The sequence below is a fragment of the Gordonia sp. 852002-51296_SCH5728562-b genome (assembly GCF_001665475.1).
GTDB lineage: Bacteria > Actinomycetota > Actinomycetes > Mycobacteriales > Mycobacteriaceae > Gordonia > Gordonia sputi.
Genome location: NZ_LZMI01000014.1, coordinates 57,672 through 156,476 on the forward strand (window position 1 = coordinate 57,672; position 98,805 = coordinate 156,476).

The window sequence follows — 98,805 nt, forward strand, 5'->3', positions numbered from 1 at the left end:
TGACCTCGGCGGCCACGAACCCACGACGCTGCGACTGCTCACTGCTGCGGGTTGATCGAGCCGACACCACCGATCCGCGACACGGGGTAGATGATGAAGCGCACCTTGCCGCGGACGTCGGACACCGGAACGGTGCCTTGCAGCTCGTCGGTGACGTGATAACGCGAATCCGCCGAGTACTCGCGGTTGTCGCCCATGACCCAGAGGTTGCCGTCGGGCACCTTGATGGGGCCGAAGTCGGGACCGTAGCAACTGGTCACCTGGTTGTCGGGCTCACCGGACTGGCCCGACGCCACGTCGCGCGACTGAAGACTCTTGTCGATGTACGGCTCGTTCAACGGCTTGCCGTCGACCTTCACGCCCACCCCATCAGAGTTGCGACATTGGACGGTCTGACCGCCGGTGGCGATCACGCGCTTCACCAGATCGTTCTCGTCGGGCGGCGCGAAACCAAACCACGACAGACCGTTCTGCAGACCGTGAACGACGGGATTACTCGACCGCGGCGACTCCCAGTCGCCGTCCCACGACGATGTCGGGGCACGAAAAACGACCACATCGCCGGGCTTCGGATCGCCGAAGCGATACGCGAGCTTGTCGATGACGATGCGGTCGTTGGTGCACCCCTGACATCCGATGAGCGTCGACTCCATCGACTCCGACGGGATCACATACTGCCGACCGATGAAGGTCTGCAGAATCCACGTCACCAGCAGAACGCACGCGACGATGATGATCGTCTCGCGCAGCCATGAACCACGTTTCCGTTTCGGTTCGTCGTCGTCATCCTTGGTACGCCAGGGGCGCTCCTCGGAGTCCTCGGACCGGCGGTCGACAGGATCTGCCGGGCTCGAATGGGCGTCGTCTGCGTCGGAGTGATTCGCCGCGCTGTGTTCGGATGCCACGTCGTCAGGGTAGACGCGTCAGCGCTTTTCCTTGATCTTGGCTGCCTTGCCGCGCAGATCGCGCAGGTAGTAGAGCTTCGCGCGACGCACGTCGCCGCGAGTCAGGACGTCGATCTTGGCGATGTTGGGGCTGTGCACCGGGAAGGTACGCTCCACGCCGACACCGAACGACACCTTGCGGACGGTGAAGGTCTCGCGGACACCGCCACCCTGGCGACGGATGACGACACCCTTGAAGACCTGGACGCGCTCCTTGGAGCCTTCGATGACCTTGACGTGAACGTCGAGGGTGTCACCGGGGCCGAACGCGGGGATGTCGTCGCGCAGCGACTGCTTGTCGAGGAAGTCGAGGGTGTTCATGATGTCGTTGTTCCTTAATGTGGCTACTGATGAACAGAGGAACCTGGCGACCCCCGCCATTGGCGTCGACGTTCCGACGATACGGCGTGAACGGTTCGAACCGGTTCGTGCTCCGAGTCATGCCCGAGACGTCTGTCGACGGCCTCAGGCAACCCGTCCATTGTGCCAGAGCACCAGGGTGGAAGTGAAATCGCGCGTCCGCGGTACGAGCAGTTACCCCAAACGTCGGCTCACGTTCGCGGCGACGGCGGCGATGCCACCGCAACACCCTCTGCCACCAGCACCGATGCAATTCCCTGCGGCATCGTCATGGCCGACGCCACGATGACGGGTGTCAGCCGCGCGCGTGCCATCTCGGCGACGATCGCGTACTCGGGCGGGCCTCCATCGCCCGCGAGCAACTCGCTGGGTGCGATCGCGAAACCCGGGCGCTGATACGGCTGCGGGTCGCTGGTCGCGACCACCCTGACCTGGCCTCCGTCCGCGTCGGTTCCGACGCCGATCGCCACACGCATCCACTCGGAGAAGGGCGACGGCAGCGACGTCTGCAATATCGCCGCACGCTCGATCAGCCATGTCGGGTCGATGTCGGGGGTACTGGCTTGGGCTCCCACGGCGCGGGCACCCTGCAGCGCGCCACCCGCCGACGCCCCCAGCGCCCCGAGCGCCCCGAAACCTCCCGCCGTCATCATGCCGCTGGTCGCAGCCGGCGGAGTCGATTCGGTTCGCTGTTCCGAATCGGCCACCTGTGCTGCGGAATCGCCCGCATCCCCGGCGCGCCCGGTGTACTCGTCACCCGCGGCGGACAGCGCGTATCGACCCGCGCTCGCCGCCGACACCCGAGCCGAGTCGTCGCCGAGTGCGTCGGCCACCGAGCCCGCCAACCGGTCGCGATCGGCGATGGACGCGAGCAGTGTCACCTCCGCACGCGCGTCGACGGTCGCCAGTGCAAAGGTGTCGAGCGACGTGGCGAATGCAGCGAATCTGTCGGCAACGCCGCGCATGCCGGTGACGTCCGACGTCACCTGCGTGAGGGCGTCGATCAGCCCGTCGTGGAAGCGTCCCGACCCGTCGTGATCGCGTCGTAGGGCGTCGATGACGTCGGCGAGGTCGCGCAGTTCGTCACCGATTCCGCGGAGGCGGCGGCCACAGTCGACGAGCGCGGTCTCGTCGGCGCTCGGCCAGCACCCGGGTGCGAGCGATTCGGCAAGACGTCGAAGCTCCTCCGTCGCGCCGGCGGCGGGGTACGTGGTGTTCACGCGTCCGTTCATGGCGCGCACCTGTCTGATCCGGCGATCTGACCGGATGTGCGGAACTGAGCGTCGAGTTCGCGGTCGACCTCGACCACCTGCGTCGCCCCGGCGACGGCGTTGTCGGCGATGACCGTGAGCGCCTGCGACAGCCCCTCGACTCCACGCGAGCACCCCTGTTCCGCACGCAGCGCCCCCGGACGAAACGCCGCGGCGGGCGCGCCCTGACCCATCGCGTCACCGACGACGAGTCCGACGGCCATCACTTCGTCGCCCATCGCGTCGACACGTCGGGCGATCTCGGACAGTCGGCGCCCCAGATCGGCGTTCGCCGTGCCGTCGACACGCATCGTCGCCGTGTCGTCGTGAGGTGTGCGCGACTGCTCGTTCATCGGGGTACCTCGTCTCGACGCGTCGGCGCCTCGTCGTGGCTTCGCCGGACGTCGGAGTAGGTGGGTCCGAGCTCGGACACGGTGCGCAACAGGCGCTCTCGCTGGTCGTGGAGCTCCAAGTCTGCGCGCGTGGCTAGTTCGACGATGGTCGAGGAGAGCTGATCAGCACGGTAGTGGCGCAATGCGGCAGGGCGAATGTCGATGTCGCGCACGAGTCCCCGCGACCCGACGGTCACGCTCACCAACCGATCGGGAGTCGACGCCTGCGCGGTCAGCCGATCGAGTTCGCCTGCGACTCTTGCCAATTCGACGCGCTGATGGTCGACCTCGTCGAGCATGCGTGTCCATCGATCCCGCACAGCACTTCCCTCCCCACCCCGTCGACCGCTTCGCTGTCACTGCCCGGTTTGCGGAGATCATAACCGGACGCCGACAGGCACACGCCGTCTCAACGCACACCTGTGGAAATCGCGGACCGCCGAGAAGGCCCCGGAGAGCCCGCCATGGAAGCCAGGAGAGTCAGTCGTCGAGCAGGTCGGGTCTGCGCTCGCGAGTTCGTTCCAGCGACTGCTCGTGACGCCAGGCGGCGACTTTGGCGTGGTCGCCACTGAGCAAGACCGGCGGGACGTCGAGTCCGCGCCACTGCACGGGGCGGGTGTAGCTCGGACCTTCGAGCAGCCCGTCGGAGAACGAATCCTCCTCGTGCGAGCGCGGGTTGCCGAGGACACCGTCGATGAGCCGCACGGTCGCCTCGATCATCGCCATCGCGGCCACTTCGCCACCGATCAGCACGAAATCGCCGAGGGAGACCTCTTCGACGCGGACGCGCCGGGCGGCGTCGTCGAAGACTCGCTGGTCGATTCCCTCGTACCTGCCGCACGCGAACACGAGATGCTTTTCGCGGCTGTAGCGTTGCGCGGTTTCTTGTCGGAATGGAATGCCCGCGGGCGTCGGGACCACGAGGAGGGCGTCGTCTGGGCACACCTCATCGAGACACGGCCCCCAGACGTCGGGTTTCATCACCATGCCCGGCCCGCCACCGTACGGCGAATCGTCGACGGCGCGGTGGATGTCGTGGGTCCAGTCACGGAGATCGTGAACCCCGACCTCGATCGCCCCCTTGTCGATCGCCCTGCCCAGCAACGCAATACGCAGGGGATCGAGATACTCGGGAAAAATGGAGACGATATCGATGCGCATGGGACCGGTGCGCAAAGGATCCGCGCGTACCGAATCCGTACGCGGTGATTCGCTCATGACTCGCCGACGTCGAGCAGCCCGTCGGGCGGGTCGATCACGATGCCGTCGAGTCCGACGGTCGGCACGATCTCGCGCACGAACGGCACCAGAACCTCGCGCCCATCGGCTGTCTTCACGGCCAGCAGATCGTTGGCAGGCAGATGCAGCACCGAGCCGACAACGCCAACCCGTTCGCCCTCGATGGTGGTGACCTCGACGCCTTCGAGTTCGTGGTCATAGAACTCGTCCGGGTCGTCGCCCGAGTCGACGTCGGCGCTGTCGATGAGGAAGAGCGTGCCGCGCAATGCGTCGGCCGCGGTGCGGTCGGACACCTCGGCCAACGACAGCAACAGCCGCCCGGCATGCTGCCGGGCGGCTGTCACCGTGTAATTCTTTTCGTCTCCCCCACGACCGGGTCGGCCACGGACGACCGAGCCGACCGCGAAGCGATCCTCCGGAACGTCGGTACGCACGTCGACAACTACTTCACCACGAATACCGTGTGACTTCGCGACACGTCCGACGACGAGATCCATCGTGGAGCGTCTACTCAGCGATCGGTGTCGACGATGTCGACGCGCACACCACGGCCACCGATTCCGGAGACCAGGGTGCGCAACGCGGTTGCCGTGCGACCGTTACGACCGATGACTTTTCCGAGATCCTCAGGGTTGACGTGTACCTCGACGAGGCGGCCTCGCCGACCGGTGATCAGTTCGACGCGCACGTCGTCGGGGTTGGCAACGATTCCGCGGACGAGATGTTCGACCGCGTCGGCGACGACAGCGCTCACGCCTGGTCCTTGGCGTCGCCGGCAGCAGCCTCAGCCGGAGCCTCGTCTGCGGCAGGCGCATCGTCAGCCTTCTTGGCGGCCTTCTTCTTGGGGGTGGTCGCCTCGGCGACGGGCTCGCTGTCGGCGGCGGCGAGTGCCGCGTTGAACAGGTCGAGCTTGGAGGTCTTGGGCTCGGCAACCTTCAGCGTGCCCTCGGCGCCCGGCAGACCCTTGTACTTCTGCCAATCACCGGTGATCTTGAGGATCGCGGCGACGGGCTCGGTCGGCTGTGCGCCGACACCCAGCCAGTACTGCGCGCGCTCGGAATCGACCTCGATGAGGCTCGGCTCTTCCTTCGGGTGGTACTTGCCGATGGTCTCGATCACCCGGCCGTTGCGGCGGGTCCGAGAATCTGCGACGACGATGCGGTACTGCGGGTTGCGGATCTTGCCGAGCCGCGTGAGCTTGATCTTGACAGACATGTGTTGCTTCTCCAGTGGTCACTGCGCAATTCAGCGGCCCGCCGGAAGTGGCGGACCCGGTTTTGCGATCTATTCGGGTGTGACCGTCGGGCGGTGCGTAACCGGTCCGACGAACCGAGGATCCATTGTGCCAGACGGCACCGGGGAGGAGAAATCGCCGCGACTGCGGCGCTGTCAACGCGTATGGAGCATGCGGATGCCCACCCCGCGACAAGGCAACCGCATGCTCCATACGACAGAAACGGACCCACAGGCCACACAACCGCGCTCGGCCCCCCAGAACGAGCGTTGCGCGTGGCCCGACCGAAGTCGGGACCCGCCGACGCGCCTCAATGCAACGTGAGTGCCACCCTACTAGGCGGTAACAAGGGAAACCACGGCATGAAAGGTGGCGTACCTCACACCGGATTCGTCGCCGGCCCGAAAGCGTGACCGTCAGACGACATGACCGCCTGCGCACACAACGGCGCGGGGGCGTCGAAGCGTCGAGAGATCCGCCCGAGGATCGTCATCGAGGACGAGGAAGTCGGCGCGGTCACCGTGCTCGAGAGTTCCCGCTCCGAGCCAGCGTCGGGGTTCGGTGGTCGCCGATGCGAGAGCACCTGCGGCACCGAGGCCGATACCCGCGAGCCGCTCGATCTCGTCGACGATGCGCCCATGCCCGATGAATCCACCGGCATCGGTACCCGCGTACATCGCAACGCCCGCCTCGCGCGCCGCGGCAAATGTCGCGGGCGCATCGGCATGCAGCTTGCGCATGTGCGCGGCGTATGTCGGGTATTTGTCTGCGCCCGCGGCGATCTCGGGGAAGTTGTCGACCTGAATCATGGTGGGCACCAGGGCAATCGACTTCTCGACCAGCAGGTCGATCTGATCGGCGTGTAGGCCGGTGCCGTGCTCGATGCAGTCGACGCCAGCCGCGATGAGGTCGTCGAGCCCGTCACTGCCGAACACATGCGCCGTGATGCGAGCACCCGCGTCATGCGCCGCAGCAACGGCACCGTCGAGTTGGGATCGGGTCCACAGCGGGGCGAGGTCGCCCACCCCGCGGTCGATCCAGTCACCGACGAGCTTGACCCAGCCGTCGCCTGCAGCAGCCTGTCGGGCCACCTCAGCGGGTAGGTCGTCGGGCTCGTCGAGTTCGATGCCGTATCCGCGCAGGTACCGCTTGGCGCGCGCGATGTGCTTGCCGGACCGGATGAACAGGGGGCCGGCGTCGGCGTCGAGTGGGTGGGTGTCGAGCGGTGAACCGACCTCGCGGATGAGCAGTGCCCCGGCTTCGGCGTCGGCGCGCGCGAACGCGCGGGCCTGCTCGATGGTCACGCCGAGTCCCGGCGCGATTCCCACGTGATTGTGGGCATCGACGAGTCCCGGAACGATCCAGCCGTCGGTGGCGACGGTCGTGGCGTCGGGCACCGGCTCGCGCGAGATGGTCTCACCGACCACCCACAGCTCGACGAGCTCATCGGTCAACGGATCGTGACCGCGATAGTGACGTGCCGTCGACGATCCGCGACCGCTCACGGCTACTTCTTCTTCGGCTGCTGGAACTGCGAGATATCGATGCCTTCGAGGCCCGGGGGCAGTTCGTCGAGACCAGCAGGCATGCCCGAGAGATCGGGGAAACCACCGGGCATACCGGGGAAACCGCCGCGCACCTTCGGTGGTGTCGGTCCACGTCCCTTGGCTTTGCCCTTCTTGCCCTTGCCCTTTTTACGGTTGGTCTTGCGAGAACCGCCGCCCAAGCCCATGCGACCGGACATCTGGGCCATCATCTTGCGAGCCTCGAAGAACCGGTCGACAAGCTGATTGACCTCGCTGACCGTCACACCCGAGCCGTTCGCGATGCGAAGTCGGCGTGAGGCGTTGATGATCTTCGGGTTGTCGCGCTCGGCGGGAGTCATGCCCCGGATGATGGCTTGCACGCGGTCGAGTTGCTTGTCGTCGACCTGCGAGAGAGCGTCTTTCATCTGGTTGGCGCCCGGCAGCATCCCGAGGATGTTGCCGATCGGTCCCATGCGACGCAGCATCTGCATCTGCTCGAGGAAGTCCTCGAGTGTCAACTCGCCCTGGCTGATCTTCTGTGCGGCGGCTTCTGCCTGCTCGGCATCCCAGTGCTGTTCGGCCTGTTCGATGAGGCTGAGCACGTCGCCCATACCGAGGATTCGGCTCGCCATTCGGTCGGGGTGGAAGACGTCGAAGTCCTCGAGCTTCTCACCGGACGACGCGAACATGATCGGCTGACCGGTCACCTCACGGACCGACAGGGCAGCACCGCCGCGAGCGTCACCGTCGAGCTTGGTGAGCACGACACCCGTGAATCCGACGCCGCTCTGGAAGGCTTCCGCGGTGGCCACCGCGTCTTGGCCGATCATCGCGTCGACGACGAAGAGCACTTCGTCGGGCTGAGTTGCCTCACGGATGTCGGAGGCCTGGCCCATCAGCTCCTCGTCGATACCGAGGCGACCTGCGGTGTCGATGAGCACGACGTCGTAGTGGTGATCGCGGGCCTCGGCGACGCCTGCGCGCGCGACGGCGACGGGATCGCCGTGGCTGACCGTGCCCAGATCGCCCGTCTGGCCGATGCTGGTCCCGGGATCGGGCGCGAACACCGGGACACCCGCGCGCTCGCCGACGATCTGCAGCTGGGAAACGGCACCTGGCCGCTGGAGGTCGCAGGCGACGAGCAGCGGAGTGTGGCCCTGTTGCTTGAGCCAGTGGCCGAGCTTGCCCGCCAGCGTGGTCTTACCCGCGCCCTGCAGGCCCGCGAGCATGATGACGGTCGGCGGGTTCTTGGCGAACCGCACGCGGCGCGTCTCGCCGCCGAGGATGCCGATGAGCTCCTCGTTGACTATCTTGACGACCTGCTGGGCGGGGTTGAGCGCCTGCGAGACCTCGGCGCCCTTGGCGCGCTCCTTGATCCGGGCGATGAAGGCGCGCACCACGGGAAGAGAGACGTCGGCCTCGAGTAGGGCAAGACGGATCTCACGTGCGGTGCGGTCGATGTCGGCGTCGGACAGGCGTCCCTTGCCGCGCAAATCCTTCAGCGCACCGGTCAAGCGATCGGAGAGGGAGTCGAACATTGTTCCAGTGTCCCATGAGCCGACGTGTGCTCGCCGCAGCGGTGCGTCTCTCGTTCCCCCTGCCGACCGTCGACAGAGGGAACGCGATCGTCAACTGATCGGGACGCCTGATCGTCCGGAGCCGGTCGTGCCCGCGGGGCCGCCGTCGCTGTCATCCTCCGAACGCGGCTGAGGCGGTGGACATGCCGCGATCACGGCATCAGCCAAGGCGGTACGCGCCTGCGGGGTGTCGTCGGCCAGACGAAGACAGAAGTTGTCGACGACGGTCGGCCCGAGAGTCGTCACCTTCGCCCACCGGACGTCGGCTCCCTGCTGCTCGATGACCTTGCTGACGCGACTGAGCAGACCCAGGCGATCGTCGGTGCGCAACTCCATCAGCACCTCGTCGTCGGACGGCGCGGAGGCCCAGAGGACCCGCGGCGGAGCGATGGCGAACAGCGCGGGTACCGCGTTCTTGGGATGCCCGGCACCATCGACGGCGGGATCGGTACTTCCCGCCGCGGCACCGGCTCCGATCCCCGGTGCGGCATTGACCGAGCCGATCGTCGGGATCGGCGAACTGCTTTCGCGCGCGTCGAGACGCTCGATGACGTCGATCTTGCCCTCCACGGCCGCGATCAACTGCTGGCGAAGCAGACCGGCCTCCGGCGGCGAGCCGAATGTCGGGACCACGACAAACGTGTTGACCGCGCGGCGTTGCCCGTCCGACGTCTCGATTCCCTGAACCGTCGCGGAGTGCGACCGCAACCCGTTCAACGCGACGACTCCCGCCATCTTCGACAGCAGACCCGGCGTGTCGGGCGCGACCATCACCACGGTGAACGTGTGCGGTCCCTCCCCCTGCGTGATGCTGACCGCATACTCACCGGACTCTGCGAGCGCACGCGTCTGCGCACTGAGCGGTTCGGGCTCCTCGGGGGTTTCGCCGTCGATCAGGCGCATCGTGCGTCGGACGAGATCGTTGATCAGCGACGCTTTCCACTCACCCCAGACACCGGGACCCGTGGCCCGTGAATCCGCTTCGGCAAGTGCCGCAAGTAGTTCCAGCAGCACCCTGTCGTATCCGAGAGTCTCTGCGACCTCTGTCGCGGTTGCCGGATCGTCGAGGTCGCGTCGCGTCGCAATCGACGGCAGCAACAGATGATGACGCACCAGCTCCGACAGCACGTCGACATCTTGCGGCCAGAGTCCGAACCTGTTGCCCACCTGTACGGCGAGTTCGGCTCCGACGATGCTGTGGTCGGCACCGCGTCCCTTGCCGAGGTCGTGGATCAGCGCACCGAGCACCAGCAGGTCGGGTCGCGAGACGCGGGTCGTCATCGAGCTCGCGTAGGCAGCGGTCTCGACGAGGTGGCGGTCGACGGTCCAGGTGTGCACCGCGTCTCGTGGCGGAAGATCACGGACCGCACCCCACTCCGGCAGGAGTCGGCCCCACAGCCCGGTGCGGTCGAGCGCCTCGATGGGATCGATCATGTGATGCCCGGAACCGAGCAACACCAGCAGGTCGCTCAGCGCTTCTGCCGGCCACGGCTCGCGCAGTTCTGGTGCGTAGTCGGCGAGCCGCGAGAGCGTCGAGGCGCTGATCGGCAGTCCGGTACGCGCCGACGCCGACGCGACGCGAAGGATGAGTCCTGGATCTTTGCTCGGAATCGCGTTGCGCGCCAACACGATCTCACCGTTGTGCTCCACCACGCCCTCGTCGAGCGGACGTCGGATGGGCGATCGCCTCAGCTTCGAGAGACCGCGGCGCGGTAACGCATTGCCCGCAGTCCGCAGGCCGACGTCGATCGAGTAGCTGATCGTGCGGGCGGAGTCGCTGATGACGCGCGCGAGGTCGAAGCGGTCGCCGATGCGCAGCGATGCACCCATCTCGTCGGCGTCCTGTGCGCGCACCTGCTCCCGGGGACGCCCGGCGATCCGGTGCAGTTCGGTACGGATGTCCAACAATCGGTGATAGGCCATCTGCGGCCCCGCATTCGGCGAATCGGGACGCAGGCCTCCCATGCCGTCGGTGAGTTGCGCGATGGCCAGCGCGCCGAGGAGTTGCACGTCGCGCAGGCCCCCGCGACCGTTCTTCAGGTCGGGTTCCGCGCGATGCGCGATATCTCCCGCGCGACGCCATCGATCCTGTGCGTGCTCGACCACTTCGGGGAAGCGGTGTCTGATCTCGGTGCGCCACTGCTGGCGCACTCCCCCGATCAGCAGCGACGACAGATCCTCGTCGCCCACGATGTGGCGCGCCTCGAGCAATCCCAGCGCGGCCGTGGTGTCCTCGGCGGCGACCTGCAGGGCCTGAGGGACCGTGCGCACGCTGTGATCGAGCGGAATGTTGGCGTCCCACAGCGGATACCAGAGTCCGTCGGCAACTTCTGAAAGCCGTTCGACGGCGAGGTCGTCGTGCAGCAGGATCAGGTCGAGGTCGGAATGCGGAAGCATCTCCCCGCGCCCGAGTCCGCCGACGGCGACGATCGCCAGTCCGCTGTGCGGCCTGATCCCGAGCTCGGCCGCCTTGCTTGTCAGCCAGAATTCGTGCAGGTCGACCAGAACCTGCCGTAACCCGGGGGCGTCGAGCCTCCCGGCACCGGTGGCCTCGGTGAGTTGCTTACGGGTACGTGCCAGGTCGGTCGCTGCGAGAGGGCCACCGCCTGGTCCCATTCCGGGCCGTGGCCCCGCACCCGACGAATCGTCGGACGCAGGGCCACGGTCGGAGTTGACGAAAGGCAACGGGCCTACAGCGCGTCTGCGCCGCGCTCGCCGGTTCGGACGCGAACGACCGACTCGACCGGGGAGACCCACACCTTTCCGTCACCGATCTTGCCGGTTCGCGCGGCCTCCACGATGACATCGACGACCTTGTCGACAGCCGCGTCGTCGACGACGACCTCGACTCGTACCTTGGGAACGAAGTCGACCGAGTATTCAGCGCCGCGGTACACCTCGGTATGGCCCTTCTGGCGACCGTAACCCTGCACCTCACTGACGGTCATTCCCAGAATCCCGGCCTGCTCCAGGCCGGCTTTGACGTCCTCAAGCGTGAACGGTTTCACGATTGCGGTGATGAGCTTCATTGGTTATCCCTCTCCACAGGATTCAGCGTAGTAGTCAACGACCGGGGATTCATGCCAGTTCGTACGCGGTCTCGGCATGTTCTGCCTCATCGATGCCACTCTTCTCCTCATCGGGCTTGATGCGCCAGCCGAGCGGCTTGAGCACCAGAGCGATGATCGCGGTGAGAACACCGGTGAACGCGAGTGCGAATGCGGCGATCACGATCTGCACCACGAGCTGCTTGTAGTCGCCGCCCCAGAACAGGCCCGTGTCCTTGGCCAGGAAGCCGATGCCGATGGTGCCCCAGAGTCCTGCGACCAGGTGAACACCGACGACGTCGAGCGAATCGTCGTATCCGAACTTGTTCTTGAGTCCGATGGCAACCGCTGCGAGAGCACCCGCGATCACGCCGAGGATGAGCGAACCAACCGGCGTCAACGCGCCACAGGCAGGGGTGATGGCGACAAGACCGGCAACGATGCCCGACGCCGCGCCAACGCTGGTGGCGTGCTTGTCGCGCACCCATTCAACCCCGAGCCAGCCGATCATTGCCGCCGCGGTTGCGGCAGTCGTGTTGACCCAGACCTTGCCTGCCGTCATGTCCGCGGCGAGCTCGGAGCCCGCATTGAAGCCGAACCAACCGAACCACAGCAGTGCGGCACCGAGCATCACGAACGGGATGTTGTGCGGCCGGTAGGCGGTCTTGCCGAAGCCGACACGTGCACCGACGATGATGGCCAACACCAGACCGGCCATACCGGCGTTGATGTGGACGACCGTGCCACCGGCGAAGTCGATCGGCGCCACGTTGGCGGTTCCGTCCGAGTTCGTGCCGAACATCCATGACGCGAAGCCCTTTTCGGCGTTCGACATCAGGCCGCCGCCCCACACCATGTGGGAGAGCGGGAAGTAGACGATGGTGGACCACAGCACCGAGAACACCAGCCAGGTGGAGAACTTCACGCGCTCTGCAACAGCCCCCGAGATCAGGGCGACGGTGATGACGGCGAAGGTGAGCTGGAAGGCAAGGAAGACAATGGCGGGAACGTGGGTGTCGACGCCGGTCCACAACACGTATGTCGGCTTGTCTTCGGTACCCGCCGTGTTCATCAGCTGATCGGATCCGAACAGCGAGAACGGATTCGAGAAGATGCCCCAGATATCGGAGTCACCGGTGACGGTATTTCCGAACGACTCCGAAAACCCCCACAAGACGTAGACGATGCTGACGGTCGCAACCGAGCCGAACGACATCATCATCATGTTCAGAACTGCTTTACCCCGAGACAAACCCCCGTAGAAGAAGGCCAGCGCTGGAGTCATCAGAAGAACCATCGACGCACTGGCCAGCATCCATGCTGTATTGCCGGCGTCGGGCTCTCCGAAAACACTATCCGGTAGTGCAGAGACCACTGTAGAAAACCTCCTCAGAGCGCGCCGACGGCTCGGCGCCTGCAAAGACTCTGTCGGGCAGTGGTTTCAGCTGTGGTGCTCCCGTGTTTCGAGCGTGTGAACCAAAGCCCGATTCACATTTCGCGAAGGTAAATCGCCAGGTGAATCGGACATGGCCTCAAAGGTTTTTCGCAGCTTACAGAAGCGCGTCGATGAACGCTTCCGGGTCGAACGGCGCGAGATCGTCGGCTCCCTCGCCGAGTCCGACGAGCTTCACCGGGACGCCGAGCACCTCTTGGACGTTGAACACGATGCCGCCCTTGGCGGTTCCGTCGAGCTTGGTCAATGCGACGCCGGTGATGTCGACGACCTCGGCGAAGACCTTCGCCTGAGTCAGTCCGTTCTGGCCGACGGTGGCATCGAGGACGAGGATCACCTCGTCGACGGGAGCCTTCTTCTCGACGACTCGCTTGACCTTTCCGAGCTCGTCCATCAGACCGGTCTTGGTGTGCAGACGTCCCGCCGTGTCGATGAGCACCACGTCGACGCCCTCGTCGATCCCCTTCGCGACGGCGTCGAATGCCACTGCCGCCGGGTCGGCCTGTTCCTTGCCGCGCACGATATCTGCACCGACGCGCTCGCCCCATGTCTGTAGCTGATCTGCCGCCGCGGCTCGGAATGTGTCGGCCGCGCCGAGCAATACGCGCCTACCGTCGGCGACGAGGACGCGCGCGAGTTTGCCCGTCGTCGTGGTCTTGCCGGTTCCGTTGACGCCGACGACGAGTACCACCGCCGGTGTGTCGGCATGAGGCAGCGCACGGATCGAACGGTCGAATTCGGGGTGTAGTTGTTCGACGAGCACCCTGCGCAGCAGTGCGCGAGCGTCGTCGGCGTTGCGCACCGGATTGGTGGCCAGCTCGGTGCGGAGCCGTTCGATGACCGCTTCGGTCGCGGCCGAGCCGAGGTCGGCCATGACCAGGGTGTCCTCGATCTCCTCCCAGCTCTCCTCGTCGAGGTCGCCTGCACCGAGCAGCCCGAGCATGCTCTTGCCGATCGCGCCCTGCGACCGCGACAGGCGCCCACGCAGCCGACCGAGTCGGCCTGCCGTCGGCTCGATCTCCTCACGCGGCGGAGCTGTGGCCGCAGCCTCCTCGTCCTCGATCTCGTCGATCTCTTCGATGATCTCGTCGGGACTCTCACCGACCGACTCGACGATCTCCTCGAACAGCGGGGTGGTGACCGACGAATCTGTGTACTCGTCAAGCGGCACCGATTCGCTGGTCAGCGCCGACTCTTCGGTGGTCGCACCGGTGTCGGTGCCGTCCGCGGTCGGTGCAGCGGTATCGGTGGTGTCTGCGGCCGGTGCAGTGGTGTCGCTAGTCGCAGTGTCGGTAGTCGCAGTGTCGGTAGTCGCGGTGTCTGCTGTCTCAACGTCGGCGGTATCGGGCAGCGTGACGTTGGTGATGCCGCGACGTTCCGAGTCGCGCGGGACCGATGCGTCGTCGCCGACGCCGGGCTGACCGTCGACCTCGGTCCGCTCGGTGGGCGCGATGGTCGGCTCGGGTGGTTGCGCGACAGCGGTTCCCGACGCCGCACCACCCTGGCTGAAGCTGAAGCCCGACGACGCCTTGTACCCGCCTGAGCGATCGACCTGCGGTTTCGAGCCGTCGACCACTTGTGTCTGCTCGTCGTCGTGGAGGGAGATGCGTCGTCGACGCGCGAGGACGAGACCCGCGACGATCAACGCGAGGATGACGACGACCGCGATGACGATTCCGATGATGATTCCGGTGTTCACTGCTTCTCCAGTTCTTCCCGCATATCTCGGGCTGCGTTGTCCATCGTGCTCCTCCGCCGACCAGCGGAAGGGGCGTTCTCTATGTTGGCGCCCTGTTTGTCATGTTGGCGCCCTGTTTGTCATGTTGGCGCACTGTTCGTCGTCGCTGTGGTCGCATCCGGCACGTCGGTTTCCTGCCCGCCGACGCCGTCTCCCCCGTCGGTGCTGTCTCCACCCACTGCCGGCTGAGCGGTTGCCGTGACCGCGACGTTCTGGCCGCGCAGACGCTGTGAGATCACCGTCGTGATGCCGTCACCACGCATGCTGACGCCGTAGAGCGCATCCGCGACCTCCATCGTCGGCTTCTGGTGGGTGATCACAATGAGCTGCGACCGTTCACGCAACTGCTCGAAGAGGGTGATCAAGCGGCGCAGGTTGGTGTCGTCGAGCGCTGCTTCGACCTCGTCCATCACGTAGAACGGTGAGGGTCGCGCGCGGAAGATCGCCACGAGCATCGCCACGGCGGTCAGCGACTTCTCGCCACCCGAGAGCAACGACAGCCGCTTGACCTTCTTGCCGGGTGGCCGCGCCTCGACCTCGACTCCCGTGGTCAGCATGTCTCCGGGTTCGGTGAGGATGAGTCGACCTTCGCCGCCGGGGAACAGCGTCGAAAAGACTTGGGAGAACTCGCGTTCGACGTCGGCGTAGGCCTCGGTGAACACCTGCAGGATGCGCGCGTCGACGTCCTCGACCACGTCGAGCAGATCCTTCCGCGCGGCCTTGACGTCCTCGAGTTGCGCAGACAGGAAGCTGTAGCGCTCTTCGAGGGCGGCGAACTCCTCCAGCGCGAGGGGATTCACCTTGCCGAGGGTATTGAGGTCTTTCTGCGCTTTCTTCGCGCGCGCTTCCTGCGTCGCGCGGTCGTACGGCAGCGGCGCGGGCGCGACGACGCTCTCGCCGCGCTCCTTGGCCTGCTCGTACTCGGACATCTCCAACGCCGAGGGCGGCATCGGGACGTCCGGGCCGTACTCGGCGATCAGATCATCGGGCGACATCGCGAAGTTCTCCAGTACCTGCTCCTCGAGCTGCTGGATGCGCAACGCGGACTGCGCGCGGGCGACCTCGTCGCGGTGCACGGAATCACGCAGGGCGTTGAGCTGATCGGTGAGTGCCGCCGCTCGACTCTTCAGCGCCTCGAGGGTTTCGGTGCGCGCGGCCTTGACCTGCTCGAGCTCGTCGCGACCCGCCTGTGCTGTTGCGACAGCGCCGACGAGACGTTCGGAGACCGCGGTGGCAGCCTGGGCGACCTCGGCCGCCACCTGCGCCGCGACCCGACGAGCCTCGTCCTGGCGTCGGGCACGTTCACGGGCGTCCCGTTCACGTTGGGCGGCACGACGAAGCGAATCGGCACGGCCACGCACCGACGCGAGGCGCTCCTCAGCGGTACGCAACGCCAGACGCGCTTCCATCTCACTCGAACGCGCACCGGCGACGGCAGCGGCAGCCGCCGAGCGTTCGCCCCCGTCTCCCCCGACCTCGTCGGGTTCGGACGTCGACTCGTCACGCGCCAGGCGTAGGCGTTCCCGCAGCTCGGCGAGGGTGGTGAGCATGTCGCCGCGACCGTCTTCCGCGCGGTCGCGCTGCCGCGTGAGCCGGTCGGCCTCCGACTGTGCCGCGCGGACTTCCTGACCCAGTCGGGCGAGTTGCTCGTAGGCTCCGCCGACGGCCGCATCCGACTCGTGCAGCGCGGCCAACGCCTCTTCGGCGGCCTCGCGGCGGGCGCGCTGTTCGGTCAGTGCACCTTCGAGTGCCGCCTGCGTCTCCTCGGTGGTTCGATGCGCTGCGGCGAGATCTGCGGTTGCGGTGTCGATCGCCGAAGTGACCTCCAACGTCGACGGACGACGCGACGATCCGCCCTCCACCGACGCAGGGCCGATGCGGTCGCCCTCCCGCGTGACGCACCGGAGGCCGTGCCGTACCGCGAGGTCGACGCCTTGCTCGGCGTCGTCGACCACGACGACGTCGGCTAGTAGATGATCGACGGCACCCTTGATCTGCGACGGCGCGGTGACCACGGAGCTCGCCCAGACCGCGCCGTCGGGCAGCGCGACCTCGCGACGCGGTGCGGCGTCGTCGAGTCCGCCGAGGAGCAACGACGCCCGGCCGCCATCTCCGGTCTTCAACGCCTGCAGCGCGCGGACGGCAGCGAGCGCGTCGACCGTCGCAATCGCGTCGGCGGCGGGCCCAAGCGCTCCGGCGATGGCCGTCTCGAAACCCGAGTCGACAGCCAGCAGGTCCGAAACGGAGCCCGCCAAACCCTCCGGCGCATTCTCGAGCAGCCACGCACCGCCGTCGTTGCGTTCGAGGCCCACCGAGAGCGCCTCGATCCGCGCGGCCAGCGACGCGATCCGCTGCTCCGCCTCACGTTCGGCGGCCTGCAGCGACGCAACCCGCTCATTCGACAGATTCAGCGCCGCGACGCACCGCTCGTGGTGTTCGTCGAGGCCCTGCTCCGAGGCCTCCATCTGGCTCAGTGATTCGGCTGCCGAATCCTGTTGCTGCGCAGCAGTTTCGGCGCGTTCGACGGCGGCTGCGATCGCAGCGGTGAGGCGCGACGCCTCGGCGTCGACGCCGTCGGCCTTGGTCTGCAGACTCTCGACCTGTCCCTCGAGCCGCGCGAGTCCCTCGCGTCGGTCGGCCACCGCACGCACCGCGGCCATGTGAGCCTGCTCCGCCTCCGCGGCGACGCGCTCGTACTCCTCGAGTTCGAGCTTGGACACCTCCAGCGACTCGGCGGCAAGCGAAACCGCCTCGGCCATTTCGGCCTCGGTGAGCGCGGCCTCCTCAGCCTGGCGTTCGAGTTGTTCCGGATCGGGACCGCCGGAGCTGGCCGTCGGCTCCGCGAGGTAGCGGCTGCGTTCGGTTGCGACCCGATTGGTCGCGTCGACACGCTCGGCGAGCGCCGACAACCGGAACCACGCCTGGCCTGCCGCCGCGGCAGCGGGAGTGACCTGGGCGAGATGGTCGGTGTGCTCGGCGACCTCGGCATTGACGGTGTCGAGTTCTGCGGTGACCTCGTCGGAGCGTCGTCGAATCTCTTCTTCGACAGCGGTGTGCTCGGCCATCTCCGTGCGTCGGGTCACCAGGTCGTCTGCGGCCAACCGCAGTCGTGCGTCGCGGAGATCGGCCTGCACCGTCTGAGCTCGGCGGGCAACCTCGGCCTGCCGTCCGAGCGGTTTGAGCTGTCGCCGCAGTTCGGCGGTGAGGTCGCTCAGACGCGCGAGATTTGCCTGCATCGAGTCGAGCTTGCGAACGGCCTTCTCTTTGCGCTTGCGGTGCTTGAGGACTCCTGCCGCCTCTTCGATGAAGGCACGACGGTCCTCCGGCCGCGATTCCAGAATTGCCGCGAGACGGCCCTGCCCGACGATGACGTGCATCTCGCGCCCGATACCCGAGTCGGACAGCAACTCCTGCACGTCCATCAACCGGCACGAACTCCCGTTGATCTCGTACTCGCCCGCACCGTCGCGGAACATCCGTCGCGTGATGGATACCTCGGAGTATTCGATCGGCAGAGCGCCGTCGGAGTTGTCGATCGTCAGCGTCACCTCGGCCCTACCGAGAGGCGGCCGACCCGACGTCCCGGCGAAGATGACGTCTTCCATCTTGCCGCCACGCAGCGCTTTCGCACCCTGCTCACCCATGACCCACGTCAGGGCGTCGACCACGTTCGACTTACCCGAGCCGTTGGGGCCCACCACGCAGGTGATGCCGGGCTCGAATCGCAGAGTCGTGGCCGACGCGAAGGACTTGAAGCCCTTCAGGGTCAGGCTTTTCAGGTGCACGACCGTTAAGCCTACCCATCACCCGATGCAGTCAGGCGCAACCGGGCAGGCGGTTGATCGGCGGATCAGCGTTCGACGAATCCTTGCAGGTCATCCCGTGGCGCATCGAAACGTTCGACGACGAGGTCGACCCGACCGGGAGTGTCGCCCGAACGCAGCAGGTCGAGTAGCGCGTGCGCCTGCGGCTCGGCCCCCTCCGCGACGACGAGCACCCGCCCATCGGCGAGATTCGTCGCAGAACCGACCAGGCCGAGCTCCAGGGCGCGCGAGCGCGTCCACCAGCGGAACCCGACGCCCTGAACCTGTCCGTGAACATGCGCGGTCATCCGAACGACCTGGTCGGAACCACTCATCGGGGCGTCAGTCGCTCTCGATGACGAGTTCGACCTCAGTGCCCGCCTTGAGCGTGCGGCCCACCGTGCACACCGAGTCGATCGCGCGCTCGACGACCACCAGCAGTCGCTCCGCAGCGGCGGGATCGAGTTCGGACAGGTCGACGTCGAGCACCTCACGCAGGCGCGGGTACACCTCGTTCTCGCGGTCGGCGTCGCCCGAGACGCGGATCGTCGCGTCGTAGTCGTCACCGAGGCGACGTGCGAGCGGGCGGTCCGACGACATCCCGGTGCATGCGGCAAGCGCGATCTTCAGCAGCTCACCCGGTGTGAACACGCCGTCGACGTCCTGCGAGCCGATCAAAACTTCCGCACCACGTGAACTCTTGCCGGTGTAGCGACGCGTACCGGTCCGCTGCACCCACAACTCGGTGTGTGCCGAGCCGGCATCCGATACCTGCGGCGCCGCTGTGGTCGCGGACGAATTCTCGCTGGTCATCTGCGCGATGACTCCCTTCGCAATCGACGACGGCGCACCCGAGGCGCCGCTCGCAATAGTAGAACTGCTTCCGATGCCGTCTTATGCCGCGACATCTCTCACGCTGGGAGCGATGAACCGCTACTGCCGAGGCCTGGGCTGACACTTCGGGCAGAAGAAGGAGCCCCGGTTCATGAACTCCTCACGCCGCATCAGCGTCCCGCATCGTCGGCACGGCTGACCCGCCCGACCGTAGGCATTCAGCGAACGCTCGAAGTAGCCCGACTGCCCGTTGACGTTCACGTACAGCGCGTCGAACGACGTGCCGCCCACCGCCAACGCGTCGCTCATCACCGCGGTCGCGGCGTCGAGTAACTCGGCGAGCTTGCGTCGAGAGATGCCGTCGGTCACGCGGGTGCCGTTCAGCCGCGCTCGCCAGAGGGCCTCGTCGGCGTAGATGTTTCCGACGCCGGAGATCAGCGACTGATCGAGCAGTGCGCGCTTGACCTCCGTGTGCTTGCCGCGCATTCGACGCACCACCTCGTCCCTGTCGAACCCGGAGTCGAAGGGGTCGGGCGCGATATGGGCAATCGAGCGCGGCAGCGACGCCGGGTCGCCGGGCAGTTCGGTGTCGGCGTCGGCGGATTCGGCGTCGACATAGTCGTCGAGGTGCCACCCGCCGAAGGTCCGTTGGTCGACGAACCTCAACTCGTTGCCGTCGTCGAGCGTCGCGCGCACCCGCAGATGCGTGTGGTCGGGTGCGCCGACACGGGCGACCAGCATCTGCCCACTCATACCGAGGTGGACGACGAGCGCGAACCGGTCGACGCCGTCGGGCGCCTCGACGTCGAGCCACAGGTACTTTCCGCGTCGACGAGCAGCGAGAATCGTTGCGCCCCTGAGCCTTCCGACCAGATCGGGCGCATCGCCGACGTGCCTGCGGACGGCTCGCGGGTGGAGGACCTCTACGTCGGTGATCGTGCGCCCGACAACATGCTTCTCGAGACCGGCACGGACGGTCTCGACTTCGGGAAGTTCAGGCATCGCTCACGGCGTCACGCTCGGTGAGCGCCTGCCATGCCAGGGATGCGGCCTTCTGCTCGGCTTCCTTCTTGGTGCGTCCCACACCTTCGCCGAGTGCTTCGCCTGCGATCACCGCACGCGCGGTGAACTCCTTGCTGTGATCGGGGCCGGTCGAGCTGATCTGGTACTGCGGGGGCCCGTAGCCACGCTCGGCGGCCAACTCCTGCAACGAGGTCTTCCAGTCGAGTCCCGCGCCGAGTTGGCCTGCGCGGTCGAGGATCTCGTCGAAGAGGTCAAGGATGATGCGTTGCGAGGTCTCCAGGCCGTGGTCGAGATACATTGCGCCGAAAAGCGATTCGAGGCCGTCGGCCAGAATCGAATCCTTGTCGCGACCACCGGTCATCTCCTCGCCGCGACCGAGGAAGAGGTGGCGCCCGAGACCGCCCTCGCCGAGTCCACGCGCGACGTCGGCGAGTGCATGCATGTTGACGACGCTTGCCCTGATCTTGGCCAGCTCGCCCTCGGGACGTTCGGGGTATCGCTTGTACAGCCGTTCGGTGATCACCACGCCGAGCACCGAGTCGCCGAGGAATTCCAGCCGCTCGTTGGTCGGCAGACCACCGTTCTCGTAGGCATACGAGCGGTGGGTCAGTGCGAGTGTGAGCAGTTCATCCGCGATCGGTGTGCCGAGCGCTTCCAGCAACGACGCGACACCCTCGGAGTCAGCTCCCAGAGAGGCGACGGCGTCACGGCTGTCGGGTTGGGGTGCAGGCGACGCCGCGTCGTCGACACCGGTCACGCCGAGCCCCGTTCGCCGCTGTCGGAGTCCTGCGACCCCTTCTGCTCCAGCGAACCGAATTTGTCGGCGAGCTTGGCCCAGCGGGGATCGATGATCTCGTGGGAGTGGCCGGGTTCCGCGACCGCAAGCCGGACACCGCATTCAGCGCACAAGCCCGCGCAGTCCTCACTGCACAGCGGCGACATCGGGAGTTCGAGCGCAACGGCGTCGATGACGGCCTGCTCGAGGTCGATCCTGTCGTCGACGATCCGATGGATGTCCTCGGAGTCGGTCGTCTGCTCGGTCTCACTGTGGGGGTAGGCGTACAGCTCGGTCAGGAACACCGTCACCGTGCCGTCGACCGGTTCGAGACAGCGAACACATTGGCCCTCGGTCTCGCCGGAGACGGTGCCGGTGACCAAGACGCCCTCGGACACAGACTCCAGCCGTAAGTCGAGGTCGACGTCGGAATCCGCGGGTATCGCGATCATCTCCACGCCGATCCGATGGGGAGCGACGACCGTGCGATGGATCTCTTCCATCGTCCCCGGACGCCTGCCCAACGATCGGATGTCGAGGACGAAGGGATCGCGCTGCGCCTGCGCACCTTGAGTCACTGCATTCTCGGCCACATGTGCACCATACGCCCGACCAGGTCATTCATCGAACGACCCGACGCGCCGCTCAGACCGCGAGCGGCGAGCTGTGGTCGTGCAGGTCTGCCGAACCGGGTCGTCCCTGTTCAGCACTCGTCCGACGAGCACCTGCATCGTCGACGCTGCGCGGGTATTCGACGTAGTCGTGCATGCCCGCGCCGGTACGCAACTGGTGGCGTCCACGGTTGACCGAGCGCAGGGTCCCGGTGAGGATCTCCTCGAACTCGGCGAGCTTCTCGTCGACGTACACATCGCAGTCGCCGCGGAGTCGATCGGCCTCGGCGTGTGCGGCATCGATGATGCGCTCCGCCTCCGACTTCGCCGCCGCGACGACCTCGGTCTCGGAGACCAGGCGCTGCTGCTCGGCGATGCCGTCGGCGACGGACTTGTCGTAGGTGTTGTTGGCGGAGTCGATGGTCCGCTGCGCCTCGGCACGTGCACGCCCGGTGACGGCGTCGAACTCGCGCGCCGCGCTCGTCGACAGCCGGTGAGCTTCCGCGCTGGCCTCGTCGACCAGGTTCTTGCCGTGCGCGCTGGCCTCGTCGACCATCCGGTCGGCCTGCGCCTTGGCGTCGGCAAGAAGGCGGTCGGCCTCGGCGCGGGCGTGCGCGAGCATGGCGTCGGACTCCGACTCCGCGGTGGTCACGACCTTGTCGGCGTGATCGGCGGCGTCGCCGAGCATGTTCTCGCGCTGGTCGAGAACGTCCTGAGCGTCGTCGAGCTCGCCCGGAATCGAATCCTTGATGTCGTCGAGCAGCTCGAGGACATCTCCACGCGGCACGACACAGCCGGCCGTCATGGGAACGCTTCGTGCCTCTTCGACGATGGCCACGAGTTCGTCGAGAGCTTCAAATACCCGGTACACAGCTACCCCAATCCGGCTCATGCCATTACTTGTCAGTGAGACCTGTGTCGTGGTGACGCGGGTCCGTCTGAGACTGATGTGACTATTGTGCCGAATGTGATCGCTGGGATTATGGAGCCGGATGATATGGGCGTGTCGCCTGTGGCATTTGTGGCGACGGGTCAGCAGTGAACGTCAGACTGTCCGCTCCCCCGCCAGGACCGCCTCGAGGCGACGATAGATGTGCGGTGCAAGGTACGGCGACGCGTCGCCACCGAGCTTCGCCACCTCTTTGACCAGCGAACTCGAGACGTGCGCGAAGCGCGGATCGGTGAGCATGAAGACCGTCTCGACGTCGGCCAGCTCGCGATTCATCTGTGCCATCGGGAGCTCATAGTCGAAGTCGACACCCGAGCGCAGCCCCTTCACCAGGACTCCGATGTTCTTCTCGGTCAGATAGTCGACGAGCAAACCGGTCCATCGGTCGACGCGGACGTTTGGCAGATCGGCACAGTCCTGCTCGATCAGCGCGATGCGCTCGTCGATGCTGAACAGGCCGTGCTTGTTGGGATTGACCACGACGAGAACCACGATCTCGTCGAAGGCCGACGCCGCACGTTCGACGATGTACCGATGTCCCCTGGTGAACGGGTCGAAGGAACCTGGGATCACTGCGCTGCTCATGGCGTAAACCTACCGATCTCCACGCGCGTCTCCCCGTAGACCTTCTCGACGATGAGATCGAACTCGTCGGGCCACGTCGGCGCCGACGACCGCGCGTCGCGTTCGACGACGACGAGCGCGTCGTCCGCGAGCCACCCGTCGGCACTCAAGCGCTCGAGATCGGCCTCGACGTCTGCCGTGTCCAGCGCGTACGGAGGATCGGAGAACACCAGGTCGAACGGCTCGCCGGCTCTGGATGCCGCGAGATACGAGCCGACCGAGGACGTCACCACGTCGGATCGACCAGACAGCTCGAGCGAGCGCAGGTTCGCGGCGATGACCGAGGTGGCCCGCTTTCGACTGTCCACCAGGACGGCCGTCGCCGCACCGCGTGAGAGAGCCTCGATCGCGAGCGCCCCCGAGCCGGCATAGAGGTCGAGGACGCGCGCGTCGTCGAAGTCGATGCGCGCGGCGAGCGCACTGAACAGAGCCTCGCGCACCCTGTCGGAGGTCGGGCGGGTGCCGTCGTCTGGCACGGTCAGCCGTCGCCCGCCGAGAGCGCCTGCGATGATCCTCGTCATCGTTCGTATTCTGCTCGCGCTACTCGCCCGATGAGAACGCCGGGTCTCGGCCATCCGACACCGACAAATCACACAAACGTGACCCCTATCACAATCGGGCGTTGAACAGCGCCGACGCCGGGGTTTCGGTGTCCGATTCCAGCAGCAGCATGACTTCGCCGACACACATTGTTAACGTCAGGAACGTTATGAGCCCCTCCTCAACGAGAACGGCCCCATCAACTGTCCTGACGATCGACTATCGGACGCCGACGGTGTCCGACGGAACCAGACTCTGGGAAATTGCCTCGGATTCACAGGTTCTCGACGTCAACTCGAGTTATGCCTATGTGCTGTGGTGTCACGACTTCGCCGACACCTCGATTGTCGCCGAAGTCGATGGTCGTGCAGTCGGTTTCGTCACCGGTTATCGACGCCCCGCTGACCCGTCGACCCTCATGGTCTGGCAGGTCGCCGTCGACGATGACTTCCGCGGACACGGAATCGCAGCAAAGATGCTGCACCAGTTGTTCGATCGCGTCCGGCGCAGTTCGGTGGTGGCCATGCACACCACCATCAGCCCCGACAACGTTGCGTCCCAACGTCTTTTCGCGTCGGTCGCACGAGATCGCGGCCTGGACTTCGTTCGACGCGACCTGTTCGCCGTCGACGATTTCCCAGATGCACACCAGCCGGAGGATCTCTACATGCTCGAACCGAAGGTCGGCGAGCCCTAGTACTTCTGGCGCGGGTTTTCTCACCGGCGGACGTGTTTCCCACCGGTACGTTCTCGCTGGTAGCGGCTAACGCGGTCTTACTGACGAACAGTCTTCGGCGAGACGATCCGCGACGGAGAGCCGTTGCGCCCGAACACAATCCGCACGCGTCGAACAGTGGCGCGCCGCTTTAGTAAACGCGTATATGCGCGTCCCCACAGCACTTCTCGAGAGCTCCGCTCCGAAGTGGACTGTGGCCCAGATATTTCCCACATTGGAGGATGCACGATGCAACTTCTCGACACCACCATCGACGACTCGGTCTTCACCCAGAACGAGTCCGAAGTCCGCAGCTACTGCCGCAACTGGCCGACCGTGTTCGGTCGCGCGCGTGGCTCGTGGATCACCGACACCGAGGGCCGCGAATATCTCGACTTCTTCGCGGGCGCAGGCGCCCTGAATTACGGGCACAACCATCCGGTCCTGAAAGAGGCTCTCCTCGAGTACATCTCGGCGGACGGCATCACCCACGGGCTCGACATGGCGACCGTCGCCAAAGGGCAGTTTCTGGAGACGTTCCACGACAAGATCCTGGCGCCCCGTGACCTCGACTACAAGGTCCAGTTTCCCGGACCGACAGGCACCAACGCCGTCGAGTCGGCGCTGAAGCTGGCTCGCAAGGTGACCGGCCGCGAGTCGATCGTGAGCTTCACCAATGCTTTTCACGGCATGACGCTGGGATCGCTCTCGGTGACCGGCAACTCCATGAAGCGCGCGGGCGCGGGCATCCCACTCGTGCACGCCACGCCGATGCCCTTCGACAATTACCTTGACGGCACCGTCGAGGACTTCAGCTGGTTCGAGCGCGTGCTCGAGGACTCCGGCAGCGGCCTCAACACCCCGGCCGCGGTCATCGTCGAGACGGTGCAGGGCGAGGGCGGCGTCAACGTCGCACGTGCCGAGTGGCTGCGTGGGCTTGCCGACCTGTGCAAGCGTCGCGACATCCTGCTGATCGTCGACGACGTCCAGATGGGCTGCGGTCGCACGGGCGAGTTCTTCTCCTTCGAGGAGGCGGGCATCGAGCCCGACATCGTCACCATGTCGAAGTCGATCAGCGGTTACGGACTGCCGATGGCACTCGTGTTGATTCGTCGAGACCTCGACGTCTGGGCACCCGGCGAGCACAACGGCACATTCCGCGGCAACAACCCCGCATTCATCACGGCCACCAAGGCCATCAACGAGTTCTGGTCCGACGACCAGCTCACCCGCGACGTTCACCGCAAGGGACGCCAGATCGACGAAGTCTTCTCGGCGCTGTCGGAACGCCACGAAGGCTTGTCGACGCGAGGACGCGGGATGGTGCGCGGCCTCGTCTTCGACGAGCCGACGCTCGCGGCCAAGGCATGTGCGCGGGCCTTCGGGTCCGGACTGCTCGCCGAGACGTCGGGACCGTCGGATGAGGTTGTGAAACTTCTTCCGCCACTGAATATTTCCACTGAAGAACTTGACCGCGGGCTCGGCATTCTCGTCGATTCCGTGGAGGAGGTGATCGCATGATCGTCCGTACCACCAATGAAATCACCGGCACCGAGCGCGAGGTCGCCGACCCCAAGGGCAACTGGGTCTCCAAGCGCATCGTCCTTGGCGGCGACGGCGTCGGATTCTCGTTCCACGAGACCACCATCAAGGCCGGCAGCGTCAACGAGTTCCACTACGCCAACCACATCGAAGCGGTGTGGCTGGTGGAGGGCGAGGGAACTCTCCTCGATCGCGAGACCGGGCAGACCTATCCCCTGGCCGCTGGATCGATGTACCTGCTCAACGGACACGAGCGCCACACGGTGACGGCTGAGACGCAGATGCGCATGCTCTGTGTGTTCAACCCGCCGGTCGTCGGCACCGAGGTACATGACGAGAACGGCATCTACCCGCTCGTCACCGTCCCGGAGCAACCGAACGGCAAGCACGCGAACGCCTGACCGCGCGAGCACTAATCCGCCTGCGGGCCCCGCACTCCCCTCGGGAGTCCGGGGCCCGCAGGCGTCTGTTCCACCCCATCTGCGCCGTCTGAAGCCTCGGCCGCGCCTGAGGGCTGCGACGCGGCGCTAACCTGGATGTATGCGCACGCGGTTACAGATCGGCTGGACGCCGGCCGAACCGACCCCACTCGACGACGATCTTGATGCCCGCATCGAGCAGATGCACAACCTCCTCGACGGCCGACGCGTCGTTGCGCTCACCGGCGCAGGAATCTCCACCGACTCGGGCATCCCCGATTACCGCAGCCCAGGCGCGCCGGTTCGGACGCCGATGACGCTGGAGATGTTCCTGTCGTCACCCGACTTCCGCCGCCACTACTGGGCACGCAATCACCTCGGCTGGCGCCACATGGACGCTGCGCGGCCCAACGCGTCGCACCACACGCTCACCCAACTGCAGCGTCGCGGCGCACTGACGACGGTCATCACGCAGAACGTCGACATGCTGCACACCAAGGCCGCTACACGCGGGGTGATCGAACTGCACGGCTGCTATGGACGTGTGCGGTGCCTCGACTGCGGCGACACCATCTCTCGACGAGGCCTCGCGCAGACCCTGGAAGCCCTCAATCCGGGATTCGCCGAACGCGTGGCCGGCCGCGGCGCGATCGAGGTGGCGCCGGACGCAGACGTGACACTCGACGACACAAGTGACTTCGTCGTCGCCGACTGCTCGATGTGCGGCGGAACCCTCAAACCCGACATCGTCTACTTCGGCGAGAATGCGTCGAAGACCACCGTGCAGCAGGCATTCTCGGCAGTCGACGACGCCGACGCGATGATCGTCGTCGGCTCGTCGCTCACCGTCATGTCAGGCTTGCGGTTCGCCCGGCACGCGCACCGCACCGGCAAACCTCTCGTAGTGATCAACCGGGGCATCACGCGCGCCGACGACATCGCCGATCTCAAGATCGACCACTATTGCGGCAGTGTGCTCGCCGCGCTGACCCCACACGCTGCCGCCTGAGCGGTCCCGCGGCGCAGATCGTTACAGCTTTCAGACCGCCAACCTGTACCGGTACATATCGACACGCCACGGCGCGTGGTTTTCTGTGCGGAGCAGACTAGACGGCGACCAGGTCGTCGGCGTGAATCACGGGGCGGTGCAACTCGTTCGGTAGTTCCGACGTCGACCGCCCGACCATGCGGGCGACGTCGTCGGAGTCGTAGCTACTGACGCCTCGCGCGCGCACGGTGCCGTCGTTGTCGACCAACTCGACGACGTCACCGTCGTAGAAACGCCCACGCACCCCGACGACCCCCGCACCGAGCAGCGAGCGCCGCCTGCGTGCGACAGCCGCGACGGCGCCGTCGTCGAGCACGATCTGTCCCCGCGCGTCGGCGGCATGCCTGACCCAGAAACGCCTGGCGGACAAGCGTTCCGGCCTCGCTGCGAACACCGTGCCGACCGATCCGTCGCCGAGCGCGCGATCGGCGTCTGCGGCGGCGGCCAGCAGGACCGGAACGCCCGCGTCGGCCGACAGTCGCGCTGCGGCGAGCTTCGACGCCATGCCGCCGGTGCCCAGCGTGCCGCCCGAGCCCGCGATCACGCCGTCGAGATCTTCGGGCCCGTTGACCTCGTCGATGAAACGTGCGCGCTGACCGTCGGGGCCCACCTTGCGCGGATCACCGTCGTAGAGGCCGTCGACGTCGGAGAGCAGCATCAGAGCGTCGGCGCCCGCGAGATGCGCGACCAACGCGGCGAGACGGTCGTTGTCACCGAAGCGAATCTCGTTGGTGGCCACCGTGTCGTTCTCGTTGACCACCGGGACGGCGTGCAATGCCACGAGTCGGTTGAGCGTGCGCTGTGCATTGGCATGGTGCGCGCGGTTGGAGATGTCGTCCGCGGTCAGCAGTACCTGCCCGACCGTGCGCCCGTACCGGTGAAAGGACGTGCCCCAGGCGTGCGCGAGAGCCAACTGCCCGACGCTCGCGGCAGCCTGTTTGGTGGCAAGATCTGTCGGTCGCTTCTTCAGGCCGAGCGGCGCGATACCCGCGCCGATGGCACCCGACGACACCACGATGACGTCCGAGCCCGCTCGCATGCGCGCTTCGAGTGCATCGGTGAGCCGATCGAGCCGGTCACGGTCGAGTCCGCTGTCGAGGTCGGTGATCGCCGACGACCCGATCTTTACGACGATGCTGCGAGCTGCAGCGATCGATTCGCGAACGTCACTCACCGTCGGTCTCGTCCTGCAGTCCACGACGCAGACGTCGCGCTTCCTTACGCTCGGCGGCACCCACACGCTCCGACCGATCAAGCCGAATGTCGGTGCCGCGCCCGGTGATCGGCACATCGTCGCCCATCGGGGTCGTCGGCTCCCAGTCGAAGCTGACGTCGCCGATGGTCACCGGCGCGCCCGGCTCCGCACCGAGGCGGACCAACTCGTCCTCGACGCCGAGACGGTTGAGACGGTCGGCGAGATAGCCGACGGCCTCGTCGTTGTCGAACTGCGTTTGCGCGATCCAGCGCTCAGGCCGCGTACCGCGCACGATGAAGCCGCCAGGCGTGGCGGGATCGGCAACGACCGTGAAACCACTGTCGTCGATGGCCTTCGGACGGATCACTGGACGACGAGCGACGGGCTTCGGATGTGCCTCGCGGTACTCGTCTACCATTCTGGCGAGCGCGTCTGTCAGTTCCTTGAGCCCCTGATGTGCGACGGCGGAGATCCGGTATACGGGCCAACCACGTTCTGCGAGTTCGGGTTCGACGAGATCGGCCAGTTCGTTGGCCTCGGGCACGTCCGTCTTGTTCAGGATCACCACGCGCGGGCGCTCGGCGAGGTCGCCGAGACCGTGATCGGTGTGCAGAGCGGGTTCGTACGCGGCGAGTTCGGCTTCGAGCGCGTCGATATCGGAGATCGGATCACGACCCGGTTCCAGCGTGGCGAGGTCGACGACGTGGGCGAGAACCGCACACCGCTCCAGGTGCCGCAGGAATTCCAGCCCGAGTCCTCGGCCACTCGATGCGCCCGGAATGAGGCCCGGCACGTCGGCGATGGTGAACACACCACCGGCGGTCTGCACGACGCCGAGGTTGGGCTGCAGTGTGGTGAACGGATAGTCGGCGATCTTCGGCTTGGCCGCAGAGAGCACCGACACCAGCGACGACTTGCCCGCCGACGGGAAGCCAACGAGTCCGACGTCGGCGACGGACTTCAGTTCGAGAACGAGATCGCGGTGCTGCCCCTCCTCACCGAGGAGCGCGAAGCCCGGCGCCTTGCGCGCCTTGGACGCCAGCGCCGCGTTGCCGAGTCCGCCACGTCCGCCCGAGGCGGCGTCGAACGTCGTACCCTCCCCGACCAGGTCGGCAAGGATCGTTCCGTTCTCGTCGAGCACGACGGTGCCGTCCGGCACGTGGAGGACCAGATCGTCGCCATTGGCGCCGCTGCGGTGATCGCCCATGCCGGGCGTCCCGTTACCCGCCTTGGCATGCGGCCGGAAGTGAAAATCGAGCAGTGTGTGCACCTGAGGGTCGACGACGAGCGTCACGGACCCACCGTTGCCACCGTTACCACCGTCGGGTCCGCCGAGCGGCTTGAACTTCTCCCGATGCACCGACGAACAGCCGTGGCCACCATTGCCCGCAGCGACGTGAATCGTCACCCGGTCGACGAACCGCGACATGACGTCCTTTCTCGTTCGTAGGCCGTGAGCGCGGATCGCGCTGTCGGACCATCGAACCTGATCTTCTCGTTGTGGAAATACAACCTCGTTGTAGAAATACAACAGGGCGGGCCGGGTGCATATGCCCCTGGCCCGCCCTGTCGTTGAGAGCTGTGCTCGAAAACCGCTAGGTCAGGCCTGTGCGGTCTCCGGAACGATGTTCACGGTCTTGCGGCCACGCTTGGTGCCGAACTGCACCGCGCCCGACTCGAGAGCGAACAGGGTGTCGTCGCCACCGCGACCGACGTTGACGCCCGGGTGGAACTTGGTGCCGCGCTGGCGGATCAGAATCTCGCCTGCGCTGACCTGCTGGCCACCGAAGCGCTTCACGCCGAGGCGCTGCGCGTTGGAATCGCGACCGTTGCGCGAACTGGACGCGCCCTTCTTGTGTGCCATTTTCTCGTCCTCCTGGCTACCTGAGTGTGTTGCAGTTGGGGATCAGGGGCTGGGCCCCGGAAATTACTTGATACCGGTGACCTTGAGGACCGTCAGCTTCTGACGGTGACCCTGGCGCTTGTGGTAGCCGGTCTTGTTCTTGAACTTGTGGATACGGATCTTGGGGCCCTTGACGTGCTCGACCACCTCGCCGGTGACCGAGATCTTGGCGAGCTTGTCCGCATCGGTGGTCAGGGTCGAGCCATCGACGACAAGCGCCACGGGCAGGCTCACGCTGCTGCCGGGCTCGCTGTCGATCTTCTCGACCTTCACAATGTCGCCCTCAGCGACCTTGTACTGCTTACCGCCGGTCTTGACGATCGCGTACGTTGCCATCGAAGCTGTCCTCTTACTCATCATCGGGCTCGCTGCGCGTACGTCGCGCACGAGCGTTGTGGGTGTGTGCGTCCCGGTGCGGTCCGCACGGCATCGGGCATTGCTGCCCGGGATGCTCACGGATCACACCAGAGGGCCTGTCCGCGGGTCTCGTCAGCAGTGCTCATCGCATGATCGGCACAGCTCGAACCCTCCGCGGAAGGCGACCAATCAAGATTACGGGACCGGTCGCCGCTGGGTCAAACTCGCCATATCATGCCGGGCCTGCCGACGTGGTGGTCAGTCCTCCACAGGTGGTCCAGCGGGACGTCCGGCCGTGCGCCTACGTGGTCGGCGTCGCACCGCAACGGTGGTCGGCGACGACGAGACCGGGCCGAACGTGGTCAACGGGGCACGCGTGGGCGCATCGTCTGCGAGAACCACCGGCTCGGCCGCTCCGGTCGGCGACGCCGCCCGACGGACCGCACGGCGTCGACGCTTCGGCGCCTCTGCCCCGTTGGTCGACTGTGCGTCCTGTCCTGCCGGCTGTGCACTCTCTCCGGTCGACTGGGCGCCCTCTCCGGCCGACTGGGCGTCCTGAGCCGCCGACTGGGCGTTCTGAGCCGTCGACTGTGCTTCCTGACCGCTCGACTGGGCATCCGCCGAGCCATTCGACGACTCGTCATCGACAGCTACTGCCTCGACGTCGATGACCTCGCCGTCCTCGTCGTGCGTGTGAGCTGCCATGGCGCGGAACATCGGGTGCTCCGCCGGGTTGTGAGCGGGCTTCTGCTCGGCCGGCTCCGCCTTCTTCTTGCTGCGCCGCGAACGCTTCGAACCGGTGTTCTCCGACCTTGCGCCGTCGTCGGATGTCACCTCGACAGGACTCGAATGCACGATGATCCCGCGGCCGCCACACGTCGTGCAGGTCGTCGAGAAGGCTTCGAGCAGGCCGGTACCGAGGCGCTTACGCGTCATCTGCACGAGGCCGAGCGATGTCACCTCGGACACCTGGTGACGCGTGCGATCGCGTGACAACGCCTCCGTGAGTCGACGCAGCACCAGGTCGCGGTTGGATTCGAGCACCATGTCGATGAAGTCGACGATGATCATGCCGCCGATATCGCGCAGACGCATCTGTCGCACGATCTCCTCGGCAGCCTCGAGGTTGTTGCGGGTCACCGTCTCCTCGAGATTGCCTCCGGAGCCGGTGAACTTTCCCGTATTGACGTCGACGACGGTCATCGCCTCGGTGTGCTCGATGATCAGCGTGCCGCCAGACGGCAGCCACACCTTGCGGTCGAGCGCCTTGGCGAGCTGCTCGTCGATGCGGTGCACGACGAAGGAGTCCGGTGCGTCGGCACGCGGACGCTCGAAGCGCTCGACCCGATCCATGAGGTCAGGCGCAACCGAGCTCACGTAACCCTCGACGAGATTCCATGCCTTGTCGCCTTCGACGACGAGCTTCTTGAAGTCCTCGTTGAACAGGTCGCGGACCACGCGAACCAGCAGGTCGGGCTCCTCGTAGAGCGCGCGCGGCGACACCGATCCCTTGTTGGCCTTGCCAAACGCCTCGTCGATCGACTTCCACTGCTTCTCGAGGCGCTCGATGTCGGCAGCGAGGTCGTCGGCGCTCACACCCTCCGACGCCGTACGGATGATGACACCCGCATCGTCGGGGACCAGCTTGGCGAGGATCTGCTTGAGCCGCTTGCGCTCGACGTCGGGAAGTTTGCGGCTGATGCCGGTCGAGGTTCCACCCGGCACGTAGACCAGGTAGCGACCGGCCAGCGAGATCTGCGTGGTCAGTCGAGCGCCCTTGTGCCCGACCGGGTCCTTGCTGACCTGCACGAGCACCGGATCGCCGGGCTTGAGGGCCTGTTCGATCTTGCGTGACCCACCGTCGAGTCCGGCAGCGTCCCAATTGACCTCACCCGCATACAGCACGCCGTTGCGACCGCGACCGATGTCGACGAACGCAGCTTCCATACCGGGCAGCACGTTCTGCACGCGCCCGATGTAGATGTTGCCCACCATCGACGACGACGTCTCCGTGGTGACGAAATGCTCGACGAGCACACCGTCTTCGAGCACGGCGACCTGCGTGTAATCCTCGACGGGAGTGACGTGATCGTGCTCGTCGGACTGCGAGAGCCGAACGTTGGCACTGCGCTCACGCACCACCATCACGCGGTCGACGGCCTCGCGGCGAGCGAGGAACTCCGACTCGCTCAGGATCGGTGGTCGACGACGCCCCGCGTCTCGACCGTCGCGACGTCGCTGGCGCTTGGCCTCGAGCCGCGTCGACCCCGAAATCCCCTGCACCTCGTCGCGGGCGCGCTTGCTGCGCGGCTCCCGCTCGTGGACGACAGTGTTCGGCGGATCGTCGGGCGACGACGCGTCGTCGGATTCGGCTCCACCCTTACGGCGACGACGGCGCCTGCGGCGCTTGGTCGACGATCCGTCTCCGGAATCGGCATCGTCGGAGTCGTCGGCGCTATTGTCTGCGTCCTGACCATTGGACTTGTCGGCGGAATCGTCCGAGGAGCTGGAATCGTCTGCCGAGCCCGAACCCTGCCCGCGCCCATCAGCCTGATTCTCGCCTTCAGCGCTTTTGACCTCTGCGTTCTTGCCCTCTGCGTTTTTACCCTCTGCGTTTTTACCCTCTGCGTTTTTACCCTCTGCGGGCTTGCCCTTGCCGGACTTCTTCCGTTTCTTACCCGCGGGTCGATCGTTGCCCGACTGATCGGAATTGGACTCATCCGAGTCGGACTGGTCCGAATCGGAGCGACCGGAAACAGACTGGTCGGAATCGCCAGACGCCGCGGAGTCGGTGTCGTCGTTCTGATCACGCTCGTTCTGATCACGCTCGTTCTGGTCACCGCGGCCACGACCGCGACCACGGCGACCGCGGCGACGTCGACGATTGCGGCCGCCTTCATCGCCGGAGCTGTCGTTGTCAGCGCCCTCGTTGTCAGTTGGGTCTGCGGAGTCCTCGGCACTCTCGTCGGCCGCGTTCGCCGTCGAACGGTCAGACGTGGGTCGACCGCTGTTCGCGCGACGCTGCGAGTCACCCGACGAAGCGTCGGCCGTGGCGTCCTCGCCGCTCTTGCGGTGACGACCGCTGGGCGCGTCAGACGCGGGGGCAGGCTGCGGGGGGAGGAAGAGCGGGCTGGCCGCGATCTCTTCGGCAGGTGCCGCGACGTGCGGCTTCTCGGTCTCGATCGCCGAGAAGAGCGAATGCGTGTGCGGCGTATGCGACTCTGCGCTCTGCTCGACGTCGGCGACCTCTGCGGGGGCGGACTGCTGCGACGCTGCCACTCCTGGCAACTCGGCTCCGGGCACCTCAGCTTCTTGTGCGTCGGATGCTGGTGCAGCGTCGACGTTCTCGGGAGCGTTCACAGGGTCACCCTGGTCAGACGCTTCGGCAGGCTCGGTCGGTTGAGTTGCCTTGGCCTGCTCCTCGGTGGCGGGAGCCGCCTCGTCGACGGGTACGGCGGTGTCGTCGACCTCGACGTCGTTGCGTACACGGTCGGCGACGGCTTGCGCCATGCTGCGCTCGACGCTCGATTGAGCACTTCGGCTGGGCCAGCCCAGTTCCGCGAGGTGCGCGAGCACCTGCCTACTCGTGAGGCCGAGCGTGCGCGCCAGCGCGTGCACCCGAAGCTTGCTGGGAAAATCCTCCGCCGAGCCTGACGCAGCGTTCGCGTCGATCGGCGACCCGTTGTCGGTCACTGATGTCTCCTTGAACCCCCGGGCGCGACATTGTCGGCGGCCACGCGGGGGTCTCTCGTGTGTCCCGGTCCTGTGCGGACCGGTGTTATATGGTCTCCGCGCTCCTGGTGTTCCGTTGTCCCGGAGTCCGCAGGTTGCGCTCTTGCTGGGTGATGAGGTCCGTCATGCCTTCCACGCCATGCGTGGCGGTCTGAACCGCCCGTCGGGTCTGTTCCCGACGTCGATGGGGAAAGCGATCTGCCGAACGTGCTGTGCGGATCGCTGCAACTGGCAACAATCTCCACCGCGGTGTCCGACGCCGAACGCCATCGTTGTCATCACGAGCAGAGTGTGTTCGCGATAACCAAGCAAGTATCCCACACGGTGCGACGTATCCCGCAAACTATGCGATAAAGCGCGCGTCAGCGGCTTGACAACCGCCGACGCGCGCTGGAAAACGCGGGGTCTTTCTCAGTCGGTCAGCGCGGGAAACCAGAGCGCGATCTCACGCTCGGCCGATTCCGGCGAGTCCGATCCGTGAACCAGGTTGTACTGGGTGCTCAGCGCGTAGTCACCGCGAATCGTGCCTGGCACGGCCTTCTCCACGGGATCGGTTCCGCCGGCGATCTGGCGGAATGCGGCAACAGCGCGCGGCCCCTCCAGCACGGCGGCGACCAGCGGACCCGACGTGATGAACTCGACCAGCGACGGATAGAAGGGCTTGCCTTCGTGCTCCGCGTAGTGCTTGGCCGCGAGGTCGTCGCTGACGTTTTTGAGCTCGAGTGCCGCGAAGGTCAGGCCTTTGCTCTCGATGCGGGCGAGGATGTCGCCGACGAGCGAACGCGAAACGCCGTCGGGCTTGATGAGTACCAGAGTCCGTTCAGTCACGAGCACACTGTAGCGACCCGACGCCCACACTCCACCCCGACCTCGTAATTCGAATCCGACCGGGCACTACTTGTCGGCCATGGACAGTACCTGTCGGTCAGGGGCAGTATTTGGGCTCGATCGGGAAGAAGCCGTAGTCGAAGAGATTGCCCTCGCTGGTGTGCGAGTTGATGATCACCTGGACGCATCCGCCCGGCGAGGCGAGGGCTGCGGTCACCGCCCTGTCGAACTGGCCTGCGAAGGCAAGGTTCGCGGGCCGATAGGAATCCGGCACCGGCAGTGCTGCGACGGCCTGCGGCAGGTTCATCGAGTCCATGCGCTTGGTGAGGTCATGCGTCGCGATGTAGCCGAACGCCTCACCGGGAACAGGCATCGGCGGTCCCGGCGTCGGGAGCGCAAGGTCGGAGGGCGCCACCGACTGCGGTGTCGCCGATTGGGGAGCGACGGACTGGGGCGTCGTCTTTTCGGGAGCGGCCACTGCCTCCGGCGCGCTGATCACACCCAGGGGTACCAGCGCCATCGAGGCTGCTGTCGCCGCGGCGAGCCGCAAGTTTCGCGAGGTCTTCGCTGCGGTGTGGTTGATACGGGTGGTCGGTGCGCTAAAGGTCACGCGACTCCTCTCGGTGTGATGACGTGTCCGACGTCGTGCGGGACTCCTCGTCGCCAGCGGCTAGGAGGCGTCGTTGGATAACCATGGTTGTTTCAGGGAACGTCGACTGCCCCCGGCGCTTGCGCCTCGTCATTGTCCCCGGCGCTTGCGCCTCGTCATTGTCCCCGGCGCTTGCGCCTCGTCATTGTCCCCGGCGCTTGCGCCTCGTCATTGTCCCCGGCGCTTGCGCCTCGTCATTGTCCCCGGCGCTTGCGCCTCGTCATTGTCCCCGGCGCTTGCGCCTCGTCATTGTCCCCGGCGCTTGCGCCTCGTCATTGTCCCCGGCGCTTGCGCCTCGTCATTGTCACAGAGCACACGCAGAATGCAAAGATGCATACATCAGATTTCTGGCTGTATCGGTACCAGCACCGGGTCGACGCTGCTCAGGCGAAGTGCACGATGCTGATCGCGCCCGCCACGAGGCAGTAGACCACGAACGGATACAGCGTCCGCGTGTGGAAGTACTTCGCAAGAAACGCGACGGCCGCGAAGGCGGCGACGAACGCACATACCGATCCGACGAGTACCTGTCCCCCGATGCCCTGACCGTCGGGTCCGAAGAGTTCGGGATCTTGAGCACCCCGGCGGCGAGGATGACGGGCGTGGCGAGCAGGAATGCGAAGTGCGCCGCGTCCTCATGATCGAGGCCCCGCAGGAGGCCGGCCGAAATCGTCGAGCCCGAGCGCGAGATCCCCGGGAACAGCGCGAGTATCTGAGCCGACCCGATCGCCGTGCCTTCCTTCATCGACAGCGAGGTGACCGACCGGGCAGGCGCCTGCCGGGCCACGGCGTGCCGCCCGATTCGATTGCGACGCCTGCGCAAAAGCTCGGTGGTGAGAAGCACGAGACCGTTGAGGAACAGCAGGATCGCCGCCGCCAGCGGGGTCGCGAACAACACGCGCAGCGGCTTCTCTGCGATCAATCCCACGACACCGACCGGAATCGTGCCCGCGATGAGCAACCAGGCGAGGCGGGCATCACTGTCGTCGTCGACGCTTCGGTGGCGGATCGATCGGATGAATCCAGCGACGATGCGCACCCAATCGCGCCAGTAGAACAGGATCAGGGCCAGTGCGGTTGCGACGTGCAGCGCGACGACGAAGGCGAGAAATGGCGTGTGTCCCGAACTCTTCGACTCCGTGACCAGTTTCGCCCAGTCTCCACCGAGCCAGGCGGGGACGAGGATCGAATGCCCGAGGCTCGACACCGGAAACAGTTCGGTGACGCCCTGCAGAAGCCCGAGAATCGCCGCTTGCGGGTAGGTCAGGTCAGTCACGAAAAGCGCTCCCTCAGTGTCGACAAGTTCTTGTCTCCCGGGACGCCACAGTAGCGAAATCCGTTGTGCCGCGCGCTAATCGGACAATTGCGGCGGGGCGCTTCAGTTCTCGATCGGCTCCTGGCCGTAGAGCAGACCGCGGTCGATTCGACGCTGCACGTCGCCCTTGATGTAGCGGATATAGAGCCAGACGCAACCGAAGATCACGCCGATCACCGCGATCGACCAATGGAAGACACCGCCGATGATCACGAGAACCTGCAGTGCCAGGTTGATGTTGAGCGCTTGTGGTCGCTTCTGCATTCCGACTGCGAGCACCATCAACAGCGTCACCACACCGAGATACGTCCCCGACACCCAGGTCAGGCCGTTGCCCACCCGCGCAACGATCGGGAACGTCAGGATCATGACGATGACCTCGAGCACCATGGTGCCCGCCATCACGCCACGCAGGCCCTTCCACGGGTCGTTCGTCGGTGCGGTGAACTTGGGCGTGGCCGCGGATTCCGGTGTGTTGCTGCCCGATTCGCTCATGCGGGCTCCTTCCCGAACAGCGTTCGTCCGGCGCCTGCCGTCACCACCGACCCGGTGATGACCACTCCGGCGCCCGACACCGGTTCGCCGTCGGACTCCTCGGCGAGTCCGATCGCTGCTTCGACGGCGTCGGGCAGGAAGGGTTCGACGTGCACCCGCTCCTCGCCGAAGACCTCACGCGCGGTCTCGGCGAGTGTCTCGGCGTCGACGGCCCGCGGCGAGCCGTTGTTGGTGACGACCACCGCGTCGAGTACCGGCTCGAGTTCGGTGAGGAACCCCGCGGCATCCTTGTCGCCGAGCATCCCGATGACGCCGACGAGACGTCGGAAGTCGAACTCCTCGGTGAGTGCGTGCGCGAGCGCGTGTGCTCCGTGTGGGTTGTGCGCGGCGTCGACGAAGACGGTCGGCGCGCTGCGAACACGTTCGAGCCGGCCGGGACTGCTGACTGCCGCGAAGCCCGCGCGCACGGCGTCGATGTCGAGTTGGCGGCCGGGTCCCGCACCGAAGAATGCTTCGACGGCGGCCAGCGCGATCGACGCGTTCGCCGCCTGATGCTCGCCGTGCAGCGGCAGGAAGACCTCGTCGTAGACACCGCCGAGGCCCTGCAGACGCAGGAGTTGCCCACCGACGGCCGTGACGGATTCGATGACCGCGAACTCGGAGTTCTGCCGTGCGACGACAGTGTCTTGCGCGACGGCCTCGCGCAACAGCACGTCCATCACCTCCGGCTGCTGCGGTGCGATCACGGTCACCGGATCGGTCACCACCAGGTCATCCTTGGCGGGTTTGATGATCCCGGCCTTCTCCCCCGCGATCGCCGCAAGAGAATCGCCGAGGTAGTCGGCGTGATCCATCGCGATCGCGGTGATGACGGCGACCGTCGCGTCGACGACGTTCGTCGCGTCCCAGCGCCCACCCATCCCCGTCTCGACCACGGCGACGTCGACCGGCGCCTCGGCAAAGTACGCGAACGCGATGGCGGTGAGCACCTCGAACTTGCTCATGCGCGGACCGTCGGCGGCCGTCGACGAATCGTCGACCATCGTGACGTACGGCTCGATGTCGCGGTAGGTGTCGATGAAGTCGCGCGCCGAGATCGGGCGGCCGTCGACGGCGATCCGCTCGGTGACCCGCTGCAGGTGCGGACTGGTGTACCGACCGGATCGACGATGCAGCGCGACCATGAGCGAGTCGATCATCCGAGTGACCGACGTCTTGCCGTTTGTGCCGGCGATGTGGATCGCGGGATAGGCGTGCTGGGGTGACCCCAGCAGATCCATCAACGCCGCGATACGGGTCAGCGACGGCTCGATCCGCGTTTCCGGCCACCGCGTGTCGAGTTCGTTCTCCAACTCGGCGAGCTCGGCGAGATCCGACGGACTGTCGACGACGATGATCGGGGTGTCGTCGAGGTCGTCGCCGAGGAGCGAACCGAGATTCATCGGATCGGGCTCGACGTCGCCGTCCTCGTAGCCGGCGAAGTCTGCCGACGTGAAGATCGGCTCCCCGTCATCTTCCAGGTAGTCCCTGTCTGAGGATTCCCTGTCTGAGGCGTCCGTGTCTGAGGCGTCCGTGTCTGGGGAGTAGTCGTCGTCTCCCCGGCCCGGCCGGCCGTCGCGCGAACTCATGACCCGCCCAGCGATGCCAGTTTCGCCCCGAGCCGCTCGACTTCTTCGGTCGCGACCTGCTGCCGTTCCCGGATCTTGGCGACGACGTTGTCGGGAGCTTTCGCGAGGAACTGCTCGTTTCCGAGCTTGGCCGTCGTCTGTGCGAGTTCTTTCTCAGCGGCGGCGAGGTCTTTGGCCGCACGTTTGCGTTCGGCCTCGATATCGACCGTGCCGGAGGTGTCGATCCGGACGGTGACCGTCGCCGACGACAGCCGGACGTCGACCGTGGCGGTCGCGGAGAAGTCGTCGCCTGCGCCGTCGAGACGGGCGAGTGAGTCGAGGTAGGGCCGCACGTCGGACAGTCCCGCGGCATCGAGGCCGTCGATCTCGGCCGCGACCCGTTGCCCCGGTCGGAGTCCCTGGTCGCTGCGGAAGCGTCGAACCTCGGTGATCAGTCGCTGGAGGTCGTCGACTTCGGTTGCCGCAGCGGCGTCGGCCGGACGCCCCGACCGCGTCGGCCACGACGCGATCACCACGGACTCTCCACCGGTCAACGTCTTCCACAACACCTCGGTGACGAATGGCATGACCGGCGACAACGCGCGCAGCAGCGGGTCGAGGACAGCGCCGAGCACCAGGGCCGTCGACCGCGAGCGCTGCGGATCATCCTGTGCGAACTGCACTTTCGCGAGCTCGAGGTACCAGTCGCAGACCTCGTCCCACGCGAAGTGATACAGCGCCTCGCATGCCTTGGAGAACTCGTACGAGTCGAATCCGGCGTCGACCTCGGCGAGTACCTCGTCGAGGCGCCCGAGAATCCAGCGGTCGGCGACGGTCAGGTCGGCGGCGTCGGGTAGCTCGCCGTCCGCAGGCACCTGCGCACCGTTCATCAGGGCGAACTTGGTGGCGTTGTACAGCTTGGTCGCGAAGTTGCGCGACGACTGTGCGTGGTCCTCGCCGACAGAGATGTCCGATCCGGGATTCGCGCTACGGGCAAGCGTGAACCGCAGCGCGTCGGCGCCGAAACGGTCGACCCAGTCGAGGGGATCGATGCCGTTGCCGCGTGACTTCGACATCTTGCGGCCGTGCTCGTCGCGCACGAGTCCGTGCAGGAACAGGTTGTGGAACGGCACCTTCTTGTCGGCGTCGAAATCCTTGCCGACGTAGGTACCGAACATCATCATTCGGGCGACCCAGAAGAACAGGATGTCGTAGCCGGTGACGAGCACCGAGTTGGGATAGAACTTCTCGAAATCAGGGGTGTCGTCCGGCCAGCCGAGCGTCGAGAACGGCCACAATCCCGACGAGAACCACGTGTCGAGCACGTCGGTTTCCTGCACATAGCCCTCGGGCGCCTGCTCGTCCGGTCCGACGCAGACGACCTCACCGTCGGGGCCGTACCAGATCGGGATGCGGTGACCCCACCAGAGCTGGCGCGAGATGCACCAGTCGTGCATGTCGTCGACCCAGGCAAACCAGCGCGGCTCCATCGACTTCGGATGGATGACCGTCGATCCGTCACGCACGGCATCGCCCGCGGCCTTCGCCAGCGACTCGACCGCAACCCACCACTGCATCGACAGCCGTGGCTCGATCGGCTCGCCGGTCCGCTCGGAATGACCGACGCTGTGCAGGTACGGCCGGACCTCCTTCACGATGCGGCCCTGCGCGGCGAGCGCCTCACGGATCTTGACGCGCGCCTCGAAGCGGTCCATACCGTCGAATTGCGTTCCTGTATCAGCGATGCGAGCTTCTTCGTCCATGATCGTCGGCATCGGCAGATCATGTCGGGCACCGACCGCGAAGTCGTTCGGGTCGTGCGCGGGAGTGATCTTGACTGCGCCCGTACCGAATTCGGGGTCGACATAGTCGTCGGCGATGACCGGGATCTTGCGGTCGAGGAACGGATGCTCGAGTTCGGTTCCTACGAGGGCGGCATACCGTTCGTCGTCGGGATGCACAGCGATCGCCGTGTCGCCGAGCATCGTCTCCATTCGAGTCGTCGCAACGACGATGTGAGGCTCGGAGTCGTCGAGCGACCCGTAGCGGAAGCTGACGAGCTCGCCCTCGACGTCGGCGTAGCTGACCTCGATGTCGCTGACCGCGGTCTTGAGCACCGGCGACCAGTTGACGAGACGCTCAGCCTGGTAGATCAGCCCGTCGTCGTACATCTTCTTGAAGACGGTCTGGACTGCTCGGGACAGGCCCCCGTCCATGGTGAAGCGTTCACGGGTCCAGTCGACGCCGTCGCCGAGTCGGCGCATCTGCTCCCCGATGTTGCCGCTGATCTCGGCCTTCTCCTGCCAGACCCGCTCGATGAAGGCATCGCGACCGAGATCGTCGCGGGTGAGTCCCTCGGCAGCTAGTTTGCGCTCGACCATGGTCTGCATCGCAATGGCGGCGTGGTCCATGCCGGGCAGCCACAGCGTCTCGAAACCCTGCATGCGTGCGCGGCGGGTCAACGCGTCCATCAGGACGTGCTCGTACGCGTGCCCCATGTGCAGCGACCCGTTGACATTGGGCGGTGGGATGACGATGGAGTACGCGGGTTTGTCGCTGGAAGCATCCGGAGTGAAGTACCCGGCATCAACCCAGCCCTGGTAGAGCTTCGACTCGTGGTCGGCGGGGTCCCAGGATTTCGGCAGTGCAGGCGTCGAGTCGGTCACCCTTCAATCTTAGGGAACGCCGTCGTCGCTCTTCACACCGTCTCCGACTGTCTCCTCATGCAGCCTTTCAGTCGCGCCTCAGCCGATCGCTTCGGCACGCGCGGCGTCGGCCGAAACCCGCACTCGGTGGACATCTTCCGGAGAGTTCACATTGGTCAGCCACAGGGGGTCCGAGACGGTGACCCGATAGGTCGCCAGGGCGTCGAGGGCCGCTGTCATTCGACGCTCCCCCGTCGCGACGAGTTGGCCGATGGCGTCGGCAGCGTCGGTGCGGTAGATGGCCGCCATGGGATGGTCGCGTTCGGCGTCGTGGGCGACGACAGCACCCGCGGAGTCGGTCACCGCCTGACTCAGTTCATCGATCAGGCCCGGCTCGATGAGCGGCATGTCGGTCGCCGACACGAACGCGTGCGAACGGCCGGCTTCGCGAGCAGCAGCCAGTCCGACGGCGAGGCCCGCCAACGGACCGGCGCCGGGCTGCTCGTCGGTCACCCACACCGCTTCCGGGCCGCCGGTACCGTGCAGCAACCGATAGGCCGCCGAGTCCTCCGGGGCCACGACGAATACCGGTTCGCACCGTTGCGAGATCACGCGCACGACACCCGCGAGCATGGGTTCGCCGTTCCAATCGAGTGCCGCCTTGTCACTGCCCATGCGGCGTGAACGGCCACCCGCCAATACGATTCCGGCGATCTGATGTTCGGTGAGTGTCATCTGACCAGTCTGTACCACCCCCGGTGTCACCGTCTGGAAGACGACAAAACGCGAGGCTGCAAGACGACGACACGCGGGCCCCGTCTGTGTCCAGATGGGGCCCGCGTGTCAGAAAGTTGCTGCGGTGTCAGGCGCTCTTGTCGCGACGCTCGGCAGACGTGTCGGACCGCGGCACGATCGTCGGCAGCACGTTGTCATTGACCGTCTCCGCGGTCACCACAACCTTCTCGACGTCGTCGCGGCTCGGGATGTCGTACATGACCGGAAGCAACACTTCCTCCATGATGGCGCGGAGCCCACGTGCACCCGTGCCGCGATGGATAGCCTGGTCGGCGACTGCCTCCAACGCATCCTGCGTGAACTCCAGCTCGACGTCGTCCATGTCGAAGAGCTTTGTGTACTGCTTCACCAGCGCGTTCTTCGGTTCCGACAGGATCGAGACAAGTGATTCCTTGTCGAGATTCGTCACCGACGCGATCATCGGCAGACGTCCGATGAACTCGGGGATCAGACCGAACTTGATGAGATCCTCTGGCATGACATCGGCGAAATGATCGCTCGTGTCGACCTCGGCCCGACTCGCCACTTCATTGCCGAAACCGATGCCGCGCTTCCCGATTCGCTCGGAGATGATCTTCTCGAGTCCCGCGAATGCTCCCGCGACGATGAACAACACGTTGGTCGTGTCGATCTGGATGAACTCTTGGTGAGGATGCTTGCGGCCACCCTGCGGCGGCACAGAGGCCTGCGTGCCCTCGAGGATCTTGAGGAGCGCCTGCTGCACACCTTCGCCGGAGACGTCGCGAGTGATCGACGGGTTCTCGCTCTTGCGGGCGACCTTGTCGACCTCGTCGATGTAGATGATGCCGGTCTCGGCGCGCTTGACGTCGTAGTCGGCGGCCTGGATCAGCTTGAGGAGAATGTTCTCGACGTCCTCACCGACATAACCGGCCTCGGTGAGCGCGGTGGCGTCGGCGATGGCGAACGGCACGTTGAGCATCTTGGCGAGCGTCTGCGCGAGGTAGGTCTTGCCGCAGCCGGTTGGGCCGAGCATCAAGATATTCGACTTGGCGAGTTCGACGACCTCGCCGGTGCGCGAGTCCTTCTTCTCCCCTGCCTGAATTCGCTTGTAGTGGTTGTACACAGCAACCGCGAGCGTGCGCTTGGCCGTGTCCTGACCGATGACGTAATTCTCGAGGAAGTCGCGGATCTCTGCCGGCTTGGGCAGTTCGTCGAGCTTCACGTCGCCGTTCTCGGCGAGTTCTTCCTCGATGATCTCGTTGCACAGGTCGATGCACTCGTCGCAGATGTACACGCCGGGTCCAGCAATGAGCTTCTTGACCTGCTTCTGGCTCTTTCCACAGAACGAGCACTTCAGCAGATCGCCACCGTCTCCGATTCGTGCCATCTCGCGCCGTACCTACTTCCCTTGCTTGCCGTGCTGCCGTGTCGTCGTATGAATCGTGTCGGTCTGATCGTCGTCTGGATCGTCGTCGTCTGGATCGTCGTCGTCTGGATCGTGTCGCGTTGAACTCGTACCGTCGTCGCAGACCTCGTACCGGGGCAGTCGGATGCGGACCATCGCCTGGCAGGATCGTCCGATATCACGACGGTACCCGCGTGTCGACATAACTTCGACCGATAAGAGCAAATGTCGCGATCGAAATCCGACCGACCCCCGACAACCTCCCGCCCCCGCGGTGCGGCACTCAAGCATGCACCCTGTGCCGCACCGTCGTCGGGGAACCCCGAGGGGTGTGTCGCTACTTCTTCATCGACTTCTTGCGGTACTCGAACACCTCGTCCACGATCCCGTATTCCTTCGCCTGGTCGGCGGTGAGGATGTTGTCACGGTCGGTGTCCTTGCGGATCTTCTCCTTGGACTGGCCGGTGTGACCCGCGAGGATCTCGTCGAGCCGGTTGCGGATGCGCTCGATCTCGGCGGCCTGGATCTCGAGATCCGACACCTGACCCTGGAACGCTCCACCCGTACGCGGCTGGTGGATCAGAATGGTCGCGTTCGGCAACGCCGCACGCTTTCCGGGGCTACCGCCCGCGAGCAGGATCGCTGCAGCCGACGCCGCCTCTCCGAGGCAGACGGTCACGATGTCGCAGTGGACATACTGCATCGTGTCGTAGATCGCGAGCATGTCGGGCACGCTGCCGCCCGGCGAGTTGATGTACATGGTGATGTCGCGGTCGGGGTCCTGCGATTCGAGAACCAGCAACTGCGCCATGACGTCGTTGGCGACCGTCTGGTCGATCGGCGTTCCGACGAACACGATGCGCTCTTCGAACAGCTTCGCGTATGGGTCGTACTGACGCTGACCGTTGGGGGTGTGCTCGATGAACTGCGGGAGGATGTAACGCATTTCGATGTTCTTCAGCGCGAGGGCCGAAGCGGGAATCCCTGCGGCGACGTCGGCCGGCAGCGAGTCGTACATGTTGGTCATGGTCTGCTCCGTGAAGTGTGAGGTGACGGGTGAACTCGACTGTGGTTGATCGCTGAAGATCTACGACGCCTGGCTGGCGCGCGAGATCACGTGGTCGACGAGGCCGTAGTCCCTGGCCGCCTCTGCGGTGAACCACTTGTCGCGATCGGCGTCAGCCTCGATCTGCTCCACCTTCTGACCGGTGTGCTCGGCGTTCAGCTCGTTCATCTGTTTCTTGATCGTCGCGAACTGCTCGGCCTGAATCGCGATATCGGCAGCGGTACCACCGATACCCGCGGACGGCTGGTGCATCATGATGCGTGCGTGGGGCAGTGCGTAGCGCTTGCCCTTGGCGCCTGCGGTGAGTAGGAACTGACCCATCGACGCCGCGAGGCCCATCGCGTAGGTGGCGATGTCGCACTCGGCGAGTTCCATCGTGTCGAAGATCGCCATACCCGCGGTCACCGAGCCGCCGGGCGAGTTGATGTACATGTGGATGTCTCGCGTGGGGTCCTCGGCGGCGAGCAACAGGATCTGCGCGCACAGCCGGTTGGCGATGTCGTCGTCAACCTGGGTGCCCAGGAAGATGATTCGCTCTCGCAGCAGCCGCTCGAACACCGAGTCGCTCAGGTTCAGCCCAGCGACCCCTGAACTCATCGAGGGTGTGTAAATGGTCGGCTTGCTCACGGTTCCCACCTTGTCTGTCGTTTGTGGTCTGTCTCGTCCGCGCCCCGGCTGACCCGGGGCCCGTGTGCTTGTTGATCTCGAGTTGATGATGACCGGGCGCGACCTGTCGACGGCATGCCCTGTCGATCTCGCTTACTCGGGATCGTCCTCACCGACAGTAGTCAATCGAAGGGGCCCGACACCGCCCTTGACGCCCCTATTCGCTGAGAGCAGAACAGCCGGACCCGGGCATGGCCCAGTATCCGGCTGTCACGTCCTGCGTCTAAAAGTCAGGCGTCGGAGTCTTTCTTGTCCGTGCCCGACTCGTCAGTGGTCGAATCGTCCGCATCGGCTTCGGCGTCGTCGGCGCCACCACCGAAGAACTCCGTGGTGTCGACGGTGTTGCCGTCGGAGTCGGTCACGGTGACCTCGTCGACGATGCCTGCGAGCGCCTTGCCGCGGCGAACGTCGGCGTACACCGCGCCGACCTGATTGGCCTGGGTGAGCTGCTGGATGAACTCCTGCGGAGCCATCCCGTAACGCTGCGCCTGGAAAAGGATCTGCTGGGTCAGCTCGTCCTGGCTGACCTCGGTCTCCTGCTGCTCGGCGATGGCGTCGAGAAGCAACTGCGTGCGGACCGACTTCTCGGCCGACTCTCGAGCGTTGTTCTCGAACTCCTCACGCGTGGTGCCCTGCGCCTCGAGCAACTGCTCGAAGACCGCGTCGTCGTGGCCGATGCTGTGCAGCACCTGCTCGAGCTGTCCGTCGACCTCGGCCTGCACGACGTTCTCCGGCAACGGGATCTCGACGGTGTCGAGGAGCTTGTCGAGTACGGCGTCGCGAACAGCATTGGCCTGATCGAATCGCTTCGACTGCTCGACGCGCTCGACGATCGACTCGCGCAGCTCGTCAACGGTGTCGAACTCGGACGCCATCTGGGCGAACTCGTCGTCGAGTTCGGGCAGCTCGCGCTCCTTGACCGAGTTCACCGTAACGGTGATCTCGGCGTCGGCTCCGGCATGCTCGCCGGCAACGAGCTTCGTGGTGAAGGTCGTCGACTCGCCGGCCTTCAGACCGACGAGAGCCTCGTCGAGTCCGTCGATCAACTGACCCGAGCCGACCTCGTGCGACAGCCCTTCGGTCGACGCGTCCTCGACGTTCTCGCCGTCGACGGTCGCCGACAGGTCGATCGAGACGTGGTCGCCGTTCTCGACGGCGCGCTCGACGCCCTTGAGCGTGCCGAATCGGCCGCGCAGCCCCTCGAGCTGCTCGTTCACCGCGTCCTCGTCGTCGGCGACGGCGTCGACCTCGACCGCAAGCGTCGAATAGTCGGGAAGCTCGATCTCCGGCCGGACGTCGACCTCAGCGGTGAAGCTGATGCTCTCGCCGTACTTGAGCTCGGACAGGTCGATCTCGGGCTGGCCGATCGCCTTGGTCTCGGTCTCGGCAACCGCTTCTGAGTACTTGCCCGGAAGGGCGTCGTTGACGACCTGCGCGAGGATCGAGTCGCGACCGACCCGAGCCTCGATCAACTTCGCCGGCGCCTTGCCCGGACGGAAGCCCGGGATACGGATCTGCTGTGCCAGCGAGCGGTATGCCCGGTCGAAGTCGCCCGAGAGTTCCTCGAACGGTACTTCGACATTGAGCTTCACTCGGGTCGGGCTGAGTTGCTCGACGGTGCTCTTCACGCCTCAATGCTCCTTATGTGTACGTGCGTACGTCCTGATCTGTCGGGATGACAGGATTCGAACCTGCGACCCTCCGCTCCCAAAGCGGATGCGCTACCAAGCTGCGCCACATCCCGGTGGCCTCGGTACACCTCACCGCGGCCCCGATGACCCGTGTTGAGAGCCATCGGTTCCCTGACGAGCAGGGCCAACAGAAGATAGTACGTGGCCCCTGTTGAGTAACCGAATCCGGTCCTCGACGACGTATGTGTGCCGAGCCGCGGACATGTGAATTCGGAGCCACTCGGCCCCTGGGAACCCTTACGTGACACCCGGTCGTCCAGGCGATTTCGATTCCGAACCACTCATTGGGTACAGTCACATGCGCTGCCGCTCGGCGACAGCACGCGGGTGTAGCTCAATGGTAGAGCCCTAGTCTTCCAAACTAGCTACGCGGGTTCGATTCCCGTCACCCGCTCCGATGAGGTCAGAGGGCTTTTCCCTCTGACCTTTTCTTTTCCATCTTCTTTTCCATCAACGTTCGGGTTCGCAACTCCCGTCGAGCATCGACAACCCAGCACCGACACACTCGTCCACACAGCGAATGTGATCCACGCCACATTCGGGTGTAACCTTGCTCTATGTCCTCCAGCTACTCCAAGACTCCGCGCAGGTGCTCTACCTGCGGCGCACCGCTGTTCGTCCGCCGCGACGTGACGACGTCGGAGAGCGGCACTCCACGCGTCGACGCCATGCTCGTCTGCCGCAACGAGGGATGCTCACAACCTGCGCTTCACCTCAAGACCGAACACCCGGATAACCAGAGCCAGCCGGCGTAATGCCCGGCGCCGCAGCCTCTTCGAGACCTTCGGGTTGCCGATCCGGATGAAATGTGACCGGTGTCACAAAAGACGATGGTCTATCCGCCGACCTCCCCTTTTACGTTCGCGAAGCACCGATGTGACACCACAATGGGGCGTCGTACGCGTTTGCCTTTGAAGGGAAGACAACGGTTGTGTAACGATGGTCGCGGCGCCTCGGGGGGGTGCGCCCGTACTGTCCCGAGAGCGAAGGTTTGCGAACTCCCGTGCTGAACACAACGTCGTCCCATCGTCGCCGTAAGAGCGTCGTCCGTGGGCTCATCGCAGCTGTCATCGGCGTCTTCGCCGTTGCACTTGCCGCGCCGGGCATCGCCCAGGCCACGCCAGTCACCGTCGTGCCGGGGCTGCCGCCTGTCGAGGTCCCCGACAACATCCCGGGACTGCCGACTCCGCCCAAGCAGACAACTCCTGCGCCGGCTCCCAAGACCACCACGCCTCCTCCTACCACCACGCAGGAGACCCCCGGCGTTCCCGCGATTCCCAACGTCAAGACCTCGACCGGGTGGATCGCGCTGGCAACCGACGGCGATCACACCATCTACTGGTGGAAGGACGGCAAGTTCGTCAAGAAGATGCCGATCTCCATGGGATCCAACGCGCATCCGACTCCGAACGGCGTCTACCACACCCGTGAGAAGTACCAGCACATCGTGATGGACTCCTCGACCTACGGCGTTCCGGTCGACTCACCCGAGGGCTACCGCACCGACGTCGACTGGGCGACCCGCATGTCGGGCGACGGCATCTTCATCCACGCCGCACCCTGGTCGGTCGCACAGCAGGGCAACAGCAACGTCAGCCACGGTTGCATCAACATCAGCACCGAGAACGGCAAGTGGGTCTACGACACCATCCCGCAGGGCACCCCGATCGTGGTCCGCGGCACTGTCGGTGGCCAGTACGACGGCAACTGATCTGCCCATCTGACTTACTCAAGACACGAGAGAGGCTCCCGGTCCACGACCGGGAGCCTCTCTCGTCTGGTCTCGAGCCTGTTTCGTGTCGTCTGGAGTTCAGACGAGGGTTCCCGCGTCGACCGTCCCGACGTCGAGGTCCATCCGATTACCCTCGGCTCGCACCTGCGCAATGGCCCGCATCTTGTTCGACGCGTCGAGCGCGGCCACCTTGTAACCCTCGGCCAGGGTCGGATAGTTGAAGACGGCGTCGACGAGGTAGTCGATCTTTCCGCCGAGGCCCATCACCGTCTGGCCGATGTGGACGAGTTCGGCCGCATTGCTACCGAACGCGTGCACGCCGAGAAGCGTCCGTTCCTCGGCGTGCACGAGCAACTTGAGGAGCCCGTAGGAGTCGCCCATGATGGCGCCTCGGGCGAGTTCGCGATACCGCGCGACGCCGACCTCGAACGGCACATTCGCAGCGGTCAGTTGATCCTCGGTCTGACCGACGTAGCTGATCTCCGGGATGGCGTAGATGCCAATGGGCTGCAGGTTGTCGTCCGTGGCACCGACGGGCTCGTCGAAAGCGTGATACGTCGCGCGCCTCCCCTGCTCCATCGACGTCGCGGCCAGGGCCGGGAACCCGATGATGTCGCCGACGGCGTAGATGTGGTCGACCTCGGTACGGAAGTCGGAGTCGACGGTGAGCCTGCCGCGTTTGTCCGCGGTCAGGCCCGCCGCCTCGACCCGCAACTCGTCGGAGACACCTTGGCGCCCGGCGGAGTAGAGCACGGTGTCGGCGGGAATCTTCTTGCCGGACGCGAGAATCGTCAGCGTCCCCGACGGATGGGTCTCGACGGTTCGTACCTGCTCACCGAATCGAAATGTCACGCCCCGCTCGCGCAGTTGGTACTGCAGCGCTTCGACGATCTCGCGGTCGCAGAAGTCGAGCATCGTGGGCCGTTGCTCGATCACGGTCACCTTGGTGCCCAGTGCCGCGAACATCGACGCGTACTCGATGCCGATCACTCCCGCCCCGACGACGACCATCGAGCGCGGAACCCGGTCGAGCGCCAGGATCTGATCGGAGTCGACGACGGTGGTGCCGTCGAAATCCACCGAGGGTGGGCGCGCCGGACGCGTGCCGACGGCGATCACGAATTTGTCGGCGCTCACTCGTTTGAGATCGCCTGTTGCGTCCTCGATCGCTATTTCGTTGGGACTCGTGAAGTACGCACTACCGAGCAGCATGGTCACACCATTGCGGGCGAGCTGACTCTGAATGACGTCGATTTCCTTTCCGACGACGTGCATGGTGCGGGCCGAAAGATCGGTGACCGTTATATCCGATTTCAATCGATACGATTCGCCGTACATTTCGCGTTGGTTGAGGCCGGTCAAATACAGGACCGCCTCACGAAGCGTCTTTGACGGAATCGTGCCGGTGTTGATGCAGACGCCACCAACCATGTTGCGCCGCTCCACAATTGCTGCCCGCTTACCGAGCTTCGCGGCAGCGATGGCCGCTTTCTGTCCGGCCGGTCCAGAACCGATGACAACGATGTCGAAATGATCCACGGGGTCCGTCTTTCGCTCGTTTGACGCCTGACGACCCGTCGCGGGTCTGTGATCAGTGTCGCTCAGCGACCGGGTTCGCACGACTCGAGACGCAGACCGGGGCAAAGGTTGCACCGACCTGTAACCACCGGGCCAACTCCTGGCAGCCCATCGTCTCAGGATCTGTGACGAGGCGCCGATACGGCTCCCGGCTGTACGCGGTGTGCCTGCCACCGTCGCGGTTGGTGATCACAAGGCTGTGCCACACGATGAGAGCTGGGAGGTATCGACGCACCGCACGCCATGCGGCGCGAACGCGGCGAACGTCCCGGCTCCACTGGGTCGGTCGAAGTGATGTACGCGCGGCATTCTGAAAAGCGTTGTCCCGCAGGATCGCGAGCATGTCGAGAATCCATCGGACCGGTCGACGGAACTCGAGCGTTGGCGTCAGATCGGCGATGTCGCGGATCAGCGAATCCGGTTCTGCGTTGCAGATCATGTCGGTAGGTGCACCGACCCACCACGCGGGAATCTGATCCGGCAACCGCGGCCCCTCCCCCGCGACGCCCCATCCGGAACAACCGGTGACCACGCCGGGCGGTTGGTGCGGATCGGCGACGAAACCAAGCCCCAGAACACGATTCAGTGCCGGATCACCGTCGAGTTGCAGTTCGTGCACACAACGGCGGACGACGACGGCGCCCTGCGAATACCCGACGACCATCACGACTCCGCTGGACTGCGCCAGCTGGTGGCGGAGCGCCAGGACACCCTCGGCCACACTGTCTGCGTAACTCATGCCGTCTCGACCGTTCGCAGGCCCGTAGCTCGCCGGGTAGCCCACCCACCGGGACATGAAACGGGCGTCGAGATCATCGGTGACGGCGGCGAGCATCCCGGTAACCGCTGTTCGCGAATCCCCTTGGTACGACTCACCGGTTCCCCCGACCGCGAGGACCGTGATGCGATCGCCCGTAAACGCCGGGGCCGTTACGTCATAGCCGATCAGATCACGTGCGTCTGCCGCCTGCCGAAGATCTGTGTACTCCATGGGTTCCATGGTCGGCGCCGCCGATGAGAACAGCGCCCAACGACACTGAACTTTCTCTGTGAGGCCGCAGGTCAGAGTCGCGCAGATCACGTCAGATCAGGTTGATTTACACAGAATTAACGCGAACACTGGATAGGGCAGTTCGTGAAGCGACCAATCTCGACGGTCGAACATCTGACTGCACCACCGAACAAGACGCCCGATACGAAGAAAGCAGCAATTCCGATGTCTTTCGCACGATTCCGTGCACAGCTCCACAATTCCTCTGACCGTCGCAGGCTCTACGACCGGATCAACCGGGTAGCCGCCGATTCCCAGCGCGACGAACTGTTGATCATGGCGCAGCGCGCCGAGCAGCGCACTCACTGAGTCACACATCTCGAGCCCGTAGTCACTGACTGCGGGCTCCGTCCTGTCACGCGTCCCTTCTGCCCGACATCCGTTATGTCTCACGTAACTGCCGAGCAGCCGATCACGACTGACAGACCGGACACCAGAACAGGTTTCGACCTTCCAGTTCGCTGTGCGCGATCGGCGTTCCGCAGATCCTGCACTTCTCTCCCGCGCGCCGGTACACGTAGGTGCGCGGGCGCTTGGTGGCGTACGACGGTGCACCGTGATCGTCCTCGGGACGTATCACATGGATTCGCCCGCGGCGGACCCCGACCTTCATCAGCGCGACCAAGTCGCTCCAGAGGGCATCGAACTCGTCAGCGGTGATCGACGTACCCGGCCTCATCGGGTCGATTCCGTTGCGGAACAACACTTCTGCGCGATACACGTTGCCCACTCCCGCGATGACCTTTTGATCCATCAGGAGCGCGCCGATCGGTCGACGCGACCGCGCGATGGCCGCGAACGCCCGCGACGGGTCGGCGTCGGACCGTAGCGGGTCGGGGCCGAGCCGCGCGACTAGTGCGTCGAGGTCTGCGGGCGTGTACAGCTCGCACGCGGTTGGGCCACGGAGGTCGACACCCGTCGACTCCCCGACGATCCGCATCCGCACCTGCCCAACCGGCTCGCCCATCGGGACAGCCAACTCGGTGAACACGCCGTAGAGCCCGAGGTGAACGTGCAGTAGTTGGTCACGTCGACCATCTCGGTAGCGCTGCACGAGGTGCTTGCCCCACGCTTGAGCGTCGGCGAAGACCATTCCGTCGACGACGCTGGCTCCCTCGGCGAACCGACCCTGTGGCGAACTGACCGCGACGCGCTGACCGTCGAATAGTTTTCGTTGGCGCCGCGCGATGCGGTGCAGGGTATGGCCTTCAGGCACGGCGCCCTCTGCTACAAGTCATCGCCGTCTGCCGGTCATCGCCGTCTGCCGGTCATCGGTGTCAGCGAGGGTTCTCGACGATCAGGACTCGGGCAGCGCCGGCGCGACGCCGGTCTCCTCGTATTCGCTGAGGATGTCGATTCGACGCTGATGACGCGGTTCCTCGGAGAACGGCGTGTCGACGAAGGCGTCGACGATCGCCAACGCCTCCTCGGTGGTGTGCATGCGGCCACCGATACCGATGAGCTGGGCGTTGTTGTGCTGGCGGGCGAGTTGGGCGATCTCGACGTTCCAGGCGAGCGCACACCGTGCACCCTTGACCTTGTTCGCGGCGATCTGCTCGCCATTGCCGCTACCTCCGAGCACGATGCCGAGGCTGCCCGGATCGTCGACGGTCTTCTGGGCGGTGGCGATGCAGAATGCGGGGTAGTCGTCCTGTGCGTCGTACACATGAGCGCCGGAATCGATCACTTCGTGCCCGTTTGCCTTGAGGTGTTCAGAGATCTTGGCCTTGAGTTCGAATCCGGCATGGTCGCCACCGACGTATACGCGCATAGCGACCACTATAGATTGAAGGCCGTGGACGACTCATCGCCTATTCCGAATGTGCCAGGACTTGCTGATCCGGCGCCGACGACATCCCACTACGACCCCAACCGACGGTGGCTGACGCCGGCCAAGTACGCGGCAAAGCCGCGACTACATCCGTGGGAGATCCCGACGCTCGTCGTGCTGATCCTGCTGTCGCTGATCGGCTACGTGACCATCTTGGTGCTGGTGATGTTCGGTGTGTTCAATCAGTTCGCGCTGCTGGCACTCGCGCTGCCATTGCTGCTGTTCCTCATCCGAGGCATCACCTATGCCACTCCCCGCGCCAACGGCGTTCAGATGACGCCGACGCAGTTCGTCGAGGGATACCGGATGGTCGTCGAAGCGGCGGCCCGCTACGGACTCGAGTACGTGCCCGACGCCTACGTCGTGCTCGGCAACGGGCAGATCAACGCGTTCGCGTCAGGCCACGGTTTCCGACGCTACGTCGTCGTCTACTCCGACCTCTTCGAGATCGGCGGTAGGGCACGAGATCCCGAGGCGCTGCGATTCATCATCGGCCACGAGGTCGGTCATATCGCCGCGGGGCACACGTCGTACTGGCGACAACTCGCGACGAGCATCGGCATGCAGATCCCCATACTCGGCTCGCTGCTGTCGAGGGCCCAGGAGTACTCGGCCGACAACTTCGGCTACTACACGCAGCCCGACGGTGCGCCGCGGGCAATGGGCGTGCTCTCGGCGGGCAAGTACATGCTGCGCGCCGTCGACTTCGACCAACTGGCCGACAGGGCAACACACGAGAAGGGTTTCTTCATCTTCCTCGTGAATCTGCTTGCGTCACACCCGGTTCTCACGTGGCGCGCGGCAGCACTGCGTGATCGCACGCGCGCCGGCGCGATCCTGTTCCGCCCGAAGACCATCGTGCGAGGCGTCGGCTGCGGCAACGCGGTCCCCGTCACGCCACCGCCGCACCCCGCCGCCGTGGCTGCGGGGTCGCTGCCGAACGGACTCGAGGCTCCACCCAAGTTCTAGGTCAGTCGAACTGCGGATCCTCGTCGCGGCTGCGCTTGAGCTCGAAGAAGTGCGGATACGACGCGAGTGCGACGGCGCCATCCCAGACGGTGCCCGCGGTCTCACCGCGCGGAATCCGGGACAGAACAGGGCCGAAGAACGCGACCCCGTTGACGTGGATGGTCGGCGTCCCGACGTCGTCGCCGACCTTGTCCATGCCCTCGTGGTGGCTGGTGCGAATCCAGTCGTCGTACTCGGTGGAGTCCGCCGCCTTCGCGAGCTTGGGATCGAGGCCCAGTTCATCGAGCGTCTCGGCGATCACGACGTCGAAATCCTTGTTGCCCTGGTTGTGGATTCGGGTGCCCATGGCCGTGTAGATCGGCGCCAGGACGTCGTCGCCCTTCGCCGCAACTGCCGCAGCTATCACGCGCACGGGGCGCCAGGCGTTCTTGAGCGCTTCGCGGTAGTCGTCGGGGATGTCGCGGCCCTCGTTGAGGACGGCGAGACTCATCAGGTGGAAGTTCACGTCGACGTCGCGCACCTTCTCCACCTCGAGAATCCACCGCGAGGTGATCCAGCACCACGGACACAGCGGGTCGAACCAGAAATCAATACGATCCTTTTGCGACATCTGCACACATTCCCTTCGACATGGCCAACGCGTATCGGTCGTTCACACCCAACAGCTCGTTGAAGAACCATCAGGTCTTTGCACCAGCAGCACTTTCAACCAACGACCATCCGCAACGATTCCACGCCGACGTTACGCGGCTAAGCTGGCGATTGTGACTGCCCCGAATCTGACCCGAGACCAGGCGCGAGAACGTGCCACCACCATCGACGTATCCCACTACGACGTAGAACTCGACCTCACCGACGGCAGCGGCAAGCCCGGAGAGAAGACTTTCCGCTCGACGAGCACCGTCACCTTCACCGCGACACCCGGCTCGCAGACCTTCATCGACCTCGTCGCGCCGACGCTCATCTCGGCCACGCTCAACGGAAAAGAACTCGACGTCAGCGGCTTCGACGAATCGGTGGGACTCACGCTCCCCGATCTCGCCGCAGACAACGAGCTCGTCGTCGTCGCCGACTGCGCCTACTCCCACACCGGTGAGGGGCTGCACCGTTTCGTCGATCCCACAGACGATTCCGTCTATCTCTACTCGCAGTTCGAGACCGCCGACGCCAAGCGGATGTTCGCCTGCTTCGACCAGCCCGACCTCAAGGCGACCTACACGATCACCGTGACCGCGCCCGAGGACTGGAAGGTCATCTCGAACGCGCTGACCGAGTCGATCGACGGCGGAGTGCACCGCTTCGCCGAAACACCGGTCATGAGCACCTACCTCGTCGCGTTGATCGCGGGGCCGTACGCGGAGTGGACAGACACCTACACCGACGACCACGGTTCGATCCCGCTGGGGATCTACTGCAGGGCCTCCCTCGCGGAGTTCATGGACGAGGAGCGTCTCTTCACCGAGACCAAGCAGGGATTCTCCTTCTACCACAAGAACTTCGGCATCCCCTACGCCTTCGGCAAGTACGACCAGCTCTTCGTGCCCGAGTTCAACGCAGGCGCAATGGAGAACGCGGGCGCAGTCACGTTCCTCGAGGATTACGTCTTCCGGTCGCGCGTGACCAACTACAACTACGAGCGGCGCGCCGAGACCGTCCTGCACGAGATGGCACACATGTGGTTCGGCGACCTGGTCACCATGAAGTGGTGGGATGATCTGTGGCTCAATGAATCCTTCGCCACGTTCGCATCTGTGCTGTGCCAGTCGGAGGCAACCGAGTACACCAGCGCGTGGACGACGTTCGCCAACGTCGAGAAGTCGTGGGCCTATCGCCAGGATCAGTTGCCCTCGACGCATCCCGTTGCCGCCGACATCCCCGACATCGCCGCCGTCGAGGTCAACTTCGACGGCATCACCTATGCCAAGGGCGCATCCGTGCTCAAGCAGTTGGTCGCCTATGTGGGAGTCGACGACTTCCTCGCGGGTCTGCGCGACTACTTCACCGCGCACAAGTTCGGCAATGCGACGTTCTCGGATCTGCTTGCCGCGCTGGAGAAGTCGTCGGGTCGCGATCTCTCCGACTGGGGTAGCCAGTGGCTCAAGACCACCGGCATCAACGTCATCCGCCCCGACTTCGAGGTCGACGACTCGGGCGCGTTCACCCGCTTCGCCATCATTCAGGACGGCGCAGCTCCCGGCGCGGGCGAGACACGCGTGCACCGTATGCGCGTCGGCATCTACGACGACAACGCATCCGGAGCTCTCGAACGCGTCCAGAGCGTCGAACTCGACGTCGAGGGCTCGGTCACCGAGGTCGCCGATCTCGTCGGCGTCCCGCGCGGAAAACTGATCCTGCTCAACGACGACGACCTCACGTACGCGTCGGTGCGCCTCGACCCCGAATCGCTCGAGACCGCCACCGCACGCATCGGCGACATCACCGACTCGATGCCACGCACGCTGGTGTGGTCGGCCGCCTGGGAGATGACCCGCCAGGCCGAGATGAAGGCGCGCGATTTCGTCGCCCTCGTCGAGCACGGCATCGCCGCCGAGACCGAAATCGGTGTGGTGCAGCGTGTTCTGCTGCAGGCGACCACCGCGATCGAGTCGTACGCCGACCCGGGATGGGCCACGACCGTCGGCTGGCCGGGTTTCAGCTCCCGACTCCTCGAACTCGCCCGGGCGGCAGAGTCGGGTTCCGACCATCAGCTCGCATTCATCAACACCCTACTCGCGGGACGACTGTTCGACGAGCAGATCGCCGTGGTGCGGGCACTCCTCGACGGCGACGACCCCGCCGACCACGGTCTGGCGGGCCTGACGATCGACACCGACCTGCGGTGGAAGCTGGTGCTCGCGCTGGCGACCGCGGGAGCCATCGACAGCGACCCCTCGAATACACCCGTCATCGACGCCGAGGCCAAGCGCGACAACACCTCTGCGGGTACCCGGCAGGCCGCCACCGCGCGTGCCGCGCGTCCGCTTGCCGAGGCGAAGGCCGACGCGTGGTCGCAGGCGATCGACGACGACACGCTCTCGAACATCTACACGCGAGCGGTCGTGGCAGGTTTCGATCGTCCGGGTCAGGCGGAGTTGTTGTCGCAGTACGTCGACAAGTACTTCGCCGCGGTTCCGGAGGTGTGGAGCCGTCGATCGAGCGAGGTGGCGCAGACCGTCGTGAACGGCCTGTATCCGTCGTGGGAGATCACACCCGAGGCGCTGGCGAAGGCCGACGAGTTCCTCGCCAACGATCACCCGGCCGCACTCAAGCGGCTGATCATCGAGGGTCGCGCCGGTGTCGAGCGCTCGCTTCGCGCACGAGGTTTCGACGCCGAGTGACAGTTCATACCGAGTGACCGATCACCTCGTCCAGGTGTAGCGAATCTGGGGGCGGCCCGCCCCGCCGTACTCGGTGACCCTGCGCACCGTGCCGGCGTCGGCGAGCCGCTCCAGATACCGCCACGCGGTGACTCGCGAACTGCCCACTTGCGCAGCGACTTCCGATGCGGTCAGGCCGTCGGGCGCATCGCGGACCGCCCTGCCGACAGCGTCGGTGGTGTCGGGCGCCATGCCCTTGGGTGCGCCGCGCCGAGGATCGGCGGTGCGCAACGCGGCAAGCGCACGGTCAACGTCTCGCTGGCTGACCGCGTCGCCGTCGCCCGCGACAGTGTCGCGGTAGCGCAGGTAGTGCTCGATCTTCTCGGCGAAAGCCGCGTACGAGAACGGTTTGAGCAGATAGAGCAGCGCGCCGTGCGCCACTGCTCGTCGGACTGTGGGCAGGTCGCGTGCCGCCGTGATGGCGATGATGTCGGGATCGGGCCGCAGCCCGGACAGCGCTGACGCGAGGTCGATTCCGCTCGCGTCGGGCAGTCCGAGATCGAGCAGCACGAGTTCGACAGGCGCACCCGCCGCCACGGCCGCGGCCGCCGCACGGTGCGCGTCCTGCGCGGTGCCCGCCGTCGCGACCACTTCGAATCCGCCGATCCGGGCGAGGTAGTCGCGATGCGCTTGTACGAGCAGCGGCTCGTCGTCGACGATCATCACGCGTATCACCACGACTATTCTCCGCTCGGGATCTCGACAGTGACTACCGAACCGTACGTGTGCTCGGATCGCACGGTGCCGCGATGTCGGTTGACGATGTAGCTCACCAGGGCAAGGCCAAGCCCTCTGCCCTGTGCATCGCCGCCGGGTTTCGTCGAATATCCTCTACTGCAAGCCCTTTGGAACTCGTCGTCGGTCATCCCCGGACCGCTGTCGGCAACGACGATCTGTAGTGATCCGTCGGTCGAGGCCACGGTGACCTCCACCCACGGGTCATGTGGATCGCAGGCATCCAACGCATTGTCGATCAGGTTTCCGACGATGGTGATCATCTCGTCGGTGGTCAGCGGGGAGGCATCGACCGAGTCGAGAGCCGACTCCTCCGTCAACGTCATGGAGATTCCTCGTTCTGCTGCCTGTGCCGACTTCCCGAGCAGCAGCGCGCTGAGGGTGGGATCGCTGATCGTGTCCGAGACGCGATCGACCAACCGTTGCGACAGAGCAAGATCCGCGGTCGCCAGGTCGGCGGCGCGTTCCGCGTGGCCGGTTTCGATGAGCGCGACCATGGTGTGCAGCCGATTGGCCGACTCATGCGCCTGCGACCGAGTGCCTCGGCGAAACGCGAGAGCGAATCCAATTCGCCTATGGCAGCCGATAATTCGGTTCGATCTCGGATCGTGACGACGGTCGATCCGGGCCGCGTCGACACCGGAGCTCGATTGACCACCAGCACCCGGCCCTGATCGACATACAGCACGTCGGTGAGAGGTTCTGTGCCGAGCAGGAATTCGGGCATGTCGTCGAGTTCACCGACGTCGCCGCCACTCTCGCCGGCCAACAACCGACGTGCCTCGTCATTGCACAGCGCGATCTCGCCGTCGTCGATCACCACAAGCCCCTCCTTGACCGAATGGAGCACCGCGTCGTGATGGTCGTACATGACGCGTAGTTCTCCCGGGGCCAGACCACCGGTGAGCCGCAACAGCCGCCGTCGGATGAGCCAGAGTCCGCCGAGAGCGGCGACGATGGCCACCAGCCCGATCGACGCGATCAACGGCAGTTGGTCCAGCCACTCGTCGGTGAGCGTGGACTGCGTGATCCCGACGGCAACCATCCCGACGATCACGCCCTGGTCGTTGCGCACAGGCGCGATCGAACGAATCGACGGCCCCAGCGTCCCGGTGTAGGTCTCGGTGTAGACCTCGCCCCGCAGCGCCTGGCTGGTCGAACCCAGATACCGCTGCCCGATGAGCGCAGGCCTTGTATGGGTGTAGCGCACACCGTTGGTGTTCATGATGGTGATGAACGAGAGGCCGGTGACCTAACGGATCTCCTCGGTGACCGGCTGCAGGCTCGCGGTCGGGTCGGGAGAAGCCAGCGCGCGGGCCGTCGAAGGGGCATCAGCGATGCTCACCGCTACGGAGGTGACCTGCTCACGCGCGGCACGCACTCCGTCGAGCCGGGCATCGAGCAGGGCGAGTGCCGCCGCAGCCACCACGATCACCACGACGACGGCCAGCTGCAACGCCACAGCCTGACCGGCGAGTGTCCGGGGACGCCACCGCAGCATGTCCGCACCATCCCTTCCGCGACCGCCCCTATGGCGACCGCCCCCTACGTCAATCGCCATCGAGTTCACCACGGTGATCGCCTGAACGAAATGAACTCAATGGTGACCCACATCACGGTTCTGACCAACAATCTTCCACAGCGGGTGCGCTTCGAAGACGTCGACCTGCATCACAGGAAGGACAGCACGATGAATCTGAGACGACGACACCCAGACGGCGCGTTGGCGACCGACGAGATCGCGACAACGCCGCCCAAGAAGCGTGACAAGACGCATTGGCTGTACGTGGCGGTCATCATTGCCGTTGTCGGAGGTGTGGCGGTCGGCCTCATCGCTCCCGGTGTCGGCAAAGACCTCGGGGTACTCGGCACCATGTTCGTCAGCCTCATCAAAATGATGATCGCGCCGGTCATCTTCTGCACCATCGTGCTGGGCATCGGTTCGGTCCGAAAGGCCGCGACCGTCGGCAAGGTCGGCGGACTCGCCTTCGTCTACTTCCTCGTGATGTCGACCATCGCACTCGCGATAGGACTCGTCGTCGGAAATCTGATCAAGCCCGGCGACGGCCTCAACATCACGGCGACCGCGGACAAGGGTTCGGCATTGGCCGAGAAGGCCCACGAATCCGGCGGACTGATGGCGTTCGTCGAGGGGATCATCCCCGATTCGCTCCTCTCTGCGCTCACCTCGGGCAACGTCTTGCAGGCGCTGTTCGTCGCGCTTCTCGTCGGCTTCGCCCTGCAGGCCATGGGTTCGAGCGGGGAGCCGATCCTCGCCGCCGTCGCCTACATCCAGAAGCTCGTGTTCAAGATCCTCAGCATGATCCTGTGGCTCGCCCCGATCGGCGCGTTCGGCGCGATCGCCAACGTCGTCGGGCAGACCGGCTGGGCCGCGGTCGGGCAGCTGTTGATCCTGATGATCGCCTTCTACCTGACGTGCCTGGTGTTCGTGTTCGGCGTCCTCGGCGTGATCCTGCGGTCGGTCGCAGGCGTGTCCATCTTCCGACTCGTCCGCTACCTGGCCCGCGAGTACCTGCTGATCTTCGCCACCTCGTCCTCCGAGTCGGCGCTACCCCGCCTGATCGCCAAGATGGAACACCTCGGCGTCGAGAAGTCAACGGTCGGCGTCGTCGTTCCGACCGGCTACTCGTTCAACCTCGACGGCACAGCGATCTACCTGACGATGGCGTCGATCTTCATCGCAGATGCAATGGGTGCACCGCTGTCGATCGGAGCGCAGATCAGCCTGCTGGTCTTCATGATCATCGCGTCGAAGGGCGCCGCAGGCGTCAGCGGCGCCGGGCTGGCAACTCTGGCCGGCGGCCTGCAGGCCCACCAGCCGGCCATGCTGAACGGAGTCGGACTGATCGTGGGCATCGACCGCTTCATGTCCGAGGCTCGCGCCGTCACCAACTTCTCGGGCAACGCGGTCGCGACAATCCTCGTCGGATCGTGGACGGGGACCATCGACAAGAATCGGGTCGACGACGTCCTCTCCGGCCGCGCACCGTTCGACGAGAACGACATGGTCGACGACCATCTGGGAAGCTCCCCCACACGACCCGATGCGAAGAATGAAGACTCGACCACCGCCGCGCCGGCTGAGAAGGTGTCGACAGAGAAGGCACCGGTCACCAGAGACCTGGTCGCACAGTAGGCACCGACACAGCAGCGACAACACAAGAGAATGGCCCGGGAGTTGCTCCCGGGCCATTCTCTTTGGTTCTTGTCCAGCTGCCGAAGTTCTTCGGTGTCGCAGCTTCAGATGGGTGCTGCTGCCGTCGCCATCACGTGCAGCGCGGAGACGAGTCCGTCGATGAGCTCGTTCTGACGGAAGCTGCCGATGGCGGCGGTCACGCCAAGATCGGCGACGCGATCATTGATGCGGTCGGCAACCTCGCTGCCCGACACCACCACGACGTCATGCGTGTTGGGCGACACCGCGAGCAGTGTGCCGTATGCGGGCTCGGGAGCTGCCTTGAGCAGCACGTTGCGCGCATCGGCGACCGGATCGGTTCCGAGTTCTCCGATGTAGACGGAGAAGCGGACCAGCGCCTTTTCGGTCGCGGCGTGGATCGCGTCGTCGAGTGCGATCAGTTCGTCGCGGGAGAAGGGAGGGGTCGTCGCGGTCTGACCGGGAAAGCGGGTGGACGAGACGCGCCCGCTGTTCGTGATGACCGTGCCGACGGGCAGCGCGGAGGCCGCGACGACCTCATGCGATGCTTCGGAACCTGTCGTCTGCGAAATCTCACCACTTGGCACTGGCCGAGCCTCCATCCACATCATTCGGTTCCGCGTGACGCGGCAACGCAATCGATTCGATCTCCGTTGCGGAGAAGAGCAGCGGTCCGCGGTCCCACTTCTGGTCGAGCGTGTATTCCTGCTGCTTGGGATACTTGACGCCATTCGAGAATGCCATCGAGACCACGCACGCCAGGGCGAAGATAACCACCAGGACCGTGACAGGCACTCCGATATAGGCGATCCAGTTGTCCATGAGACCCTTCCGATCGGTAAACCCTCTTGCCGCACGGCCGGTGAGCGCGCGATGACACGTTCACGCCGCACAGGTCGTGTGATCAATTTAGCCCACACCACAGCCGTTCGGGCACCGACCCCTACGGTCTGTCGTAGACGCGTCCGGAGCGCTGTCGCGGGCGCCTTCTCGCGGCAATGTTGAGACCACAGCGCACGGTGGGGACAATAGGTCGGGTGAGCGGCAACATCCCTGCCGGCGGCCAGCCGGCGAACACCCAGGTCCATCGTTCGTTCTACGACGAGGTCGGTGGCCACGAGACCTTCGAGAAGCTGACCAGCGTCTTCTATCGAGAGGTCGCCGCCGACGAGATCCTCCGGCCGATGTACCCCGAAGAAGACCTCGGACCTGCCGAGCGTCGACTCCGCATGTTCCTCGAGCAGTACTGGGGAGGCCCGCGAACCTACTCCGAGGAACGAGGCCACCCCCGACTGCGCATGCGCCATCAGCCGTTCACCATCGGCCCGATCGAGCGCGACGCCTGGCTGCGCTGCATGCACACCGCCATCGCATCGATCGACGACGACACCCTCGACCCGCCCCACCGCCAGGCGCTCGTCGACTACATGGAGATGGCCGCACAGTCGATGGTCAATTCACCCTTCTGATCTGGTCAGCGTCAATCCGACAGATCGGACACGACGCGCCGATGTCACCTGGTCTTCTACGGGAAAACACAGGTAGGGCAGAATTGTCGCGGTGAGCGACGAGACACCCGACGACCTCAACGACGACGCACTCGGCGCCGACGACCAGGACGTCATCGAGGCTGACGGCGTCATTGAGACCGACAGGGTCCTTGAGGCAGAAGGAGTCGCAGCGGTAGCGACCCAGCTCGACCCTGCCGACGACACCTGGTGGCGTTCGGCGATCTTCTACCAGATCTATCCGCGGTCGTTCTCCGATCTCGACGGCGACGGCGTCGGCGACCTCGCCGGTGTCATCGACAAGCTCGGCTACCTCGAACTGCTCGGCATCGACGCGCTGTGGTTGAGCCCGATCATGCGCTCCCCCATGGCCGACCACGGTTACGACGTCTCGGACCCGCGCGATATCGATCCGCTCTTCGGCGATCTGGCGACGTTCGACGAACTGATCGTCGAGGCGCACGACCGCGAGATCCGCGTGACCATGGACCTCGTCCCCAACCACACCAGCGACCAGCACCAATGGTTCATCGACGCACTGGCGGCCGGACCGGGCAGTCCCGAACGTGCGCGGTACATCTTCCGTGACGGGCGGGGCGAGAACGGCGACGAGCCGCCGAACAACTGGGTCAGCATCTTCGGCGGACCCGCGTGGGACCGTGTCACCGAGCCCGACGGCACGCCCGGGCAGTGGTACCTCCACATCTTCGCGCGCGAGCAGCCCGACTTGAACTGGGAGAACCCCGAGGTCTTCGACGACCTCGAGAAGACACTGCGCTTCTGGCTCGACCGCGGGGTCGACGGCTTCCGCATCGACGTCGCACACGGCATGGCCAAACCCGCCGACCTTCCCGACATGGACGTCGAGGCCGCGGGACTCCTGGTCAACCGAGACGACGACCCGAGGTTCAACAACTACGCGGTCCACGACATCCACCGAAAGATCCGCGCGGTCATCGACGACTACCCCGGCGCTGCGAACGTCGGCGAGATCTGGGTCGACGACAACGAGCGATTCGCGGAGTACCTGCGCCCGGACGAACTGCATCTGGGTTTCAACTTCAGACTCGCCAAGGCACCTTTCGACGCAGCCGCCATCCGAGATGCGATCGAGAACTCCCTCGACGCCGTGCACAGCGTCGGCGGAACACCGACCTGGACGCTGTCGAATCACGACGTCGACCGAGAGGTGACCCGCTACGGTCTGGCCGGTGCGATCCCCGACAGCGAGACTGCCGACGGCGAAACACCGGACAGCGACACTTCTGACAGCGAGACACCAGAAGCCGAGACACCCGAAGCCGAGACACCGGAAGCCGAGCCGGCGCCCCATGCCGACATCGAGCTGGGCACTGCGCGGGCACGGGCGATGGCGCTCGTCGAGTTCGCGCTTCCCGGTTCGATATTCATCTACAACGGCGCAGAACTCGGCCTCCCCAACGCCGACCTGCCCGACGACGCGCTGCAGGACCCGGTCTGGGAACGCTCCGAACACACCGAACGCGGGCGGGACGCATCACGGGTACCGCTGCCGTGGGAGGGCTCCGAGCCGCCGTTCGGTTTCTCGACGAATCCGCAGACGTGGCTTCCGATTCCAGAGTCGTGGGCGGAGTTCACCGTCGAAGCCGAGCTCGAGGACATGAACTCGACGCTGTCGCTGTACCGCACGGCCATCGAATTGCGTTATGAGCGTGAAGAATTCGCAGGCGATGACATCGAGTGGTACGGCGCCCCGACGGGGTGCCTGGCATTCCGACGCTCCGAGGGACACCTGGTGTGCGCGCTGAACACCACCAGCGAACCGGTCGGGCTACCGCCGGGAGAACTCATCCTCACGAGCGCACCCCTCGTCGACGGCATGCTGGCACCCAACGCCGCCGCATGGCTCGTCTGAGAACAGCTCAGACAACCGTGACATCGAGGTCGCGGTGCCTGCGCTGGTACACCGAACCGTAGCGCGCGTCGATCCGAATCCACGCTGCCGAAATGCGCACGCGCACAGGTTCGGTGGCGCCGATGGCGTCGATCGGTGATGTCTCGGTGACCTCGTGGCCGTCGGCGTCGCGCACGAAACCCATTGCGGTGAGCGCGAACAACGAGCGCAGCGAGACCGTGGCATTCAGTGCCCCGTCGGCCGACGAGACGTCGAGTACGCCTTGATCAAGCAGGCCCGTCGCAGGCCCGAAGTTGCTGCCCTCTTCGCGTGCGAGGCGTGCTCCCTCGCGCGTCAACTCGACAACGGTCCGCGCTGGGACGTCGTCGAGATGCCGGTAGCCGCTGCGCAGCGGTAGCGCACCACGCCACGCGGAGTCGAGTGACATCCCCGGCTCCACCGGCACACCCGCCGTACCGTCGCTCAACCGGCCCCGCAGTGTGTCCGCGTCGACGACGATGTCCGACGGCGCAGCACTGCCGAAGATCGACCGGGTGACCAGGACGTCGAACCCGGTATGTGCCCAGAACGCGAGTAGCCCGTCAGACCGTTGCACCACTCTGATCACCGCGGCCTCGTCGAGTCGCATGGCGCGCGTCAGGAAGGCCAGTGCGTCCCTGCGGTCGTCGGGGCCGGCAGCGACGACGAACCGCTCGGGTAACGCGGTCACGCGCTGTCGTCCGAGGTGCGGCGAAAACTCTCCAGGTACTCACGCTCGTCCGGGGTCAGTCGCCGCAGCCGCTGTGCGTCGACGTCGAATGCGACGAGTTGGGTGGTCGCGGTGACGGCGGGTTTGTCGGTCGGCGACGCGGCGTCTGGACGCACCTCGTATCCGACGACGAAGTCGACGGCGCGCACCTTCTCGACGAACATGGTCACGACGATCGGCCCCTCGTCGTGGCGCACCTGTTGGCGATACTTGACGTGCAGGTCCGCGACGACACAGCCGCGACGCAGGTCGGCTGTGGGTCGCCCGTCGTAGAAGAGCCAGGGAATCCGAGCCTCTTCGATGAGTGTCACCATGCGCGCGTGGTTGATGTGCGCGAACACATCCATGTCCGACCAGCGGACGGGAACCTTGACCACGTAACCGGCGTCGGTCCTGACTCCCTCGTCCTCGTAGAGCACGACTGTCCTTTCGTTCGCGACACCTCCCCGTGAGAGGGCCGATCGTCGTCAACTGACGAGGTTCGTCACCTGATGAGGCTGCGCAACTGCCGCGCCGCAACCGACAGCGTCGCGAGGTCGAGTTCTGGACCCTGCTCGATATCGGCGAGCATCGAGCGCACCCGAGACAGCCGCGACGAGTGCGACGACTCCCACTCGGAGATCTTCTCGGCCGCGCTCTCGTCGGGTTCGCTGCTCTGCAGGATCGTGAGCGTGAGGGCACGCAGCGCGCCGTGCATGTCGTCGCGAAGAGCCAAGCGCGCCAACGCATGCCAGCGGTCACCGTACTCGAGCGTCGAGACCGCGGTGAGCAGTTCCTCGAGTCCGAAATGCTCCATGATCGCGAAGTACAGCTCGCCGACCTCGACGGGATCGCGGTCGGCGATCTCGGCGGCGTCGACGATGTCGAGTAGGCAGAACCGATGAAGACTGATCGCGACGTCGTGGGCGAGGTCGGTCTCGACACCGAGCTCGCGGTAGTGCTCGACGCGCCGCTCGACGTCGGCGGCCGACTGCGCGCCGAACCAACTGTCGATCAGTGCGGTCAGTTCAGCCACCTGCTCGGCGTAGCGGGTGATCTCCGCCGCCATCGCGAGCGGTTGCGGGCGAAACGCCAGCAGCCATCTCGACGCCCGGAACAGCAGTCGCCGCTCGTAGAGCATCATCTCGTCGATGGCTTCCACCGGAGCGTCGGCATGCAGGATGCGCGCGAAGAGATCCGAGAGTCCGAAGACCCGGTCGGCAACCACGTACGCCCGCACGGCCTCCTCGGTCGTCGAGCCCGTCGATTCTCCGAGCCGGAACAGGTGCGTGATGCCCGCCCTGTCGACGACTTCGTTGACGAGGACGGTGGTGACGATCTCGCGATGCAGTCGGTGCGCACGGATGCCGTCTGCGAAACGTTCGCGCAGCGGAAGCGGGAAGTACTCGGCGAGCAGACCCTCGAACACATCGTTCTCGGGCAGGTCACCCCCCAGGAGGTCGTCCTTGGCGATCAACTTCACGTGCGACATCAGCGTCGCGAGTTCGGGCGAGGTGAGCCCGCGGTGCACATCCGAATGCAGCCGCTTGATCAACTGCTGCGGTGTCGGCAGCGCCTCAAGAGCCAAATCGACGCCGCGCGAGGCGATCTCGTGGAGCAGGCGGGCATGCACATCGACGCGCTCGAGCGAGTACGCGCGACAGAAACCGAGCTCGGAGTTCTGCGACACGTTGTCGGCCAACACCAGATCGGCGACCTCGTCGGTCATCGACTCCAGCAGCGGATCACGGTCGGCAGCCACGAGTTGGCCGGTTGAGACCGCGGAGTCGAGCAGGATCTTGATGTTGACCTCGTGGTCGGAACAATCGACGCCCGCCGAGTTGTCCATCGCATCGGTGTTGATGCGCCCGCCAGCGAGGTCGAACTCGATCCGACCGCGTTCGGTCACGCCGAGGTTGCCGCCTTCGCCGACGACCTTGGCGCGCAACTGATCTCCGTCGACACGGATCGCATCGTTGGCCTTGTCCCCCACCTGCGCGTCGGATTCGGATGACGACTTGATGTAGGTGCCGATGCCGCCGTTCCACAGCAGGTCCACTGGCGCCAGCAGGATCGCGTGAATCAGTTCCGGAGGCGACAACGCGTCGACACCAACGTCGAGCCCGAGTGCCGTGCGCATCTGTTCACTGATCGGAATCGACTTGGTCTCTCGCGACCAGACCCCGCCACCCTCGCTGATGAGCGAGGTGTCGTAATCGGCCCACGACGAGCGCGGCAACGAGAAGAGCCGTGCGCGTTCGGTATACGACGACGAGGCGTCCGGATTCGGATCGACGAACACGTGCCGGTGGTCGAACGCCGCGACGAGACGGATGTGCTGCGACAACAGCATGCCGTTGCCGAACACGTCGCCGCTCATGTCGCCGATACCGGCGACGGTGAAGTCCTGCGACTGGGTATCGACGCCCATCTCACGGAAGTGACGCTTGACCGATTCCCATGCGCCTCGCGCGGTGATGCCCATCGCCTTGTGGTCGTAGCCCGCCGAACCACCCGAGGCAAAAGCATCCCCGAGCCAGAAATCATACTGCGCTGCAACATCATTGGCGATATCGGAGAACGACGCCGTGCCCTTGTCCGCAGCGACGACGAGATACGTGTCGTCACCGTCTCGACGCACCACCGACCTCGCGGGGATGACCGCACCGGTGTGCTGGTCGAGGTTGTCTGTGACGTCGAGCAGGCCGGAGATGAAATCTCGATACTGCGCAATACCTTCGGCGCGCGTGGCGTCACGGTCCGCGGCGGCGTCACCGGTCGGTGCGGGCGGCCGCTTGACGACGAATCCGCCCTTGGCGCCGACGGGCACGATCACCGCGTTCTTGACGGCCTGCGCCTTGACCAGACCCAGGATCTCGGTGCGGAAATCCTCGCGTCGATCCGACCAGCGCAGTCCGCCGCGGGCAACGGCACCGAAACGCAGGTGCACCCCTTCGACGCGCGGCGAGTACACGAAGATCTCGTGCAGTGGCCGCGGCTCGGGCGTTTGCGGAATCTCCCTGGGCCGCAACTTGAACGACATCACCGGTCGGTCGGCGTCGTCGTCGCGGACGTAGAAGTTGGTGCGCGACGTCGCCCCGATGACGGCCGAGAACGCCGAGACGATGCGGTCGGCTTCGAGTCCGAGGACCTTGCCGATGTCGTCGCTGAGCGCAGCTGCCGCACGGTCGCGCTGCTGTTCGTCGGCGTGGTCGGGGTCGAACGACGCCTCGAACAGCTCGACCAGTCCCCGCGTGACATCGCGGTACTCGCCGAGGGTGTGCGCAACCAGGGTGTTGCTGTACGAGAAGCCGCACTGGCGCAGGTACCGACCGTACGCACGAAGCATCGCCGCGGAACGCCAGTCGAGGCCGCACCTGATGATCAGCTCGTTGTAGGCGTCGACCTCTGCGCGTTGCCGCCAGATCTGCACGAAGGCATCGGTGAACCGCCCGTCGAGGTCGTCGGCGGAGTCGAGATCCACCGACATCCCGTCGGCCAACGCGACACTGAATTCGTAGACGTGGCAGACCTGCCCGTCAGGCCGCACGAGGCGGTACGGATGCTCGTCGACGACGTCGAGGCCGAGGCTGTGGAGCACCGGCAGCACGTCGGTCAAGGTGGCTGCGCCGCCGCACAAATACAGCGTGAACTTCCACAGCGCCCCGGGCTCGCTGCCGGTCTGCGCCAGCGCCACGGCGATGTCGCCGGCGTCGAGATCGGCGACACGGATGAGGTCGGCGAGTGCGTCCGACGGCTCGCGCTGGTCCTTGTAATCCTCGGGCAGCGCAGGAAGCAACCGAAACAGGGCGTCGACGCCGCCGACGGGAAGCCTGGCCGACGCCGCGTCGAGTCCGCCCGCCGCTTCGCGGAACCGCTCGTCCCACGTCCGGATTGACTGTGCCAGTTCGTGTTGGATGGCGCTCTGTTCGGGCGTCCCGATGTCGAAGGTGCCGCGTCGCGCGGCGTCGGATTCGTCGACGCGGACCATCACCTGTAGTTGCGCGAGGGGCATCTCGCTGACACGTGCCGAGTACTCGAGCGCAGTGCCATGCAATTGTTCTGAGACGACGTTCTGCAGCGCCAGGCGGTTCTGCGTGTTGTACCTGTCGCGAGGTAGATAGATGAGCGCGGTGGCGGTACTGCCCTGCGGGTTCACGCGGACGAACGCGCGCAGGGTTCGGGTGGCGACGGCGTCGAACATCTCGCCGATCCGACGGCTCAACTCGGCATCCGACGACGCGAACATCTCCACCAGCGGGTAGTTCTGCAGCAGTTCGATCATCGACTGACCGGCAAACGAATCCTCGTCGACGCCGGCGCGGCGGATCACCTCGTGCACTTTGCCGCGCAGCACGGGGACGTCGAGGATCGTCTGGTGCAGGCCGGACGAGGTGAAGGTGCCGAGGAATCGGTGTTCTCCCACATGCGTTCCGGCGGCGTCGAACTCGGGAATCTGGATCAGGATCGGATAGTTCGACCGCTGCACGCCGGTTTCGAGATAGACCCGCGAGACACGCGGCAATAGCGGCGGCTGCGTGAGCACCCCGAAGTCGCGCGCCTGGGTGAGGTCGAGGAGTGAGTCGCCCCGCCACAGACCCCGGCCGTCGGAGACCGCGCCGTCGATGCCCACCCTGCGGTAGCCGAGTGGCACGAAGTGGTTGCCCGCGAACCAGTCGAGAAGGCGTGAATACTCGTACCGGTCGACGGCGGCTATGCCCGATTGCGCGGTGGTCGGGGCGACGGCGCAGTCGGCACCGCAGGTCGACAGGCGGCCGCGCATATCCACCGCGTCGCGGTCCACGTCGGCCACACGGGCGATGACGTCGACGAGTTCGGTACGCAAGGCCTCGGTGTCGACCTCACCCTTCGCCGACATCGCGACCACGTAGATCCACGACTCCGTTGAGCGGTCTGGTCCGGCGCCGATGTCGCTGAGCGTGCCTGCCTCGTCGCGCGCCACCGCCATCACCGGATGGTCGATGCGGCTGACGGTCAGTCCGTGCGCCTCGACGACGGTCAGCACCGCTTCGACCAGCAGTGGCATGTCGTCGTTGACGACGACGATCTCGGTTCCCGACGGTCCCGAGCTCACGTCGACCAGGCACTGCCCCGCTGATCGCGTCGACGCCAACCCGACGTGTCGACGAACGCGGTTCAGATCGGCATCGTCGATCGCGTCGAGGTCGGTCGCGTCGGTGAGACCACCGCCCGAACCCGTCGTCGGGTGGTGCGCGTCGCCCGGAGGGTTGCTCGCGTTGAGATAGCAGCTGACCGCCGCAGGCAACAGAGCACTCTCTTGAGACAACGCACTCACCTTCACTTCAAGGAGATTGGGAGATGATCTCCGATTCGAGCCCTACCGCGATGGTAGTGACGCGATTCAGTCGCGAGTGAGTTTCCGGTGAGTAACCCGGTGCGGACGCGCGGCGTCGGGTCCGAGCCGGTCGACCTTGTTCGCCTCATACGCCTCGAAGTTGCCTTCGAACCAGAACCATTGTCCCTCTTCGACATTGCCCTCCCACGCCAGAATGTGGGTACAGGTCCGGTCGAGGAACCACCGGTCGTGGCTGATCACCACGGCACATCCCGGGAACGACTCCAGGGCGTTCTCGAGCGAGCCGAGGGTTTCGACGTCGAGGTCGTTGGTCGGCTCGTCGAGCAGGATCAGGTTGCCGCCCTCTTTGAGCGTCAACGCCAGGTTGAGGCGGTTGCGCTCACCACCGGAGAGCACCTCTGCCCGCTTCTGCTGATCGGGACCCTTGAAGCCGAAGGCGCTGACGTACGCACGCGAGGGCATCTCGTTCTGGCCGACCTCGATGTAGTCGTTGCCGTCGGAGACGACCTCCCACACGTTCTTCTTCGGGTCGATGTTGGCGCGGTTCTGGTCGACGTAGCTGAGCTTGACCGTATCGCCGACCTTCACCGAGCCGGAGTCGGGCTCCTCGAGTCCGACGATGGTCTTGAACAGCGTCGTCTTACCCACACCGTTGGGTCCGATGACACCGACGATTCCGTTGCGCGGCAACGTGAACGACAGATCCTTGATCAGCACGCGACCGTCGAAGCCCTTGTCGAGGTTGGCGACCTCGACCACCACGTCACCCAGACGCGGCGGCGTCGGGATCTGGATCTCCTCGAAGTCGAGCTTGCGCGTCTTCTCGGCCTCCGCTGCCATCTCCTCGTACCGCGAGAGGCGGGCCTTGTTCTTCGTCTGACGGGCCTTGGCGCCCGAACGGACCCAAGCGAGCTCTTCCTTGAGCCGCTTCTGCAGCTTCTGGTCCTTCTTGCCCTGGACCTCGAGACGCTCGGCCTTCTTCTCCAGGTAGGTGGAGTAGTTGCCCTCGTACGGGTGCAGCTTGCCGCGGTCGACCTCACAGATCCATTCGGCCACATGGTCGAGGAAGTAGCGATCGTGCGTCACCGCGAGGACTGCGCCGGGGTACGACGCCAGGAACTGCTCGAGCCACAGCACGCTCTCGGCGTCGAGGTGGTTGGTCGGCTCATCGAGCAGCAGCAGGTCGGGCTTGGACAGCAGCAGCTTGCACAACGCGACGCGACGGCGCTCACCACCCGAGAGGTGGGTGACAGGGGAATCGCCGGGCGGGCAGCGCAGTGCGTCCATGGCCTGGTCGATCTGCGAGTCGAGGTCCCAGGCGTCGGCGTTGTCGAGGTCTTCCTGGAGCTTGCCCATCTCCTCCATGAGTTCGTCGGAGTAGTCGGTGGCGAGCAGTTCGGCGATCTCGTTGAAGCGGTCGAGCTTCTGCTTGATCTCGCCCATCCCCTCCTCGACGTTCTGCTTGACCGTCTTCTCCTCGTTGAGGGGCGGCTCCTGCAACAGAATGCCGACGGTGGCCTCCGGGTCGAGGAATGCCTCGCCGTTCGACGGCTGGTCGATTCCCGCCATGATCTTGAGGATCGACGACTTACCGGCACCGTTGGGACCGACGACGCCGATCTTGGCGCCCGGGTAGAAGGACATGGTGACGTCGTCGAGAATGACCTTGTCACCGTGCGCCTTGCGCACCTTCTTCATCGTGTAAATAAACTCGCCAGCCACGTAATGTCCTCACCTGCGGTTTTGTGGTCATCTGCGCTCGAGCTCCGATACCGGAGAGTGCATGCGGGGTATCGCCCTCCGGCGACACGGCAGGCTCTCGGCGCAACGTCGCGTACCACTCTATCGACGTGGCGCGACACTCTCCCACATGGCCGTGATCGAGTCGGACCCGCCCGCCCGCGAACACGGCGCCGCGATCGCCGCAGACGTGCGAACACGATCACTGGCACCATCGAGAGGGTGACCGCCTCTGCGCCGCTGACCGAGCTTGTCGAGCTCACCGGCGGCGTCTTCTGTATGGGTTCGGATCGCTTCTACCCCGAGGAACGTCCCGCACATGAGCGTCGCGTCGGCGCTTTCGCGATCGAACGGCATCCGGTGACCAATGCGCAGTACGCGGCGTTCGTCAGCGACACCGGGTACGTGACCGTTGCCGAGAGCGACATCGACCCCGTCGATTTCCCCGGCTCCGACCCAGCGATGCTCGTTCCGGGTGCCCTTGTCTTCACACCGACGGCCGGCCCCGTCGACCTCACCGACTGGCGAGCGTGGTGGCGATGGCAGCCGGGAGCGTCGTGGCGTCACCCGCTCGGACCCGCGACCGACATCGTCGGGCACGACGACCACCCCGTCACCCAGATCGCGTACGCCGACGCCGTCGCCTACGCCGCGTGGGCGGGCCGTCGACTCCCCACCGAAGCCGAGTGGGAGTACGCCGCACGTGGCGGCGTCGTCGGACACGAGTACGCGTGGGGCGACGAGTTGCACCCCGAGGGTGAGATTCTCGCCAACACGTGGATCGGCAACTTCCCGTACGCGAGCGACGGCTGGAGCGGAACGTCGAGGGTGGGGAGCTATCCACCGAACGGCTTCGGACTCCTCGACATGATCGGCAACGTCTGGGAGCGCACGTCGGACGTCTTCACTCCGCGCCACGTCCCGCCCGATCTTGCGACGGTCTCCCCCGACGGTCGGCCGGACCTCTTGACGCCCACCACATCTCCACAGGTCACGCGTGTCACGAAGGGCGGCTCGCACCTGTGCTCACCGCAGTACTGCCGACGCTACCGACCCGCCGCCCGCTCTCCACAATCCGACGACTCGGCGACGTCGCACCTCGGATTCCGTTGCGCCGCAGACGTTATCGCCTCATGACGAGTCCCGCCCCGATGAACACACCCCTCCCGCATTCACCGTGGCGACCACTCGGTCACGCCGCAGCGCCAGCCGCATCGTCGGGTGCGGCGACGCCCGACGCTTGCGTATCCGCAGACTGAGGAGCCGCGACATCGCCGCGACCGCGGTACTCGACGACGCAGCGTGCGAGGTCGAGGCCGACCGAGTCGGCGATCATCTCCAGCTCCGTGCGCGATTCGCCGCCGCTGGTCGTGTAGCTGTTCGTGTGAATTGCCCCGTGCACGATGACCGGCCGCCCCTTCTCGACCGCGGACGCCACGCCCGCGACCAGCCGCCGCCAGCACGAGACGGTCAGGAACAAGCTGTTCCCGTCGATCCACTCGCCTGTTGCGCGGTCTCGTCGACGCGTGTTGCTGGCCATGCGGAACGAGATCACCTCGTCGCCGTTCGCCATGCGGTTGCGCCTGGGGTCGGAGATCACTCGGCCCACGATCGTCGAATACGTTTCGTACATTTGCTCCGCTCCTGCCGTGAGGTGCCATCCGCTGCAGGCACCGAGTTTCCGAACTCGGGCTGAGATGGCTGACTGTGAGCATTCCGGAGAACAAGCTCCCGACACCGAGCGCGAGACCAAGCTGTGGACAGGACTCCGCCTGTGGATACGGCCAACGTCACCGAATACGGCCGAAGTCAGGGCACCCGGCTCGCTGCCGTACACTCTGCGTGTCGGTTTCGCCTCCGTAGCTCAGGTGGATAGAGCAAGGGCCTTCTAATCCCTAGGTCGCAGGTTCGAGTCCTGCCGGGGGCACCAGTCACATCCTTGCCGGCCTCCGGCCGGTGTGCGCCCACTCGAGTGGTTTGAGAGAGATTCACGCGGGCGCACCGAAGACCGCTCATCACGCCGTCGGGCACGGTCATCAGCAAGATTCGAGCGTCCACACCGGTTGCGCGAACAGCGGTGCGGGCAGCAATCTGATGCTCTCCGGCGACGCCTTCACCAGCACGAGTTGCCCGCCGACTGGCGTCACCGATCGAATGCTGTCGCGCCGCAACAACACCGTCGACGCCGGCGTGTCGACGCGCAGGAACTCATCGTCGGCGCCCGCTCCCCATGTGGCGCCCGGGGCGAGGATCTTGCGGTTCTGGACGTGGCCAGCGATCAGCGCGGCGCCGATCCATGCAACCGAGCACACGAGGAACACGCTCACACCGATCAGCAGTCCCAAGGACCACCCGCTGCCCGTCGCAATACACACCGCGGCAAAGATCGTCGCGAAGACCGCGGCTATACCGACAGTGCGCGCCCAGAGGCGAGGCGCTGCGAGCGACGACAATGTGGCGCGTCGGGCGTCGCCTTGCCGCGCGGTCCATTCGATCTGAATCGGAGGCAGATTGCCTGCACCATTTGTCGGACTCATCCGACGAGCTTGTCATGGCACCACTGTTGGCATCGAGAAGCGCTGGCCTGCGACACCGAAATCGATCACGCCGATGGACGAGTGCCCATCGGCGTGATCGATTCCAGTGGGTTATGCCGTTGCCTTCTGCCCCTTCTCGGCGTCCTCCAACTGCTTGAGAAGCGCGAAGGACAGGAACGTCATCGGACCCTTGTCTTCGAAATGCTCGTTCACGTTGCCTGCGATCCCGCCCTCGAGAGAGAGCTTGCTGAGCAGATCCAGCTTGAGTTGCGGAGCGCCTTCGGAAAGGTCCAGATCAGCGATATCAACCCACACGATGTTCGGCCGAGTGGTGGAGTCGTACACGAATCGCCCGTTGGTGAGATCGCTGACTGTCTGCCAAATCGTTTGTGAGGCATCGGGTTTGCCGGGATCGGGGATACGGAAGGGCTGCGCGGCATTGCGGATCACGCTGAACATGCCCGCGATGGCCTCGAGTTGACTCGCCGGCTTCGGCAGACGGCTCGCGTAGTACGCGGCACGCGCAAAGCGGTGCTCGGCGAGGGTGTCGCCGGGGAGTGGCGCGTCGCCCCCGAGGCCCTCCCACCTCTTCAGCAGTTCGAGTTGCTGATCGTAGGTGGGTGAATTGGTCATCACGTGGTAGGACCGATCGTGATACACCTTGGCGTGACCGTCGAGGTACTCGATGATCACGGAGTCGCCGGTCTTGTCGTCGAGTGCGAGGTGAATCGCGGGCGGTTTGCCGCCGGTGGGGTCGGGCATCTGGATGACCTGCACATCGGTGCTGTTGATCCATTCAACGGCCTCGTCCACGGTGGCGAAGTTGTCGAGGAAGTACTGCAGCCACACCGCCTGACTCAGCGCCGGCCGTGATTCATCACGGGTCCCATAGGTCGATTCGGCCAGCCACAGGATGTGGCCCGCCAACCCCGCCTCGTTGAGACCGTCGACGGAAATGATGTCGTAGGCCGCGGCGATGACACTGCCGTACTTCGACGTCCACGTCAGCTTGCCCTCCACGCCGTCGTCTCGAGAAATACCCTTGGGCTGAGTCCAGAGGTTGGTCATCAGATCTTTGTGAAAATCCATGTTGCGTCCGACGAGAACTGCTCCCGCGGCATCTGGCCAAATCACTCGGGTGCACATTGTGAAACCACCACTTTCAATAGGAAGAGACTGCCTGACCTACAAACAAGCGTGGGCCATATCCTTTACTTTAAGCTGGGTATGCTGGATTCTGTGCCGTATCAGGCACGTCTTGTCACCATTCGGTGGCAATGCGTCCCGAATTGTGCTGTTGTCAGGACCTTGGTCCCAGATATCGACGACCGATGAGTGTCCGTGGCAGAGTCTGGCGATGAGTCTCCTCACGTCCGCATCCAACCAGATGAGGTCGTAGGCAAGTCCAGAAAAGGGCCGAATGTCCCTATCGCCGAACATATTTCGACGATCAGCTCGTCGGTACGGGCCTCGACTCGTCACGTTCAATGCCATGGTTTGCGACCAGATGAGCGTGAATCCGTAACCACTGTGGACCATGTAAATCGACGACTTGCGCTCATTGCTAAATTCGCGACATCAGTGTGTGGAAAACACGTCGAATGAGCGCAATTCCGCGTCGAGGCCACGTAGGGCGGGCGGATTCGCGCCAGGCTTTTACCGTGCCTTGTCAGTCACTTTGTTACCTATCGCCAAGGCGCGGAGGGCGTCGATTCTCTCGCGAGATCTGGCGATCTGCTCGACCGGCCGATCCTGCCGAGTCCAGTTGCCCGCCACCCATCGCTGATAGCGTCATCAACTGATGTCTGAGCACACCCCCGGCACCCAGTGGCACACCCGTAGCGAGACCCCGGCCGACGTACCGACCGTTCGAGAGGTCACCCTCGCCGCGTTTCCGTCCGCGGAGGAAGCCGAGATCCTCGACGGCTTACGGCGTGACCCCGCCTGGATTGACGGACTGTCGATCGTCGTCACCGACGAGACGGGACGTGTCGTGGGGCATGGCGTCGCGACCCGAGGCTACGTCGACGACTCTCCGGTCCTGGGATTGGGGCCGGTGTCGGTGCTGCCGCAATTCCAGAACCGCGGTGCGGGCAGCGCCGTCAACCGTGCACTTCTCGAGGCCGCAAGGCAGATGGGTGAACCACACGTCGTCGTGCTCGGGCACGAAGACTACTACCCGCGATTCGGGTTCGAACGCGCATCGACACACGGGATCACCGTTCCATTCGACGCCCCTGACGATGCCGTCATGGCCCTGACACTCGACGAGACCAAGCCGCTTCCGACCGGAGTCATGCACTACGCCGCGCCGTTCGGCGTGTGAATCATCCTGGAGAACAACACCTCTCAGCTAAGCGCCGCGCGCTCCCGCAGTTCCGCGCCACCCACCGATGAGGTGGATCGTGTGATAGATGAGCAGCGCGCAGACCGCACCGATCGCGATGCCGCCGAAGCTCACGTCGCCGATGGTCCAACTGAAGTCCGCGATGGCGATGATCAGTGGAATAGCGGCGGTGAACTGGTTGATCGGGCGGGAGAAGTCGACGCGGTTGGTCACCCAGATGTGCACACCGATGATCGCGACGAGGCCATAGAGCGCCGTGGTGATGCCTCCGAGGACCCCGGAGGGAACCGACGCGATCACGGCACCGATCTTCGGGCACAGCCCCAGGATGATCGCCGCAGCAGCAGCGACCCAGTACGCCGCCGTCGAATACACCTTGGTCGCGGCCATGACACCGATGTTCTCGGCATATGTCGTGGTCGCCGACCCTCCGCCCGAACCCGCGATTATCGTCGACAGTCCGTCGGCGAACAACGCTCTGCCCATCCGGTCGTCGAAGTTCGCTCCGGTCATCATCGCCACGGATTTCACGTGTCCGATGTTCTCGACCACCAGCACGAGTACCACGGGTAAGAACGTCGGGATCACCGAGAGGTGGAAGGTCGGGGTCTGGAAATCGGGCAGGCCGATCCAACTCGCAGCGTGGATGGCGCTCGTGTCGACCTCGTTGCGGATCAACGCCACCACATAGCCGATCACCACACTCAATACGATGGCCAGTCGTCCGAGCAGTCCGCGCAGGAACGCGATCGATAAGACCAGCAACACCAGCACGATCGTCGCGGTCACCGGCTGCTTCTCGAAGTTCGCCTTTGCCGATGGCGCAAGGTTCAGGCCGATCAACGCCACGATCGTTCCGGTGACGATCGGGGGCATCACGAGGTCGATCCATCGGACGCCCGCGAAGTGCACGATGACGCCGATCAACGCGAGCAATGCACCCACAACGACGATTCCGCCGAGCGCAGACGATTGCCCGTTCGACGCCGTCGCCGCGAGCACCGGCGCGATGATCGCGAAGCTCGAACCGAGATAGCTCGGCAGCCGGTTACCGGTGATGATGAGGAACAGTGCGGTACCGATCCCGGAGAAGAGCAGCGTTGTGGCAGGCGGGAATCCGGTGAGCACGGGTACGAGGAACGTCGAGCCGAACATGGCGACGACATGCTGCAGGCCGATACTCACCGTCTTGGGCCACGACAGCCGCTCCCCCGGTCCGACAACGTCGTCGACGTCGACGCGTGTCCATCCCATGTTGTCGGCCAGTCGTCGCGACGTCGTGGTGGCGCCGGAGCCCCCGCGCTCGCTCCCTCCACCGTTGTCGCCGTCGCCATCACGAGTTTCGTCGTTACGCACGAGAATCAGTCTGCGGGATCGCAGAGCGCGACGCCGGGTTACCGACATACCGAGACTGGCGACCGCGCATACCCGGGCCCCGAGCCGATCGGTAACCCACTGTCGGACAGCACTTTTGCGTTGACAGCCGCCTCCCAGCGTCGCCGCAGGGCGCGGTCAGCGAAGCTCCATAGTGTTCTCCTCGTCGGCAACGCCGCCGGCAGGTAGTCACGAAGGAGATCCCATGCCTATCAACACCCCTCCGCAGCAGAACAACAACGGCCCGCGCCAGGCCCCTGCCCCGCAGCCGCCGCGTCGCCGTCGTCGCCAGCGCTTCTGGAATGCACGCGCGCACCGCTGGGACTGGCGCTGGGTCTACTGACCTTCCGGCCCATGGGAGCCGACACGGACGTCCGACGCCGCCATGAGCGCCATCGACGCCCGAGTCGGCTCCTGTTCTCATGCCTACCGACACAGAAGGACGTCCGATGAACGCGCGACAAGCTTTTCGACGCTTCTCTCCCGCAGTACGAGGCGAGGCCAGACGATTCGCCCTCGCGGGAACCCTGCTCGGCATCGCTGCGGCATGCGAGGTGGTTGCCGTCTTCGTGCTCGCAGATGTCATCGACGGCGCGCTCGACTCGAACAGCGTCACCACGTTTGCACGCCTTGCGCTCCTCTGGCTCCTCATCACGGCAATCTCCTGCGGCGGAGACTATTTCGGTCAGGTCGTGTCCGTGGGCATCTCCGAACGCGTCGTGTTACGGCTGCGTGATCAACTCTTCGACCACGTCCAGCGCCTTCACCCCGTCCAGCATCGACGGCTGGGCCTGGGCAATCTCGTCACCCGGCACACCGGCGACCTCGAAGCGGTCGAGTACCTGATCGGGACAGGCGTGATGCAGTTCGTGATCGCGCTGGCCCACACCATCGGCTTGGTCGTCGCCGCACTCATCATGAGCTGGCAGGTCGCGCTCGTCGCGCTGGCCGCAGTCCCGGCGCTGTGGGGTCTGTCCGCATTCTTCGCCCGTCGGCAGGAACGCGTCACCCGCGACGAACGAGGCGCCAACAGCGACATCGCCGACTCCGTCGAAACCGCACTCCTCGGCCACGAGACGGCCGTCGCCTACAACCAGCAGGGGCGCGAACACGCTCGACTCCACCGGCACGGGGTCACCTGGATGAGCGCCCGCCTTGCGCAGACCCGCGTCGAGGCCGGACTGGGCGGCATCTTGAGCTTCGGGCAGGTCGTCGTCACGTTGGCCATCGCGATCGTGGGCGTCTGGCAGGTACGCCAGGGCCAGCTCAGCGTCGGCGGGCTGCTGGCCCTCACCGGCTATCTCGGGATGCTCTATCCCAAGATGCAGGAGCTGGCCGACATCCGGATCGCCATCGCGTCCGCGGTGATCAGCGCCGAGCGTGTTGCCGAGGTCCTCGACGTCGCACCCGTCGAACGCGTCGAACTCGCTGACATCCCCGCGACCGTTCGATCACCACTACGCCCGACGACGCCGGTCGGCATCGCGCTGCGCGACGTCACCCTGGCGCGCGAGCACCAGACGGTCCTCGACGCCGTTGACCTCGACCTCGCGCCGGGGACCATCACCGCACTGATCGGACCGAGCGGCGTCGGAAAGTCGACGCTGGCGTCGCTGCTGTGCCGATTCGAACATCCCGACTCCGGGAACCTGACCATCGGCGACGTCGATTACGACGACCTGACCGGCCGCTGGATTCGCGATCACATCACGTTGCTTCCCCAGCAGCCGATCATCAAGGGCGCCAGCATCTCCGACAACATCGCCTACGGCCGGCCGGCCGCGACTCGCGAAGAAATCATCGCCGCCGCGGTGGCCGCCGACGCCGACGAGTTCATCCGCAGATTGCCCGACGGCTACGACGCCCGGCTCGACGACGGCGGCCTCACGCTCTCCGGTGGTCAACGGCAACGTATCGCGATCGCCCGTGCGATGCTCCGGAACACTCCGGCGCTCATCCTCGACGAACCGACGTCGGGTCTCGACGCCGCGACCACGAGCCGAATCCTCGACCCCCTCCGGCGGCTTGCCGACGGGCGCACCACGCTGCTCATCACGCACGACACTCGGGTCACCGCGATCGCCGACCGCATCATCGAACTCCGCGACGGGCATCTCTACGACCTGAGCCGGTGGATGGAACCGGAGAACGCTCCGGCGTGACGCGATAGTGCACACGCATCCGACCTGTATGTACGCGGGAAATACACTCGGCCGGTTATGCAACAAGAACCCTATGCACACTATTGCATAGTGCGTAGGTGCATTGGTACGGTCGAGTCGTGGCACTCGAACACGCGATCATGGTGTCGCTCTCCGAACGCCCGGGCACCGGCTACGAGATCGGCAGGCAATTCGACCGGTCGATCGGCTACTTCTGGTCGGCGACGCACCAGCAGATCTATCGCACACTGGGCAAGCTCCACGCCGAGGGCATGGTGAGCTTCGAACCCGTCGCCCAGGAGGGCAGACCGGACAAGAAGGTCTACACACTCTCCGACGCGGGCCGTCAGGCACTGCGCGAGTGGGTTTCGTCGCCGACGCCCATGCAACAACTCCGCGACGACCTCGGACTCAAGATCCGAGCAGCAGAGCACGCCGACCTCACCGACGTCATCGACGAACTCCGCAGGCACCGCGCCGAACACCTTGCGCGACTGCACCTTTACCAGTCGTTCGAGAAGGACGACTACCCCGACCCGCAGGCACTGACCGGCCGCCGCCTCCATCAGTACCTGGTACTCCGCGGCGGCGTACGCATCGAAGAAGGCTTTGTCGGTTGGTGCGACGAAGTCATCACCGCGCTCGACGCCGAGCAGCGTCGAACATCCACCGCGTCGACGCCATCCGTCGGCAACGAGTCCTGACCACCAACCCACCCCATCCCCGACGACCCAGGAGAACGCAGATGTCAGCCCCATCCGCGAATACCAGCTCGAGCCAACCGAATCCGTATTATCCGCGTCTGTTCGAGCCCCTCACCGTCGGCGGGATGACGTTGCGCAATCGCATCGTCATGGGGTCGATGCACACCGGCCTCGAAGACCGCGTGTGGGACACCGACAAGCTGGGCGCCTACTACGCCGAGCGCGCACGCGGCGGTGCCGGCCTGATCATCACGGGCGGCTTCGCGGTCAGTCGCACCGGCCAGCTCCTGCCTTTCGCGGGCAAGATGACCAACGTGCTCGACGCCAAGCGGCATCAGCGCGTCACCCGCGCGGTGCACGACGCGGGCGGCAAGATTGCCATGCAACTCCTCCAGGCGGGCCGCTACGGCTACACGCCACTGAAAGTTGCTCCGGGAAGCGAGAATTCGCCCATCCACCCCTTCAAGAACCTGCCGATGCCCGAGTCGGTCATCCGGCACGTGATCCGCTCGTACGGGCAAGCCGCGAAGCTGGCGCGTCAGGCCGGCTATGACGCCGTCGAGATCATGGGCGGCGAGGGCTACCTGGTCAACCAGTTCCTGTGCCCGCACACCAACGACCGCACCGACAAGTGGGGCGGCTCCACCGAGAACCGGCAGCGCTTTCTGGTGGAGGTGATCACCGAGATCCGACGCCGCGTCCCCCGCGACTTCCCGGTCATCCTTCGGCAGTCGATCGCCGACTTCGTCAAGGGCGGACAGACCTGGGACGAGATCGCCCTCATGGCGCGCAAGGCCGAGGCGCTCGGCGTCGACGCCATCAACACCGACATCGGATGGCACGAAGCCGGCGTGCCGACCATCGTCACCTCGGTGCCACGCGCGGCGTTCGTCAAGTTCACCGAACGACTGCGCGACGAGGTCTCGATCCCGCTCATCGCGAGCAACCGCATCAACACCCCGGAGGTGGCGGAGGAGATCCTCGACCGCGGCCGCGTCGACGCGGTGTCGATGGCTCGCCCGCTCCTGTCCGATCCCGAATTCCCGGTGAAGGCCATGACCGGTCGCGCCGACGAGATCAACACCTGCATCGGCTGCAACCAGGCATGCCTCGACCACGCGTTCGTCGGGAAGAAGGTGTCGTGCCTGCTCAATCCGCGTGCCGGACGGGAAACCACGCTGACCCTCGGCGCGACGCGTCGGGCACGCAAGGTCGCCGTGATCGGCGCCGGACCGGCCGGACTGTCGGCCGCGGTCACCGCCGCACAACGCGGCCACCGGGTCGAGCTCTTCGAGGCCGGTCCGACGATCGGCGGCCAATTCTCCATCGCCGCAAGGATTCCCGGTAAAGAGGAGTTCGCCGAGACGCTGCGCTACTACACCCGGCAGCTCGAGCTCAACAACGTCCGCGTCCATCTCGAACAGCGCGTCGACGCCGAGCACATCATCGCCGAGGGCTTCGACGAGGTGATCGTCGCCACCGGCGTCACCCCACGCATACCCGACATCCCCGGTGTCGATCACCCGATGGTCATGTCGTACGCCGAGGCAGTGCTCGGCCACCGCGAGATCGGCAAGCGTGTCGCGGTGATCGGCGCGGGCGGCATCGGTTTCGACATCACCGAATTCCTCACCGTCGACGACTCACCCTCCCTCAACCTCAAGGAATGGGAACAGGAATGGGGAGTCAGCGAAGACCTCGACGTTCCCGGCTTCCTCACCACGCCCCGACCGCTTCCGGTAACCCGCGAGGTCTTCCTGGTGCAACGCAAGCGCGGCAAGCAGGGCAAGACACTCGGCAAGACCACCGGGTGGGTACATCGGGCGAGTGTGAAAATGAAAGGCGTAGAACAGATCTCGGGTGCAACCTACGACAAGATCGACGACGCCGGACTTCACCTGAGTTTTCACGATGACGACGGCTCGGTCCGTGAGACGCGCCTCCTCGAGGTCGACAACGTGGTCATCTGCGCGGGACAGGAGTCCGTCCGCGACCTCGTCGACCCGCTGACCGTGGCGGGCATCCGAACGCACGTCATCGGTGGCGCCGACCTGGCCGCCGAGCTCGACGCCAAGCGCGCGATCCGTCAGGGCACTGAGGTCGCAGCGGGTATCGAGTAAACCGCTACCAATCGATCGACACCCAGACCGATTCGACGTACGTGCAGCCGCAAAACTGAGAAGCTGTGTGGGTCGCACGTCCGTCGATCGAAGGAGTGGCATGGCGTCTCCGTTTGCCGAGCGGCGTTGGGGCTCGACGTCGAGTCCACTGCGCGGCCCGATGACCGCTCTCGCGAAGACGAGCGTCGGCTCGTGGGTGGTGCGTCGATCGGCCGGTGTCGACCGGCGTGTCCTGCATGCCTCGAAGGGGCGGTTCACCGTACTGGGGCCGATCGGGGCTCCCACGCTGCTGTTGACGACCACCGGCGCAAAGTCCGGGCTGTCGCGGACATCGCCGCTGCTCTACGCCCGCGAGGGCGACGACATCTTCGTCGTCGGGTCCAATTTCGGCCAGGAACGCCATCCCGCCTGGACGGCCAATCTCCTCGCCAACCCCGCCTGCACGGTCAACACGGCAGGCGTCGAGGTCGACGCCGTCGCGACGCTTCTCGACGGCCCCGAGCGCGAGCGGATCTACCGCCTCTTCGAGAGCGACGTCACCGACGTGTACTCGGTCTACCGCGATCGCACCGATCGCGAGATCAGGGTGTTCCGGCTCTCGGCGAGCTGACCAGCGCACAGCCACGCGACCGGTTCGCGATCGAGCCACGCCGGCGGCGCTACCATGACCGCCATGCCCATTGCGTCTCCCGTCGTGTCCGCACGCGCCGTCGTCACCGGCGCGTCCTCCGGAATCGGAATGGAACTCGCCCGCGAACTCGCCAGTCGCGGGCACTCACTGATCGTCGTGGCGCGTCGCGGGGACATCCTCGAAGAGCTCGCAGTCGAGCTGCGCACGCAACACGACGTGCAGGTCGAGGTACGACCGAGCGACCTGTCGGATCCGACTGCCGTCGAGATCCTCTCCGCAGAACTCGCCCAGCGTGAGGTCTCGGTGCTCTGCAACAACGCGGGCATCGCCACGTTCGGTCCGGTCGCCGAGCTCGATGCCGACTACGAGCGCGCCCAGGTCCGGCTCAACGTCAACGCCGTGCATGACCTGACCCTCGCGGTGCTCCCCCAGATGGTTGCTCGCGGCTCGGGCGGCATCCTCATGGTCGGTTCGGCAGCTGGCAACATGCCGATCCCCAACAACGCCACCTACGCGGCGTCGAAAGCCTTCGTGAACACTTTCAGCGAGTCGCTGCGTGGCGAGGTCGGCGGTTCGGGTGTCCACGTCACCCTGCTCGCGCCAGGACCTGTCCGTACTCAGACACCGGACCCCGAGGACGCGTCGATCGTCGACAAGATGGTGCCCGGCTTTCTGTGGCACGACAGCGCGGAGGTAGCCAAGATGAGCCTGGATGCGTTGGAGCACAACAAGATGCGCGTTGTGCCCGGAACGCTGTCGAAGGCAATGTCGGTCGCGGGCGGCTACAGTCCGCGGGCGCTCGTCGCTCCCATCGTCGGCACGTTCTACAAGCGACTCGGGCCAGAGTCCTAGGAACCCGATGCCACTCGAAGAATTGCTCCGCATCGGTACGCCGCGCCCGATCGTGCGGTGGGGCGACCCTGTCCTGCATACGCCTGCCCGTCCGGTGACCGACTTCGACGACCAGCTGCAGCATCTGATCGCCGACATGTTCGCCACCAATACCGCGGCACCGGGTGCGGGTCTTGCCGCGGCCCAGATCGGCGTCGACCTCGCGGTATTCGTGTACGACTGCGGCGACGAGACAGGCAGGCGACGTACGGGCGTGATCTGCAATCCCGAGCTCGAACTCCCCGAGGGCCGCGACAGGGAACTCGCGACGCTGGGCGAGGGATGTCTTTCGCTGCCGGGTGCCCATGAGGATCTCGCCCGTCCGAAGGTCGCGACGTGTCGAGGCGTCGACCAATTCGGCCAACCGGTCACCGTGACAGCGGGCGGGATACTCGGCCGCTGTCTACAGCACGAGACCGACCACACGCGCGGCATGGTGTTCGGCGATCGCTTGACCGCCAAGGCTCGCAAACGACTCTTCCGCGACGCCGATGAGGTTGCCGATCGGTACCCCGACGATTGGCCCGTGTCGCCAATGGTGTGACCCGGCTCGCGATGACCGGCTCTGCCCTTCACCGGGACAAATCGAGAATCTGATAGTTAGCCAAATCACACAGTGCTAGTTTCTGAGAACTTACTCACAGGTAGGTGCTGGCTCGTTCTCAGGAGGTCTCATGCGTCGCTTCACCCGTCTACGTCGGACAGTCATCACGGCCGCAACGCTATCCGCAACTGCCGCAGCCGTTTTCGCCACTTCCGTACACGCGGAGGCGGCCCCTTCGCTCTACATCAACCACAAGCACACCACGGTGACCACTCACCTCAAGAATCTCGGCGTCGACGTGGTCTTCACAACCACAGAGCGGACGAAGGCCGAGTCGATGCCACCGTTCGCACTGGAATCCACGATCCAGTCGGCGCAGACACGTGCCGCGTGGAGACTGGCCGACCTACGTGTAGCAACGCTGCAAATCAAGATGATTCCCGACGGACCAGCGACCGGAAACGCCACGCCGACGGGCCAGGGACCGATGGACGTCAAGGTCACTCAGAAGCTCAACATTCAGATCCAGCGGATCGAACCGCTTGGGATCAAGGAGTTCAATCTCGTCGGTGCTCCGTGTACGACAAGCACCCCCGCTGAACTGGTGCTGACCGGCCAGATCCCCTTCTCCGAGGACGAGGGCACCGATTTCTTCGCACCCCTCACCCTCAAGGGCGACCTGACGATCCCACCGCTGGCAGGCTGCGGCGCGCTCACACCGCTGCTCAATCCCATCGCATCCGGCCCGGGCAATGCGGTGACGGTCCAACTAGACCTGTAGCACTCAACGGTGCCGGGCGTCGTCCTCAACGCCGACGACGCCCGGTACCGAAGATCGCTCGACTGAACTCGCGGCCCGCCTGGCCGGCAGCGTTGCGCAAGAATCTCTGCATCGGCTCGCTCGTCAGGATTTCGGTGATCATGCCGGGCTCTTCGGGCACAGGAGCAGGTACAGGTGCCGGGGTCGGCGCAGGCGCCTGCGCGGGCGGCGTCGGTGCCGGAGCGTCGGGCGACTCACCGGGCGAGAGCATCTTCGCGGCGAGCATTTCGTAGGCCGACTTGTTGTCGATGGCCGTGCCGTAGGTGTGGTAGAGCGGACTCGCTTTCGCTGCGGCCGTGATATCTGCTGCCGCAACAGCTTCCATCGACGACCGGGGCGCTCGAATGACCGTCCACGCGACCGGCGTCGGCGCACCTTTCTCCGACAGCACGGTCACGATCGCCTCGCCGGTCCCGAGTGACGTCAGCGCCTGATCGAGCTTGTAGACGTCCGATACCGGGTAGGTCTTGACTGTCTTGCTGAGCGCCTTCTGATCGTCGGGGGTGAATGCGCGCAGCGCGTGCTGGACTCGGGCGCCCAATTGGGACAGCACATCGTTGGGAATGTCGGTCGGCAACTGCGAACAGAAGAACACGCCGACGCCCTTGGACCGGATCAACTTGACCGTCTGCACCACCTGCGCGATAAAGGCTTTCGACGCGTCGTTGAACAGCAGATGCGACTCGTCGAAGATGAAGACCAGCTTGGGTTTGTCGACGTCGCCGACCTCGGGGAGGGACTCGAACAGTTCCGCCAGTATCCACATGAGGAACGTGGAGAACAGGACCGGATTGGCGGCTTGATCGCCCAACTCGAAGAGAGTGATGATGCCGCGGCCGTCCGGAGCGAGCCGCAGCAGATCCTGCGGATTGAGTTCCGGCTCACCGAAGAACGTATCGCCGCCTGCCGCTTCGAGATTCGTCAGTGCGCGCAGGATGACTCCGGCGGTCTGCGTCGAAACCCCACCGATCGCCTTGAGTTCTGGCTTACCCTCATCGCTGGTCAGGTAGGCGATCACCGACCGGATGTCTTTGAGGTCGAGCAGGGCCAGGCCGTTCTTGTCTGCCCAATGGAAGATCAGTCCGAGCGTCGATTCCTGGGTGTCGTTGAGCCCCAACACCTTACTGAGCAGAATCGGCCCGAACGCAGTGATCGTCGCACGCACCGGCACCCCGATCCCCTGCGATCCGAGCGACACGAACTCGACCGGATACGCCGTCGGCGACCAGTCGTCGCCGGTCTGCGCCGCGCGTGCGGTGATTCTGTCGTTGGACACCCCCTGCCGGCTCAGCCCCGACAGGTCGCCCTTGATGTCGGCCATCACGACCGGAACGCCATTGGCCGACAACTGTTCTGCGATGAGTTGCAAGGTCTTGGTCTTACCCGTGCCCGTCGCTCCGGCCACCAGCCCGTGACGGTTCATCATCGCCAGCGGGATACGAACCTTGGCCGTCGAGTCGACCTGGCCGTCGACAGATACCGTGCCGAGTTCAAGCGCTGTCGAAGCGAACTGGTAGCCCTGTGCGATCGTCTGGGCGGCCTGGGTGGGATCGGTCACGAACATGTCCTTCCGGCGGTTGGATTGCCCGAGCACGACAGTGGTCACAGCTCTGGCGGGTCGGTGCACTACAGCAAACAATAGCCGCGGATCGTCGCCCGCTAAGGTTGATGCGTGCAGGACAAACTGGTGTGGATCGATTGCGAAATGACCGGCCTCGATCTCGAGAAGGACAAACTGATCGAGATCGCCGCCCTGGTCACCGACAGTGACCTCAACATTCTGGGCGACGGCGTCGACGTGGTCATCCACGCCGACGACGCCGATCTCGACGCGATGCCCGACGTCGTGACCAAAATGCACGCCGACTCGGGACTGACCGACGAGGTTCGACGGTCGGCGATCACCGTCCCGGAAGCCGAGGCGATGGTCCTCGACTACATCCGCGCGCACGTGACAACGTCGGGCGCAGTCCCCCTCGCAGGCAACTCGATCGCCACCGACCGGGGCTTCATCGCCCGGGACATGCCCGAACTCGACGCCTACCTGCACTACCGCATGGTCGACGTCAGCTCGATCAAAGAACTCACTCGACGCTGGTACCCGCGCGTCTACTTCAATCAGCCCGAAAAGGGCCTCGCGCACCGCGCCCTTGCCGACATCCGCGAGTCGATCCGTGAGCTCCGCTACTACCGGGCTGCGGCCTTCGTTCCCCAGCCAGGCCCCGACGTCGACACCCTCACGACGATCGTCAAGGATCTCGGGCCTGCCTGAACACGCAGGTCAGTCAACCGATTGGAGTTCGGAGCGTCCGAACCGCTAGAGTATGACCTTGGCTCTGGGACCCAGTGTTCTTCCTGGGTTTCCGATGCCGATGGTGAGCGTAGTTCAGTTGGTAGAGCACCAGGTTGTGATCCTGGCTGTCGCGGGTTCGAGTCCCGTCGCTCACCCCGCAGGTCAAGGCCCTGCCCACGGATCAGTGGGCAGGGCCTTGTGCGTTCGGTGAGCGCGTCGTCGTAGCGTGGAGTTCACTTTCATGCTCTACGATCTGCACCCGTGCTGGAAGATCTGAACAAGGCCGCGAAGAAGTCGGGGCTCCACGTTGCGCCGGGCAAGAAGAAGGACACGTACTCGGTACGAAAGTCCAAGAGCGGCAAGCTCATCGCCAAGAACGTCGACGCCGACGAAGTCAAGAAGATCATCAAAGACCGCAAGTGACCCCCACCAACTCAGGGACGACTCTGGTCAACCAAGGTGGGCCAGCATCGTCACCAGTTGGTCGTGTTCTCCCGACACCTCGGAGAACCGCAGCGGCTTGACCCGCTCGACCAGAATTTCGCGGTCAGCGGTCGGCAACAGTGCCATCACCTCGGTGAGGAAGTCGTCGAGTGGCATGGCCCAGTCGGCGTCGGCCTGTCCGGGCATGAGGTCGGTCTGCACTGCCGGCGGGACCAACTCGAGGACGTCGATCCCCTTGTTCGCCAATTGAATTCGAAGGCTCTCCGAGAGCGAGTGGATGGCAGCCTTCGTGGCGCTGTAGGTAGGGGCACCGACCATCGGGGTGAACGCGAGACCCGACGACACCGTGATGAACGTGGCTCCGTCCTTACCGGTGAGTGCGTCGGTGAAGGCCGCGACCAGACGTAGCGGCCCCAGGATGTTGGTGTCGACCTCGACGGCCGCCGTCTCCAGGAAGTCGGGGGTCGTAAGGTCCTCGGCGCGCATGATCCCCGACATCGCGACAACCACGTTCAGGTCGGGGAAGCGTCGGTTCACGTCCGCGGCCGCGCGGTTGACGTCGTCGGTGTCGGTCGTGTCGATGCGGACCGCTTCGATCCCGGGGTGCTCGGCGACGATCTGGTCGAGGAGTTCGCTACGCCGCCCGCCGACGATGACCGTGTTGCCCGCCTCCTGCAGCCTCAGAGCGAGACCGAGTCCGATACCCGACGTCGCGCCCGCGATGAAAATGGTGTTACCGCTTGTCTTCATGTCGTCTCCTCGTTGCCGTGTGGTCCGGCCGTGTGCCGTTCCTCGGTCGTGTCACCGAGTTCACTCCCCTGTCGCGACTCCGACAAGGCACCCGATATCCGGGGACCGACGATCCCTGGTTCACCTCCGGCTGATCGGTCACCCTGGAGAGATGACCGAACATCCACGGCCCTTTGAGCGTGCCCGGTGAGCACCGTCGATCGGGCGGGCCTCGCCGAGTTCCTCCGTCGGCGCCGCGAGTCGTTGCAACCCGCAGACGTCGGTCTCGGCGTCGGACAACGCCGCAGAGCCCGCGGGCTTCGACGTGAGGAGGTCGCGGCGCTCGCCGGAATGTCGGTCGACTACTACACACGACTCGAACAGCAACGCGGCCCGCATCCATCGGACCAGATGGTCACAGCCATCGCGCGGGCACTGCACCTGTCCCTCGATGAACGCGACCACCTGTTCCGCTTGGCAGGACACAACGCGCCCGACCGACTCAGCCGCGACGATCACGTCTCCCCCGGCATGCTGCGCATCATCGACCGCCTCACCGACACTCCGGCGATGGTCGTCAACAGTGCCGGTGAGACTCTCGTACAAACCCCGCTGGCCGTCGCACTCGTCGGGGACGACAGTGCCTTCACCGGGCTCAGCCGCTCGATCGCGTATCGGTGGTTCACCGACGCCGATACCCGTGGGCGGTTTCTCCCCGAGGATCACGCCCTACACGCACGGGCGCACACGGCCAGGCTGCGGGAGGCCGTCACCCGGCTCGGACCTGATTCGCGTGCAGCTGAAGTCGCCGACGCCCTACTAGCCGAGAGCGCCGAGTTCGCGGAGTTGTGGCACCGCCACGATGTGGGCGTCACGCTGACCGATATCGACAAGCGGATCGTCCACGTTTCGCTCGGTGTCATCGAGGTGCAGTGCCAGACGCTGTTCGATCCGAGCAGCGCTCAGGCACTCCTGGTCTACACCGCTGTCCCGGGCTCGTCCGACCACGAGAAGTTGGCGATGCTCGCAGCGTTCGCCGACTGAACCGCCGACCACTCGGCCTCAGAGGCTGCGCGAGATGATCTCCTTCATGATCTCGTTGGTGCCCGCGTAGATCTTCTGCACACGCTGATCGGCCCACATCCGCGCGATCGGGTACTCGTTCATGTACCCGTAGCCACCAAAGAGTTGCAGACACTCGTCGGCCACCGCCATCGCCCGCTCACTGGTCCACCACTTGGCCATCGCGACTGTCGGGATGTCGAGCTTGCCGTCGAGATGCTTGATGATGCAGTCGTCAGTGAACACACGGGCGATCCGCGCCTCGGTGGCGACCTCTGCGAGCTTGAACTTGGTGTTCTGGAATCCGAAGATGGGTCGGCCGAACGCTGTGCGGTCCTTGGTGTAGGCGAGTGTGTGCTCGAGCGCGACCTCCATCCCTGCCGTCGACGCGACGGCGATGATCAGACGCTCCTGCGGAAGCTGCTGCATGAGCTGGATGAAGCCCTGCCCCTCGTCGGTGCCGAGCAGGTTCGACGTCGGTACCCGCACACTGTCGAAGAAGAGCTCCGAGGTGTCCTGCCCGCGCTGCCCGACTTTGTCGAGCACGCGACCACGCCTGAACCCGGGACGATCAGCCTCGACGAGTACCAGCGAGATTCCCTTGGCGCCCTCGCTCACGTCGGTCTTGGCGACGACGATGATGAGGTCGGCTGGCCGCCGTTGGTGATGAAGGTCTTGGAGCCGTCGATGACGTACTCATCACCCTCGCGGATCGCCTTGGTCTTCACGGCCTGGAGATCGGATCCGGTACCCGGCTCGGTCATCGCGATGGCGCCGACGACCTCGCCCGACGCCATCTTCGGGAGCCAGGTGCGCTTCTGCTCCTCCGACCCGTAGGCGAGGAGGTAGTGGGCGATGATCCCGTTGTGCAGACTCGCACCCCACGATGAGTCCGCGATGCGCGCCTGCTCTTCGATCAGCACCGCTTCGTGGGCGAACGTTCCGCCGCCTCCGCCGTACTCCTCGGGAATCGACATGCACAGCAGGCCGAGTTCACCTGCTTTGTTCCACAGCTCACGGTCGACGTGGTGCTGCTCGATGAACTTCTCGATATTCGGCTTGATCTCCTTCTCGCAGAAACTGCGAGCGAGATCGCGCACCGCTGTCAGGTCGTCGGTTTCCCACGGGGAACGCTCGGCCATGCTGTACACCTCGATCGTCGGCAAACAATGTCACCGCCGATCGTAACAGTGACTGGTGTCACGGTAGGTGCTAGGCGTTGCCCTTCGACCAGACCGCCCAGGGGACATTCCAGTCGCCGAGTCCGTCGGTGCCCGAGAGCGTCCCGCCCGCGGTGTTCTTGACGATCACCGGGTCGCCTCGCAACGTGTTCTGCATGACCCACAGCGCGTTGTCGGGACTGAGATTGAGGCACCCGTGGCTCGTGTTGGTGTTGCCCTGCGCCCACACCGACCACGGTGCGGAGTGGAAGAAGATTCCGCTGTAGGACATACGGGTCGCGTAGTCGACCGGGGTGCGGTAGCCGTCTGCGGAACCGACGGGGACGCCGTAGGTCGAGGAGTCCATGATCATGTTGTCGTGCTTGTCGGACACGAGGTACACACCGTTGTCGGTCTCGGTACCCGGCTTGCCCATCGATGTCGGCATCGTGCGGATGTCCTTGCCGTCGCGATTGAACACCACCTGCTTGGTGCGGTCATCGGCGGTCACCACCATCGAACGACCGACGGTGAAGTTCGACTTGAGATTCTCCTGCCCGAAGACGCCATCACCCAAATCGATGCCGTAGGTGTTCACCGCAACGGAGACCTTGGTTCCCGGCTTCCAGTAGTCCTTGGGCCGCCAGCGAACCTCGGTATCGCTGATCCAGTAGAAGGCGCCCTCGACCTGAGGCGTGGTGGTGATGGTGATCGCGCGCTGGGCGGCCTTGCGATCAGCAATGGGTTCGTCGAACTTCACGGCGACCGGTTGCCCGACACCGACGGTCTCGCCGTTCGACGGGGTCAGGTACGCCTGTGTCAGATTGGCAGGTGCTCGCGTGGTGAACGAGACGCGCTTGGTGCTGGTGCCGCCGATACCCTTTGCGTCGGCCTGCACTGTGTAGTTGCGCGCGTAGCCGAGAGGCTCGGCACTCGTCCATCGCGTCGCGTCCTCGCTGAGGCTTCCACGCAACGGCGTGCCGTCGGCCTTGTCGATCCGCACATTGGTCAGTGCGCCCTCGCTGGCCTGAACCGTGATCGGCGCACCGGGCTGAATGCCGACCGCCTGATCGATCAGTGGCCTGTCGGCCCACTCGGTGATCTCGACGCCCGGCATGAGGAGATCGCCGAAAAGTGCTGAGCTCTGCACATTCTCGGAGTATTTCGCCGTCTGCGAGCACGAGCTCAGCAGCGCGGCCACGGCAACCACCATTCCAACGATCATCAACCCGCGTCGCTGGATACGACCGCTCACCATGTGACTCCTGCCCGATGTTCTAACGATCCGCGGGCCTCCGTTGTGTGGAGCCGCAGATGTGGATCAAATGACTGTGCGCGATGGCGCGCCACCAGTGTACGAGATACGACGAATGCCCGAGTCGCCCGACATGACCATTAGCCCGCCATGCCGTACGACCGAACGACAGAGACCAGTGTCCGGCGCAAAAAGCGATCGCCCCGGACGGAACCGGGGCGATCGCGGTAGTTGTTGTGCGCCATCAGGGACTCGAACCCCGAACCCACTGATTAAGAGCCCACTAGCGGGGTTTCTTGAATCACTGCCCTAGCGTCGGCCGCGGCCGGATTCGTTCAGGCTCGACAGCATCGCCGATCCCGAAAACGCGCCAGTGATCGAAGTCGGCATCGGGTAGGTCATCGAGATCTGGGCATCGCTGCATCGTGGCGAAAATTGTGTCTGCGGGCAATGGGACGTCCCCGACCACGCGCAGATTCGTTCCAGGGTCCGGCGGCAGCTTGATATACGCGACATCGGGTGACGCGTAGATAGGGCGAGTGGCCATTCCGCGCTCCGAGAGTTGCTCGCGTATCCACTTCAATGCTTTACGTTTGCGGAAGTGCTTGAGCGTTTCCGGGACGACGACGAACGCGAGTAGTTCCTTGACGTTCGGTTCGTCCAGGACGGCTGTGAACGCCGTGTAGGCCGTTATGACACCGCGGTGACCCTCGGCATCGATTAGTGCCCACGACCGTTCTTCTGATCCCTCCATGTAGCCTTCGCCCCATTCGTGGACGAAGTCCAGGGCCTTTATCGCGGCAGCCGGCTTGCGCACGTCGAGGCCGGGGAAATCGATCCGCAGCACGGCCTTGTCGCCACTCACGAGCATCGTTGCGTCTGAATCCTGGAACAGCGCAACCAGGTAGTTATCGTCTGGGTCGTCACAGACGAGAGGGATCTCGTTGTCGGGGCGGTCGTCGATCCAATCAGCTACGACGGTTACGGCGTCGACGAAATCTCGAACCTCATCGAGAGAAAGCCAACGTCGGAACTTTTCCCGCTCCAGCCTGGTCTCCAACTCTTCGCACAGGTGGTCCGACATGATGAGCGAGATGCGACCCCGCCGAGCAAGTTCGATGAGCTGCGCAGAATGACCACTCGGGCTGAGCGCTGCACTTATAAGAGCGTTGGTGTCCAGTACAAGGACAACGGTCAACTATCCGATACCTCCGGCTACCGGGCGTAGACACCCTGGCGACGTTCGCGCCGGATACGTTCGGTTTCGGCTTCGACTTCCTCGAATGCCGCGTCCTCCGACAGTTCGCCCCGTTCGCGGACCTCGCTGTAGACCGCATCGAGAGCGGCTCCGGCCAGGGCTGCGTCGTCATTCTTCCCGTAGCGCGCAGACAACCTCCGTAGAGCGTCGGCACGCCTATTCTGCCTGCTCATGAGGTCCTCCTCCGGATGGTGTCCCACAAGTCTACCCATCCGAAGACACGGACGTAATGTGAACGACCCCGATGCCGGGTAGGGCATCGGGTCGTCGGGTGCTCGCGTCATCGGGTGACGCAGGCGGGTTCCGCCGCAGCGGTCGCCACCCGGTAGATGGCGGCGGGTTGGTACACCGCAACATCGAATCGGCCCCTCAACGCGCGCCTGAATCTGGTTGCGCTGGAACAGCTCTCCCGACTCGACGCTCCATTCGATGTCGATGCGCGGGCCGACGATGTCGATGGAGATGGCCGCGGGGTCTAGGACCACACCGACCTTGACCGGCAACGCCGTCGACAGGACGACACGCACTCTTCGGATGACCGCGGCACACTGAAACCCGTTGGCACACTCTTGGCACAGTGGCCACTCAAACGAAAAAGCTAGGTCAGAGGAAAATACCTCCGACCTAGCTACCTTCTTGTGCGCCATCAGGGACTCGAACCCCGAACCCGCTGATTAAGAGTCAGCTGCTCTGCCAATTGAGCTAATGGCGCTTGGCCGTGCGAGAAAGAACCTTACAGGGTCACTGCCTCAGAAGTGAAATCGCCTGCTCGGAAGCCCTTTTTGGCCTCTCCCGCACGGGAACTCATGCGTTGCCCTTTTTCCACACCGCCCACGGGACGTTCCAGTCGCCGAGGCCGTCGTCTCCTGGCAACGGCTCGCCGACGGTGTTCTTCGCGATGACGACGTCGCCTCGGAGTGCGTTGTTCAAGAACCACTCCGCGTTGGCGGGGCTCACGTTGAGACAGCCGTTGCTCACGTCGTCGACGCCCTGGTCGCCCAACGACCACGGCGCGGAGTGAACATAGATGCCGCTGAACGAGATTCGAGTCGCGTCGTACACGGTCTCGCGATAGCCGCCGGGCGAGCTCACCGGCACGCCGTACGTCGACGAGTCCATGATCACGCTCGGCTCACGCTCGGCGACCATGTAGATGCCGTTGTTGGTCGGCGTCGAATCCTTGCCCATCGACGTCGGCATCGTCTTGACGACCTTGCCGTCGACCGAGATCGTGATGTTCTTGGTCTTGTCGTCGGCAACCGCGACAAAACTGCGCCCCACCTTGAAATTGGTGTCGAGGTTGTTGCTGCCGTACACGCCACCACCGAGGTCGATGCCCTTGAGATTGGCCGCGACGTGCACCTTGGTGCCCGGCTTCCAGAAATGCTCGGGGCGCCAACGCACCATGCTGTCGTTGAGCCAGTAGAAGGCACCCTCGACCGGCGGGTCGGCGGTCACCGTGATCGCACGCTGCGCGTTGAGCTTGTTGGCGACCGGAGTGTCGAAGTTGATCGCAACTGTCTGCCCGACACCGACGGTTTCGTTGTCTTGAACCACCGACGACACCGATGCCAGCGAGTCCGCGGATGCCGTCGTGAAGCTGATCTTGCGGGCACCGTCGCCCTCGACGCCCTTCGCCGCGGCGGTGAGCGTGTAATCGCCACCGAAGTCGAGCGGCTGACTCGACACCCAGGTACCGCCGTCGGGCGACACCTTGCCCGCGACCGGACCATCGGGCCCCGACACGACGACGGACGTGAGACTGCCGTTCTGTGCCGCGACCTTCACAGGTGCGCCCGGCATGACGCCGACCGCGTGGTCGGTCATCGGACGATCACGCCAGCCGGTCACCGAGATCGTCGGCTGCGCAAACGATTGCAGCGCAGGCGCATTGGTGACGGTGTCGGGATACTCGGGCGACTGAGAACAAGCCGCCGCACTGGCGACCACCAATCCGGCCGCCGCGAGTGCGCCCACACGCCGTGCACGCGAACCCCGGGACTTCTGTCGGTCTACAGAACTGGAGGGACGAGCACGCGTCACGCGATCACCTTGCGGACGACGACAACCAATACGACGGCGCCGGCAACCGCGAGCGAGATCTTGACCGCCGGCTTGTTGACCAAGGCGATCAGCTTGGTCTTCGCGTCGTCGGCAAGCCGCTCGGGACTCACCCGAACCGCGAGTTCGTCGAGCGTGTTGGCCAGGTCCTCGCGCGCCTGCACAATGTCCTGTTCGATACGGTCGGTGTCGCCGGCCACAGTTGTCCTCCCAGACTTTCTTCACTACACATGCGGACTCACCGATCCGCATCTTTCCGCCAGAACGCCGTCCACGCAGCGGCCACGGCAGGTCTCGCACGCGTCGACAGAGCAAACGACATGTCGAGAATACGTCATCGCGAGGTGGTGAGCCGCGTCCTGCGCGCGTGAGTTGAGACCGTGCCCGGTTTGCCCGGCTGTGGGTCGATCACCCGGTCGACCTGCCCTATCGGTTAGCCTGACGACCATGTCTGGCACATCCCGTCTCGAGGTCGGCGACACCGCGCCCGACTTCACACTCACCGACGCCCACGGCGAAGCGGTCTCCCTCTCCGACTACGCCGACTCGAAGGTCATCGTCTACTTCTACCCCGCGGCGTCGACTCCCGGCTGCACCAAGCAGGCGTGCGACTTTCGCGACAACCTCGCCGAACTGGACGGACAGGAGTGGGAACGTCAGGCCCTCGGCGTCGGCGAACTTTGCCAGCTTCTCCTGCTTGTCAGGGGAGATGCCGACGACGGCGATGCCCTGTCCGTCCAGTTCGGCGAGGTTGTCGCGAAAGTCGCACGCCTGCTTGGTGCAGCCGGGAGTCGACGCCGCGGGA

General features: G+C 65.1%; 89 protein-coding genes, 5 tRNA genes and 5 pseudogenes (1 of these 99 cut by a window edge). 29 read left to right on the top strand and 70 right to left on the bottom strand.

Translation table 11 applies throughout. The annotated features are described in order from the left end of the window. The 25 genes from A5766_RS03620 to rsmD form a co-directional block, all read right to left on the bottom strand. Window positions 1-24 carry the 5' end (the start) of a ribonuclease HII gene (locus A5766_RS03620; protein WP_064903489.1) on the bottom strand. 678 nt of this gene lie to the left of the window's left edge, so only the first 24 of its 702 coding nucleotides appear in the window; its start codon is at window positions 22-24; its stop codon lies off the left edge, out of view. A gap of 14 nt (window positions 25-38) precedes the next feature. Next, a complete protein-coding gene (lepB, locus tag A5766_RS03625; protein WP_005204993.1) occupies window positions 39-905 on the bottom strand; it encodes a signal peptidase I in 867 nt (288 codons plus the stop codon). A gap of 18 nt (window positions 906-923) precedes the next feature. Next, window positions 924-1,265 carry a 50S ribosomal protein L19 gene (rplS, locus tag A5766_RS03630; protein ID WP_005204995.1) on the bottom strand — a complete coding sequence of 114 codons (342 nt, stop codon included), beginning with the start codon at window positions 1,263-1,265 and terminating at the stop codon, window positions 924-926. Between the two features lie 230 nt (window positions 1,266-1,495). Beyond that, window positions 1,496-2,536: a hypothetical protein gene (locus A5766_RS03635; RefSeq protein WP_005204997.1), complete on the bottom strand. Its 1,041-nt coding sequence runs from the start codon at window positions 2,534-2,536 to the stop codon at window positions 1,496-1,498. Beyond that, window positions 2,533-2,907 carry a hypothetical protein gene (locus A5766_RS03640; protein ID WP_005204999.1) on the bottom strand — a complete coding sequence of 125 codons (375 nt, stop codon included), beginning with the start codon at window positions 2,905-2,907 and terminating at the stop codon, window positions 2,533-2,535. Before A5766_RS03640 ends, A5766_RS03635 begins: the two co-directional genes overlap by 4 nt. Beyond that, window positions 2,904-3,245, bottom strand: a complete 342-nt coding sequence (locus A5766_RS03645; RefSeq protein ID WP_039855183.1) for a YbaB/EbfC family nucleoid-associated protein — start codon at window positions 3,243-3,245, stop codon at window positions 2,904-2,906. Before A5766_RS03645 ends, A5766_RS03640 begins: the two co-directional genes overlap by 4 nt. A 181-nt stretch (window positions 3,246-3,426) precedes the next feature. Then, a complete protein-coding gene (gene trmD / locus A5766_RS03650) occupies window positions 3,427-4,107 on the bottom strand; it encodes a tRNA (guanosine(37)-N1)-methyltransferase TrmD (protein WP_039855216.1) in 681 nt (226 codons plus the stop codon). 53 nt (window positions 4,108-4,160) lie between these two features. Beyond that, window positions 4,161-4,682 carry a ribosome maturation factor RimM gene (gene rimM, locus A5766_RS03655; RefSeq protein WP_039855184.1) on the bottom strand — a complete coding sequence of 174 codons (522 nt, stop codon included), beginning with the start codon at window positions 4,680-4,682 and terminating at the stop codon, window positions 4,161-4,163. A gap of 14 nt (window positions 4,683-4,696) precedes the next feature. Next, window positions 4,697-4,939 carry an RNA-binding protein gene (locus tag A5766_RS03660; RefSeq protein ID WP_005176668.1) on the bottom strand — a complete coding sequence of 81 codons (243 nt, stop codon included), beginning with the start codon at window positions 4,937-4,939 and terminating at the stop codon, window positions 4,697-4,699. Continuing rightward, window positions 4,936-5,400, bottom strand: a complete 465-nt coding sequence (gene rpsP / locus A5766_RS03665; protein ID WP_005205007.1) for a 30S ribosomal protein S16 — start codon at window positions 5,398-5,400, stop codon at window positions 4,936-4,938. The genes A5766_RS03660 and rpsP overlap by 4 nt, the downstream gene beginning before the upstream one ends. 435 nt (window positions 5,401-5,835) lie before the next feature. Next, window positions 5,836-6,924: an amidohydrolase family protein gene (locus A5766_RS03670; protein WP_005205009.1), complete on the bottom strand. Its 1,089-nt coding sequence runs from the start codon at window positions 6,922-6,924 to the stop codon at window positions 5,836-5,838. 2 nt (window positions 6,925-6,926) lie between these two features. Next, window positions 6,927-8,483 (bottom strand): signal recognition particle protein, encoded by a 1,557-nt coding sequence (gene ffh / locus A5766_RS03675; protein WP_064903458.1) that lies wholly within the window; start codon window positions 8,481-8,483, stop codon window positions 6,927-6,929. 90 nt (window positions 8,484-8,573) lie between these two features. Continuing rightward, window positions 8,574-11,207, bottom strand: coding sequence for a [protein-PII] uridylyltransferase (locus A5766_RS03680; protein WP_064903460.1), 2,634 nt, complete (start codon window positions 11,205-11,207; stop codon window positions 8,574-8,576). Between the two features lie 5 nt (window positions 11,208-11,212). Next, entirely contained in the window at window positions 11,213-11,551 is a 339-nt protein-coding gene (locus tag A5766_RS03685; RefSeq protein WP_005176661.1) for a P-II family nitrogen regulator, read from the bottom strand. 49 nt (window positions 11,552-11,600) lie between these two features. Continuing rightward, window positions 11,601-12,944, bottom strand: coding sequence for an ammonium transporter (locus tag A5766_RS03690; RefSeq protein ID WP_005205015.1), 1,344 nt, complete (start codon window positions 12,942-12,944; stop codon window positions 11,601-11,603). Between the two features lie 175 nt (window positions 12,945-13,119). Continuing rightward, window positions 13,120-14,721 carry a signal recognition particle-docking protein FtsY gene (ftsY, locus tag A5766_RS03695; protein ID WP_005205023.1) on the bottom strand — a complete coding sequence of 534 codons (1,602 nt, stop codon included), beginning with the start codon at window positions 14,719-14,721 and terminating at the stop codon, window positions 13,120-13,122. Window positions 14,722-14,840: 119 nt separating this feature from the next. Then, on the bottom strand, window positions 14,841-18,545 hold the full coding sequence (smc, locus tag A5766_RS03700) for a chromosome segregation protein SMC (RefSeq protein WP_064862210.1): 3,705 nt from the start codon (window positions 18,543-18,545) through the stop codon (window positions 14,841-14,843). A gap of 65 nt (window positions 18,546-18,610) precedes the next feature. Beyond that, window positions 18,611-18,871, bottom strand: coding sequence for an acylphosphatase (locus A5766_RS03705; protein ID WP_064862225.1), 261 nt, complete (start codon window positions 18,869-18,871; stop codon window positions 18,611-18,613). Window positions 18,872-18,905: 34 nt separating this feature from the next. After that, window positions 18,906-19,376: an OsmC family protein gene (locus A5766_RS03710; protein WP_064862209.1), complete on the bottom strand. Its 471-nt coding sequence runs from the start codon at window positions 19,374-19,376 to the stop codon at window positions 18,906-18,908. A gap of 120 nt (window positions 19,377-19,496) precedes the next feature. Then, window positions 19,497-20,399, bottom strand: coding sequence for a bifunctional DNA-formamidopyrimidine glycosylase/DNA-(apurinic or apyrimidinic site) lyase (gene mutM / locus A5766_RS03715; protein WP_064862208.1), 903 nt, complete (start codon window positions 20,397-20,399; stop codon window positions 19,497-19,499). Next, on the bottom strand, window positions 20,392-21,111 hold the full coding sequence (rnc, locus tag A5766_RS03720) for a ribonuclease III (RefSeq protein WP_064862224.1): 720 nt from the start codon (window positions 21,109-21,111) through the stop codon (window positions 20,392-20,394). The genes mutM and rnc overlap by 8 nt, the downstream gene beginning before the upstream one ends. A gap of 62 nt (window positions 21,112-21,173) precedes the next feature. Beyond that, window positions 21,174-21,788, bottom strand: a complete 615-nt coding sequence (locus A5766_RS03725) for a YceD family protein (protein ID WP_064862207.1) — start codon at window positions 21,786-21,788, stop codon at window positions 21,174-21,176. Window positions 21,789-21,840: 52 nt separating this feature from the next. Further along, window positions 21,841-22,677, bottom strand: a complete 837-nt coding sequence (locus A5766_RS03730) for a DivIVA domain-containing protein (protein WP_442902947.1) — start codon at window positions 22,675-22,677, stop codon at window positions 21,841-21,843. Window positions 22,678-22,851: 174 nt separating this feature from the next. After that, the gene (gene coaD / locus A5766_RS03735; protein WP_064863252.1) at window positions 22,852-23,340 is read right to left on the bottom strand and encodes a pantetheine-phosphate adenylyltransferase; all 489 of its coding nucleotides are present in this window, start codon (window positions 23,338-23,340) and stop codon (window positions 22,852-22,854) included. After that, complete coding sequence (gene rsmD, locus A5766_RS03740; protein WP_064863251.1) at window positions 23,337-23,900, bottom strand: 16S rRNA (guanine(966)-N(2))-methyltransferase RsmD; 564 nt, start codon at window positions 23,898-23,900, stop codon at window positions 23,337-23,339. Before rsmD ends, coaD begins: the two co-directional genes overlap by 4 nt. A gap of 188 nt (window positions 23,901-24,088) precedes the next feature. Here rsmD and ectA point away from each other — a divergent pair, with 188 nt between their 5' ends. The 4 genes from ectA (at window position 24,089) to A5766_RS03760 (ending at window position 27,604) form a co-directional block, all read left to right on the top strand. Further along, window positions 24,089-24,616 (top strand): diaminobutyrate acetyltransferase, encoded by a 528-nt coding sequence (ectA, locus tag A5766_RS03745; protein ID WP_064863250.1) that lies wholly within the window; start codon window positions 24,089-24,091, stop codon window positions 24,614-24,616. Window positions 24,617-24,883: 267 nt separating this feature from the next. Further along, the gene (gene ectB / locus A5766_RS03750; RefSeq protein WP_005205046.1) at window positions 24,884-26,155 is read left to right on the top strand and encodes a diaminobutyrate--2-oxoglutarate transaminase; all 1,272 of its coding nucleotides are present in this window, start codon (window positions 24,884-24,886) and stop codon (window positions 26,153-26,155) included. Then, window positions 26,152-26,577 (top strand): ectoine synthase, encoded by a 426-nt coding sequence (locus A5766_RS03755; protein ID WP_005205047.1) that lies wholly within the window; start codon window positions 26,152-26,154, stop codon window positions 26,575-26,577. Before ectB ends, A5766_RS03755 begins: the two co-directional genes overlap by 4 nt. 139 nt (window positions 26,578-26,716) lie before the next feature. Further along, complete coding sequence (locus tag A5766_RS03760; RefSeq protein ID WP_005205049.1) at window positions 26,717-27,604, top strand: Sir2 family NAD-dependent protein deacetylase; 888 nt, start codon at window positions 26,717-26,719, stop codon at window positions 27,602-27,604. A 97-nt stretch (window positions 27,605-27,701) separates the two neighbouring features. Here the strand turns inward: A5766_RS03760 and proB are convergent, their stop codons facing one another. From proB to A5766_RS03850, 18 genes and pseudogenes are all read right to left on the bottom strand, one after another. Further along, complete coding sequence (gene proB / locus A5766_RS03765) at window positions 27,702-28,817, bottom strand: glutamate 5-kinase (protein WP_005205051.1); 1,116 nt, start codon at window positions 28,815-28,817, stop codon at window positions 27,702-27,704. Then, window positions 28,810-30,267, bottom strand: coding sequence for a GTPase ObgE (obgE, locus tag A5766_RS03770; RefSeq protein WP_005205052.1), 1,458 nt, complete (start codon window positions 30,265-30,267; stop codon window positions 28,810-28,812). Before obgE ends, proB begins: the two co-directional genes overlap by 8 nt. A 171-nt stretch (window positions 30,268-30,438) precedes the next feature. After that, window positions 30,439-30,702, bottom strand: coding sequence for a 50S ribosomal protein L27 (gene rpmA, locus A5766_RS03775; protein WP_005205054.1), 264 nt, complete (start codon window positions 30,700-30,702; stop codon window positions 30,439-30,441). A gap of 63 nt (window positions 30,703-30,765) precedes the next feature. Continuing rightward, window positions 30,766-31,077 (bottom strand): 50S ribosomal protein L21, encoded by a 312-nt coding sequence (gene rplU / locus A5766_RS03780; protein ID WP_005176586.1) that lies wholly within the window; start codon window positions 31,075-31,077, stop codon window positions 30,766-30,768. A 279-nt stretch (window positions 31,078-31,356) separates the two neighbouring features. Further along, complete coding sequence (locus tag A5766_RS03785; RefSeq protein WP_064903465.1) at window positions 31,357-34,791, bottom strand: translation initiation factor IF-2 N-terminal domain-containing protein; 3,435 nt, start codon at window positions 34,789-34,791, stop codon at window positions 31,357-31,359. A 450-nt stretch (window positions 34,792-35,241) separates the two neighbouring features. Further along, window positions 35,242-35,658: a nucleoside-diphosphate kinase gene (ndk, locus tag A5766_RS03790; RefSeq protein ID WP_064903491.1), complete on the bottom strand. Its 417-nt coding sequence runs from the start codon at window positions 35,656-35,658 to the stop codon at window positions 35,242-35,244. A 97-nt stretch (window positions 35,659-35,755) separates the two neighbouring features. Continuing rightward, on the bottom strand, window positions 35,756-36,268 hold the full coding sequence (locus tag A5766_RS03795) for a hypothetical protein (protein WP_064903467.1): 513 nt from the start codon (window positions 36,266-36,268) through the stop codon (window positions 35,756-35,758). Window positions 36,269-36,690: 422 nt separating this feature from the next. Then, window positions 36,691-37,583, bottom strand: a pseudogene (locus A5766_RS03800) (undecaprenyl-diphosphate phosphatase). A 102-nt stretch (window positions 37,584-37,685) separates the two neighbouring features. Continuing rightward, window positions 37,686-38,117 (bottom strand): DUF4233 domain-containing protein, encoded by a 432-nt coding sequence (locus tag A5766_RS03805; RefSeq protein WP_005205062.1) that lies wholly within the window; start codon window positions 38,115-38,117, stop codon window positions 37,686-37,688. Beyond that, the gene (gene folC / locus A5766_RS03810) at window positions 38,114-39,559 is read right to left on the bottom strand and encodes a bifunctional tetrahydrofolate synthase/dihydrofolate synthase (RefSeq protein WP_174273037.1); all 1,446 of its coding nucleotides are present in this window, start codon (window positions 39,557-39,559) and stop codon (window positions 38,114-38,116) included. The genes A5766_RS03805 and folC overlap by 4 nt, the downstream gene beginning before the upstream one ends. A 182-nt stretch (window positions 39,560-39,741) precedes the next feature. Next, window positions 39,742-42,390, bottom strand: a complete 2,649-nt coding sequence (locus tag A5766_RS03815) for a valine--tRNA ligase (protein WP_005205066.1) — start codon at window positions 42,388-42,390, stop codon at window positions 39,742-39,744. A gap of 78 nt (window positions 42,391-42,468) precedes the next feature. After that, the gene (gene mobA, locus A5766_RS03820) at window positions 42,469-43,104 is read right to left on the bottom strand and encodes a molybdenum cofactor guanylyltransferase (protein ID WP_039855223.1); all 636 of its coding nucleotides are present in this window, start codon (window positions 43,102-43,104) and stop codon (window positions 42,469-42,471) included. A gap of 127 nt (window positions 43,105-43,231) precedes the next feature. Further along, on the bottom strand, window positions 43,232-44,512 hold the full coding sequence (gene clpX / locus A5766_RS03825) for an ATP-dependent Clp protease ATP-binding subunit ClpX (RefSeq protein WP_064903469.1): 1,281 nt from the start codon (window positions 44,510-44,512) through the stop codon (window positions 43,232-43,234). 12 nt (window positions 44,513-44,524) lie between these two features. Beyond that, window positions 44,525-44,686: a hypothetical protein gene (locus A5766_RS03830; protein WP_156527354.1), complete on the bottom strand. Its 162-nt coding sequence runs from the start codon at window positions 44,684-44,686 to the stop codon at window positions 44,525-44,527. Between the two features lie 181 nt (window positions 44,687-44,867). Beyond that, a complete protein-coding gene (locus A5766_RS03835) occupies window positions 44,868-45,557 on the bottom strand; it encodes an ATP-dependent Clp protease proteolytic subunit (protein ID WP_005207743.1) in 690 nt (229 codons plus the stop codon). Between the two features lie 60 nt (window positions 45,558-45,617). Next, the gene (locus A5766_RS03840) at window positions 45,618-46,223 is read right to left on the bottom strand and encodes an ATP-dependent Clp protease proteolytic subunit (RefSeq protein WP_005207744.1); all 606 of its coding nucleotides are present in this window, start codon (window positions 46,221-46,223) and stop codon (window positions 45,618-45,620) included. A gap of 269 nt (window positions 46,224-46,492) precedes the next feature. Beyond that, complete coding sequence (tig, locus tag A5766_RS03845; protein ID WP_005207745.1) at window positions 46,493-47,890, bottom strand: trigger factor; 1,398 nt, start codon at window positions 47,888-47,890, stop codon at window positions 46,493-46,495. 42 nt (window positions 47,891-47,932) lie between these two features. After that, a tRNA-Pro gene (locus A5766_RS03850) sits at window positions 47,933-48,006 on the bottom strand. Window positions 48,007-48,276: 270 nt separating this feature from the next. On the opposite strand from A5766_RS03850, the gene A5766_RS03855 reads away from it, so the two are divergent. From A5766_RS03855 to A5766_RS03860, 3 genes are all read left to right on the top strand, one after another. After that, a tRNA-Gly gene (locus tag A5766_RS03855) sits at window positions 48,277-48,347 on the top strand. A gap of 163 nt (window positions 48,348-48,510) precedes the next feature. Continuing rightward, a complete protein-coding gene (locus A5766_RS23695; RefSeq protein ID WP_082965435.1) occupies window positions 48,511-48,708 on the top strand; it encodes a hypothetical protein in 198 nt (65 codons plus the stop codon). A 248-nt stretch (window positions 48,709-48,956) separates the two neighbouring features. Beyond that, window positions 48,957-49,664, top strand: coding sequence for a L,D-transpeptidase (locus tag A5766_RS03860; RefSeq protein WP_005207746.1), 708 nt, complete (start codon window positions 48,957-48,959; stop codon window positions 49,662-49,664). A 99-nt stretch (window positions 49,665-49,763) separates the two neighbouring features. Here the strand turns inward: A5766_RS03860 and sthA are convergent, their stop codons facing one another. After that, entirely contained in the window at window positions 49,764-51,224 is a 1,461-nt protein-coding gene (gene sthA / locus A5766_RS03865) for a Si-specific NAD(P)(+) transhydrogenase (RefSeq protein ID WP_064903474.1), read from the bottom strand. A 52-nt stretch (window positions 51,225-51,276) separates the two neighbouring features. Beyond that, window positions 51,277-52,254, bottom strand: coding sequence for a PE-PPE domain-containing protein (locus tag A5766_RS03870; RefSeq protein WP_231894536.1), 978 nt, complete (start codon window positions 52,252-52,254; stop codon window positions 51,277-51,279). A 225-nt stretch (window positions 52,255-52,479) separates the two neighbouring features. On the opposite strand from A5766_RS03870, the gene A5766_RS24625 reads away from it, so the two are divergent. Beyond that, window positions 52,480-52,623, top strand: coding sequence for a hypothetical protein (locus tag A5766_RS24625; RefSeq protein WP_168431298.1), 144 nt, complete (start codon window positions 52,480-52,482; stop codon window positions 52,621-52,623). 103 nt (window positions 52,624-52,726) lie between these two features. On the opposite strand, the gene A5766_RS03880 is transcribed toward A5766_RS24625, so the two are convergent. After that, window positions 52,727-53,530 (bottom strand): Fpg/Nei family DNA glycosylase, encoded by an 804-nt coding sequence (locus tag A5766_RS03880; protein WP_064903477.1) that lies wholly within the window; start codon window positions 53,528-53,530, stop codon window positions 52,727-52,729. 81 nt (window positions 53,531-53,611) lie between these two features. Then, on the bottom strand, window positions 53,612-54,085 hold the full coding sequence (locus A5766_RS03885) for a ribose-5-phosphate isomerase (protein WP_064862478.1): 474 nt from the start codon (window positions 54,083-54,085) through the stop codon (window positions 53,612-53,614). Between A5766_RS03885 and A5766_RS03890 the strand changes: the two genes are divergently transcribed. Further along, window positions 54,059-55,114 (top strand): M48 family metallopeptidase, encoded by a 1,056-nt coding sequence (locus tag A5766_RS03890; RefSeq protein ID WP_197501306.1) that lies wholly within the window; start codon window positions 54,059-54,061, stop codon window positions 55,112-55,114. The two genes, A5766_RS03885 and A5766_RS03890, sit on opposite strands and share 27 nt — an antisense overlap. Before the next feature lies 1 nt (window position 55,115). Here A5766_RS03890 and A5766_RS03895 read toward each other — a convergent pair whose 3' ends face one another. Further along, window positions 55,116-55,724: a mycothiol-dependent nitroreductase Rv2466c family protein gene (locus A5766_RS03895; RefSeq protein WP_039856530.1), complete on the bottom strand. Its 609-nt coding sequence runs from the start codon at window positions 55,722-55,724 to the stop codon at window positions 55,116-55,118. A 154-nt stretch (window positions 55,725-55,878) separates the two neighbouring features. On the opposite strand from A5766_RS03895, the gene pepN reads away from it, so the two are divergent. Further along, window positions 55,879-58,452 (top strand): aminopeptidase N, encoded by a 2,574-nt coding sequence (gene pepN, locus A5766_RS03900; RefSeq protein ID WP_005207753.1) that lies wholly within the window; start codon window positions 55,879-55,881, stop codon window positions 58,450-58,452. Between the two features lie 21 nt (window positions 58,453-58,473). Here the strand turns inward: pepN and A5766_RS03905 are convergent, their stop codons facing one another. Both A5766_RS03905 and A5766_RS03910 read right to left on the bottom strand, forming a co-directional pair. Beyond that, window positions 58,474-59,166 carry a response regulator gene (locus A5766_RS03905; protein WP_039856545.1) on the bottom strand — a complete coding sequence of 231 codons (693 nt, stop codon included), beginning with the start codon at window positions 59,164-59,166 and terminating at the stop codon, window positions 58,474-58,476. 5 nt (window positions 59,167-59,171) lie between these two features. Beyond that, a pseudogene (locus A5766_RS03910) lies at window positions 59,172-60,727 on the bottom strand (sensor histidine kinase). Between the two features lie 189 nt (window positions 60,728-60,916). Between A5766_RS03910 and A5766_RS03915 the strand changes: the two are divergent. Next, entirely contained in the window at window positions 60,917-62,383 is a 1,467-nt protein-coding gene (locus A5766_RS03915) for a cation:dicarboxylate symporter family transporter (protein ID WP_039856546.1), read from the top strand. A gap of 104 nt (window positions 62,384-62,487) precedes the next feature. Here the strand turns inward: A5766_RS03915 and A5766_RS03920 are convergent, their stop codons facing one another. After that, window positions 62,488-62,988 carry a DUF5130 family protein gene (locus A5766_RS03920; protein WP_005207759.1) on the bottom strand — a complete coding sequence of 167 codons (501 nt, stop codon included), beginning with the start codon at window positions 62,986-62,988 and terminating at the stop codon, window positions 62,488-62,490. Beyond that, complete coding sequence (gene ctaJ / locus A5766_RS03925) at window positions 62,975-63,223, bottom strand: aa3-type cytochrome oxidase subunit CtaJ (protein ID WP_005207760.1); 249 nt, start codon at window positions 63,221-63,223, stop codon at window positions 62,975-62,977. The genes A5766_RS03920 and ctaJ overlap by 14 nt, the downstream gene beginning before the upstream one ends. A 206-nt stretch (window positions 63,224-63,429) precedes the next feature. Between ctaJ and A5766_RS03930 the strand changes: the two genes are divergently transcribed. Both A5766_RS03930 and A5766_RS03935 read left to right on the top strand, forming a co-directional pair. Continuing rightward, complete coding sequence (locus A5766_RS03930; protein ID WP_049697035.1) at window positions 63,430-63,870, top strand: globin; 441 nt, start codon at window positions 63,430-63,432, stop codon at window positions 63,868-63,870. 82 nt (window positions 63,871-63,952) lie between these two features. After that, complete coding sequence (locus tag A5766_RS03935) at window positions 63,953-65,803, top strand: glycoside hydrolase family 13 protein (RefSeq protein WP_039856532.1); 1,851 nt, start codon at window positions 63,953-63,955, stop codon at window positions 65,801-65,803. Window positions 65,804-65,810: 7 nt separating this feature from the next. On the opposite strand, the gene A5766_RS03940 is transcribed toward A5766_RS03935, so the two are convergent. The 4 genes from A5766_RS03940 to ettA form a co-directional block, all read right to left on the bottom strand. Continuing rightward, window positions 65,811-66,512: a hypothetical protein gene (locus A5766_RS03940; protein WP_064864767.1), complete on the bottom strand. Its 702-nt coding sequence runs from the start codon at window positions 66,510-66,512 to the stop codon at window positions 65,811-65,813. Next, window positions 66,509-66,970 (bottom strand): acyl-CoA thioesterase, encoded by a 462-nt coding sequence (locus tag A5766_RS03945; protein WP_005207764.1) that lies wholly within the window; start codon window positions 66,968-66,970, stop codon window positions 66,509-66,511. Before A5766_RS03945 ends, A5766_RS03940 begins: the two co-directional genes overlap by 4 nt. A gap of 65 nt (window positions 66,971-67,035) precedes the next feature. After that, window positions 67,036-71,847: an NAD-glutamate dehydrogenase gene (locus tag A5766_RS03950; protein ID WP_039856547.1), complete on the bottom strand. Its 4,812-nt coding sequence runs from the start codon at window positions 71,845-71,847 to the stop codon at window positions 67,036-67,038. A 66-nt stretch (window positions 71,848-71,913) separates the two neighbouring features. After that, complete coding sequence (ettA, locus tag A5766_RS03955) at window positions 71,914-73,590, bottom strand: energy-dependent translational throttle protein EttA (RefSeq protein ID WP_269449443.1); 1,677 nt, start codon at window positions 73,588-73,590, stop codon at window positions 71,914-71,916. Window positions 73,591-73,887: 297 nt separating this feature from the next. Here ettA and A5766_RS03960 point away from each other — a divergent pair, with 297 nt between their 5' ends. Continuing rightward, a complete protein-coding gene (locus A5766_RS03960; protein WP_197500799.1) occupies window positions 73,888-74,745 on the top strand; it encodes a formylglycine-generating enzyme family protein in 858 nt (285 codons plus the stop codon). Window positions 74,746-74,800: 55 nt separating this feature from the next. Here A5766_RS03960 and ssb read toward each other — a convergent pair whose 3' ends face one another. After that, window positions 74,801-75,241: a single-stranded DNA-binding protein gene (gene ssb, locus A5766_RS03965; protein ID WP_005207768.1), complete on the bottom strand. Its 441-nt coding sequence runs from the start codon at window positions 75,239-75,241 to the stop codon at window positions 74,801-74,803. Between the two features lie 220 nt (window positions 75,242-75,461). On the opposite strand from ssb, the gene A5766_RS03970 reads away from it, so the two are divergent. Further along, window positions 75,462-75,538, top strand: a tRNA-Arg gene (locus A5766_RS03970). 106 nt (window positions 75,539-75,644) lie between these two features. On the opposite strand, the gene A5766_RS03975 is transcribed toward A5766_RS03970, so the two are convergent. Both A5766_RS03975 and A5766_RS03980 read right to left on the bottom strand, forming a co-directional pair. Beyond that, window positions 75,645-76,145 (bottom strand): hypothetical protein, encoded by a 501-nt coding sequence (locus tag A5766_RS03975; protein WP_005207769.1) that lies wholly within the window; start codon window positions 76,143-76,145, stop codon window positions 75,645-75,647. A gap of 111 nt (window positions 76,146-76,256) precedes the next feature. After that, window positions 76,257-77,291 (bottom strand): linear amide C-N hydrolase, encoded by a 1,035-nt coding sequence (locus A5766_RS03980; RefSeq protein ID WP_005207770.1) that lies wholly within the window; start codon window positions 77,289-77,291, stop codon window positions 76,257-76,259. Window positions 77,292-77,946: 655 nt separating this feature from the next. On the opposite strand from A5766_RS03980, the gene A5766_RS03990 reads away from it, so the two are divergent. Then, a complete protein-coding gene (locus A5766_RS03990; RefSeq protein WP_005207771.1) occupies window positions 77,947-78,471 on the top strand; it encodes a GNAT family N-acetyltransferase in 525 nt (174 codons plus the stop codon). A gap of 27 nt (window positions 78,472-78,498) precedes the next feature. On the opposite strand, the gene A5766_RS03995 is transcribed toward A5766_RS03990, so the two are convergent. Next, on the bottom strand, window positions 78,499-79,746 hold the full coding sequence (locus tag A5766_RS03995) for a uracil-xanthine permease family protein (protein ID WP_039856549.1): 1,248 nt from the start codon (window positions 79,744-79,746) through the stop codon (window positions 78,499-78,501). 325 nt (window positions 79,747-80,071) lie between these two features. On the opposite strand from A5766_RS03995, the gene A5766_RS24270 reads away from it, so the two are divergent. The 8 genes from A5766_RS24270 to A5766_RS04030 all read left to right on the top strand — a co-directional run bounded on the left by A5766_RS24270 (window position 80,072) and on the right by A5766_RS04030 (window position 87,699). Beyond that, complete coding sequence (locus tag A5766_RS24270) at window positions 80,072-80,209, top strand: hypothetical protein (RefSeq protein WP_156527355.1); 138 nt, start codon at window positions 80,072-80,074, stop codon at window positions 80,207-80,209. A 106-nt stretch (window positions 80,210-80,315) separates the two neighbouring features. Then, on the top strand, window positions 80,316-82,028 hold the full coding sequence (locus A5766_RS04000; protein ID WP_064862091.1) for an ABC transporter ATP-binding protein: 1,713 nt from the start codon (window positions 80,316-80,318) through the stop codon (window positions 82,026-82,028). A gap of 119 nt (window positions 82,029-82,147) precedes the next feature. After that, a complete protein-coding gene (locus tag A5766_RS04005; protein ID WP_039856536.1) occupies window positions 82,148-82,732 on the top strand; it encodes a PadR family transcriptional regulator in 585 nt (194 codons plus the stop codon). Between the two features lie 41 nt (window positions 82,733-82,773). Further along, window positions 82,774-84,852 (top strand): NADPH-dependent 2,4-dienoyl-CoA reductase, encoded by a 2,079-nt coding sequence (locus tag A5766_RS04010; protein ID WP_064864765.1) that lies wholly within the window; start codon window positions 82,774-82,776, stop codon window positions 84,850-84,852. 100 nt (window positions 84,853-84,952) lie between these two features. Then, on the top strand, window positions 84,953-85,462 hold the full coding sequence (locus A5766_RS04015) for a nitroreductase/quinone reductase family protein (RefSeq protein WP_005207782.1): 510 nt from the start codon (window positions 84,953-84,955) through the stop codon (window positions 85,460-85,462). 54 nt (window positions 85,463-85,516) lie between these two features. Then, complete coding sequence (gene cmrA / locus A5766_RS04020; protein WP_005207783.1) at window positions 85,517-86,335, top strand: mycolate reductase; 819 nt, start codon at window positions 85,517-85,519, stop codon at window positions 86,333-86,335. Window positions 86,336-86,342: 7 nt separating this feature from the next. After that, complete coding sequence (gene def / locus A5766_RS04025; RefSeq protein WP_005207784.1) at window positions 86,343-86,918, top strand: peptide deformylase; 576 nt, start codon at window positions 86,343-86,345, stop codon at window positions 86,916-86,918. A gap of 130 nt (window positions 86,919-87,048) precedes the next feature. Continuing rightward, window positions 87,049-87,699 carry a hypothetical protein gene (locus A5766_RS04030; RefSeq protein WP_005207785.1) on the top strand — a complete coding sequence of 217 codons (651 nt, stop codon included), beginning with the start codon at window positions 87,049-87,051 and terminating at the stop codon, window positions 87,697-87,699. A gap of 25 nt (window positions 87,700-87,724) precedes the next feature. Here A5766_RS04030 and A5766_RS04035 read toward each other — a convergent pair whose 3' ends face one another. Next, window positions 87,725-89,296 carry a helicase HerA-like domain-containing protein gene (locus A5766_RS04035; RefSeq protein WP_005207786.1) on the bottom strand — a complete coding sequence of 524 codons (1,572 nt, stop codon included), beginning with the start codon at window positions 89,294-89,296 and terminating at the stop codon, window positions 87,725-87,727. A 114-nt stretch (window positions 89,297-89,410) separates the two neighbouring features. Between A5766_RS04035 and orn the strand changes: the two genes are divergently transcribed. The 3 genes from orn to A5766_RS24630 all read left to right on the top strand — a co-directional run bounded on the left by orn (window position 89,411) and on the right by A5766_RS24630 (window position 90,454). Beyond that, window positions 89,411-90,010, top strand: a complete 600-nt coding sequence (orn, locus tag A5766_RS04040) for an oligoribonuclease (protein WP_005207787.1) — start codon at window positions 89,411-89,413, stop codon at window positions 90,008-90,010. Window positions 90,011-90,113: 103 nt separating this feature from the next. Next, window positions 90,114-90,186 (top strand) — tRNA-His (locus A5766_RS04045). 106 nt (window positions 90,187-90,292) lie between these two features. Then, window positions 90,293-90,454, top strand: a complete 162-nt coding sequence (locus tag A5766_RS24630) for a hypothetical protein (protein ID WP_005207788.1) — start codon at window positions 90,293-90,295, stop codon at window positions 90,452-90,454. Between the two features lie 27 nt (window positions 90,455-90,481). Here the strand turns inward: A5766_RS24630 and A5766_RS04050 are convergent, their stop codons facing one another. Further along, on the bottom strand, window positions 90,482-91,225 hold the full coding sequence (locus A5766_RS04050; RefSeq protein ID WP_064903481.1) for an SDR family oxidoreductase: 744 nt from the start codon (window positions 91,223-91,225) through the stop codon (window positions 90,482-90,484). A gap of 186 nt (window positions 91,226-91,411) precedes the next feature. Here A5766_RS04050 and A5766_RS04055 point away from each other — a divergent pair, with 186 nt between their 5' ends. Further along, window positions 91,412-92,248 carry a helix-turn-helix transcriptional regulator gene (locus A5766_RS04055; RefSeq protein ID WP_064864762.1) on the top strand — a complete coding sequence of 279 codons (837 nt, stop codon included), beginning with the start codon at window positions 91,412-91,414 and terminating at the stop codon, window positions 92,246-92,248. Window positions 92,249-92,266: 18 nt separating this feature from the next. Here A5766_RS04055 and A5766_RS04060 read toward each other — a convergent pair. The 7 genes and pseudogenes from A5766_RS04060 to A5766_RS04090 form a co-directional block, all read right to left on the bottom strand. Then, window positions 92,267-93,408 (bottom strand): annotated as a pseudogene (locus A5766_RS04060) (acyl-CoA dehydrogenase family protein). Window positions 93,409-93,478: 70 nt separating this feature from the next. Then, window positions 93,479-94,684, bottom strand: coding sequence for a L,D-transpeptidase (locus tag A5766_RS04065; protein WP_005207792.1), 1,206 nt, complete (start codon window positions 94,682-94,684; stop codon window positions 93,479-93,481). A 298-nt stretch (window positions 94,685-94,982) separates the two neighbouring features. Next, the gene (locus A5766_RS04070) at window positions 94,983-95,879 is read right to left on the bottom strand and encodes a putative toxin-antitoxin system toxin component, PIN family (protein ID WP_005207793.1); all 897 of its coding nucleotides are present in this window, start codon (window positions 95,877-95,879) and stop codon (window positions 94,983-94,985) included. Window positions 95,880-95,896: 17 nt separating this feature from the next. Beyond that, complete coding sequence (locus A5766_RS24635; RefSeq protein ID WP_064903484.1) at window positions 95,897-96,466, bottom strand: hypothetical protein; 570 nt, start codon at window positions 96,464-96,466, stop codon at window positions 95,897-95,899. 112 nt (window positions 96,467-96,578) lie between these two features. After that, window positions 96,579-96,651: transfer RNA gene (locus A5766_RS04080), tRNA-Lys, on the bottom strand. Window positions 96,652-96,743: 92 nt separating this feature from the next. Continuing rightward, window positions 96,744-97,982 (bottom strand): L,D-transpeptidase, encoded by a 1,239-nt coding sequence (locus tag A5766_RS04085; protein WP_064862414.1) that lies wholly within the window; start codon window positions 97,980-97,982, stop codon window positions 96,744-96,746. Then, complete coding sequence (locus A5766_RS04090; protein ID WP_005207797.1) at window positions 97,979-98,200, bottom strand: DUF3618 domain-containing protein; 222 nt, start codon at window positions 98,198-98,200, stop codon at window positions 97,979-97,981. Before A5766_RS04090 ends, A5766_RS04085 begins: the two co-directional genes overlap by 4 nt. A 247-nt stretch (window positions 98,201-98,447) precedes the next feature. On the opposite strand from A5766_RS04090, the pseudogene A5766_RS04095 reads away from it, so the two are divergent. Then, a pseudogene (locus A5766_RS04095) lies at window positions 98,448-98,642 on the top strand (redoxin domain-containing protein); the annotation flags it as partial. Between the two features lie 36 nt (window positions 98,643-98,678). Here the strand turns inward: A5766_RS04095 and A5766_RS23705 are convergent. Further along, window positions 98,679-98,805 (bottom strand): annotated as a pseudogene (locus tag A5766_RS23705) (redoxin domain-containing protein); the annotation flags it as partial.

Excerpts from the sequence above, each read along its gene's own strand:
- rplS (WP_005204995.1), bottom strand. The coding sequence starts at position 1,265 with ATGAACACCCTCGACTTCCTCGACAAGCAGTCGCTGCGCGACGACATC.
- A5766_RS03635 (WP_005204997.1), bottom strand. The coding sequence starts at position 2,536 with ATGAACGGACGCGTGAACACCACGTACCCCGCCGCCGGCGCGACGGAG.
- A5766_RS03640 (WP_005204999.1), bottom strand. The coding sequence starts at position 2,907 with ATGAACGAGCAGTCGCGCACACCTCACGACGACACGGCGACGATGCGT.
- A5766_RS03645 (WP_039855183.1), bottom strand. The coding sequence starts at position 3,245 with ATGCTCGACGAGGTCGACCATCAGCGCGTCGAATTGGCAAGAGTCGCA.
- trmD (WP_039855216.1), bottom strand. The coding sequence starts at position 4,107 with ATGCGCATCGATATCGTCTCCATTTTTCCCGAGTATCTCGATCCCCTG.
- rimM (WP_039855184.1), bottom strand. The coding sequence starts at position 4,682 with ATGGATCTCGTCGTCGGACGTGTCGCGAAGTCACACGGTATTCGTGGT.
- rpsP (WP_005205007.1), bottom strand. The coding sequence starts at position 5,400 with ATGTCTGTCAAGATCAAGCTCACGCGGCTCGGCAAGATCCGCAACCCG.
- ffh (WP_064903458.1), bottom strand. The coding sequence starts at position 8,483 with ATGTTCGACTCCCTCTCCGATCGCTTGACCGGTGCGCTGAAGGATTTG.
- A5766_RS03685 (WP_005176661.1), bottom strand. The coding sequence starts at position 11,551 with ATGAAGCTCATCACCGCAATCGTGAAACCGTTCACGCTTGAGGACGTC.
- A5766_RS03705 (WP_064862225.1), bottom strand. The coding sequence starts at position 18,871 with ATGACCGCGCATGTTCACGGACAGGTTCAGGGCGTCGGGTTCCGCTGG.
- A5766_RS03710 (WP_064862209.1), bottom strand. The coding sequence starts at position 19,376 with ATGACCAGCGAGAATTCGTCCGCGACCACAGCGGCGCCGCAGGTATCG.
- mutM (WP_064862208.1), bottom strand. The coding sequence starts at position 20,399 with ATGCCTGAACTTCCCGAAGTCGAGACCGTCCGTGCCGGTCTCGAGAAG.
- coaD (WP_064863252.1), bottom strand. The coding sequence starts at position 23,340 with ATGAGCAGCGCAGTGATCCCAGGTTCCTTCGACCCGTTCACCAGGGGA.
- rsmD (WP_064863251.1), bottom strand. The coding sequence starts at position 23,900 with ATGACGAGGATCATCGCAGGCGCTCTCGGCGGGCGACGGCTGACCGTG.
- ectA (WP_064863250.1), top strand. The coding sequence starts at position 24,089 with ATGAGCCCCTCCTCAACGAGAACGGCCCCATCAACTGTCCTGACGATC.
- ectB (WP_005205046.1), top strand. The coding sequence starts at position 24,884 with ATGCAACTTCTCGACACCACCATCGACGACTCGGTCTTCACCCAGAAC.
- A5766_RS03755 (WP_005205047.1), top strand. The coding sequence starts at position 26,152 with ATGATCGTCCGTACCACCAATGAAATCACCGGCACCGAGCGCGAGGTC.
- A5766_RS03760 (WP_005205049.1), top strand. The coding sequence starts at position 26,717 with ATGCGCACGCGGTTACAGATCGGCTGGACGCCGGCCGAACCGACCCCA.
- obgE (WP_005205052.1), bottom strand. The coding sequence starts at position 30,267 with ATGTCGCGGTTCGTCGACCGGGTGACGATTCACGTCGCTGCGGGCAAT.
- rpmA (WP_005205054.1), bottom strand. The coding sequence starts at position 30,702 with ATGGCACACAAGAAGGGCGCGTCCAGTTCGCGCAACGGTCGCGATTCC.
- rplU (WP_005176586.1), bottom strand. The coding sequence starts at position 31,077 with ATGGCAACGTACGCGATCGTCAAGACCGGCGGTAAGCAGTACAAGGTC.
- A5766_RS03805 (WP_005205062.1), bottom strand. The coding sequence starts at position 38,117 with ATGAGCGAATCGGGCAGCAACACACCGGAATCCGCGGCCACGCCCAAG.
- folC (WP_174273037.1), bottom strand. The coding sequence starts at position 39,559 with ATGAATCTCGGTTCGCTCCTCGGCGACGACCTCGACGACACCCCGATC.
- mobA (WP_039855223.1), bottom strand. The coding sequence starts at position 43,104 with ATGACACTCACCGAACATCAGATCGCCGGAATCGTATTGGCGGGTGGC.
- clpX (WP_064903469.1), bottom strand. The coding sequence starts at position 44,512 with ATGGCACGAATCGGAGACGGTGGCGATCTGCTGAAGTGCTCGTTCTGT.
- A5766_RS03830 (WP_156527354.1), bottom strand. The coding sequence starts at position 44,686 with ATGGTCCGCATCCGACTGCCCCGGTACGAGGTCTGCGACGACGGTACG.
- A5766_RS03835 (WP_005207743.1), bottom strand. The coding sequence starts at position 45,557 with ATGACCAACATGTACGACTCGCTGCCGGCCGACGTCGCCGCAGGGATT.
- A5766_RS23695 (WP_082965435.1), top strand. The coding sequence starts at position 48,511 with ATGTCCTCCAGCTACTCCAAGACTCCGCGCAGGTGCTCTACCTGCGGC.
- A5766_RS03870 (WP_231894536.1), bottom strand. The coding sequence starts at position 52,254 with ATGGAGTACACAGATCTTCGGCAGGCGGCAGACGCACGTGATCTGATC.
- A5766_RS24625 (WP_168431298.1), top strand. The coding sequence starts at position 52,480 with ATGTCTTTCGCACGATTCCGTGCACAGCTCCACAATTCCTCTGACCGT.
- A5766_RS03890 (WP_197501306.1), top strand. The coding sequence starts at position 54,059 with ATGGTCGCCACCGACGTATACGCGCATAGCGACCACTATAGATTGAAG.
- A5766_RS03885 (WP_064862478.1), bottom strand. The coding sequence starts at position 54,085 with ATGCGCGTATACGTCGGTGGCGACCATGCCGGATTCGAACTCAAGGCC.
- A5766_RS03895 (WP_039856530.1), bottom strand. The coding sequence starts at position 55,724 with ATGTCGCAAAAGGATCGTATTGATTTCTGGTTCGACCCGCTGTGTCCG.
- A5766_RS03915 (WP_039856546.1), top strand. The coding sequence starts at position 60,917 with ATGAATCTGAGACGACGACACCCAGACGGCGCGTTGGCGACCGACGAG.
- ctaJ (WP_005207760.1), bottom strand. The coding sequence starts at position 63,223 with ATGGACAACTGGATCGCCTATATCGGAGTGCCTGTCACGGTCCTGGTG.
- A5766_RS03960 (WP_197500799.1), top strand. The coding sequence starts at position 73,888 with ATGGGTTCGGATCGCTTCTACCCCGAGGAACGTCCCGCACATGAGCGT.
- ssb (WP_005207768.1), bottom strand. The coding sequence starts at position 75,241 with ATGTACGAAACGTATTCGACGATCGTGGGCCGAGTGATCTCCGACCCC.
- A5766_RS03975 (WP_005207769.1), bottom strand. The coding sequence starts at position 76,145 with ATGAGTCCGACAAATGGTGCAGGCAATCTGCCTCCGATTCAGATCGAA.
- A5766_RS03980 (WP_005207770.1), bottom strand. The coding sequence starts at position 77,291 with ATGTGCACCCGAGTGATTTGGCCAGATGCCGCGGGAGCAGTTCTCGTC.
- A5766_RS03990 (WP_005207771.1), top strand. The coding sequence starts at position 77,947 with ATGTCTGAGCACACCCCCGGCACCCAGTGGCACACCCGTAGCGAGACC.
- A5766_RS03995 (WP_039856549.1), bottom strand. The coding sequence starts at position 79,746 with ATGGGATGGACACGCGTCGACGTCGACGACGTTGTCGGACCGGGGGAG.
- A5766_RS24270 (WP_156527355.1), top strand. The coding sequence starts at position 80,072 with ATGCCTATCAACACCCCTCCGCAGCAGAACAACAACGGCCCGCGCCAG.
- A5766_RS04000 (WP_064862091.1), top strand. The coding sequence starts at position 80,316 with ATGAACGCGCGACAAGCTTTTCGACGCTTCTCTCCCGCAGTACGAGGC.
- A5766_RS04010 (WP_064864765.1), top strand. The coding sequence starts at position 82,774 with ATGTCAGCCCCATCCGCGAATACCAGCTCGAGCCAACCGAATCCGTAT.
- A5766_RS04015 (WP_005207782.1), top strand. The coding sequence starts at position 84,953 with ATGGCGTCTCCGTTTGCCGAGCGGCGTTGGGGCTCGACGTCGAGTCCA.
- cmrA (WP_005207783.1), top strand. The coding sequence starts at position 85,517 with ATGACCGCCATGCCCATTGCGTCTCCCGTCGTGTCCGCACGCGCCGTC.
- def (WP_005207784.1), top strand. The coding sequence starts at position 86,343 with ATGCCACTCGAAGAATTGCTCCGCATCGGTACGCCGCGCCCGATCGTG.
- A5766_RS04030 (WP_005207785.1), top strand. The coding sequence starts at position 87,049 with ATGCGTCGCTTCACCCGTCTACGTCGGACAGTCATCACGGCCGCAACG.
- A5766_RS04050 (WP_064903481.1), bottom strand. The coding sequence starts at position 91,225 with ATGAAGACAAGCGGTAACACCATTTTCATCGCGGGCGCGACGTCGGGT.
- A5766_RS04065 (WP_005207792.1), bottom strand. The coding sequence starts at position 94,684 with ATGGTGAGCGGTCGTATCCAGCGACGCGGGTTGATGATCGTTGGAATG.